The organism is Sedimentimonas flavescens (assembly GCF_025154035.1).
GTDB classification, from domain to species: domain Bacteria; phylum Pseudomonadota; class Alphaproteobacteria; order Rhodobacterales; family Rhodobacteraceae; genus Rhodobacter; species Rhodobacter flavescens.
Genome location: NZ_JAOALJ010000003.1, coordinates 1 through 112849, shown reverse-complemented (window position 1 = coordinate 112849; position 112849 = coordinate 1). Strand labels below are relative to the sequence as shown.

Sequence of the window (112849 nt, the reverse complement as noted above, 5' to 3'; positions counted from 1 at the left end):
CCTCGGTGACAAATCCGTGCGATCTGGATGACATGATGAAGATGAAGCGATACGCGATCTACTACGCTCCGCCCGAGGGGCGCTTTGCCGAGGCGGCGGCCCTTTGGCTGGGCCGCGATCTGGCGCGCGGGATCGATGTGGCACAACCCGAACGCGCCGCAATCGCGCTGGAAACCGCGACCCGGACACCGCGCAAATACGGCTTTCACGCTACGATCAAGGCGCCGTTTCGTCTGGCGTCGGGCCAAAGCCCCGATGATCTGGCCGAGGCCCTCGCGGCGCTGACCGGGCAGCTTGCGCCCGTGACACTGGATGGTTTGCGCTTTGAGCGGATGGCGGGACGGTTCCTCGCGCTGCGCCCCGAGGGCGACATCGCCCCCCTGAACGCATTGGCCGCCGAGGTCGTCAAGCAACTGGAGCCACAGCGCGCCCCCCTGAGCACGGCCGAAATCGCGCGGCGCAGTCCAGAGCGGCTCTCGCCGCGACAGCGCGACCTGCTGGAACGGTTCGGCTACCCCTATGTGCTTGAGGAATTCCGCTTTCACCTGACGCTTTCGGGGGATCTGGACGCCACCGGGATCAGCCTGCTCGAAGCCGCCGCGCGCGACTGGTTCGGCCCGGTGCTTCCGGCGCCCTTCATTATCCACGACCTGTGCCTGTGCGGCGAGGATGAGGCAGGACAATTCCATCTGCTGTCTCGTCACGAACTGACCGGCTGAAGCGCGTCGATCAGGCGGGCGACGCCCTGCTCCGGCGTTCCGTCGTTGCGCACGCTCACGGCGGGTATGCCAGCGGGCAGGGCTTGAGCGGCACGTTGCAGGCGCCGCGTGATCTCGTCATGGCTTTCGCGCCCCCGCGCCGCAAGACGGGCGGCCAGCACCTCGGGCGAGACGATCACCTCGATCACGCGCAGATCGGGAAAGCGGGTCAGCGCTTCGGGAAGGGCCTTGCGCGACCCGTTGAAAATGACCGTGCACCCCTCGGCCAGAGGGGCGAATTCCTCATGGCGAAGGCCATAGCCCAGCCCATGCGCAGACCAATCCAGCGCGAAGGCCCCGCCCGCGCGCAGGGACGCAAAGACGGGTTCCGAGACACTCTCGAAATCTTCGGTTGCAAGCGACGGTGGCCGCGAGATCGTGCGCCGCGCGCGCAAGATGTCGGGGCGCGCGCGGGCCAGACCCGCCAGCAGCGTGTCCTTTCCCGAGCCGGATGCCCCGACGACGGCAAAGAGACGGCCGGACGCCATCTCAGGCCACCCGCGCCGGGGTAAAGCCGGTCACGTCAATCTCGCGGTCGCAAACGAGTGCACGCGCGGCTTCGTCATGAAAGATGCCCACGATTGCCGCGCGGCGCGCCTTGGCGGCCGCGATCAGATCCAGAACGACCGCGCGATTGGCCGCGTCCAGCGATGCCGTGGGCTCATCGAGTAACAGCGCCGGGTAGTCATGCGCGAATCCGCGCGCGATATTCACCCGTTGCTGTTCCCCGCCCGAGAAGGTCGTGGGCGACAGCGACCAGAGCCGCTCGGGGATGTTCAGACGCCGCAGCAGATCCTCGGCGCGGGCGAATGCCTCGGCCTGAGGGCGACCAAGCGCCAGCAGCGGCTCGGCCACCACGGTCCGTGTCGGGACCCGGGGCACAACGCGCAGAAACTGGCTGACATAGCCCAATGTCTCGCGCCGCAGGGCGATGATCTCGCGCGGGGCGGCGCGGACCACATCGAGACCTCCGACCCGGATCACACCCGATGCCGCCAGATAGTTGCCGTAGATCATCCGCATCAACGTGGATTTGCCCGCGCCCGACGCGCCGGTCAGTGCGACGCATTCGCCGCGCGCGACGTGCATCTGCGCACCCGCCATGACCGGAATCACCGCACCGCCCTGATTGTGCAGCGTGAAGCTTTTCGAGAGATTTTCGATGTCGATCATGGCTCAGACCTGCAAGACAGAAGAGACGAGAAGCTGGGTGTAGGCGGCTTGCGGGTCGTCGAGCACCTGATCGGTCAGGCCCTGTTCGATTACATGGCCGTCCTTCATCACCATCAGCCGGTCGGCGAGCAGCCGCGCGACAGCCAGATCATGGGTGACAATGATGACCGACAGACCCATGTCGCGCACCAGCCCGCGCAACAGATCCAGAAGCCGCGCCTGAACGCTGACATCGAGGCCCCCGGTCGGCTCGTCCATGAAGACCAGACGCGGTCCGGTGACCAGATTTCGCGCGATCTGCAGGCGTTGCTGCATCCCGCCCGAGAACTGGCGTGGCCGGTCGTCGATGCGCTCCGGGGCGATCTCGACGCGGCCAAGCCAGTCAGTGGCCGTATCGCGGATGGAGCCGTAGTTGCGCGCGCCCACCGCCATCAACCGCTCGCCGACATTGCCGCCCGCCGAGACGCCCATGCGCAGCCCGTCGCGCGGATTTTGATGCACGAAAGCCCATTCCGTGCGCGACAGCATCCGCCGCTCGGGTTCGGCCATGGCGCGAATATCGCGGCCCCGGTAGAGCACGCGGCCGGCATCGGCCTCCAGGAACCCCGCAAGGCAGCTCAGCAGCGTGGATTTGCCCGAGCCGCTCTCGCCCACGATGCCCAGCACCTCGCCCGGGAACAGATCGAAGCAGACATCGGCACAGCCGATCCGCGCACCATAGAACTTGCCCAGCCCCTCGACCCGCAGCAGCGGTGTTTCGGGCGTGGCCAGAGGCGGTGTCTCGGCGGGGAATGTCATGTGGCTACCCATCATGCGGCCTCCTCGGGGCTCAGGCGTCCGCGAAGCCCGTCGGCGCGGCGCGAGGCACAGAAATCGGTGTCGGAGCAGATGAACATCCGCCCGCCCCGATCGTCGGTGATGACTTCGTCAAGGTAGCTTTGCGCCGCCCCGCACAGATCGCAGTCATGATCGGCCTTGCTCGGCTCGAACGGGTGATCTTCGAAATCTAGGCTGACGACCTGGGTATAGGGCGGCAGCGCGTAGATGCGCTGCTCGCGTCCCGCACCGAAGAGCTGGATCGCGGCATTGCCGCCCAGCTTGGGGTTGTCGAACTTCGGGATCGGCGAGGGGTCCATCACATAGCGCCCCTCGACCTTGACCGGATATGCATAAGAGGTTGCGATCGCGCCATGGCGGGCGATGTCCTCGTAAAGCTTCACATGCATCAGCCCGTATTCCTCAAGCGCATGCATCCGGCGCGTCTCGCTTTCGCGCGGCTCCAGAAAACGCAGCGGCTCGGGGATCGGCACCTGGTAGACCAGAATCTGCCCCTCGGTGAGCGCCTGCTCGGGGATGCGGTGGCGGGTCTGGATCACGCTGGCCTCGGCGGTGTGCTCGGTCGTGGCGACGCCAGCGGTGCGCTCGAAGAACTTGCGGATCGAGACCGCGTTCGTCGTGTCATCGGCGCCCTGGTCGATGACCTTGAGGCAGTCTTCGGGCGTAAGGCAGGCGGCAGTCACCTGCACGCCGCCCGTGCCCCAGCCATAGGGCATCGGCATCTCGCGCGAGGCGAAGGGCACCTGATAACCGGGGATCGCGAGGCCCTTGAGCAGGGCGCGGCGGATCATCCGTTTCGTCGCCTCGTCGAGATAGGCGAAGTTATACGCGGCCTCGCTCATTCCGCGGCCTCCTTGCAGGTCTCGGCCCCGGCGTCGCGGCGCAGCTTTCGGATCAGCTCCAGCTCGGACTGGAAATCGACGTAATGGGGCAGCTTGATATGCTCAAGGAAGCCCGTCGCCTGGATGTTGTCGCAGTGATAAAGGACGAACTCGGCATCCTGAGCCGGCGCGCCGGTGTTCTCTTCGCCCAGTTCGTCCCACCGCAATGCGCGGTCCACGAGGCTCATCGAGATCGCCTTGCGCTCTGACTGGCCCATGACCAGGCCATAGCCGCGCGTGAACTGGGCCGGTTCGGTTTTCGAGCCCGTGAACTGGTTCACCGTTTCACATTCGGTCAGTTCGATCTCACCGATCTCGACGGCAAAGCCAAGTTCGGGGATCTCCATCTCGACGGCGCAGGTGCCAATGCGCAATTCGCCGACGAAGGCATGGGTGCGGCCATAGCCGCGCTGCGTGGAATAGGCCATGGAGAGAACAAACCCTTCGTCTCCGCGCGCCAGCGCCTGCAAGCGCAGCGGCCGGTCTGCGGGCATCTCAAGCGGTTCGCGCGTCAGGTCGGGCGGGGTGGCCTCGCCCTGCGTCAGCGGCTCCATCAACCCGTCACGGTCCAGCAGTTGCAGGATGTGCGGCACCGGCTGCGTCTCGGCGGGCTTGCGCGTGGCCTGCGGCGCATCGCCATCGGCCATCAGCGCGAAATCCAGAAGCCGGTGGGTATAATCGAAGGTCGGCCCCAGCACCTGCCCGCCCGGCACATCCTTGAATGTCGCCGAGATCCGGCGCGTCACCGCCATCTCATCTGTATCGACAGGGAGCGCGCCGCCGAAGCGCGGCAGCGTGGTGCGATAGGCGCGGATCAGAAAGATCGCCTCGATCAGATCGCCGCGAGCCTGTTTGATCGCCAGCGCCGCGAGGTCGGGGTCATAAAGCGACCCTTCCGCCATCACGCGGTTCACCGCCAGCGTCATCTGCTCGCGGATCTGCGCAATGCTAAGTTCGGGCACGGCGGGATCGCCACGCCGCGCCTCGGCCAGCCATTGATGCGCGGCCTCGATCGCGCGCTCACCGCCTTTGGTCGCGACATACATCAGAGCGCCTCCACATTGGTTGAGCGCGGCAGGGCCCAAAGCTGGCTGCCCGCGGTAAAGTAGCAATCGAAGCCGAGGGGGAATTGCGTACGGTTTGCTGCGAAGGCGGCGATCTCGGGCAGGCAAGCCTCGTGGCAGGTTTCGATCCCCGGACCGGTCAGCCGCGCCGATGGCGGGGTGGCGGCTGGCATCTCTACGATCAGGGTCGCTGCCCGATCAGGGTAATCGGCGGTGCCGATGGCGAAACGCGAAACGGGCTGAAGCGCGCCCCATGCACCCAAAGCGAAGGCTGCCTCTTCGGCGGGCACGATCGGCGCACCACAGTGGAACGCGATCCACTGGCGCGTTGCCTGGGTGTCGTGACCGGGCGCGAGGTAGAGCGGGGTTGTCGTGTCGACCAGCGTCAGCAAGACGGCCCCAGCAGCGGGCGAGATTGGGTTGGGCGGAGCAGCCCCGGTAATCGGCTGGATGCGGCCCGGACGCGCCATAGCCTCAAGACAGGCACGAAAAGCGCGGGCCGATTGCGCTGCGGGGTCGTCGAAGCCCCCCGCCAGAATTTCGGCGTGGTCCATCAGTCTTCTCCCCGCACCATGGTGAAAAACTCGACCCGGGTAGCAGCGGCTTTCTCGGCGCGGGCGGTGCGGCGCTCGTCTTCCTCGGCGCGCAGAGGCAGGAGCAGATCGGCCTCGATCCGCGCCGCTTCGGCGCCTTGCATCAGCGCATCGATCAGCGCGGCGCGCGTGGCATGATTGCGGTCGCGGCCCTGCACATAGGCGTGACCGACGCGCCCGTCCTCAAGCCGCAACGAGCAGCGCGTTACCGTCATCTCACCCAGATTGAACGGAGCGCCGCGGGCCCCGGTACGGCCTCGCACCATGACCGTTCCGATCTCGGGGGCGCGCAGCCAGGCATGGGCGGGAAGGTCGGGCATCAATGCGGCCAGACGCTGCGGATTGGCACGCGCCAGCAGCCCCATACGGCTCCGGCGCAGCAACTGATCTTCGCTCGGGATCGACATCTTGAGAATCTGTCCAGTCTTCTATACAACTAGACAAATATTCCCCGATCCACGCTTCCTGAACAAATGAAACTTCCATGACACGCCAACCCGTCTGGCAAACCATTGCCGAAACGCTGCGCCACGAGATCACCGAAGGGCTCTATCCCAAAGGCACCAAACTTCCGACCGAGGCGCAGCTATCGGCACGTTTCGGGGTCAATCGGCACACGGTGCGACACGCACTGGCCGCACTGGCCGAGGCGGGCCTGACCGTGTCGCGGCGTGGCGCGGGGGTTTTTGTCGCCTCGGCACCGCGGGCGGATTACCCATTGGGGCGGCGCGTGCGGTTTCACCAGAACGTCTCCGCCTCGGGGCGCACCCCCACGCGCGAGGTGCTGAGAATCGAATCCCGCCCCGCGCGCGAAGCCGAGGCCGAGGCGCTTGCCCTGCCCGCCGGCGCCCATGTTCATGTGTTCGAGGGGATCTCGCTTGGCGATGCGTTGCCGCTAGCGGTGTTCCGCTCTGTGTTTCCCGCAGCGCGTTTTCCTGATCTTCCCGCAGCCCTCGCGCGGCTGCATTCGGTCACACAGGCCCTCGCGGCGCAGGGGCTGCGCGACTACACGCGCGCGACGACCCGGGTGACGGCCAAGGTTGCCAAAGGCCCTCGCGCCGGTCTGCTGAAATTGCCCGAAGGCGCGCCCATCCTGCGCACCGAAGCGGTGAACATCGATGCAGACGGCGTACCGGTTGAGTTCGGCATCAGCTGGTTTGCAGGTGATCGCGTCGCGCTGACCGTCTCGGCGGAACCCGGCGAACCACGCTAGACGCGGCCCTGCGCACATAGCTTGCAGGGCCGCGCCTTCATGATCGATTACGCGGTCAACTCGCGCGCGGTGATCGAATAGGCGAAGGCCGCCGCGTCGAGCGGATCGAGGCGCTCTCCGCCGATCTCAGCCTCGGGATACATGAGGAAAGCGACGGCGTCGTTTTCCGAACCCGGCAGCGCGATATCATGGCCGAAGTTGTAGCCGATCCAGTTGCCTTCCCAGGCACCGAACAGCGCGGCGCGGGCATCGGCCACCTTGGGATCGTCAAAGCCCAGATTGCCCGGAGGCTCTTCCAGCATGACCTTGCGCACATCGGCCGGATCGGCGGCGACCCAACCGAAGCCCTCCAGGAACACTTCGGCGCGGCAGTGCTGCGACTTGGTCACATCGGGCTTGTTCGCGCCAAGGCTCTTGTAGCCGAAAGCCGAGGGGGCCACGCGCAGCCCGTAAACGTCGCGCGCAGGCAGCCCGGCCGCGCGGGCTAGGCCCACGAAAAGCGCGTTCAGATCGGCGCATTTGCCGGTCAGATCGCCCATCTCCAGCATCGAGGCCACATCGCCCAGACCGCAACCACGGGTCTCGGGGTTACGCGCGGTGCTTTCGACGATCCATTCGTAGATGCGGCGAGCCTTATCGAGGTCGCTGCGGGCGCCAACCACGATCTGCTCGGTGGTCTGGCGCACGATCCCGTCGGTGGGGATCAGCGCGGTCGGCGCGGTGTAAAGCGCGCGATCTTCCTCGGACAGGGCCGGGGCGGTGCCCGTCTGCGCAAAATCAGTGGCGCGATCGCGCGTCGCGACGGTGGCGACGATCTCAAGCGTGCGCGGGGCGTCGGCGGCGGCCCATTGCGCGTGCAGGAAGCGCGCGCCGCTGACCGGGTCGGTCTTGATCTCGGCGCTTTCGGCGCTGGTCGTCCAGCTCAGTGCGCCGGGCTTCATCCAGCCGTCCTCGTTCACCGAGGGCACCGGCACCCAGACCTGCGCCGTCTCGCCGCCCGCAGGCAGGTCAATGCGTGTGATCACCTCGAACTCGCGCCAGCCAGCGGGCTTGGGCGCGAAAGAGGCTGCTGCCATGCGCGGCAGCATCACGAGCGCGGAAGCCGCTACACCGAGCTTCAGGATCGTCCGTCTGTTCATGTCTAAACGCCTTTCCAGCAATGTTGGCGCCTCTCTATTCGCACCCGGCCAGTGCCGCAAGCGGCCACAAAGAACGGGCGGGGCAGTCGCCTGCCCCGCCCTGTGGTGAATGTTGTGCGGCTCAGCGGCCGGCCGACGAGTGCGAGGCCTCACGGGACGAGCGCTCGGGAGCGTCCTCATCGCTGTTACGGCCCGGGCGCGGCACCGGCTTACCTTCAAGCACGACGCGGTAGGTGCCGTCGGGGCGCTCGATGATACGGATGCGGGCAATCGCCGGGGCGGCTTGCGAGGCGCTGCCGTGCAGCTCTTCGCAGGCATCGAGACCGGCCGAGGTGCAGGCCTCGGGGTGCTTGGAGTTTTCGTTGCAGGCGCTGATCACATGCGAGGCGCAGGCGGCCATGCTGGCACCGGCATTGCCCTTGGCGCTGGCTTGCGTGCCGACCGAAGCGGCGATCAGGGCGAGGGCGGCGAAAGCGGTCTTGGTGGTGAAGGTCATTTGTCGTCTCCTGGGTTGAATGTGTGCCGGTGTCGTCCGGGTTACATTCGTGTGTCGTGCGACGGAGACGGAGGGTTCAAATATTTCGGAAGAAAAATTCGGAACTCTTCTAGAGCATTGTTATTTCAGAGATTTAATTGAATATGTTCAGCAGCCGGAACCCTGCACGAGGCCCCAGCCGGTTTGCGTATCACGCCCCGCAGGTCCCAGATCACGGGCCGAGGCGCGCAGCGTGCGGCGCAATTGCTCGGTCGTGAGGGTTCGGCCCGCCCCAAGACGGGCCGCAAGCGCCGTCGCGATCGGCGCGGCATAGGAGGTTCCGCTGACATAGGCACCGCCGCCCTTCTTTGCGGCCCAGAGATCGACACCGGGCGCGGCGAACTCAACCTCGGGGCCGGTATTGGCACGCCGATAGGGGTGCAGCGCCGCGTCAACGGCGGTGACAGCGATCACCTCGGGCGCGGCGGCGGGCCAACCGACGCGGCCTGCGTCATTCCCGGCGGCAGCAATCATCACCATGCCCTGCGCCGCGGCGGCACTAAGCAGATCGGCCAGCGCGGCATTGGCCGGGCCCGAGATCGACAGGTTCACCAGGCGCACATCGCTGCGCAAGAGCAGATCGAGACCCGCGCCGATCAGCTCGACATCGGTGCGCCCGCGCGTGCCCATCCCGGAAAAAGCATCCACCGCAATCAGCCGCGCGCCGGGGGCAAAACCGCCCAGGGCGCTGCCGCTGTCCTCACCCACGATCAGGGCGGCCACCGCCGTGCCGTGATCGGGCGACTCGCCGCGCGCATCACCCATCAGCGCTACGGAATCGATCCGCGCGCCCGCAAGCGCCGGGTGGCGCCGGTCGACCGGCCCGTCGATGATCCCGACGGTGCGCCCGGCAGGCAGGCGGCAACCCGCCCCGCCTGACACCAGCGCAGGGGCGTAAACGCGCGGGGTGCCCCAGGCATAGCCGTAAAGGTGATGCGCATCGAAACGGGTGCGCGGCGCGGCGGTGCTTAGCAGTGCCTGCGCCTGCGCCACCGACAGCGCGGGCGGCAACAGGAAGATCTGCCCAACGCGGCCAAGACCGGGATAGTCGCGGCGGCGGATTTGCGTGGCCCCGGCGGCCAGCAAGGCATTGGCGGTATTGGCGGCCTCGGCTGTGGGGCCAAGCGCGATGAATTCCGGCTGGCCACGTGTGCGGGCCACGTGCCCGGCAACGGCGCGCCGGTCCGGGCGCGGACTGTCATCCGAGGCGCTGCCCCGATCTGCGCCCGACGGCGCGCCGGTCGGGCTAGCCTGAGCATGGGCTGCGGGTGCCAGCCCCAGTGCCGCGATGACGGCAATCGCCGCCCCGATGATCTGCGCGCGCTTACTCCGCAAGGTCGGCCGCCTCGACCAGATGGGAGGCGCGCAGGGCCTCGACATCCTCTTCGGAAACCGCACGACCGGACGTGGCGATCTCATACAGACCAAGCGCGCTCGGCCCGCCGACGATCTCAAGCCCAAGCGATTGCAACAGGCTGCGCAACTCGGATTCCGAGGCCGCCGGGGCGAAGGCCACGCTGATCGTGTCGCGCGCCTCGCCCGCCAGTTCATAGCCCGCATCGCGCTGGCCTAGCAGGAAGAGACTCTGACCGAGGAAGGCCGCCAGCGCGACCGCCGCCGCGATCTGCCAGAAGCGCGAGCGAGCGGGCGCGGGCTGCGCCTCGCGCTCAACATCGCGCATCAGGCGGACCAGGCCGAATTCACCGGGGCTCCGCGGCGCCTCGGCCTGCAATGTGTCGCGCATGGCCCGCAGCGCGGCAAGTTCCAGCTCAAGCGTGGGGTCTTCGGCCAAGGCGGCCTCAACCGCCGCGCGCTCGGGCGCCGAGAGCGAGCCATTGGCGTAGAAGGGCAGCAGCGCCTCGATTTCATCGCGATCCGTCATCCGGCCACCTCCCGCGTCACGCGCCCCGAAAGGCAGCGCAGCAGCAATTTCTTCGCATGGAAGATCCGCGTCTTGATCGTCCCTTCGGGGACACGGGCGACCTCGGCGATCTGGCCGTAGGTCATGTCCTCGTAGAAGGCGAGCGTGATCGCCATGCGGTGTTCGTCGCCCAGCTCATCCAGGCAGTGGCGCAGGTGCGCGGCTTCCTGCCCCGCGAGCAGCGCGGCCTCGGTATCGGCGCTGTCATCGACGATCTCGGGCGTCTCGCCCGGCATATCCATCCGCCCGGTCCTGCGCCGAAGGTCGATGACCTTGCGCCAGGCGATCCCAAAGACCCATGTCTGCACTTTCGATTTCCCCTCGAAACGGCCCGCACTGCGCCAGACCTCCATAAACACGTCATGAAGTATGTCGGCTGCCTCATGCGGATCGTTCAATCGCGAGAGGATGAATCTGTAGAGCGGCCGTTCCAATTGCCGGTACAGCGCCGCCAGCGCCGCCTTGTCATGCGCCGCAATCGCCGAAAGGAATGGGACGAGGGGATCGGTCAAGCTCTGTCCTGTGCACGAATACGAGGGCGGCAAGAAACGGAAGAAACGCGCCTGTAGTGTTTTGGACGAGGACACCCACTGTCAAGCGGGCTACCCGCTTAGCCGCGCCCGCGCAGGAAACGTTCGAACACCGCCAGCGTCTCGTCCGAGACGTGATGCTCGATCCCCTCGGCATCAAGCTCGGCCACGGAGTGGGGAACGCCCACGGCCACCAGGAATTCGACCACCGTGCGATGCCGCCCGCGCACCCTGTTGGCCAGATCGGCGCCCTTGTCAGTCAAGAACACGCCGCGATAGGGCCGCGAGGTTGCCAGACCCTCGCGCTTGAGCCGCCCGATCGCCTTGGTCGCCGTCGGCTGCGCCACGCCCATGCGCTCTGCGATATCGGCCACGCGCGCCTCGCCGAATTCCTCGATCAGATCGCCGATCATCTCGACGTAATCCTCCAGAAGCGCCACGGCCTGCGCCTCGCGGGCACGGGCGAAACGGTCCGCCGGGCTTTGGTCGTCGCTATGGCTGTCTGTCATCGGTCAGTCCCTGATCGGTGGGATATTAGCTATAGCCAAGGGTAACAAATTTGCCAGAACAATCACGCACCGCGCCGCATTGCAATTTGCCAGTTGCAATCAAAATAGCCATGGCTATGTATTTCGCCGAAGCCTATATCGGGGAATCACATGAGCAATCTGACAGGCCGGACCCGCCTTGGCATTTCCGCCGCGCTGAGCGGCGAGCGCTCGGGTTGGCGCAGTCGGCTTGTCTTCGCGGGGCCAGCGATCATCGCCTCGGTCGCCTATATGGACCCGGGCAATTACGCGACGAACATCCAGGCGGGGGCGGGCTATGGCTACAAGCTGCTGTGGGTGGTGTTTCTGGCGAACCTGATCGCGATGCTGTTCCAGGCGCTGTCGGCGCGCCTCGGCATCGTGACGGGCAAGAACCTGGCCGAGCTGTCGCGCGACAACTTCCCGCGCCCCGTCGTCTGGGCCATGTGGGTGGTCAGCGAGATCGCCGCCATGGCCACTGACCTGGCCGAGTTTCTGGGCGGCGCCATTGGCCTTGCGCTGCTATTCGACCTACCGCTGATCGTCGGCATGGCGATCACCGCGATCATCACCTACGCGATCCTTGTGTTCGAGCGGCAGGGTTTCCGCCCGATGGAACTGATCATCGGCGCGCTCGTGGGTGTGATCGGGCTGTGCTACCTGGCCGAGGTTCTGATCGCGCCGATCGACTGGAAATCGGCGGGCATGGGCATCTTGCAGCCCGCGCTGCCCGATAGCGCCGCGCTGACCATTGCGGTCGGGATCATTGGCGCGACGGTGATGCCACATGCGATCTACCTGCACTCGGGGCTGACGCAGGCGCGGGCCGATCTGCGCAACGACCGCGATCGCCGCAAGGTGCTGAAATACTCCAACGTCGAGGTGGTGCTGGCACTGGCCGTCGCCGGGATGATCAACATGGCGATGGTGATGATGGCCGCAAGCGCCTTCCATCAGGGCCATTCCGATGTCGCCGAGATCGAGACCGCCTATCACACGCTGACCCCTCTGCTGGGCGCGGCAGCGGCGGGGATGTTCCTGACCTCGCTGATCGCCTCGGGGATTTCCAGTTCGGTCGTGGGCACCATGGCGGGGCAGATGATCATGCAGGGCTTCTTGCGCTTTCACGTGCCGGTCTGGCTGCGCCGTCTGGTCACCATGGTGCCCGCCTTCGCCGTGGTCGCCGCCGGGGTGAACGCGACCGACGCGCTGGTGCTGTCGCAGGTGATCCTGTCCATCGCCCTGCCGGTGCCGATGATCGCGCTGATCATCTTCTCGATGCGCCGCGACATCATGGGCGAGTTTGCCGCCGGGCCGCTGGTGCGCGGGCTGGCGATTGCGGGCGCGGGGGCGGTGCTCAGCCTCAACTTCGTGTTGCTGGCGGATACGTTTGGGGTGCCGATCCCGTTTCTGGGGGGCTGAAACGCCCCTCGCCCGGCGCTTTCGGCTTCTCTGGCGCGCGGAAACTGGTTAGGTGAATACGTCCCTTCGCAACCGTTTCCGCCGTGACCGATCAACAGAACATCAAATCGGATCAGATCGCCCAGCTGCTGACCACGCGCATCGTGCGCGGTGAGTTCGCGCCGGGTGAGAAGCTGTTGCAAGACCATATCGCCCGCGAATACGGCGTGAGCCACGTTACCGTGCGCGAGGCGTTTCTCTATCTTGCCGGGCGCGGACTGGCGGTGCGCCTGCCGCGCCGCGGGATCTGCGTGGCGCCGCTCGATCGCAGCGCGGTCGAGGAGCTGCGGCTGATGCGTCAGGCGCTGGAACCCGTCGCCCTGCTGCATTCGGTACCGCATCTGACCCCCGCACAGATCGCCCATGCCGAGGCGATGCGCCTGGCCTGTGATGCGGCGCAAACCGCCGTCGACTGGGAAGAGGCCAATCGCCAGTTCCACATGGCGATCATCGCCGGGTGCGGCATGGCCCGGCTGAGCGAAGAGATCGACAACCTGCAGCTGCTCTATGCGCGCCATTTCCTGGTCAAACATGCCAGCCGCTGGAAGCCGCGCAGCGACCCCGACCATCAGGCGATCATGTCCGCCATCCGCGAGCGCGACGCCGCCCGCGCCAGCGCGGTCATGCAGCGCCATCTGGCACGGCTCAGCTAGCGGCGCGGCGCGCTATAATCCAGATCGGGTGATAGGTCAGCGGCACGCCCCGCGCGGTGCCGAAGAGCGCGCGATAGTCTGCATCGAACTGCGCCAGACGCGCCCGCGTCCAGACCTGCGAAGCCGCGCCGTTCACGCCGGTTTCACGCAGGTGGCGCAGCACATCGCGCGGGGTGTCGAACCACAAGACGTCTTGCCGCTCGCCAAGATCGAGGATCTCGACATCTTCGGGAAGGCCGTCCGCGAGTTGCCCCGCAGCGATCAGCCCCGGCGCATGGGCCTCTGACCCGAGCCGGGCAAGCTCGTGAAACTGCGCCGGGCCAAACCCCGAGATCGCGAGCCAACCTCCCGGCGCCAGCGCCTGCGCCGCACGGGTGACAAGCGCGCCGGGCGCATCCAGCCACTGGATCACCGAGGCCGAGGCGATCAGATCGGGCTGCGGGGGCCAGTCGCAATGGCGCGCATCGCCCGGAGTGAACTCCGCGCCGTGGTGCTCTGCCGTCGCGCGGGCGCCCTCGGTCAGATCGTTGAGCGTGAGCCGGTCGAACCCGAAGCGCGCCCGCAGCGCCTGCGTCAGATGGCCGGTGCCACAGCCGATCTCGAAGCCCTGCGCAAAGCGCGCGGGCGCCCCAAGTGCCGCCAGCCGCGCGGCCAGATGATCGGCGATGCGTGCCTGCGGTACGGTCGCGGCGTGATAGCTGGCAAAGCTGCGGCGAAAGCTGCGCGCGACACGCTCGGCGGACACGGCGCTCATGCGAACCACTCCTGCCAGCTTTGACCGGGGCGGAAGGGCATGTGGCCGCCGGGGATGCGCCGCACCACCGCGGCCTGTTCGCTCCACGCCAGAACCTGCGCCGCAGTGGGGATGATCCGGTCGCCATCCGCAATCCAGATCCTATTGAAAGGTATTTCCTGCGCCGCACCGCGCGCGGCGATCACGCGCAACTCGGCCGCTGCGGCGTGGTAGTCGATGGCAGGGACGGGCTCGGTCACGCCCGCACGCTGGCAAAAACGCACGAAGTTTTCCGCGTTTAGCCCATCGGCGGTGCCGGAGACCGTTTCGGGGGGAATTCCGCGCTGCGGATCGGCGGGATGCAGCGTGCCGTTCACCGCCACGAGCCGCGCGGGCCGCACACCCGCACGCGCCAGCCAATGCGCAGCCGAGGCCACACCGAAGGAATAGGCCAGAAGCCGCAGCCGGGCATAGCCCGCCACCTCGGGCAGCGGATCGTCGAGGTCGATGTAGTCATCTACCACCAGCACATCGGCGGCCCCGGTCAGCCCGGCAAACGGTGCCGCACCAAGGCCCCAGCCCGAAAAAACCAGCGTCAACTCGTCCGAGCCGTCGCGCGCTAGCCAGTGCCGCCTCATGCCGCGCCTCCGGCCAGCGCGACCATGGCCGAGGTCACGCGGCGCAGCTCCTCTGGGGTGATCGTATAGGGTGGCATCGCGTAGATATTGCGCGCGAAGGGGCGCAACCAAACGCCCGTTTCGGGCGCGAGCCGATGCGCGATGGAGGGGTCAACCGGGGTGGCCATCTCGATCACGCCGATGGCGCCCAGAACCCGCACGTCGGCCACGCCGGGAAGATCGCGCGCGGGCGCCAGTTCGGCCTGCATCTGTTGCGCGATGGCCGCGACCTGCCCGCGCCACGCACCGGCCTCAAGCAGCCCAAGGCTTGCGCAGCCCGCCGCGCAGGCCAGCGGATTGGCCATGTAGGTCGGCCCATGCATGAACACGCCCGCCGCGCTCTCGCCGATGGTGTGTGCGACCTCGGCCGTGGCGATGGTGGCCGCGAAAGAGATATGCCCACCGGTCAGCGCCTTACCGAGACACAGGATATCGGGCGCGATCCCGGCATGATCCATCGCGAACATCTCGCCCGTGCGGCCAAAGCCGGTGGCGATCTCGTCGAAGATCACCAGCACATCGTGCGCCTTACACAGCGCGCGGGCGCCGCGCAGCCATTCGGGGTGGTAGAAGTACATCCCCCCCGCGCCCTGCACGACGGGCTCAAGGATCAGCGCGGCGATTTTCTCGCCCTGCTCGGCCAGCAGTTGCGCCAGCGACGCGAGCCCGTTTTGCGCCGGGTCTTCGGGCCATGGCGCACCGAAAGCCACCGAGGGGCGCGGCACGAAATGCTGGATCGAGAGCGCCCCGCGAAACAGCCCGTGCATCCCGTTGACCGGGTCGCACACGCTCATCGCCTTCCAGGTGTCGCCGTGATAGCCGCCGCGGATCGTGGCGAAGCCCACCTTGGCATCACGGCTGCGCGCCTTGTGGTATTGCACCGCCATCTTCAGCGCCACCTCGACCGAGACCGAGCCGCTGTCGCAATAGAAGATCCGGTTGAGCCCCTCGGGCAGCATCGCCACCAGCTTGCGGCCAAGCTCGATCGCCGGGGTGTGCGTCAGCCCGCCGAACATCACATGCGGCATTCGCCCCAGCTGCTCGGCCATCGCCGAGGTGATCGCCGGGTGGCGGTGGCCATGGATCGCGCACCACCACGATGACATCGCGTCGATCATCCGCACCCCGTCGTCACGGGTCAGCCAGACGCCCTCGGCCTCGGCGATCAGGTGCATCGGGCCGGGCTTGGCGACGTTGGTATAGGGGTGCCAGAGGTGGCGGGCGTCGAACGCGAGCGGGGTCATAGCGCGGCCTCGATGGCGGGCAGGTCGATCGCCTCGAAGGCGCGGGACAGGCTATGCGGATCGAGCGGCGCAAGCGGGCCGACCCGCCCCAGATGCCGCACCCGGCAGATCTGGGCGATGCTGTCTTCGACCTCGGGTTCCGGCGTGCCCATGAAGGCCACGCCCACCACCCGGCATCCCGCGCCGCGCAGCGCGGCCAGCGACAGCGCGGTGTGGTTGATCGTGCCGAGTGCCGTGCGCGCAACCAGAATGACCGGCGCGCCCCACCGCGCGAACATGTCGAGGTACGATATCTCGCGCGTCAGCGGCACCATGACACCGCCCGCCCCCTCGACCACCAAGCGGCCCTCAACCTGCGGCAGGGCAAGGCGCGCGGTGTCGATGCGCAGCCCCTCGGTCTCGGCGGCCAGATGCGGCGAGGCCGGCCGCTTGAGGCGATAGGCCTCGGGCAGCGTCGGGCGACCGGAAAGCGCGGCGACGACCTCGCGGTCTGTAGCCTCCTCTAGGCCTGCCTGCACCGGTTTCCAGTAGCTTGCGCCCAGTGCGGCGGTCAGCCCGGCGGCAAAGACGGTCTTGCCCACGCCGGTATCGGTGCCGGTGACGATGACGGGTTTCATGATGCCTCCTGCTGGTGAGCGATGGCTTCAAACAGAGCGGTGATCTGCGCGGGACTCACGTTTCCGGTAATCGACACCCGGAGCCGCGCCGTGCCGCGCGGCACGGTCGGCGGGCGGATGCCGCGCACATCGAAGCCTTGCGCGCGCAACGCCTCGGCGCGGGACATGGCCAGCGCATCCTCGCCCAGAATGACCGGGACGATCTGGCTGTGCAGCACGTCGATCCCGCACAGGCGGCGCGCCTCGGCATGGGCATGGGCCATCCGCACCTGAGCCAAGGTCACAAGGTCGGGCTGGTCCTGCAAAGCGTGCAGCGCGGCGCGAGTGATCGCTGCGCTCAACGGTGCCGGGGCGGTCGCGAAGATGAAGGGCCGGGCGCGGTTGATCAGCGTGTCGATCATCACCCGCGCGCCGCAGATCAGCCCGCCGGACGATCCAAGCGCCTTGCCGCAGGTGTGCAGCGTCAGCACCTCGGCATCGAGGTCATGCGCCATCCCGCGCCCCTGCGGACCGAAGATGCCGGTGGCATGGGCCTCATCGACGACCAGAATGGCGCCCGCCTCGCGGCTCAGGGCCGCCAGATCGGCTAGCGGCGCCAGATCGCCCTCCATCGAGTAGACGCTTTCAACCGCGATCCAGACTTGCCCGCGCCCGCCATCATTGCGCCATTGCGCGAGAACGCGGCGTGCGTCGGCGACGTCGTTATGGGCAAAGGCGCGCGCGGTGGCGCGCCCAAGCCGCATCCCCTCATGCGCGCTGGCGTGAACCAAGGCGTCATGCAAGATCAGGTCGTCCGCTGCGGGCAAGGTCGAGAAGATCGCCTGATTGGCCTGAAAGCCGCCACCCATGTACAGCGCGGCCTCGGCACCAAAGAACGCGGCGGCCTCGGCCTCCAGCCCCTCATGCTCGGGGTGGTTGCCGCGCAAAAGGCGCGAGCCACCGGCCCCCGGGGGCACGCCGCGCGCCAGCGCCTGCTGCGCCGCATCGCGCAACAAGGCGGAGCCCGCCAGCCCGAGATAGTCGTTCGAAGCGAAATCGAGCCCCTCCTGGGGGATCAGCCGGCGCAGCCGGTGCCGCGCGGCCAGCGCCTCAAGCGCGCCAGCCAGCCGGGCCGCGGTCGTCATTCCGCCGCTTCCGTGCAGGCATGCTCCTCTGCCGCCATCGGTTGCAGGCCGAGCTTGGCGAAAAGCGCCATGTCGCGGCTGTCGCCGGGGTTCTCGGCGGTCAGCAGCGTGTCGCCCGCAAAGATCGAATTCGCGCCGGCGAAGAAGCACAGCGCCTGCATCTCGTCGCTCATCTCGCTGCGACCGGCCGAGAGGCGCACATGCGATTGCGGCATCATGATCCGCGCCAGAGCAATCACACGCACGAAGGCGATCGGGTCAATCGGCTCGGCCTTGGCCAAGGGCGTGTCGGCCTGCGGCATCAGCATGTTGATCGGTACCGAATCCGGGGCCTTGGGTAGGTTGGCCAGCGACACCAGCATGTCGATGCGGTCGGTCGCCTCTTCGCCCATGCCCATGATCCCGCCCGAACAGACCTTGATCCCGGCCTCCTGCACGCGGTTGAGCGTGGCGATCCGGTCGGCGAAGGTGCGGGTGGTGATGACCTCGGGGTAGTAGCGTTCCGAGGTGTCGATATTGTGGTTGTAGTAATCGAGCCCCGCATCGCGCAGCCGCACGACCTGCGTGTCATCAAGCATCCCGAGCGTCATGCAGCTTTCCATGCCCATCGCCTTGACGCCCTCGACCATGGCCACCAGCGTATCCATATCGCGCTCCTTGGGCTCGCGCCAGGCGGCGCCCATGCAAAACCGCGTCGCGCCGCCTTCGCGCGCCTTGCGGGCCTCGCTCAGCACCCGCTCGACCTCGATCAGCTTCGAAGCCGACAGGTTTGAGCCATTGCGCGCCGATTGCGAGCAGTAGGAGCAATCCTCGGCGCAGCCACCGGTCTTGATCGACAGAAGCCGCGACATCTGCACCTTGTTCGGATCGAAATGCGCGCGATGCACAGTCTGGGCACGGAACAGCAGTTCCATGAAGGGCAGATCGTGCAGGGCTGCGGCGGCCTCGCGGGTCCATTTCGGCTGTGCGTTGCTCATTTTATCGATAAAATCCCAAGGTGACGTTTCGGCATCCTTGTTTATCGATAATTTTTGAACATGCAACAAATAAGAAACGGGCGCCGCATCTCTGCGGCGCCCCGGATAGATTTCAACGGGTCCCGGCGCGCGCTTACGACGCGGCGGTGGCCATCTCCCGCGGCGGGGTATTCGCGGCCGAGCGCAGGATCATCCCATAAAGATCGCGCGGCTCATCGGGATCGGCCAGCATGTCGAGCGGCGTGCACAGCCCGGTGGCCGACACGCGATCACGCAGGTAGCGCAGTGCGCTGAAATCCTCGGTTGCGAAGCCGACCGAATCGAAGATCGTGATCTGCTGGTTCGACACACGGCCCGGCGCATGGCCCGTCAGCACCTGCCAGAACTCGGTCACCGGATGGTCGGGGTCGAGCTGCTGGATCTCGCCCTCGATGCGGGTCTGCGGCGGATACTCCACGAAGATATCCGAGCGCAGCAGCACATCGCGCGCCAGTTCGGTCTTGCCGGGGCAATCGCCGCCCACCGCGTTGATATGCACGCCCTCGGCGACCATGTTGTCTGACAGGATCGTCGCGTAACGCTTGTCGGCAGTGACGGTGGTGATGATCTGGGCGCCCAGAACGGCCTCTTGCGCGCTGGTGCAAGCCTGCATCGAAAAGCCCTTGCCCAAGAGGTTCGCGATCAGACGCTCGGTCGCGCTTGGGTCGATGTCGTAAAGCCGGAACTTGCGGATCCCCATCAGCGCGTGGAAGGCAAGCGCCTGGAACTCGGACTGCGCGCCATTGCCGATGATGGCCACGGTGTCGGCCCCGCGCGGCGCCAGCACCTTGGTGGTCAGCGCCGAGGTCGCCGCCGTGCGCAGCGCGGTCAGGATGGTCATCTCGGACATCAGCACCGGATAGCCCGTCGCCACATCGGCCAGCACCCCGAAGGCGGTCACGGTCTGGCGGCCGCTGCGGGTATTCTCGGGGTGACCGTTCACATATTTGAAGCTGTAAGTTTCGCCATCCGAGGTCGGCATCAGCTCGATCACGCCCGAATCGGAATGGGCAGCGACGCGCGGCGTCTTGTCGAAGCTTTCCCAGCGGCGGAAGTCGGCCTCAATATAGGCCGCCAGATCGCGCAGGAAGGTCTCCACGCCAGTGAGGGTAACGATCCGCATCATGTGATCGACGCTGACGAACGGAACGAGATTGAGGGACATGTCAGTCTTACCGGGTTGAGGCAGGGCGCAGATGCGCCTGCAGATGACGCGCGGCGATCCCAAAGGCGCCGGCGATGAGGAACGTAAGCGCCAGGTAGAGCACGGCCGCCGTGACCAGCCCTTCGTAGGCGAGGTAGTATTTGCCGTTCAGCGTGCGCCCGGCGCCCAGGATATCCTGGATGGTGATGATGCTGGCCACGGTCGAGCCATGCAGCATCAAGATCACCTCGTTGCCATACTGCGGCAGCGCACGGCGGAAGGCGCCAGGGATGACGATGCGGCGCAGCATCCGCAACGGCGACATGCCGATGGCCTGCGCCGCCTCGATCTCGCCTTTCGGGGTAGCCTCGATGGCGCCGCGCAGGATCTCGGCGGTATAGGCGCCGGTATTGAGCGAGAACGCGATCAGCGCGCAGTTGAACGGGCTGCGCAGCACCGCCCAAAGAAAGCTGTCGCGGATGAACTCGAACTGCGAGAGACCGTAATAGACCAGATAGGTCTGCACCAGCATCGGCGTGCCGCGAAACACGAAGACATAGCCGCGCAGAACCGCGTCGATATAGGGCAGGCGCATGGTGCGCAGAACCGCCACCGGCATCGCGATCAGCATACCGATCGCCAGTGAGGCCACGGTCAGTTCCAGCGTCATCACGATGCCGTCGATGAACATGTCCGCATGTTTGAAGATCAGGTCGAAACGCATCTGTCAGAACCCCGGTCTGTAGCGGCGCTCGAGCCGATGGAGTAGGTTGCCCGATACCGCCGTCAGCGCGAGGAAGAACAAGATCACCGCCAGCATGAAGACGAAGGGCTCGCGGGTGGCCTTGCCGGCCTTGTCGGCCAGCCCGACCATGTCCTGAAGCCCGACGATCGAGATGATCGCGGTGGATTTCAGCATCACCAGCCAGGTGTTGGTAAACCCCGGCAGGGCAAGCCGCAGCATCTGCGGGAAGATGATCCGCCCAAGGATACGGCGCGGCGCAAGGCCGATGGCCTGTGCAGCCTCGACCTGGCCATGCGGCACAGACAGGTAGGCGCCACGGAATGTCTCGGCCAGGAAAGCGCCGAAGATGAAGCCAAGCGTCACCACCCCGATGAAAAAGGGGCTCAGGCTGATCCGCTCGTATCCCATCAGTGCGAGGACCGAATTGATCGCCCGCTCGCCGCCGAAGAAAAACAGCAGCATCAGCACGAGGTCGGGAATGCCCCGCGCGATGGTCGTGTAGCTTGTGGTAACCGCCCGCCCGAGGCGGCCGCCACGCAGGTAGAGCGTGGCGAAACCGGCACCGAGGGTAAGCGCGAGGGCCATGGACAGGATCGCAACCGCAATCGTGACACCCATGCCGCCGATCAGGATCGGCAGATAACCGACGATCTTGTCCATGGCATTCCCCTTACTCGCCGTACTGGTCGGTCGAGAAGTATTGGTTGTTGATTTCCATGTACTTGCCGTTGGCGCGGATAGCCTTGATCGCGCCGTTCAGCTTTTCACGCAGCTCATCCTCGCCGGGGCGCAGGGCGATACCGGCACCCTCGCCGAAGTATTCCACCTCGCGGTGCGGCGCGCCGAAGAAGGCAAAGCCCTCGCCTGCCGGGGTCGAAAGGAAGGCGATCTCGCCGGTGCCCGCGTCCACGAAGGCCGCATCGATCCGCCCGGCCGTCAGGTCGAGGTAGATCTCTTCTTCCGAGCCATAGAGGCCCAGTTCGACATCGGGGAATTCGCCAGCCATGAAGTCATGCGCGATGGTGCCGCGCTGCACGCCGACGCGCTTGCCCGAGAGGCCCTCGGTAGTGTCGGTCAGCCCCGCATCGGCCTTGCCGATGAACATGTTGGGCGATTGCAGGTATTTCTGGGTGAAGGCCACGACCTGCGCGCGTTCGGGCGTGATCGACATCGAGGCGATGATCGCATCGCATTTGCCTTCGAGCAGCGAGGGGATCATGGCGTCCCAGTCGGTCTTGACTAGCGGGCAGTCCACGCCAATCTCGGCGCAGAGCGCGTTGGTGAGGTCGATATCCATACCGACGATCTCGCCTTTTTCGTTCATCATCGACATGGGCGGGTAGGCGCCCTCGACGCAAACCTTCATCTCGGTCGCACCGGCAAGGGCGGTGGTGGCAAGCAGGGCCGCAATGGCCGCGATAGTTTTCATTTGCAGTTCTCCTGTTGGTTTCTTCGTGGTGGTTATGTGGAACCGGACGCCTCAGTTGAGGCGGACGTGCTTGAGGAATTGGGTCAGGCGCTCGGACTTGGGGGCGCCGAAAATCTCGGCGGGCGGGCCGCTTTCCTCGACAAGGCCCTTGTGCAGGAACACGACCTTCGAGGCGACGTCGCGCGCGAAAGCCATTTCATGCGTGACCAGAAGCATGGTGCGCCCCTCGGTCGCGAGGTCGCGGATCACCGCCAGCACCTCGGCCACCAGTTCGGGGTCAAGTGCCGAAGTGGGTTCATCGAACAGCATCACCTCGGGTTGCATGGCCAGCGCGCGGGCAATGGCGATGCGCTGCTGCTGGCCGCCGGAAAGCTGTGCCGGATAGGCGCCCTCGCGGCCCTTCATGCCGACACGCTCCAGCAGCGACTGCGCAAGGGCGACGGCCTCGTCGCGGTGCATGCCGTGGATCTGGGTCGGGCCTTCGATCAGATTCTCCAGAACCGTCATGTGCGACCACAGATTGAAGCTTTGAAAGACGAAGCCCAGCTTGGAGCGAATACGGCGCAGCTGACGCGGATCGCGCGCCACACGGCGGCCCTTGCGGTGCACAAGGTCCAGATGCTCGCCGTTGACGAAGATCTCGCCCTGCGAGCAATCCTCTAGCTGGTTGATGCAGCGCAGGAAGGTCGACTTGCCCGAGCCCGAGGCCCCGATCAGCGCGATCACATCGCCCTGATGCGCCTCAAGCGAGATGCCGCGCAGAACCTCGAGCGCGCCATAGCTCTTGTGCAGATCCCGGACGGCAAGGCGCAATGCGCCCGAAGGTTCCAAGCCTTGCATTGTGATTTCCCCTGTCGGTGGCCGTTTGGTTGTCGTTGCGAAAACGCTACCACCGGCCCCGCGCGACAGGGCATGAGAAATCAGCTCAACTCATGAACCATATTCATGCCTGTTCCGACGCGCCGCAGAACGCAGCCAGGTGACGAGCCGCGCGATGTCGGGTTCGTTGCGGCGCTCGTATTTGACCTGGATGTCATAGGTCAGGCCTGTGGGGACCGGATCGCCCGGCAGGCGCACCACCTCGCCACGCGCCATCAGGGGAAAGGCGATGAAATCGGGCACCAGCGCCGCGCCCATGCCCGCGCGCACCATCTCAAGCGCCAGCAGGTAATGCGAGCAGCACCGCCAAGCGCCTTCGCGAAGCGCACTCATTTCAAGCCCGTTGAGCACGGCGAAGGCCTCCCAGTCCTTACCGGTCAGAACCGGGTCGGTATCCGACGAGATCAGCGGGATTGGCCGCGCAAAGGCTTGGCGGAACTGCGGTGCGGCCACGGGCACCAGCAATTCGCGGAAGAGCCGCGTGGACCAATAACCCCGCCGCTGCGGCTCGGAGCTGACGAACACATCCGCGACCCGGTCGGTGATCTCTGGCGGATCCGAAATCATGATCAGGCGCAGGTCGATATCGGGGTTCTTCTCGGTGAATTGGGGCAGCGCGGGGATCATCCAGCCCGACGCGAAGGACGAATAAAGCGCCAGCCGCACCATGCGCCGGTTCACACCGATCGTCGCGGCGGCGGATTGCTCGATCAGATCGAAAGCGCCATCGAGCGAATCGGCCAGCCGTCTGCCTGCATCCGTCAGGCTGATCGACCGGCCCTGGCGCTCGATCAGCACTTCCCCCAGCAAATCCGAGAGCTTGCGCAGCTGATGGCTGGCGGCGCTTTGGGTGATGCCGAGCTCTTCGGCGGCCGCCGTCACCGACAGGTGCCGCGCGACGGCATCGAAAACCTGGAACCCGCGCAGGTTCATCTGGGTGCGGCGCTTGGTCATTCATGAACTCCGCTCATCGTGTTTCAAGCGAACTCATTACTCGATCCGCTGTCAAGAACCTAGAGTGGACGCAAGTCACAGGAGAGTATCATGCAGACGGAACAGGTCGCCCTCACCCCTGGCCCGATGAGCGGGAGCAGGCATCTCACGGTCTATCGGTTCGGCACCCCCGGCGCGCGGCCGCGCGTCTATATCCAGGGCGGGCTTCATGCCGATGAGGCGCCCGGGATGCTCGTAGGGTTCAGTCTGCGCGACAGCCTTGCCAAGCTGGAGGCCGAGGGCCGCATCAAGGGCGAGGTGCTGCTGGTGCCGCTGGCGAACCCGATCGGGCTGGATCAGGGCGTTGTTGGCGGCAGCTTCGGGCGCTTCGAGGCGACGAGCGGTCAGAACTTCAACCGCAACTTCCCCGATGCAGCGGCGCTGGCGCTGGCGGCAGACGACCGCGCGCCGGGTAATGACCCGGTCGCCGAGTTGCGCACCCGCTTGGCCGCAGGGCTGGATGCGCTGCAACCGCGCAGCCCGATCGGCGCGCTGCAACGCGCGCTGCTGCGCATGGCCATCGATGCCGACATCGTGCTGGACATGCATTGCGATTCAGAAGCCGTGACGCATATCTATTGCCACGCCGAGCAGACCGAGGAAGCCGCCCGACTGGGGCACGCGACCGGCTCGGGCGCGGTGCTTCATGCCGAGGTGCAGGGCGGACGCTCATTCGACGAGGCCTGCACCCTTCCCTGGGTGGCGCTGCGCGAGCGTTTCCAGATCGACCTGCCGATTGCCTGTTTCGCCGTCACGCTGGAATGGCGCGGCGTGTTGGACACCTGCCCCGACGAGGCCCGCCGCGATGCCGAGGCCGTCATCTCCTGGCTGGCGCACACCGGCTGCATCGAAGGCCCCGCCGGGCAGTCACGCGGCGAAGGTGCCGCGCCTACGCCGCTGGCCGCGGTCGAGGTGGTCAGCGCCCCGGCGCCGGGTCTGTTCCATGCCTGCGTCGAGCCGGGTGCGCGAGTGCAGGCGGGCACCCGGCTAGGCACTGTGAAAAGCTTCCCCGACGGGCAGGACATTGCGATCCACGCCAGCACCGAGGGCGTACTTTATGCGCGCGAGCAGATGCGCATCGTGCGCGCGGGTACCGACCTGTTCTTCGTGGCAGGTCAGAAGCCGCTGCGACAGGGAATGCTTCTGGGGGCGTGACCGCTGGGCGGGGCGCAGCGATGCGCCCTGCCACATGCCCTGACGTCAGCTCCTGCCAGAGCGTCACTTTGTCTGTTTTCACCGACAGGCCATAGCCGCTAAGTGCTTAACCAGATGGAAAACTTTCGATTGTAGCAAGCGGAAAGCCGCTGCAAGGGAAAGCCTCATCCAATGAGTGTGGCGTGTCAGTAGGCAGGAGTACGAGCAGTGGCAACTTACTATACCGATCAGTTCTGGATCATCGATCCCTCCGCCCCTCCCCCTGCCGGCAGCACGCTTACGGTCTACGATTATCAGATCCTGGATCGGACGGATGACCAGCTGATCAATGCCTTGGGCACCAACAGCCAGCGTGACGTGATCGACGGGTCGCGGATCGTAAGGTCTTATCCGGGCGATACCGTGACCGTCACCTATGCTGATGGCAGCACCGCGACCATCACGGGCGCGACCTTCTATCTGGCCGATGGCCGCGAGGTGTTCACCCCGACCGACGGCAGTGTCCTGCATGATGCGACCCTTGTTCGCACGACCTATGTCACGGTGCAGGGCTCGATGAATGTCGGATCCCTGGCGCCGGTGTGTTTGACCCGTGGCTGCATGATCGACACAACCGATGGCAGCCGCCCGGTCGAGACGCTTCGGGCGGGCGATCTGATACTCAGCCCGACCGGCGCGCCGCAGGCCTTGCGCGCGGTGTTCTCACGCAAGATCGACCCGCGCGAGCTGCGCTCCAGCCCCGCCTTGCTGCCGGTTCGGATCGCGGCGGGTGCGCTTGGGCCGGGGTTGCCGACGCGCGATCTGCTGGTTTCGCGCCAGCATCGGATGCTGGTTCGCTCCACCATCGCAGCGCGGATGTTCGGCGCGCCCGAGGTGCTCGTCCCCGCGATCATGCTGACCGCGCTTCCCGGTATCGCCGTGGAGGAAACAGCAACCGAGGTGGAGTACTTCCATTTGGTTTTCGACCAGCACGCCCTGATCATGGCCGAGAACGCACCGACCGAGAGCCTCTTTCCGGGCAAGCAGGCCCTCAGATCGCTTGCCCCGGCGGCGGTTGAGGAGCTTTTCGCGATCTTCCCCGAACTGGCCGGGCAAAGGTTTGATGTCGCGCCTGCGCGACCGCTCGCGCAGGGGAGAAAGGCACGCCATCTGATCGAGCGTCACGCCGCCAACGGAAAGCCACTGCTTGGAAGTGCGGCGGCCTGATCACGGCAGGCCAGCAAACGATTCCATATCCGCACTTACCGCGCTGGTCTTTCGCCAAGTGATCCGCGGGCGGCGGCAAGCCCGCCCCGAACGGCGCCTTTTTGGTAAGCGAAATCGCAGGCTTCAAGCCGATCAGATCGGGTATTGGAACGGCGGGGCCGGATTCGTATCGGCCTGAAACCGGGACCGGTTTAGAGCCCTGCCAAGAAATTCAAAAAGCCGCTCAAGCTATTCGCTTGAGCGGCTTTTTTGTTTGGTGCCCAGGAGAGGACTCGAACCTCCACGCCTTGCGGCACACGGACCTGAACCGTGCGCGTCTACCAATTCCGCCACCTGGGCCGGTGTCGTGAGGGGCGATGTAGCCGGGGGCGCAGGGACTGTCAACGGGGGTTTGAAAGATTTTCTGCGCTTCGCTCCGCGACCCGGCCTTTGGCCTTGTTTGACAAGGGGCTTGGCGCTAATCAGGGAGCAACTTTTTGCAATTGAAAGGCCAAAGCCGATGTCGAAGCTGGTCACGATCTACGGCGGTTCCGGATTCCTCGGGCGTTACATCGCCCGGCGTATGGCAAAGGACGGCTGGCGCGTGCGCGTCGCAGTCCGCCGCCCGAACGAGGCATTGTTCGTGAAGCCCTACGGCGCCGTCGGTCAGGTCGAGCCGGTTCTGTGCAACATCCGCGACCACGTCAGCGTGCGCGAGGCGATGCGCGGCGCGGATGCGGTGATCAACTGCGTCGGCATCCTCGTGAACGAAGGCCCGAACCGTTTCGACGCGGTGCAGGCCGATGGGGCAGGGCTTATCGCGCGCATTGCGGCGAAAGAGGGCGTCAAGTCGCTCGTACATGTTTCGGCCATTGGCGCGGATGCGGAATCGGACAGCAACTACGCACGCACGAAGGCCCTGGGCGAGGCCGAAGTGCTCAAATACTTCCCGAGCGCGATGATCCTGCGCCCCTCGATCCTGTTCGGGACCGAGGACGGCTTCTTCAACAAGTTTGCCGCCATGGCCAAGTTCGGCCCGATTCTGCCCGTCGCGGGCGGCGATACTCGCTTCCAGCCGGTCTGGGTCGATGACGTGGCACAGGCCGCGGTGATGGGCGCCGAGGGCAATGCCGCTGGCGTCTATGAACTCGGTGGCCCCGATGTCGATACGTTCAAGGGGCTGATCGGCCGGATGCTCCCGGTGATCAACCGCCGCCGTCTGGTTGTAAGCCTGCCGGTCTTTGTTGCGAAGATCATCGCCGCCGCAGGCGACGTGGTGCAGGGCCTGACGCTCGGCCTCGTGACCAACCGCATCCTGACGCTCGACCAGCTGACGAACCTGCAAAAGGACAACGTCGTGTCGGAAGGCGCCAAGACTTTCGCGGATCTCGGCATCAAGCCGACGCCGCTTGGCGCCGTGCTGCCCGACTATCTGTGGCGTTTCCGCCCGCATGGCCAGTATGACGCCATTCAGGCCTCGGCTAAGAATATGCGCAAGACTTCGTAATGAATGAGACGATCATCGCGGGCCTGCTCGGCCTGCTTGAGGGTCTGACCGAGTTCATACCCGTTTCCTCGACCGGCCATATCCTCTTGGCCGGTCATTTTCTTGGCTTCAACTCGTCGGGCAAGACCTTCGAGGTGCTGATTCAGCTGGGGGCGATCCTGGCGATCGTCGGCGTCTATGCGCAGCGACTGATCCATGTGTTCGCCTCGGCCCCGCACGACCCGGCCGCGCGCCGCTTCATCCTGACGGTGCTGGTCGCCTTCCTGCCCGCCGCCATCATCGGCGTTGCGGCACATGGGATCATCAAGACGATTCTGTTCGAAACACCCATCCTGATCGCCTCCATGCTGGTTCTTGGCGGGGTGATCCTGCTTTGGGTTGACCGGCTGAATCTGCCCGAGCGCGAAACGGATGCGATGCGTCTATCGCCGACGCTGGCGTTCAAGATCGGGTTGTTCCAATGCCTTGCGATGATACCGGGCGTGTCGCGCTCGGGCTCGACAATCGTTGGCGCCATGCTGATGGGCGTATCCAAGCGCGCCGCGGCCGAATTCAGCTTCTTTCTGTCGATGCCGACCATGGCAGGCGCATTCACCTACGATCTCTACAAGAGCCGCGATCTGCTGAACGCCAAGGACATCGACCTGATCACGATCGGCTTCGTAGCCGCGTTCATTTCGGGTATCTTCGTGGTGCGAGGCCTCTTGGATTTCGTTGGACGTCACGGATACGCGGCCTTCGGCTGGTGGCGAATCATCGTCGGAACGGCCGCTCTGGTCCTGATTTATGCAGGTTACTGACAGTTAGGTACTGCATACTGACCTAATTTTGGCTCTTTCCTGGGTCAACCGCGATGCTCGGTCGCATTTTTATGCCATTTAAGACAGCATTGCTGACTTTTATTTTCCGCAGACCCGGTGTAACCATGCGCACCCGATCCATTCGAAGGGAGGCACGGCCATGGCAAAGGAACGCATGCTCAAGTTCGTCCATACGGCGAAGGAGATGCCCGAGAAGCGTGACGCAAGTGTGCGCTCCCACGACTTCAACGAGATTTATCGCGAGTTCGCCGACGCGAAAGCCGCCGAGCAATCCTCGCGCTGCTCGCAATGCGGCGTGCCCTATTGCCACACGCACTGCCCGCTGCATAACAACATCCCCGACTGGCTGCGACTGACCGCCGCGGGCCGCCTGCAAGAGGCCTATGAGCTCAGCCAGGCCACCAACACCTTCCCCGAGATCTGCGGCCGTATCTGCCCGCAGGACCGCCTGTGCGAAGGCAATTGCGTGATCGAGCAGTCCGGCCATGGCACCGTCACCATCGGCGCCATCGAGAAATACATCACCGACACCGCCTGGGACATGGGCTGGGTGAAGCCCGTCAAACCGGCGGTCGAGCGCGCGGAATCGGTGGGCATCATCGGTGCCGGTCCGGGTGGCCTTGCCGCCGCAGATGTGCTGCGCCGCGCGGGCCTGCAAGTCACCGTCTATGACCGCTACGACCGCGCGGGCGGCCTGCTGACCTACGGCATCCCTGGCTTCAAGCTGGAGAAAGACGTCGTCATGCAGCGCGTCGATCAGCTGGCGCAGGGTGGCGTCGAATTCGTGCTGAACTGCAATGTCGGCGAGGACATCAGCTTTGACGCGATCCGCGGCAAGCATGACGCCGTCATCATCGCCACGGGCGTCTACAAGACCCGCGATCTGACCGATCCGGGCGCGGATGCCGAGGGCATCGTGCGCGCGATCGACTATCTTACCGTGTCGAACAAGCTCAGCTTCGGCGACGAGGTGCCGGAATTCGCCGATGGCACCTATAATGCCGAGGGCAAGAATGTCGTCGTCATCGGCGGCGGCGATACCGCGATGGACTGCGTGCGCACCGCGATCCGCCAGGGCGCCAAGTCGGTCAAGTGCCTCTACCGCCGCGACCGCACGAACATGCCCGGCTCGCAGCGCGAAGTGCAGAACGCCGAGGAAGAGGGCGTCGAATTCGTCTGGATGGCCGCGCCCAAGGGCTTTGCGGGCAATCCGGTCGCCTCGGTCACGGTGCAGCGCATGAAACTGGGCGCGCCGGACGCCTCGGGCCGCCAATCGCCCGAGCCGATCGAGGGCGGCATCTACGAAGAGCCGGCCGATCTGGTGATCAAGGCGCTCGGCTTCGAGCCTGAAGACCTGCCCAAACTCTGGGGTGTGGACGGGCTGGAAGTGACCCGCTGGGGCACCATCAAGGCGTCGTTTGGAACGCATAAGACGAGCCTGCCGGGCGTATTCGCCGTGGGCGATATCGTTCGCGGCGCAAGCCTTGTGGTCTGGGCGATCCGCGACGGGCGCGAAGCGGCCGACTCGGTCGTCAAGTTCATCGACGGCGCGGCGGCGGTTGCCGCCGAGTGATCAGGGTGCATCGGCGGGGTTAGCCATGCCGATGCGCGCCAGCGGTCCGGCGAACTGCCGGACATCATCGGGTCAGCGCGACTGACCCAACAGGTTTCGAAAGGGTGTTTGCGGTGATCGCACGAGCGGCAATTCTGGCAACGGTTGGGGGGCTCTGCGCCGCCCTGCCGGCGGCTGCCGCCTCGTTCACGCCGCCACCCGGATGCGAGCTGGAAATGACCGTGCAATTGCATGACTGCCAGGTCGCAAACCACTATCGCTGCGAGACCGACCCCGCCGGCTATCGCAACATCGCATTTGCCGATGGCTCTGGCGTCTTCTTCATCTCGAAGCTCGACAGCGAGACCCGCTGGATGCTGAGCTACAGCCCCGAGACCGGCGAGATCGACCGGCTGGATCAGGATGGCTCGGCCGATCATGCCTCGTTCAGCGCGCTTCTGGCCGATGGCCGCGACGACTACGACTTCGTCACGCGCAACAACTTCGGCGACGTGCGCCGCAACGTGGGCTACGACCGGCTGACCGGCGAGAGTGTCACCATCGACGGCGTCGTGCTGGAGCGTTGCGAGTTCGACATGACCGTCGAGGACGAGGCCGGGAACTTCCTGGCCCATCGCAAGGGGCTGCAACTGATCAGCCGCAAGCTGCGCCTGTTCTTTGCCGATACCGAGCAATTCGAGAACGTCTTTGGCGACAAGGCCTCGACCAGTATGGCCCCCGTGACCTTCGCCTTTCCCGGCGACGAGGGCTTTGGCGAGACCCGCCCGAAATATGATTGCGACATGCTGATGACCGGCGCGTCGCCCCTGAATGACCGACCCACTCTCTGAGGAGGCACTGACATGACGAAATACGATGAAGCCTGGGTTGCCGCCGAGGAAGCCAAGCGCAAGTGGATGGACGAGAACTCGCTGTTCAAGCTGGACGACGAGAAGGCATCGTGCGGCGTGGGTCTTGTGGTCTCGATCGACGGCAAGGCCTCGCGCAAGGTTGTCGAAAACGGCATCGATGCGCTGAAAGCGATCTGGCACCGTGGCGCGGTCGACGCGGACGGCAAGACCGGCGACGGCGCCGGTATCCACGTGCAGATCCCGGTTCCATTCTTCTATGACCAGATCCGCCGCACCGGCCACGAGCCGAACATGCAAAAGCGCGTGGCCGTGGGCCAGATCTTCCTGCCGCGCACCGACTTCGGCGCGCAAGAGCGGTGCCGCACGATCGTTGAATCCGAAGTTCTGCGGATGGGCCACTACATCTACGGCTGGCGCCACGTTCCGGTGAACACCGAAGTGCTGGGCGAGAAGGCCAACGCCACCCGCCCCGAGATCGAGCAGATCCTGATCCGCTGCGAGAAGGACATCGACGACGAGCAGTTCGAGCGCGAGCTTTACATCATCCGCCGCCGCATCGAGAAAGCGGCAATCGCGGCGCAGATCGCGGGCCTCTATGTCTGCTCGCTGTCCACACGTTCGATCATCTACAAGGGCATGATGCTGGCCGAGCAGGTCGCGGAATTCTATCCCGACCTCAAGGACGACCGCTTCGAGAGCGCCTTCGCGATCTATCACCAGCGCTACTCGACCAACACCTTCCCGCAGTGGTGGCTGGCGCAGCCCTTCCGCATGCTGGCCCATAACGGCGAGATCAACACGATCAAGGGCAACGTCAACTGGATGAAGAGCCATGAGATCCGCATGGCCTCGAACACCTTCGGCGACGCCGCCGAGGACATCAAGCCGATCATCCCGGCTGGTGCATCGGACTCGGGCGCGCTGGATGCGGTCTTCGAGGTGATGGTGCGCTCGGGCCGCTCGGCGCCGATGACCAAGACGATGCTGGTCCCCGAGGCCTGGTCGAAAGCCACGACCGACATGCCCAAAGCCTGGCAGGACATGTATGCCTATTGCAACTCGGTCATGGAGCCGTGGGACGGCCCTGCCGCGCTGGCGATGACCGATGGCCGCTGGGTTTGCGGCGGTCTCGACCGTAACGGCCTGCGCCCGATCCGCTATGTCGTGACTGGCGATGGCATGCTGATCGCGGGTTCCGAGGTCGGCATGGTTCCGATCGACGAAATGAGCGTGCGCGAAAAGGGCGCGCTCGGGCCGGGTCAGATGATCGCGGTCGACATGCGTGAGGGCAAGCTGTACCACGACAAGGACATCAAGGACCGTCTGGCCAACAGCCAGCCCTTCGGCGAATGGGTCGAGAAGGTGGTGGACCTGAACGCATTGATGCGCGATGTGCCGGAGAAGGCGATGTTCTCGGGCGCGGAGCTGCGCAAGCGCCAGATCGCGGCGGGCTACTCGGTCGAAGAGCTGGAGCAGATCCTCGCGCCTATGGCCGAGGACGGCAAGGAAGCTATCGCCTCGATGGGCGACGACACGCCGCCGGCGGTTCTGTCCAAGCAATACCGCCCGCTGTCGCATTTCTTCCGCCAGAACTTCAGCCAGGTGACCAACCCGCCGATCGACAGCTTGCGCGAAAGCCGCGTGATGTCGCTCAAGACGCGGTTCGGCAACCTCAAGAACGTGCTCGACGAAGACAGCAGCCAAACCGAGATCCTGAGCCTCGAAAGCCCGTTCATCGCGAACGCGGAATACGAGCAGATGCTGAAGCAATTCGGCGCCTCGGTGGCGATCATCGACTGCACCTTCCCGGCCAATGCCGATCAGGAAGCCCTGCGCGAGGGGCTGGAGCGCATCCGCGCCGAAGCCGAGGATGCTGTGCGTTCGGGCGCGCTGCATATCGTTCTGACCGATGAGCATCAGGGCCCCGAAAAGGTCGCCATGCCGATGATCCTCGCGACCTCGGCGGTGCATTCGTGGCTGACCCGCAAGGGCCTGCGCACCTTCACCTCGGTCAACGTGCGCTCGGCCGAGTGCATCGACAGCCACTATTTCGCGGTTCTGATCGGCTCGGGCGCAACCACGGTCAACGCCTATCTGGCGCAGGACTCGATCGCCGACCGGATCGAGCGCGGGTTGCTGGAAGGCAGCCTTGTGGACAACATGCGCCGCTATCGCGATGCGATCGACTCGGGTCTGCTGAAGATCATGTCGAAGATGGGGATCTCGATCATCTCGTCCTATCGCGGTGGTCTGAACTTTGAAGCCGTGGGCCTGTCGCGCGCCATGGTGGCCGAGTATTTCCCCGGTATGCATTCGCGCATCTCGGGCATCGGTCTGCACGGCATCCAGCACAAGCTGGAAGAGGTGCATGTCAAGGGCTGGAAGGGCGGTCAGGACGTCATGCCGATCGGCGGCTTCTACAAGGCCCGCCGCACGGGTGAGAAGCACGCCTGGGAAGCACAGACGATGCACCTGCTGCAATCGGCCTGTGACCGCGCCTCCTATGACCTGTGGAAGCAATACTCGGCGATGATGCGGGCCAACCCGCCGATCCATATCCGCGACCTGCTGGACATCAAGACGCTCGGCAAGCCGGTTCCGATCGAGGAAGTGGAATCGATCACCTCGATCCGCAAACGCTTCGTCACGCCCGGCATGTCGCTTGGCGCACTGTCGCCCGAGGCGCACAAACTGCTCAACGTTGCCATGAACCGTATCGGCGCCAAGTCCGATAGCGGCGAAGGCGGCGAGGATCCGGCGCATTTCGTGCCCGAGCCGAACGGCGACAATCCGAGCGCCAAGATCAAGCAGGTGGCCTCGGGCCGTTTCGGCGTGACCGCCGAATACCTCAACCACTGCGAAGAGCTTGAGATCAAGGTGGCCCAGGGCGCCAAACCGGGCGAGGGCGGCCAGCTGCCGGGCATGAAGGTCACCGACCTGATCGCGCGTCTGCGCCACTCGACCAAGGGCGTCACGCTGATCTCGCCGCCGCCGCACCACGACATCTACTCGATCGAAGACCTCGCGCAGCTGATCTACGACCTCAAGCAGATCAACCCGCGCTGCAAGGTGACGGTCAAGCTGGTGGCCTCGTCGGGCGTCGGCACGATCGCCGCGGGCGTGGCAAAGGCCAAGGCCGATATCATCCTGATCTCGGGCCACAATGGCGGCACGGGCGCCTCGCCGGCGACCTCGATCAAATACGCGGGTCTGCCGTGGGAGATGGGCCTGACCGAGGCGCATCAGGTTCTGGCGATGAACAAGCTGCGTGACCGCGTCACGCTGCGCACCGACGGTGGTCTGCGGACCGGCCGCGACATCGTCATGGCTGCGATGATGGGCGCCGAGGAATACGGCATCGGCACCGCCGCGCTGATCGCGATGGGCTGCATCATGGTGCGTCAGTGCCAGTCGAACACCTGCCCGGTGGGCGTCTGCACCCAGGATCCGGCGCTGCGCGCCAAGTTCACCGGCTCGGCCGACAAGGTGGTCAACCTGATCACCTTCTACGCCCAGGAAGTGCGCGAGATCCTGGCCTCGATCGGGGCCCGCTCGATGGATGAGATCATCGGCCGCGCCGATCTGCTGACGCAGGTCAGCCGTGGCTCGGCCTTCCTCGACGACCTCGACCTGAACCCGCTGCTGATCACCGTCGATGGCTGGGACAAGATCGTCTACGACCGCTCGAAGCCGCGCAACTACGTGCCCGATACGCTTGATGCCGAGATCATCAAGGACGGTCACCGCTTCTTCGAGGATGGCGAGAAGATGCAGCTGTCCTATGCGGTCCGCAACACGCTGCGCACCATCGGGACGCGCGCCTCGAGCCACATCGTCAAGAACTTCGGGATGCGCAACGCGCTGCAACCCGACCATCTGACGGTGAAGCTGACGGGTTCGTGCGGGCAGTCGCTGGGGGCCTTTGCGGCGCCGGGCCTCAAGATCGAGGTGTCGGGTGACGCGAACGACTATGTCGGCAAGGGCCTGTCGGGCGGCACCATCGTGGTACGTCCGCCGATGGCCTCGCCGCTGATGGCCAGCGAGAACACGATCATCGGCAACACCGTGCTTTACGGGGCGACCGACGGTTATCTGTTCGCGGCAGGCCGCGCGGGCGAGCGTTTCGGCGTGCGCAACTCGGGCGCCAAGGTTGTGGTCGAGGGCTGCGGCTCGAACGGTTGCGAATACATGACCGGCGGCGTCGCGGTGATCCTGGGCCGCATCGGCGCGAACTTCGGTGCGGGCATGACCGGCGGCATGGCTTACCTTTACGACCCGGAGGGGCTGGCCGAGGATTACATGAACCTCGAAAGCCTCGTGACCTGCGCGGTCAGCCACCCGCATTGGGACGCCCAACTGAAGGGCCTGATCGAGCGCCACGCCAAGGAGACCGGCTCGCGCAAGGCCAGCGACATCCTGCAGAACTGGGAGGCCGAGCGCGCCAATTTCCTACAGGTCTGCCCGAAGGAGATGCTGGTGCATCTGCCCTTCCCGCTAAGCGACGAGCCGCAGGCGATGCCGGCCGAGTAAGCGCCGGCACGCAGTCAGAACGCGAAAGGGCGGGGCGAATTGCCTCGCCCTTCTCATTTCGGGCTTGGCCCAACCAGCCCATTTTGCACAAGATCGGCAGCCGCACGCCATGGGTGCAGCGACCGGCTTGACCAGCAGGGGCCAGCCGTGACTTATGGCGGCATGGCGCAGAAAAAGACCACCACAGGCAGGACGAAACGCAAACCGCGCGGGCAGCAAACCCAGAACCGGGCGCTGTTTGGCTGGCTGTTCAAATGGGCGGCGCGAATCGGCTTTGGCTTCGTCGCGGCGATGCTGGCGCTGGTGGTGCTCTATTCCTTCATCAACCCGCCCACCACGATCACCATGTGGTCCGAGGCGCGACGCCTTGGCGGCGTCGATCAGCAGTGGGCACCTATCGAGGAAATCGCCCCGGTCGTGGCACGCTCAGTCGTAGCCGCCGAAGACGCGAACTTTTGCGAGCATTGGGGCTTTGACATGCGCGCCATCCGTCAGGCCATCGACGAGGGTTCGGGGCGCGGCGCCTCGACGCTGAGCCAGCAGGTGGTGAAGAACGTTTTCCTGTGGCAGGGCCGCAGCTGGCTGCGCAAGGCGATGGAGGCCGCGCTGACCCCGGTGGTCGAGGCGGTCTGGACCAAGCGGCGCATCCTTGAGGTCTATCTGAACGTGGCCGAATTCGATGAGGGCGTCTTTGGCGTCAACGCGGCGGCTTTTCGTTATTTCCGCACGACACCCGATCAACTGACCCCGCGCCAGGCGGCGCTGCTTGCCGCCGTTCTGCCCGACCCTAAAGGCCGCTCGGCCTCGAAACCCTCGTCCTTCGTGTCGCGCCGCGCGCGCTCGATCGAGGATGGCGCGCAGACCATCCGCGTGGATGGCCGCGCCATGTGTTTCGAGCACGACTGAGGCGATCAGCTGCGCGCGTAGACATCCTCGTAGCGGATGATGTCGTCTTCCCCCAGATAGGTGCCGGTCTGCACCTCGATGAGCACCATCGGCACCTTGCCCGGGTTGCGCAGCCGGTGCACCGCACCAAGCGGGATATAGACGGACTGGTTCTCGCTGATCAGGCGGGTGGTCTCGTCGATGGTCACCTCGGCGGTGCCCTCGACCACGATCCAGTGCTCCGAGCGGTGGAAATGGCTTTGCAGGCTAAGCGCCGCGCCCGGATGCACGACGATGCGCTTGACCTGGAAGCGCGCGCCGGTTGCGAGGCTTTCGAACCAGCCCCAGGGGCGATAGTCACGCGGCAGTTGCGTGGCCTGCTTGGCGCCGCGCGCCTTGAGGGCGGCGACGGCCTCTTTCACGTCCTGCGCGCGGTCCTTGGCGGCGACCAGAACTGCGTCCTGCATCGCCACGGCGATGATGTTTTCCAGCCCGATGCCCACAAGCTCGACCCCCTCGGCCTCGGAGCGCAGCAGGCTATCGGCGCAATCGATGGCGGTCGCGTGGTCCGAGCAGACAACGCCCCGCGCATCCGGCCCGCTTTCGCGCCAGACCGCATCCCAACCGCCAAGGTCGGACCACTCGCCGCTGAAGGGGACAACGCTGAGATTTTGGGCCTTCTCCATCACCGCATAGTCGATCGAGATATCGCGTGCCATGCCCCAGGCCTCGGGTTCAAGCCGCACGAAGCCCAGATCGCTGCGCGCCTGGGTGACCGACTGGCGCACAGGATCCAGCAATTCCGGGGCATGTGCCTCGAAGGCGGCCAGAATGTCGGCCACGCGGAACAGGAAAATGCCTGCGTTCCACAGGTAGTCGCCTGCGGACAGCATCCGTTCGGCATTGGCGAGATCAGGCTTCTCGACGAAATTGCGCAGCGCGATTGGCTGGCCCGAGCCGTCGGGCTGTGCGCCCAGATGCAGATAGCCGTAGCCCGTCTCGGGTCGGGTGGGTGCGATGCCGAAGGTGACCAGATCGCCGCGCGCGACGGCCGAAAGACCCGCCTCGACCGAGGCAAGGAACGCCGCAGCGTCCGGGATCAGGTGGTCCGAAGGTGCCACAAGCATGACCGCCTCGGGGTCATGCTGCGCCAGATAGAGGGCGGCCGCCAGCACCGCGGGGGCGGTATTGCGCCCCTCCGGCTCGATCAGGATCGGTCCGGGATCGATCCCGGCCTCGGTCAGTTGCTCGGCCACGATGAAACGGAAGTCATTGTTGGTGATCGTCAGCGGCGGGGCAAAGCTCAAGCCTCCAGCCGCCTGCGAAACCCGCCGCGCCGAGGCCTGAAACAGGCTTTCCTCGCCAATGAGGGAGGCGAACTGCTTGGGGTAGGATTTGCGCGACAGCGGCCAGAGCCGGGTGCCGGAACCACCGCAAAGAAGGCAGGGCGTGATCTTCATTTTGAAACCTGTTCGAAAATCATACCCTTAGATATACAACCCAACCTACGATTGCGCAGCCATTCATACCATCATGGCGTGCATTATTCCGGGGATCGGCGGATCAGAGCCGACCCAGCATCGCCGCAAGCCAGAGCGCGGCGGTACTCGCGCGCGACTGACGGTAGAGCCCGAGGCGCCAAAGAGCTCCCGGTCGCCGCCAGAACGGAGCGCGTCGCACAGCCGCAAAACCAGACAGAAGCGCGCGGTTCTCGGGCGTCAGGCGATGCGCCGAAGCGCTCAGCGCGACGACATTCACGCCGTTCCACTGCCGATAGTGCCCCGCGAGAAGCTGCCCAAGACGGCTCAGCTTCGCCCCCGCGCCGTCATTCGCGCCGATCTCATTGCTGGCGTGCTGGCGGTAGAGCAGGGAGGGGCGATCGTCATGCATCAACTGCGCGCCCGCCCCGGACATAAGCTGATAGATCCACCAATCATGCATGATAACGCGACCAGCCTCGGGTGCGGCGGCGCTGGCCAGTCGGGAACCTGCCGGGTTGAGCAGGATGGTGTTGCCCGCCGCCACATTCTGCACCAGCGCATTGCGGAACCCCAGGGCGCGCGGGCGTGGCAGGGAGATCCGGCGGTGCTCCAGCCGCTCATCGGTGATCCAGGTGCGGCTGCAATAGAGCGCGGGGCCCGCGATGCCCTCCAGCGCGGTGATCCCGCGCGAAAGCCGATCAGGCAACCAGACATCATCCTGATCGGCAAAGGCGAGCCAGCTTGTCGCGGGCACATGGCCTTGCATCCGGCGCACCAGCGATAGGAAGTTCGCACCCGCCCCCTGCTGCGGTCCATCAAGACAGATCACGCGGTGCCCCCGCTGCGCGAAACCCGAAATGATCTCGGACGAGCCATCGCGCGATCCGTCATCGCTGACGATCAGCGTCCAGTTGGTGTGCTCCTGCCCGGCGATGCTGTCGAGTTGCGCGGGCAGGTGCCGCGCGCCGTTGCGCACCGCCATTAGGATCGCGACATGCGGTGCGCTCATCGCGGCCTCACATCATTTGCGTCGTCAGGCTGCTCAGATACCGGCCATAATCGTTCTTGTCGAAACGCGCCGCGCGCTCCAGCAGCCCGAGGTCATCGACCCAGCCCTGCGCATGGGCGATCTCTTCCAGGCAGCCGACCTGCTGGCCCTGCCGCTGTTGCAAGGTACGTACGAAATTGCCTGCGTCGAGCAGGCTGTGATGCGTTCCGGTGTCGAGCCAGGCGTAGCCGCGGCCCATCAGCTCGACGTTCAGGCGGCCCTCGCGCAGATAGCCTTCGAGCAGCGTAACAATCTCCAACTCGCCGCGCGGCGAGGGGCGCACCTCGCGCGCGCGCAGCGGCGCGTCGCCGTCAAGAAAGTAAAGCCCGGTGACGGCATAGGGCGAGGGCGGCTGCGCCGGTTTCTCGATCAGCGCGGTGGCCTGACCCGCCGCATCGAATGCCACGACACCGTAGCGCTCGGGGTCGGCGACGCGGTAGCCGAAGACGGTGCCGCCATCCTGACGCTGGCTGACCCGATGCAGCAGCTCCTGCAGGCCGTGGCCGAAGAAGATGTTATCCCCCAGCACCAGCGCCGAGGGCGCGCCGTCAAGGAATTCCTCGGCCAGCAGATAGGCCTGCGCCAAACCCTCGGGGCGCGGCTGGACGATGTATTCGAGGCTGAGCCCCCATTGGCTGCCATCGCCGAGCGTACGGCGGAACTGCTCTTGATCCTGCGGGGTGGTGATCACCGCGATTTCGCGAATGCCCGCCAGCATCAGCACCGAGAGCGGGTAGTAGATCATCGGCTTGTCATAGACCGGCAGGAGCTGCTTCGAGATACCGATGGTGATCGGGTACAGTCGCGTCCCCGATCCACCGGCGAGGATGATGCCTTTGCGCTTGCTCATGCGGGGTCTCCGATCTGCGGGATGATGCGGGAAAGGGCGGCGCGCCAGTCGGGCCGGGACAGGCCGAAGGCGGCAAGCCCGGAACAGTCGAGCCGCGAGTTGGCGGGGCGGCGCGCCGGGGTGGGGTAGGCACTGGAGGGGATATCAGCCACGCGGCAGGGCAAGGCGGCCTCATCCACGATGGCGCGGGCGAACTCAGCCCAACTCACGTCGGGGGCGCCGGCAAGGTGATAGGTGCCCGAGCGCGCCGGATCATGGATCAGCGTATGCGCGATCGTCAGGCAGGCGGCGGCGATGGCATCGGCGGGGGTGGGGCCGCCGATCTGATCGGCCACGACGCTGACGTCGTCGCGCCCGCGCCCAAGCCGCAGCATGGTTCGCAGGAAATTCGCGCCATGGGCCGAAAACACCCAGGAGGTACGCAGGATCGCATGGCAGCCGTTGGCGGCGCGCACCGCCTCTTCGCCCGCGCGCTTCGATCGCCCATAGGCGCCGAGCGGCGCGGTAGCCGCCTCGGGCGCGAAGGGATCGCAACCTGCACCGTCAAAGACGTAATCCGAGGAGATATGAACGAAGGGGATATCCAGCGCCGCGCAGGCCCGCGCCATGGCTCCCGGCGCCGTCGCATTGACGCAGGTAGCGATGTCCTCGTTCTGCTCGGCCAGATCGACGGCAGTCCAGGCGGCGGCGTTGATCACGGCGGCAGGCCGGATCGCGCGGATGGCGGCGGCGCAGGCGGCAGGGTCGGTCAGATCGGCCTCATCCCTCCCCAGGAACCGCGCGCCGGGGGACAGCAGGCGCAGCTCGCGCGCGACCTGCCCGGACTTGCCGAACACGAGGATCATGCCACGACCCCCAGACGCTGGCCGACGCCGCGGCGGTGCTGCAGGGCGCGCCACCAGGGCTCGTGTGTCAGATACCAGTCAACCGTGCGCGCGAGCCCCTCTTCTACGCTGACTGAAGGGCGCCAGCCCAGCTCGGACCGGATGCGCGTGGGGTCGATGGCGTAGCGTGCATCATGGCCGGGCCGGTCGGCGACGAAGGCGATCTGATCGGCATAGGGTCGCGCGCCGGGGCGACGATCATCAAGGATCGCACAGAGCGACTGGACAAGGTGAAGGTTCGTGCGCTCATTCTCTCCACCGATGTTGTAGCTGCGGCCCGGGCGGCCCTTTTCAAGCGCCAGCAAGAGCGCCTCGGCGTGGTCCTCGACGTAAAGCCAGTCGCGGATCTGCGCGCCAGTGCCATAGATCGGCAGCGGTTTGCCCGCGAGGGCGTTGAGGATGATCACGGGGATCAGCTTTTCAGGGAAGTGGAACGGCCCGTAATTGTTCGAACAATTGGTCAGCAGCACCGGCAGGCCGAAGGTTTCGTGCCAGGCGCGCACCAGATGATCCGACGCGGCCTTGGACGCCGCATAGGGCGAGCGTGGATCATAGGGGCTGTCTTCGGTGAACTTCACCGCCGGGTCGGGCGGGAGCGAGCCGAAGACCTCATCGGTCGAGACATGGTGAAAGCGGAAATGCTCGGGGCGGCCAGAGCGTTCCCAATAGCTACGTGCGGCTTGTAGCAGGATCATCGTGCCGGTGACATTCGTGTCGACGAACACGCCCGGCCCGTCGATCGAGCGATCCACGTGGCTTTCGGCTGCAAGATGCAGCACCGCATCGGGGGCATGGCGGCGAAAGATCGCTTCAAGCGCCACCGGGTCGCGAATGTCTGCGTGCTCGAACGCGTAGCGCGGGCTTTGCGCGACCGAGACGAGGTTGTCGAGGCAGGCGGCATAGGTCAGCGCGTCGAGATTGACCACCGAATGGCCCCGCGCGATGGCCAGCCGCACCACTGCCGAGCCGATGAACCCGGCGCCACCGGTAACAAGGATCTTCATGCTGCGGCCTCCAGATAGCTGAACGGGGATTTCGCGTCGCGCAAAAGGGGCGCGGCGGCGTCCTTGGTCGACAGGATCGCCTTTGCCGGGCCGATCCCCCAGTCGATGCCGATCTCTGGGTCGTCGAAGCGCACCGCGCCGTCACATTCGGGCGCGTAGTAATCCGAGCATTTGTAGATGATCTCGGTCCCCGGTTCGCGGGTGACGAAGCCATGCAGGAAGCCCGCCGGGATCAGCAGCTGGCGCCCGTTCTCGGCGCTCAGTTCGACCCCGAACCACTGGCCGAAGCTCGGGCTGCCACGGCGGAAATCGACGGCCACGTCGAAAAGCCGCCCGCGCCCACAGCGCACCAGCTTGGCCTGCACATGGGGCGGCGCCTGGTAATGCAGCCCGCGCACCGTGCCGACCTGCGCCGAGACGGAATGGTTATCCTGCACGAAGTCGATATCGATCCCGGCCTCGGCCAGCCGCCGCCGGTTCCAGCTTTCGCTAAAATATCCCCGCGCATCGCCATGGCGCGCGGGCGTAAGCAGCAAGACACCGGGGAGGCACGTCGTTTCGATCTGCATGGCCGGGTTCCGTTCTGGAATCAGTTACGTTCCCGGCCAGTTCAGTCGATCGAGCCTAAGATAAGCTTAACGTAAACAGCGCGAACGTGCGGTTAGCGGCGGCTCAACCACGGCGCGGAATGATCGCGGCCAACGTCATTCCAGAGCGACAGGATTGCCATGACCGATACCTCCGCCATTCTCGGCCTGCCCTATATCATGCCCTCGCAGGCGCAAAAGCACGTCACCCATAACGAGGCGCTGCGCCATCTCGATGTCATTGTGCAGCTTGCGGTCGTGGCGTTCGACGCAACCACGCCGCCTGCCGTTCCCGTGGCAGGAACGGTTCACGCGCTGGGCCCGGGCGCGACCGGGGCTTGGGCGGGGCAGGTGGCGGGCACGCTTGCGGCCTATCTGGACGGGGTGTGGAACTTCTTCGCGCCGCAGGATGGCTGGATCGCGGCGGCGGGGGACGATGTGCGCGCCTATGCGGGCGGTGAGTGGGTGCGCGTGGGCGCGACGCAGATGCTCGAGGGGCTCGGGATCGGTACGACTTCGGATGCGACGAACCGCCTCTCGGTCGCCGCAGATGCGACGCTGCTGAGCCATGCGGGGGCGGGGCATCAGCTCAAGCTCAACAAGGCGGGCAGCGGCGACACGTGCAGCCTTCTCTTCCAGAGCAACTGGGCGGGTCACGCCGAGATGGGGCTGGTGGGCGATACCGACTTTGCCATCAAGACCAGCGCGGACGGGGTGAGCTTTACCCCCGCGCTGCGCCTGAATGCGGCAAGCGGGATCGCCTCGGGCGCGGCGGTGCAATCGGGACGCACCGACGCGACAGAGGGGCGGCTGATGGCGGTCGGGGCGTTCGGCCTTGGCTCCATGGCCGCCCCGGGCGTGGCTGATCTCGACGCGACCGACCTGCCCGCCGGGTTCTATGGCGTCAGCCAGAGCGCGACCGGCACCTTCCCGGCAGGTCTGCCCGCAGGTTCTGGCGCGGTGATGGAGATCCTGCGCTACAGCACCGATTTCGCGCGACAGATCCTGCGGCCTGCCTTTGCCGCGGGCGCTGTGTGGGAGCGTCTTCTGATCAACGGGGTCTGGGGTGCCTGGCGGCAGGTGGGGTTGCCTGCCATGCTGGGCACGGTCTCGCAATCGGGGGGCGTTCCCACCGGGGCGGTGGTCGAGCGCGGCTCGAACACCAATGGCGAGTATGTCCGTTGGGCCGATGGCACGCAGATCTGCACGCGCACGGTGACGGGGATGGCGGTCAGCACGGCGGCGGGGGCGATTTGGACCTCGGGTTCGCAAAGCGCCAGTTTCGCGATGCCCTTCGCCGCAACGCCCGTGGGCAGCGGCTCGGTCACCAGCTCGGCGAACGCCTGGGTCAATGCGCGCGCAACCTCAGCCACGCAATGGGGTTTCTCGGCTTTCGCCACGGGGTCTCTGACCGGCCAGAGCGTCGCCCTGATGGCTACCGGCCGCTGGTTCTGACGAAATCGCATCACCGAACCGCCTCGCCATCGTGCGGGGCGGTTGCCTTTTTGCCCCGCTATGCCCAAGTTGCAGCCAAGCGCCGGACGCCCGGCCAGCCGCAAGGAGCAGAGCATGACCGAGCCGAGAATCGTCACCGTGGGCAATATCGCCATTGGCGGACAGGAGCCGATCGCGCTCATCACCGGGCCGTGCCAGTTGGAAAGCCTCGACCACGCGCGGATGATGGCGGAGAAGATCGCCGAGGCCTGCGCGCCGACCGGAACGAAGTTCATCTTCAAGGCCAGCTACGACAAGGCCAACCGCTCCTCGATCAAGACGCAGCGCGGCCTCGGCATGGACGCCGGCCTGACGATCCTGTCGAAGATCCGCGACGAGTTCGGCTGCCCGATCCTGACCGACGTGCATGACGCCGCGCAATGTGCGCCTGCGGGCGAGGTCTGCGACGTGCTGCAAATCCCCGCCTTCCTGTGCCGCCAGACCGACCTGCTGCTGGCGGCGGGCGAGACCGGGCGCGCGATCAACGTCAAGAAGGGCCAGTTCCTTGCGCCTTGGGACATGGCCAATGTCGCCGAGAAGATCGCCTCGACCGGGAATGGCAACATCATGCTGTGCGACCGCGGCACCTCCTTTGGCTACAACACGCTGGTCACCGATTTCCGCGGCCTGCCGATCATGGCGCAGACCGGCTATCCGGTCGTGTTCGATGCCACCCATTCGGTGCAGCAGCCGGGCGGGCAGGGGATGACCTCGGGCGGGCAGCGCGAGTTCGCGCCGGTGCTGGCGCGCGCGGCCTGCGCGGTCGGCGTCTCGGCGCTTTTCATCGAGACGCATGAAGACCCGGACAACGCGCCCTCGGACGGGCCGAACATGATCCCGGTCGATCAGATGGCAGGCCTGATCAAGACGCTGCGCGCCTTCGACGCGCTGCAAAAGGGCCTCTGATCAGCCAAGCCGCGTGCGCAGTTTCGCAAGGTAGTTCTGCAACAGCCGCGCGGCCTCGGCCTCGGTCGCAGCCTCGGTATAGCAGCGAAACTCGGGCGCATTGCCCGAGGGACGCAGATGCACGATGGCGCCGTCCTCGAAACGCACCCGCAGCCCGTCGGTCAGATCGAGCGATGCTTCAGCGCCGTTTTCGGTGAAGAACCCGGCCCGGGTCGGGGCATTGTCCCGCAGATCGGCGATGAAGCGGGCAGAGACCTCGGGTTCGATCCCGGCGATGCGGTCAGAGGCGGTGAAACGCGCAGGCAGCGCCGCCACCAGATCGGCCACTGGCCGCTGCGCGCTGCGCGCCGCCGCCAGAACCGTGACAATCGGCAAGAGGCAGTCGCGCGTCATCAGCGGCGCTATGACACCCGCAGGGCCGCGCGCGGCAAATCCCAGAAGAAAGCCGCCGTTCGCCTCATATCCGCAGATACGCGCGGCGGGGTCAGTGGCCAGGATCTCCTCCATCGCCGCGATCACATAGGGCGATCCGATGCGGGTGCGCGCGATCCGTGCGAATTCGGGCATCGCGTCAATCATCGTGTTCGACGATACCGGCGTGCAGATCACATCCGCCCCAAGCGCGCGCGCCGTCAGCGCGCCCAGCACATCGCCCGGCACGACCTTGCCCGAGGCATCGCAGAGCATCGGCCGGTCGGCATCGCCATCGGTCGAGACCAGCGCATCGAGCCGGTTCTGCGCGCACCACTCTGCCAGACGCGCGCGCGTGTCCGGGTCCACCGCCTCGGTATCAACGGGGATGAAGATGTCCGAGCGCGCCAGCGCGATAACCTCGGCCCCCATCGCGCGCAGTGCCGCACCCAGAAGATCGCGCGCGACCGAGCTGTGCTCATAAACCCCAACGCGCAGGCCGCTTAGCGCGGCATGGCCGAAGGCCTCGGTATAGCGGCGCTGGTAGGCCGCGCCCGCCTGACTGCCCGATATACGCGTGCCGCCGCCGGGGCCGGGCGCTGCGCCCAGCGCCGACAGGATGCGCGCCTCGTCGTCTTTCGTGATCTCGCCTGCAGGAGTGTAGAACTTCAGCCCGTTGCGGTCGGCGGGGATATGGCTGCCGGTGACCATGATCGCCGCATGGCCCGCACCCATCGCGGCAAGCGCCAGCGCGGGCGTGGGCAGCGCGCCGCAATCAATCGCGCTCAGACCCGATTGCTCGATGCTGCCCATGACCTCCTCAGCGATCGCGGGTGAGGAGGGGCGCAGATCCCAACCCACATGCACCGCCCCGCCATGCGCGCAGCTTGCCAGAAAGGCGCGCGTGTAATCGGCAACCAGGTCGGGCGTCAGTTCGGTCACAAGGCCGCGCAGGCCGGAGGTGCCAAATTTGGGCGGCATGGTTGTGAACTCCCAGGGCTTGATCGCGGCGACTATGCGACAGCGGGGCGGGGGGCGCAATCGGGCGGGCGGGGCGGCAAAACACGGTTCACGCAATCTTAAGAGGTCGCGCCCTAACCTCGCGCCACCCCAACGAGCGACCGGCCCCATGACCCCATTCATTTACATCACCCTCGCCGTATTTCGTCCCGACCCCGGCTATCTTGAGGCGCAATTGCAATCGGTTGCGGCGCAGGAGGGGGTCGAAACCCACCTTGTCGCGGTGATCGCGGATCGGGTCTCGGGGCCCATGGTCGCGCGACTTTGCGCCGATCTGGGTCTTGGCCTGACATTGGTCAGCCCCGACAACAATCTCGATTCGGTGCGCGCCTTCGAGGCCGGGCTGGCCCGCGCGCTGACCCTGTCGGAAGAGCAAAACCGCCCCGACGCGCTGTTCGCGCTGAGCGATCAGGACGACATCTGGCACCCTGACCGGCTGGTGCGCGGGGTTGCCGCCTTGGGCGAAGGCCCGGCGATGCTGGCGCATAGCGACGCGCGGCTTGTCGATGCGCAGGGCGCGGTGATCCACCCCTCCATGTTCGCCTATGAGCGGCGCGTCCGGCGCCCCGGCCTGCGCGGGCTGCTTTATCGCAACACGATCACCGGGATGACCGTGCTGATGCGCCGCGCGGTGCTTGAGATCGCGCTGCCCTTCCCGGCGCAGGCGGGCATCCATTTCTACCATGACCTATGGCTTGGGCTGGTGGCCGAAGCGGCGGGGGGCGTGGTGCTGATCGACGCGCCGCTGGTCGATTATCGCCAGCACGGCGCAAATACGGTCGGTGCCGTCTCGCGTGAGCCCTGGCGCCTGCCGCGCTTCGACAAGGTCTGGCTGCGCCGCCATGCGACCAGCTACGCGCTGGCGCGCTATCTGGCCAATAGCACCTATCTGCGCATGGCCGAGGCCGTGGCGAGCGGGCGACTGGCCGATGGGACCGCACGGATCGCGCCGATCCGCCCCTACCTGCGGCGGCTGCGCGGCGCGGGCAGCTTTGCCGCCGACGCGCTGCGGCTGACGCTGCGCGGCCAATTCACGCGCGCCCGGATCGCCGGAAGCTTTGCCGTGGTTCATTTCGGACGTGCCGTCTGGGCTTTGCGCCGCACCCTTGACGAGGGGCTTAACCCCGCGCTGGCCCGGTTTGACGAGCGGCTCTATTCCCTCTCGCCCGGCGTTGCGCCGCGCGCGGTCGAACCTGCGCCCGCGCCCCCAGCGCATCCGCTGAAAAGTTACCGTGAGCTGATCGACCTGCGCAAATCGGCGCGCTGGACCCCGGTCTTCGAGGCGCCCGGCCCGGCCATCGTGGTGCTCGTGCCCACCCTCAACCCGACCGAGATTTTTGCCGGAATCGTTACCGCCCTCGACATCGCCATCGGTCTGGCCGAGCGCGGGTTGACCGTGCGCCTTGTTGCCACTGACCTGCCGATGGCCGCTCCCGCAGCCTCGCGCGCATTCGTGCTGAACCGGATGAGCGCGGCGGGTCAGGCCTTGGCCGCGGCCGAGCGGATCTCGCTGCATTGCGGGGCGCAAAGCGCCAGTTTGCCGCTGCATCGCGGGGATCGCTTTCTGGCGACGGCCTGGTGGACGGCCCATGTCGCCGACCGGTTGATCCGCCAGCATGGCTTGCACCACGACCGGTTTCATTACCTGATCCAGGATTACGAACCTAATTTCTACGCTTGGGGCCCGGAATATGCCGATGCGCTGGCCAGCTACGGGCTGAACTTCGCTCCGATCTTCAACACGACGCTACTGCGCGACTATTTCCAGCAAGAGGGCTTCACTTTTGCCGGTCGGCAGGCGCTGGCCTTCCACCCCGCCATCGACATCGACCGCTACAGCCGGGGCCAGCGCCGCACCGCGACAGGGCCGCGCAGGCTGGCGCTTTACGGTCGCCCCGAGGTGCCGCGCAACATGTTCGCGACGGGGCTTGAGGTCATCGCCCGCTTCATCGAGGCCGAGAACCTTCAGCCCGGGCAGATCGAGCTGGTCTCGGTCGGGCTCAAGCATGGGAACGTCAACATGCCCAACGGGCTGCGGCTAATCAGCCTCGGCAAGCTGCCCTATGAAGATTATCCGCAGTTCCTGCTCGAGACCGATGTCGGACTGTCGCTGATGTATTCTCCGCACCCCAGCCATCCGCCGATCGAGATGGCGGCCTCGGGCGTGCGCGTGGTCACGAATAGCTTCGGGCCGAAAGATCTGGGCAGGCTTAGCCCGGCGATCCTTTCCGCCGCACCCGAGGTGCCCGCGCTGAGCGCAGCCCTTTCACGCGCCTGGCACCGCACCCCGGTGAGCGCACAGGAACGACAGATCTCGCTCAGCGGCCTTGGCCTGTCGCCCGAGGCGATGATCGACGCATTGGCAGCCGAGCTTGGCGCCGGGCTGCCGCAACACGAACGGATGGTTTCATGAAACGCCAGATATTGCTCCACGTCGGATCGCCCAAATGTGGCTCGACCTACCTGCAGCAGGTGATGCTGAAGAACCGCGCGGCGCTGCTGGATCAGGGCATCCACTACCCAAAGCCGCCCGGCAATCACCCCGGCAATGCGGCTGATCTGAAGGATATCGATGCCGCGCGCCTGACCGCGCTGTTTGAGGGGCAGAGCCATACCGTGGTGCTGAGCCATGAAGACCTTTACGCCCTGCCGCAGCATGGCAGGGCGCTGGCGGATCTGGCGCAGCGGGAGGGGATCTCGGTCCAGGTCATCGCCTTCCTGCGCCCGTTCAGCGAGTTCATGTTCGGCGATTACTCGCAATTCATGAAGCAGCAATTCGAACCGTGGCTAAGCGCGCGCAACCCCTATGACGGGCTAGATTTCGACGCGTTCACCCGACGCCGCGCCGCGATGATCAAGCCTGCCGCCTATCTGCGTGGCTGGGCGCGGTTGTTCCCCGAAGCCCCGCCTGTCATCGCAAGTCATCGCGCGATCCGCACGACGCTCGAGGGACTGCTGGGCGCCGATACCGGCATCGACTGGGAGGTGAATCGCAACCTCACCAACCCCTCGCTACGGATGGAGGATTGCGACGCGATTGCCGAGGCGATGCGCGACCCGCAGGTCAGCCCGTCCGAGATCCGGGCGCTGCTGCGCGCGGCCTTTCACCGCGTGACTGAGTTCGACGCCGGAAAGACGCAAGCGCGGATCGAGATGGCGGAGCAAGCCTTTGCGCCCCAAAACGCGGCGCTGCTGCGCGGTTTTGGCTACGACAACCGCAGGGCCTAGTCCTCGGCCTCGGGCGCGTTCATCAGGCGCTGATGGTGGGCGATGGCAGCCTCCACTTCCTCATGGAAGTGGAGCCTGCCGTCCTCCAGCACGCAGCCATGGTCGCACAGGCGCCGCACCTGACCCATGGCGTGCGACACGACGATGGCGGCGCTGTCTTGCAGGCGCGCCTCGAACAGGGCCTCGCTTTTGGCTTTGAAGGCGGCGTCACCCACCGCCGTGACCTCATCGACAAGGTAGGTGTCGAAGCGGATGCCCATCGAAGAGCCGAAGGCCAACCGCGAGCGCATCCCTGAGGAATATTCCCGCACGGGCTGGTGGAAATGCGCCCCAAGCTCGGCAAAGTCAGCGACGAAATCGACCAACTCGTCTGTATCGATCCCGTAGACCCGCGCGATGAAACGCACGTTCTGCACGCCCGTCAGATCGGGATGGAAGCTGCCGGCAAAACCCACGGGCCAAGACACCGAGCCGCGCCGCAGGACCCGCCCCGCATCGGGGTCGAGCGCGCCCGAGATCATCCGCAGAAGCGTCGATTTCCCCGCCCCGTTGCGGCCCAGAATTGCAACCGCCCGGCGCGGCGGGAAGATCGTGGAAATGTCCTGCGCGACGATCTTGCGCCCCGACCGGGTGCGAAAGCTCTTCGACAGGCCGCGCAGCTCGATCATCGCCGGTCCCGCAGCGCGTAATAGGCCATGGCCAGGATCGACCAGCCGAGCATCAATGCCCCCGCCACCGCCGCAAGCAAAACGAAACGGCGCGGATATTCTGCGGTCTCGGCCAGTGTCGGCGGGACATGGCTGGCAAGGTAACGGGTCTTGCGCTGCGCCTCGGCCAGTGCAGCGTCATACGCGGCCAGCGCCGCGAGATAGCTTTGTTCGGCAAACTGCAGATCGACAGATAGCGATTCATATTCCCCCACCAGCTCCGGGAAGGCCTGCGGATCGCTGGCTTCGGCGCGGCCGAACTGGCTGCGCTCGGCCGCCAAACGCTCGCGTATCACGGCCGCTTTCTGGCGCGCCTGAACCACGCGCACATCCTGCGCGGAGGTGTTCTCAAGCAGGAGGTCCAACTCGATCAGCGCAGCGGCAAGCTGTTCCTGAAGCGTGTTGAGCAACCCCGCCCGTCCCTGCGCATCGCTTGCCGGATCGACGATCTGGGTGCGGCTGCGGAATGCCGTGAGCGCGGTACGCGCCGCTTTGAGCCGCGCAATCGCCTTGTCGCGATCCTCGCGCGCGTTGCGGATCGTATCCTCGCGCGCGATGGCCGAGAGGCGATTGATCAGCGCGCTGCTCTCCTCGTAGATCGCGGTGGCGATGGCCTGGGCGTCGGAGGGATCGAAGGCCTCGACACGTAGCTCGATCAGCCCGGTTGCGCCGTCGTGATAGACATGAACCTGCCGCTGCCAATGGGCCGAGAGCGCCTCGATCCGCCGATCCGTGCCAAGGCTGAAGACCGGATCGTCGGGCCGGGTGAAGGCCGCCGCCAGATCGACGCGCCGATCCACCGCGCGCACAAGCGCCGGACTCTGGATATAGTCCTGCAGGATATCGCCATCCTGCGGCCCGGAACTGCCCAGCTCGGTCAGCCCGCCGAGGAGCTGCACGGCGGCGCCGACCTCATGCTTGCGGACGGAAAAGGCCATGGTGCTGGCGAACTGATCGCGCGCCACGGCGAAAAGATAGGCGGCCCAGAGGCAGGCCGGGATCACGACGCACAGCACGAAGGTGCCGATCAGCCCGACATGACGCCGGCGCAGGCGCGCGGGCCCCGCCGCGGGGCGGATCTGCGCCACGGTTCGCGGGGTTTCGAGCGGGACTGTGGCGCTTTGCATGGCGTGGCACCCTTTGCTGCGGGACATCCGTATTCCCGCAGCTTGGGCCGGTTGCGCTTAATTTGACGTTAAGCGCGGCAGGATATGCAGGGCGCATGACCGTCGCGCCCCTTCCACCTCGTCCCGCCCAACCGCCCCGCCGCCGCGGGGCCGGGCGCGCCATCGCGGCGCTGATCCTGCGCGAGATGAGCACGAGCTACGGGCGCTCGGCGCTGGGTTATCTCTGGGCGCTGCTCGAACCGGTTGCGGGCATCATGCTGATGGCCTTCCTGTTCTCGCTTGCCTTCAGCGCCCCGCCGCTTGGGACGAATTTCGCGCTGTTCTATGCATCGGGGATTCTCCCGTTCCTGGCCTACCTGGATATCAGCCAGAAGGTTGCGGTGTCGCTGCGCTTCTCGCGTGCGCTGCTGGCCTATCCGGGGGTGACGTTTCTTGACGCGGTTCTGGCGCGCTTTGCGATCAACGCGGTCACGATGGTGACGGTGGCGCTGGTGATCTACGGGCTGCTCTTCTCGATCTACCGGATCAACGCGATCCTCGACCTGCCCGCTATCGCGTTGGGCTTTGCGCTATGCTTTGCGCTGGCACTGGGGGTTGGCACGCTGAACTGCTACCTGCTCACCGCCTTCCCGCTGTGGGAGCGCGCCTGGGCTGTGCTGAACCGGCCGCTGTTCATCGTCTCTTGCGTGTTCTTCGTTTACGATTCGGTGCCCGAGCCCTATCGCGGCTGGCTGTGGTGGAACCCGTTGGTGCATGTCATCGGCCAGACCCGCAAAGGGTTCTATGCGGGCTATGAGGGCGCCTATCTCTCGCCGCTTTACGTGCTGACGGTTTCGGCGATCTGCTTTGCGGCGGGGCTGATCGCGCTGCGCCGCTATCACCGCGATATCGCGCCGTTCTGAGCCGCTCAGATGAAGATGAAGTCGGACGCGTCGAGGTCTTCGATCCAGAAATGCTCCAGAAAGATCGACTGGCCCGCGTAGGAAATCTCGACCCCGCCATCATGGGCTGAAATATCGAGCGCGCCGAACCGTGAGCCGCCGACCGGGGTCACGCCCATCAGGCGGATCTTGTCATAACCATCCGCGAAATCGGTGATGACATCGGTTTCGCCTGCGAAATACTCGTTGAAGACGAAGATATCGAGGCCCGGCCCGCCGGTGATCCGGTCGTTGCCCTTGCCGGAGTTGATCGTGTCGTCGCCGGTGCCGCCGTCGATCAGGTCATTACCATAGCCCCCGGCGATGAAATCCTTGCCTGCGCCGCCCAGCAATGTGTCATCGGCCTCGCCGCCGCCAAGGCTATCGTCACCATCCCCGCCGATCAGAATATCGCGCCCCGGCCCACCGCCGAGGTTATCATTGCCCGGCCCGCCATCGACCCTGTCGGCGCCATAGCTGCCCGCAATCTCGTCATTGCCCTCGCCGCCATAGCATTCGTCGTCGCCCGGCCCGCCGCTCATGTTGTCATGGCCGCCCTCGCCATAGAGCAGGTCATTGTGCGGCCCGCCGCCAAGCGTGTCGTTGCCCTCGCCACCGTAAAGCACATCATCGCCATCGCCCCCGCCCAAATCGTCGTTGCCCAATTCGCCGTAGAGCACGTCATTGCCCTCGGCCGCGGCGATCGTGTCATCGCCATCGCCGCCATAAAGCCAGTCGTCGCCCTCGCGCCCCAGAAGCGAGTCATCCCCGGCGTGGCCGTAGATCGTGTCGTTGCCGCCATCGCCATCGAGGAAGTCATTCGACGAACTGCCCGCGATCAGATCGGCCAGATCGTCACCCACGATGATCAGCGGCGCGGTTCCGTTGACGGGTGGCGGCGGGTCGGGTTCGGCCGGGGGGAGGGTTCCGCTTTGCAGCGGACCGACGGTGACGGTGACATGCGTGCCCCCCGTCGTGATCAGCTGCGCTATATCGGATTGCGTCAGCGGCTGGCCCGAGGCGCTGCGCAGGATCAGGGTTTCCTTCCCAAAGCTCAGGATACCGCCGTCGCTGGTCGGCACGAACTGCGCCTGACTGGCGGAGTAGAACCCGCTCCACGCCGACAGGTCGATCCGGTCAAGGCCCGGCGCGATATCGGTGATCGTGTCGCTTTTCCCATCGGCGCGCAGCACGAAGATATCGCGCCCCGCTCCGCCCGAGAGCACCTCGGACCCCGTCCCATCGCTTAGTATATCGTCGCCCGCGGTGCCGCTCAGGCTGGTACCCGTGGCCTGCGCGACGATGCCGAAGCTGGACAGATCGACACTATAGCTGCCCAATCCTGCCTCGGCCGAAGCAGTGGTGAAGATACGCAGCGTGTCGCCCTCGATCACTGCGGCGAGGGCGCTAATATTGTCGAGCACCGCCGCGCCGGTGTCGGCCAGCGTGCCCAGATGCACAAGGCGCCCCCATCCGGTCAGCGCGAACAGGCTAAGCCCGTCATCGCTGCCCGCCACCACCACGAAAGCATGGCTGTCATCCGAGACAACTGCCATCTGCGTCAGGCCCGCAAATCTGGTGCCCAGATCGTCGATCACATGGTCAGTCACGCTCAGCGCGCCGCCCGCCCCGACCGCCATCACGGTCAGCGAGGATGACCCCGCCGCGCCCACCACCAGATAGGCACCCCCGGCCAGTTGCGCCGCGCCAAGCGCCGTGACGGTATCGAGCGGCACGGAGTCGAGCTTACCGAGGTTTGATACGGCATTCAGCGTGCCGCCCGCACCAAGCGCATAGCCGGTAACGCCATCCTCGGTCGCCGAGCCCACGAAGACATAGCTTTGGCCGCCCACGCTCAGCCAGGCCATATCCGAGATCGCGCCGGCATGGGTCTCGGACGTATCGGCGACGGTCTGCACCGGGGTCAGCGCCCCGTTGGCCCAGGTGAATACCGTCAGGCCCGCGCCGCTTGCGGGCGCTGCCACCAGGTAGGCCTGCCCGCCCGAACTAACCCCCAAAAGCGACACCGCCGAGATCTGCGAGGGCGCAAGCGACAGATAACCGGATTGAGCGCTGTGATTGCCGATCAGACTGCTGGCGAAGGCGGCCTCGATCTCTGCCACCGACAGGCTGCCCGCGCGGCCCGCGATGGTGGCGGCCAGCCGCGTCTCGGTCAGGTGGTAGCGCTCCAGAAGCAGGCTGGGCGTGCCGGTTTCGCCAATGCCGAAGATATAGCTCGCGCCAAAGCCGTAATCGGCCACGGTGATCTGGCCGTCCGCGCTGAGCAGGATCGAGGCCATGGGCGAGGGCTGGCTCAGCCCGCCCCCGTAGATCGTCCCGGTGAAAACCAGATTCGACGCCATGCGCCCACCCCTGCCAGCAAGAAACCTCTGGTTGCGAGTGTCACCGATAGCCGTTTCGCAAGTGTTGACGGTGCCGGGTCAGGGCCGGATTTGCCGCTCAGACCCGATGATAGGGCGTGCCCGCCACGATCTGCCCGGCGCGGTAAAGCTGTTCGGCCAGCATCACGCGCACCAGCATATGCGGCCAAACCATCCGCCCGAAGCTGAGCGACCAGTCAGCGCGGGCGCGCAGCGCGGGCGCGATGCCATCGGCCCCACCGATCACGAAGCTCACATCGCGCGCCTGATCGCGCCAGCCTGCCAGTCGTTCGGCAAACTCGGGCGAAGAGACCAGATCGCCGCGCTCGTCGAGCGTGACCAGAACCGACCCCGCCGGGATCGCACGATCCAGCAGCGCGGCCTCGGCCTCCATGCCGAGGTTCTTCTTGTCCTCGACCTCAATGACTGAGGCCGGCCCGAGCCCGAACGCCCGGCCGGCCTTGCCGAACCGTTCCAGATAGTCGGAGATGAGCTCCAGCTCGGGGCTCTTGCGCAGTCGGCCGACCGCGCAGATCGTCACTTTCATTCAGACGCGCCCGCCAGCCGGCATCCACATCTTTTCGAGCTGGTAGAACTCGCGCACTTCGGGGCGGAACACGTGGACGATCACGTCCTGCGTGTCGATCAGCACCCAGTCGCCCTGATCCTTGCCCTCGATCTTGCAAAGACGACCGAACTCGTCCTTGAGACGCTCGGTCAGCTTCTCGGCGATGGCGCCGACCTGACGCGAGCTGCGCCCCGAGCAGATGACCATGTAATCGGCAATCGACGAGCGACCGCGCAGGTCGATCGTGACGATATCCTCAGCCTTGTCATCTTCGAGGGAGGAAAGGACGCGCGCCAGAAGCTGGTCGCTCGTCACTTCGGCACCTGCCAGCTTGGCCGTCATGAGTGCCACCTTTGCGCCGGAACTGCCGGACGCGACAGATAAATGAGACAGGACATTGTCCTCCAGAGGTTCAAGCGCCGCCTTTGCCCCGGCGCCGGGCATAATAAAAACGTAACATCGGCGGGGCCAAATCTCAACTTCCGGCCTGCGGATTTTCGCCGCTGGCCGTTGCGTCGGACGTGGGCCCACCGAGAACCCGCACTTCGCGCTGCGGGAAGGGGATAGAGATTCCGTTCGCGTGGAACGCATCCCAGAGCGCCAGATACACGGCTCCGCGCACATTGGTAAGCCCCTCGACGGGGTCTTTGATCCAGAATCTGAGCACATAATCGACAGAACTCTCGCCAAATCCGGTGATATGGCACACCGCAGGGCGCGATCTGAGCACGCGCGAGACTGACTGCGCCGCACTGACGGCCAGTTCGCGTACCTTGTGCGGGTCGTCGTGATAGGAGGTGCCGAAGGTCAGGTCGATGCGGACGAATTCGTCGGAATGGGACCAGTTGACCACCTGCCCGGTGATCAGATCCTCGTTCGGGATCAGGTATTCCTTGCCGTCGCGGGTCACCACGCTGACATAGCGCGCGCCGAGCGAATTGATCCAGCCGAAGGTGTCGCCGATGCTGATCACGTCGCCCGGCTTGATCGACTTGTCGAGCAGGATGATCACGCCCGAGACAAGGTTCGACACCACCTTCTGCAAGCCAAAGCCGAGACCCACGCCGATGGCGCCCGACAGCACGGCCAGACCGGTCAGATCGAACCCCACCGATTTCAATCCGACAAACAGCGCCGCGCCGTAGAACAAGACCTGCATGACCTTGATCACCAGCTCGCTCATCGAGGGCGAGATGTCGGTATTGGCCCGGATACGCGCGGTGGCGCGCCGCGTGACCGCCCGCGCGCCGGAAACCAGCAGCGCCGTCAGCACCATCGCCTTGAGAACCGCCAGTGCCGAAAGCCGGAAGTCGCCAATCGTGATCGCGGCACTGTCGAGCAGCCCCGCGGCCTCGTCCGCAAAACCCAGATAGTAAAGCGCGACATAGATCCATACGCCCCAGGTCACGATCCGCCGCAACAGATCGTTATGGATCAGCCGCGCGAGCATGCCGACCACGAGCCAGGCCGTGACCAGCGTCGCCGCGAGCACCACGATGAAGCGGCGCGAGTAGAAGGGGCTCAGCTCGCTCAGCACGAACACCGCCGACCAGGCGAGCAGGATGAAGATCACGCCGCGCAGGCGCTTGCGAAAGATGATGGCGCTGCGCAGCTGCCGGGGGCTGAGTTCGCGGTTGCGCGCCCAGTCGTCCACCTTGGGCGCAAGCCAGATCCGGCCCAAATGCGCAATTCCGAAACAGACAAGGATGATTGCGAGTTGCCACAGCCGCGAAGGCAGGATGAGCGAGTGGAAGAAGATCTCCACCTGGTGCCAGATCGACTGGATGGTCTTGAGCGTCTCCGGGTTGATGAAGTCCACGTGGCCCTCCCTGAAACCACGATACAGGCAAATCAATTCCCGCCAACACGGTTTCTTTCATTGCCAGACTCGCTCGGGGCGCTTATTTAGCGGCGCATGAGCCGAATTATCGACATGGATGACCGCGCCCGCCTGCGCGAGCGCTTCTACGGCGAAAGCCGTTCCATCCTCGCCCGACTTTGATGTCGGCGCGGGGCCGCGATCATGCGTCCCTGTCGCCTGCGGTCGCCCCTTGCCGGCGCGGCCGCCTGCCCTGACCAATTCACAGCCATCGAAAGAGAGAGCCATGTCCGCTCCCAAAACGCTCTATGACAAGATCTGGGATGCCCACGTCGTTTCCCAGGACGAAGACGGCACCTGCCTGCTGTATATCGACCGCCACCTGGTCCACGAAGTGACCTCACCCCAGGCCTTCGAAGGCCTGCGCATGGCGGGCCGCCCGGTGCGCGCCCCCGAAAAGACCATCGCCGTGCCGGACCACAACGTTCCGACCACGCTCGATCGCGTCTCGGGCGTGATCGCCAACGAGGAAAGCCGGATCCAGGTAGAGGCGCTCGACAAGAACGCCAAGGATTTCGGCATCAACTACTATCCGGTGAACGACATCCGTCAGGGCATCGTGCACATCGTCGGCCCCGAGCAGGGCTGGACGCTGCCGGGCATGACCGTCGTTTGCGGTGACAGCCACACGGCCACCCACGGTGCTTTCGGCGCGCTGGCCCACGGCATCGGCACTTCGGAGGTCGAGCACGTTCTGGCGACGCAGACGCTGATCCAGAAGAAATCGAAGAACATGAAGGTCGAGATCACCGGCAAGCTCAAGCCCGGCGTGACCGCCAAGGACATCACACTCGCCGTCATCGGCCACACCGGAACCGCCGGCGGCACCGGCTATGTCATCGAGTATTGCGGCGAAGCGATCCGCGATCTGTCGATGGAAGGCCGCATGACCGTATGCAACATGGCGATCGAAGGCGGCGCCCGCGCTGGCCTGATCGCGCCGGACGAAAAGACCTTCGAATATGTCAAAGGCCGCCCGCACGCCCCGAAAGGCGCGCAATACGAGGCCGCGCTGAACTGGTGGAAGACGCTCTTCACCGATGAGGGCGCGCATTTCGACAAGGTCGTCACCATCCGCGCTGAAGACATCGAGCCGGTCGTGACCTGGGGCACCTCGCCCGAGGACGTGCTGCCGATCTCGGCCGTCGTCCCGGCGGCGGAAAGCTTTACCGGCGGCAAGGTCGATGCGGCCAAGCGCTCGCTCGACTACATGGGCCTCGAGCCCGGCCAGAAGCTGACCGACATCAAGATCGACGTGGTCTTCATCGGTTCCTGCACCAACGGCCGCATCGAGGATCTGCGCGCCGCCGCCAAGGTGGTGAAGGGCAAGAAGCTCGCCAACGGCGTGCGCGCCATGGTCGTTCCGGGCTCGGGCCTCGTGCGTCATCAGGCCGAGGAAGAGGGTCTGGATCAGATCTTCACCGAGGCCGGGTTTGAATGGCGCATGGCAGGCTGCTCGATGTGCCTCGCGATGAACCCCGACCAGCTGGCCGAGTACGAGCGCTGCGCCTCGACCTCGAACCGCAACTTCGAGGGCCGTCAGGGCTACAAGGGCCGCACCCACCTGATGAGCCCCGCCATGGCCGCCGCCGCCGCGATCACCGGTCACCTGACCGATGTGCGCGAGCTGATGGCCGCAGAAGAAATCGCCTGAGGAGCCGCGACGATGGAAAAGTTTCAAAAAGTGACCGGCATCGCGGCGCCCATGCCGCTGGTAAACATCGACACCGACATGATCATCCCGAAGGTCTTCCTCAAGACGATCAAGCGTTCGGGCCTCGGCGTGAACCTTTTCGACGAGATGCGCTATGACCGCGCGGGCAACGAGCTGCCCGACTTCGTGCTGAACAAGCCGCAGTACCGCGACGCCTCGATCCTGATCGCGGGCGACAACTTCGGCTGCGGTTCCTCGCGCGAGCACGCCCCCTGGGCGCTGGCGGATTTCGGCATCAAGGTGATCGTCTCGACCTCGTTTGCCGACATCTTCTTCAACAACTGCTTCAAGAACGGCATGCTGCCGATCGTGCTGCCGCAAGAGCAGGTCGATCTGCTGATGAAGGACGCGGAAAAGGGCGCCAACGCGCGCATGACCGTCGATCTGGAGAACCAGCAGATCACCACCTCGGATGGCGTCACCATTCCGTTCGAAGTGGATGCGTTCAAGAAGCACTGCCTGATCAACGGTCTCGATGACATCGGCCTGACGCTCGAGAAGGTCTCGGCCATCGATACCTTCGAGGCACAGTCGGCGCAGTCGCGTCCCTGGGTCTGATCCAGTTAGTGGCCTTAAACCACTGATATACAAGATATTGGGCCGCCCTCTGGGCGGCCTTATTTTTGCACCATTCTTGGTGCAAAGCGGCACCAGTCACTGGTGATTTGTTTTAAATTTGCGAGGATGGTGATTGAAAGATTGCCTGCCAATCCGGAATTGGGCAAAATGATGGCAAGAATGAGGCAGTCCGCCATAATCCGGCGGCAACAACATGGGACAAGGGGCCGGCATCGTATCGGAACCGTCCGTGGTGAGGGGTTAGAGCGGTGATTTCACGCATTGCAGGGGCTTTGCTGCGCGCAATTCTCGTGGGTCTGGTCATCGTGACCCCCGCGCTTCTGCTTCCTGCCGTGTCGCGCGATACTGTCCAGATCGTTGCCCTCGTATCGCTCTTCGCGGCGATGTTCATCCTGTTCGAATACGCCTCGGTCTATCCCGGTCTGGTCGAGTTCCGCGATGCGCCGCCCTTCAACCGCATCCGGTTCCTGGCCCTTGCGGGGATCATCATCACCCAGTCGCTGATCATCCTTGACCGGTTCGAACCCTCGACCCTGACCCAGTTCGTCGATGTGGTCAGCGCAAGCCTCGCCTCCAAGCTCGACTTTCCCTATAGCCCGGTGCGCATCCTCTCGCTGATGCTTCCGCGTGGCACCGACCCGGCGCATGTGGAGCTGCTGCGCACCGTAGGCGGGATCAGCTACCTGATCTCGATCACCACGCTCGGCCTCTTTATTCTGGTGATGCGTCTGGCGGGCTGGCCGACCGCGCGGGGCGGCTTCAACGTCTGGGTCAACCTGCCCACCTTCGACCCGACCGTCGGCGGCGACGTGGTCGAGCAGCTGCGCCGCGACAGCTGGGCCAATATCGCGTTGGGCTTCCTGCTTCCCTTCATCATTCCGGCGATCCTCAAGGCGATCTCGACGACCTTCGAGCCGATCACGCTGGAAACGCCGCAAACGATGATCTGGACGGTGACGGCATGGTCTTTCCTTCCGACAAGCCTGTTCATGCGCGGCCTCGCCATGGGGCGGATCGCCGACATGATCGAGGAAAAGCGCCGCCTCGCGGTTGGCTCGGGCTATCTGGCGGCCTGATCGCCCTTGCTCTGGCCGGGCCTGCTGCCGCTGAAACGCTTCGCATCGCCACCTGGACGCCCGATCTGACCCGCAAGGGGCCGGGCTTGCTGCTGCGCGATATTGACGAAGGCAAGGATGCGCAGATCGCTGCCGCCATCGCGGTAATTGCCGAGACTGACCCCGATATCCTGCTGCTGACCGGCTTCGACTGGGATTTCGACGGCGCCGCGCTACGCGCCTTTGCCGATCGGCTGGCCGGGGCGGGGGTGGCCTATCCGCATCGCTTCGCCGCGCGGCCCAATAGCGGCATGGCCAGTGGTCTCGACCTGGATGGCGATGGCAAGACGGGCGGCGCGGGGGATGCACAGGGCTTTGGCCGCTTCTCAGGCGAGGGTGGCTTGGCGCTGTTGTCGCGCTATCCGATCGAGGTCGAAGCTGCGCAGGATTTCTCGGGCTTTCTCTGGCGCGACCTGCCGGGCAACCTGATCGACGGTGCGGGCCTTTCGCCCGAGGCGATGGCCGTGCAGAGGCTTTCATCGACCGCGCATTGGGATCTGCCGCTGCGCGTGGGCGGCCAAAGCCTGCACCTGCTGGCCTGGGCCGCGACGCCACCGGTTTTCGACGGCCCCGAGGATCGCAACGGCCGGCGCAACCACGATGAGGCCGCCTTCTGGCTGCGCTACCTCGACGGCGATCTGCCCATGACCCCGCCCGAGGGGCCTTTCGTGCTGCTCGGCGACGCGAACCTCGACCCGGTGGATGGCGAGGGCCGCCCCGAGGCACTGCGCGCGCTGCTGGCCCATCCGCGCTTGCAAGATCCCCGCCCCGCCAGCTTGGGCGCGGCCATGGCACCGCAGACCGGACGCAATGCGCAGCATGGGGGCGAGGCGGCGCTTGATACTGCTGATTGGGACGATGCGCGCGTTGGCAATATGCGCGTCGATTATGTGCTGCCCTCGCGCGATCTGGCGGTGCGCGGCGCGGGCACCTTCTGGCCCGCGCCCGAGGCGCCGATGGCGCGCACAGCCGCAACCGCCTCGCGCCATGCTCTTGTCTGGGTGGATATTTCGCTGCCCTGAGGCGCATTTCCAAGGCTTGTCTTGACCCGGCGGCGGGCATTGGTTAGGCCGCTTCCAACCAATAGACGTTGGAGAAAACGAATGGCCAACCCTTCCATCCTCATCCTTGCCGGCGACGGTATCGGCCCTGAAGTCATGGCCGAGGTGAAAAAGATCATCAGCTGGTACGGCGACAAGCGCGGCCTCGTTTTCGACGTGAGCGAAGACCTCGTCGGCGGCGCCGCCTATGACGTGCATGGCAAGCCGCTGGCAGATGAGACCATGGCCAAGGCGCAAGAGGTGGACGCGGTTCTGCTGGGTGCCGTGGGCGGCCCGAAATACGACAACCTCGACTTTTCGGTGAAGCCCGAGCGCGGCCTGCTGCGCCTGCGCAAGGAAATGGACCTGTTCTCGAACCTGCGCCCGGCGCAGTGCTTCGACGCGCTTGCCGATTTCTCGTCGCTCAAGAAAGATGTGGTCGCGGGCCTCGACATCATGATCGTGCGCGAGCTGACCTCGGGCGTCTATTTCGGCACGCCGCGCGGGATCTTCGAAGAGAATGGCGAGCGCGTGGGGATCAACACCCAGCGCTACACCGAGAGCGAGATCGAGCGCGTTGCACGTTCGGCTTTCGAACTGGCCAAGCGCCGCGGCAACAAGGTCTGCTCGATGGAGAAGGCCAACGTGATGGAATCGGGCATCCTGTGGCGCGAAGTCGTCCAGCGCATCCATGACGAGGAATATCCCGAGGTCGAGCTGTCGCATATGTATGCCGACAACGGCGCGATGCAGCTGGTGCGCTGGCCCAAGCAGTTCGACGTCATCGTGACCGACAACCTCTTTGGCGACATCCTCTCGGATTGCGCGGCGATGCTGACCGGCTCGCTCGGCATGCTGCCCTCGGCCTCGCTTGGCGCGCCGATGGAGAACGGCCGCCCGAAAGCGATGTACGAACCCGTGCACGGCTCGGCCCCCGACATTGCCGGCCAGGGCAAGGCCAACCCGATCGCCTGTATCCTCAGCTTCGCCATGGCGCTGCGCTACAGCTTCGATCAGGGCGACGAGGCGACCCGCCTTGAAAAAGCGATCGAGAAGGTGCTGGCCGATGGCGTGCGCACCGCTGACCTGATGGGCCCTGAAGGCGGCACCGCAGTTTCGACCGTCGAGATGGGCGCCAAGATCATCGAGGCACTCGACGCAAGCCTCTGATCAGCGGCTGACAGATTTGGAACGGCGCGGAGAAATCCGCGCCGTTTTGCGTTGCGACCTTGCCAAATGCGCCACCCCGGGCGTATGGGAGCGCTAACAGGAGGGTTGCGATGCACGCAGGCAGATCCAACAGCAAGGGGGCGGGGCTCGCCCTGCTGGCGATGGCGATCTACGCGACGCATGATGCCGTGGTGAAGACACTGGGAGAGCGGTACTCCGCGGTTCAGATCATCTTCTTTGCCGCGCTGCTCAGCTTTCCGATCCTCTCGCTCATCATGCTCAAGGACAAACGCGAGGGCCATCTGCGCCCCATCCATCCCTGGTGGGTGCTGGCGCGCGCGATCTGTACCGTGATCACCGGGGTCTGCGCGTTTTACGCCTTCTCGCATCTGCCGCTCGCTCAGGTTTACCCGATCCTCTTCGCGATGCCGCTGCTGATCACGATCCTCGCAATTCCGGTCTTGGGCGAGAAGGTCGGCCCCCATCGTTGGGCGGCGGTGATCATCGGGTTGCTCGGGGTGCTGATCGTGGTGCGCCCGGGGCAGGCCGAGCTGGGCCTGGGCCATATCGCCGCGATGACCGCAGCGCTCTGCGGCTCGGTCGCGTCGATCATCATCCGCAAGATCGGCAATGAAGAACGCTCGGTCGTGATGCTGCTCTCGCCGCTTCTGGGCAACTTCCTTGCCATGGGGGCAGTGCTGCCGCTGGTTTGGGTGCCACTGGAGCTGCGCGATCTGGGCTTGCTGGCGGTGGTCGCGCTCTTTGGTCTGACGGGGGCCTTCCTGCAGATCCTGGCCTATCGCGAGGGCGAGGCCGCGATCGTCGCGCCGATGCAATATTCGCAGATCGTCTGGGCGGTGATCTACGGCTGGTTCTTCTTTGGCGAGGGGATTGACGGGCCAACGATGCTTGGCGCGGGCGTCGTCATTGCCTCGGGCACCTATATCGTCTGGCGCGAAAGCACTGCGAACGTGTCGCAAAACCGCCCCGTGCTGCAAACCCGCGGCCGCACGGAAACCGTGACAACGCCGCGCTCGTCGCTGTTGCAGCGCGCGCTGAACCTGACCGGTCGCAGCGGCACAAGGTAACGGAAAAGACGCAGAATCCCCCTTGCAAATGCCGGACGGAGTCGGTAACTCGCCTCCACACGGTCGGAGCGTAGCGCAGCCTGGTAGCGCACCTGCTTCGGGAGCAGGGGGTCGGAGGTTCGAATCCTCTCGCTCCGACCAATTTCCCGACTATGGAATGCCACGTTAGTATTCCTTTTTTTACCACTATGCTTTCTGTGGCAGGCGAAAATCCGAACAAGCGAACTACAGCATCACGGCGATATTGTGCGTTCGGCAGCTTCCGCCGGCTGTTGGTCAAAGCCTTAGGGTTCGGCCTGAAGTAGATTGCCCCGATCCGCGAAGGCCTCGCAGCGATACGAAATCCGAAGTCAACTTGGCTTGCGCATGACGTCGCCCCGAGATCTTATCAAGCGCGAGCAAGACGTCTGGCGTGAGTTTTGCCCCTTTTGGGAGAAACGCGGCCGCTCGCTGCGCGCGGCACCGAAGGCTGCTCTGCTGGGCAAGGCTTCCGTTTGCGCCCGAAGGATCAGTGTCCGCTCAACGAATGGCCACACCCGCTGACGACATCCGCTTTTCAGCGCCTTCTGTCGGCGCGGCTGAGAGAGTACCATCCCTCACGACGGTGACATCATAGCCGCGGTTTCGGGCAGCCAGCGCCGTCTTCTGCACACAGTAATTAAAGTCTAGTCCAACAAGACGCAGCTTGCCTACGTCGAGGCGCTCCAATAGCGCATCCAGCTCACCGGTTTCAAATGCGTCTTGAACGCGCTTTACAACGATCTGGTCAGGGAGAGACGAAAACGGCTCCGCAAGATCGGTCCCATCACTGCCTTCTATCGCCTGCCCCTTCATCGTAAGCCTCGCCACTGCCTTCGTGGAAGGGATCGACCACTCCTGACGGACGGCAATGACGGGGTGGTTTTGGGCCCGCGCAGCCTCTACTTCCTTGTAAATGACGGCGGCAGCACCTTCTTTTGCTGCGTCCGAGTAAGGGCCGCGTTCCCAGAAAACCGACTGCAGATCAATCAGCAGAAGGGCAGATGCATCCCGGTTGCGTATCGTTTCTCCGACACTGACCGAACCGATGCGTCTTACACCGTTGCCGAGCCAGAGTGTGAGAACGAGGGCCACAATACCCAAGACAATGCCGAGCGTCATTCGCTCTCTCCTGTTTGGTTTTTCAAGCTGTCCACCACTGCGATTACGACCTGAAGTGCCGTAGAGATGTCCTCACTGCTCAGGTTCGTACCAACCTCTTCCATGAGCTTCAGTTCCTTCGAAATGATCTTTTCGATGAGGGTGCGGCCGTGATCGGTCAGCGCCAGGATCGGCGAGCGTTTGTGACGAGGGTTCGCGCGTTGCTCAACGAAACCGGAGGCCAGCGTTTCGTTGCACATGATCTGGACGTATTGCCGTTTGATTTCGAGCCTTGCCGCAATCTCTGGAACGGTCTGCTCTCCGTGTCTGTGGAGGATCTCCAGAACGGCCCGCATCCGGACTGTAAGGCTGGTTCCCACCAGACCAGCTTCAACGCAGGCCTCTGCGGCTTGCATGAGCGGGCGCGACATCCAAATCAATCGATGAAGGTGTTCTGCTGTCATAGTGACACTATACATGTCAATATGACAGGTGCAATGTCATTGCTGGGAAGGACATTGGTTCTTCGTGCAGTATCGGCAGGAGCGGGCTCAAAGCAGACTTGCGGCTCGCCGACGCCCCGACCGCGTTTCCACACAGCCTCGGCCGCAATCAGCCGAGCCTAGATTTCAACGTGGAAGGCGCGGGAATAGATTGTCGTTTATTTAAGAATTTCGATCTTGTCGAAGGCGACTCGACTCTGCGGGGAACCATCAGAATTAAGGATCAAGGCACCGACAATCACACCCAGGTCAGGCTGATACAGCCTTTCAGTTCGGATGCTGGCGGTTCCACTTAAAGATAGGATATCTCGAACGACTGTTACCTTGTAGCGACATCCACCGATCCGCACCCGGTCGCGCCGAACCACTTCGGCTTGCAAACGCCCAGACTGGTTTGCTGCGCCTGATAGCGCCACCGCGACGTCAATCTTGGCGCCGACAGCGCTAGGATCGAACGTCGCGAGCTCTGCAGGAAATTTCAAGGCCAGTGTCGCAGTACCAACTCGCCGCACCGCGAATACTCCATTCAGATAATCGGTCTGGATTTGCTGTGCTGCGCCGTCACGAACCATAGTCCTGTCTTCGCGGATCGAACCACCGGACCGCTTGCTATAGACGACATCCATAAGCGGATCTGCTCGCACCAAATGCAGCTTATCTCCGACCTTGAAATCTCCGCCCGTGGGACAGGCTGCATGCATGGGTGCGGCAACAACACCTAGCCAAACGATTATTCCAATGGCCCAAAAGTCCATAATATGCTCCCGGAAGCCTAGCAAATTTGGTCAACGCTCTGGTTCACGCCCAACTTGCCAGAACCGCAATAAGTGCGCGTATCAGATTGCATCCAGCCGCAAACAGCAAAGAAAATCAATCAGTCTCGAACGGCAATAGGCGAGATGGTTCCGCTTGTTTGCGCAGGTCACGGGGCGTTCCTATTCTGGTGTTTGATCCCACGGTTTGATGGTGCGATCCATTCGTGGGAATGGAAGGAAGCGCTATGGGACAGGTTCGTCACGGCTGCGCCACGACCACGCACGCCGTCAGAGCTGCAATACAGCGATCGCAAGCTTCGACCGCGGCGCTAGGCCGGGAACCCGGGGTCAACCCAAAGATTGTCACGAGTTGGCGAAAGCGCGAGACGGTGGAAGATCACAAAACGGGGCGATGGGATCCGCGCTCCACTGTTCTGAGCGAAGAAGAAGAGGCTATGGCGGTTGCTTCCCAGCGGCACACGCTGTTGCCGCTGGACGACTGCCTCTAAGCCCTGCAGCCTTCGATTCCACACCTAACCAGATCAGCGCTTCGCCGATGCCTTCAACCCCATGGCATCTCGCGGCGACCGGATGTCGACGGGGACAAACCCAAGCATCAGCGCTTCAAGCGCTACCCCATCGGCTTCTTTCACATGACATCGCAGAACCGTAGACCGCTGAAGGCGGTTATATCTCTTCGTTGCCATCGATCGGACCAGCAGGTTCGCGGCCACCCAACTCGTCGACAAAGCAGATAGACGGAGGGCGTGGGCGTTCCTAGCGCATCTGCTGGAGGCGGTTCTCTACCGCATCCACACGATCCTGACCGATAACGGCATCCAGTTCGCCGACCAACCCAGGAACCGGAATACCGCCTATTCCCGGCAAATGTGCTTTGACATGATCTGTGAGGCGAACGGAATCGAGCACTGCCTGACCAAGCCCAACCATCCATGGACCAACGGTCAGGTTGAGCGCATGAACCTCACGATCAAGGAGGCCACCGTCAAACTCTTCCACTACGACAGCCACGACCAGCTCCGCACCCATCTCGAGGGCTTCATGGCGGTATACAACTTCGCTCGCTGGCTCAAGACCCTCAGCGGTCTGACGCCCTAAGACCATATCTGCAAGATCTGAATTTCAGAGCCGGACAGATTCATCGTCAATCCGATCCACCAGATGCCGGGACGGAACAACTAGCCAAGACAGCCTCCTTTCTGCGCGGGTATGTCCAGCTGTCTTCATCAAGCCTCCCAAATTTGCCTTCAACAGGGGCTTTACGGCCGGGTTCACATTGGCCTCGCGTCTTGTTGCGCGCCCGCGGCGCGCCTGCCCCGGCATTCCACGCTCACTCCCTGGCGAGGGGAAACCGTCGCAGTTGCCCGTGGCGCTGCGGGCGCGTAAAAGGGCGCGAACCCTACAGGAGGCCCCGATGACCCGTCCGAAACCTGTCGTGCTGTGCATTCTCGATGGCTGGGGCGAGCGCGCCGAGATCGAGGGCAACGCGCCTGCGCAAGCCAACACCCCCAACCTTGACCGCGTCTTCGCAACATGCCCCAAGGCCACGCTGATCACACATGGCCCCGATGTCGGCCTGCCGACCGGGCAGATGGGCAACTCGGAGGTTGGGCACACCAATATTGGCGCGGGTCGCGTGGTGGCGATGGATCTGGGCCAGATCGACCTCGCGATCGAGGATGGCTCGTTCTTCCGCAACGAGGCGATCATGAAGTTCACCGAGGCGGTGAAGATCGCTGGCGGTCGCGCGCATCTGATGGGGGTGATTTCGGATGGCGGTGTTCATGGCCATATCGAACACACGCTGGCCGCCTGCAAGGCGCTGGCCGGGGCAGGCGTTCCGGTCGTGGTCCACGCGATCACCGACGGGCGTGACGTGGCCCCTGACAGTGCCGCGCGCTTCATCGACGATTTCGTGGCGCGTCTGCCCGAGGGCTGCACCCTCGGCACGGTGATCGGTCGCTACTGGGCAATGGACCGCGACAACCGGTGGGAGCGCGTGGGTCTGGCTTATGACGCCATGGTCAAGGCCGAGGGGCTGCATGCGGCCACGCCGGCCGAGGCCGTCGCGCAATCCTATGCCAAGGGCGAGGTGGACGAGTTCATCAAGCCGACCGTGATCGCGGGCTACACCGGCACCGCCGATAATGACGGCTTCTTCTGCCTGAACTTCCGCGCCGACCGCGCGCGCGAGATCCTGCGCGCGCTCGCCGAGCCGGGCTTTGCCGAGCTGGATACCTCGGCCCGTCCGAAGTGGTCGGCGCTGCTGGGGATGGTCGAGTATTCGGTCGATCACAGCAAATACATGGACACCGCTTATCCCAAGCGCGACATCGTCAACACTTTGGGCGAGTGGGTCTCGAAGCAGGGGCTGACGCAGTTCCACCTGGCCGAGACCGAGAAATACCCGCATGTGACCTTCTTCCTCAATGGCGGCAAGGAAGCACCGTGGGAGGGCGAAGATCGCTTCATGCCGAAATCGCCCAAGGTCGCCACCTACGATCTGCAACCCGAGATGAGCGCGCCCGAGGTCACCGACAAATTCGTCGAGGCGATCGAGAAGGGCTATGACCTGATCGTGGTGAACTACGCCAACCCCGACATGGTCGGCCATACCGGCAGCCTGCCCGCCGCCATCGCCGCCTGCGAAGAGATCGACCGCGATCTGGGCCGCGTGCTGGCCGCGCTGGAAAAGGCCGGGGGTGCGATGATTATCACCGCCGACCACGGTAACTGCGAAACCATGATCGACCCGGTGACGGGCGGCCCGCACACGGCGCATACCACGAACCCGGTGCCGGTGGCGCTGGTCGGCGGCCCGGCGGGGGCCACGCTGCACAAGGGCCGTCTGGCCGATCTGGCGCCGACGCTGCTTGACCTGATGCAACTGCCCGTGCCGCCCGAAATGACCGGCACCTCGCTGATCGGGCGGTGATGCGCGCCACGCTTCTTGCCTGGATGCTGAGCGCCTCGGCGGCGCTGGCCAGCCCTGCCGCCGACAGCGCGTTGCAGGCGGCCGAGGATCTGCGCGCCTCGATCACTGCATTGGATGAGGCGCAGACCAAGGCCGACCGCATCGCCGCGCTGACCGAAACGCTGACTGCTTATGAACGTGGCCTCGGTGCGTTGCGCGACGGCTTGCGCCGCGCCGTGATCCGCGAGCGCGAGATCAGGGCCGGGTTCGATGCGCAGCGCGACCAGATCGGGCGGCTTCTGGGTGTGATGAGCACGATGGAGCAATCCGAAGGGCCGCTCTTGCTGCTGCATCCCACTGGGCCTCTTGGCTCGGCGCGCTCGGGCATGGTGCTGGGGGCAGTGACCCCGGCTTTGCAGGCCGAGGCAGAGGCGATGCGGGGCGAGCTGGAAGAGATCGCCACCCTGCGCGCCCTGCAAAAGAACGCGGCCGCGGTGCTGGAGGGCGGGCTTGCCTCGGCCCAGGCGGCGCGCACCGCACTGAGCGAGGCGATCGCGCAGCGCAGCGCCCTGCCGGGGCGTTATCTGGAAGACCCCGAAGATCTGCGCCTGCTTGTGGAAAGCGCCGACACGCTGGAGGGCTTTGCCACCGGGCTGACCGGCCTCGACTATGACATCGGCCCGCCGCTTGAGGATTTCGCCAGCGCCCGTGGAACGTTGCCCCTTCCGGTCATGGGATCGGTGCTGCGCAAGTTCAACGAGGCCGACGCCGCAGGCATCCGCCGCCCCGGCCTTTTGATCGCCACGGCCCCCTCCGCGCTGGTCACCGCGCCCTGGCCTGCGACGATCCGCTACCGCGGGCCGCTGTTGGACTACGGAAATGTGATGATCGTCGAGCCCGCAGAGGGCTATCTTCTGGTTCTGGCGGGGCTTGGCACGGTCTATGGTGAAACCGGCGATGTGCTTGAGCGCGGCTCTCCCATCGGGTTGATGGGTGGCGCCGAACCGGGCGCACAGGAATTCGGGGCGGAATTCGTTCAGGCGGCGCAAGATGGCGGTGGCGCAGGACGGACGGAGACGCTTTACTTGGAATTGAGAGAGGGCGATGCGCCCGTGGACCCCGCCGCGTGGTTCACCCAAACCAGAGACCAGTAGGATCAAGGGTTAAGAATGAAGAAGTTCGTGATGGCCGCAATTGGCGGCACCGTTGCCGGGGCGCTGATCTCCACGCAGATTGCAGCCCCCCTTCTGGCCCAGGAAGCGGCCAAGCCGGTGTCGGTCTATGAGCAGCTCGACCTGTTCGGCGACATCTTCGAACGCATCCGTCAGGACTATGTCGAGCAGGTGGATGACAAGAAGCTGATCGAGGCCGCGATCAACGGCATGCTCAGCTCGCTCGATCCGCATTCGAGCTACCTGCCGCCCGACGATTACACCGACATGAAGGTGCAGACGCGCGGCTCGTTCGGCGGTCTGGGGATCGAGGTCACGCAGGAAGAGGGCTTCGTCAAGGTCGTCTCGCCGATCGACGGAACCCCCGCGGCTGCGGCCGGCATTCAGGCGGGCGATTTCATCACCCATGTGGATGGCGAAAGCGTGCTGGGGCTGACGCTCGATCAGGCGGTGGACAAGATGCGCGGCCCGGTCGGCAGCGAGATCTCCATCACCGTCGTGCGCGAAGGCACGCCCGAGCCGTTCGACGTCGCCATCACCCGCGATACGATCAAGCTGACCGCCGTGAAGAGCCGGGTCGAGGGCACCACCGTCGTGCTGCGCATCACCACCTTCAACGACCAGACCTTCTCGAACCTTGAGGAGAACCTCAAGAAATCGGTCGAGGAAGCGGGCGGCATCGACAAGGTGAACGGCTTCGTCATCGACCTGCGCAACAACCCGGGCGGGCTGCTCACGCAGGCGATCTCGGTTTCCGATGCCTTCCTGAATGCCGGCGAGATTGTCTCGACCCGCGGCCGCAGGGCTGAGGAAAGCGAGCGTTTCAACGCAACCCCGGGCGATCTGGCGCAGGGCAAGCCGATGGTCGTGCTGATCAATAGCGGTTCGGCCTCGGCTTCCGAGATTGTTACCGGCGCGCTGCAAGATCATCGCCGCGCCATCGTTGTCGGCACGAAGAGCTTCGGCAAGGGCTCGGTGCAGACCGTGATCCCGATCCAGGGCGAGGGCGCCATGCGCCTGACCACGGCGCGCTACTACACGCCCTCGGGGCGCTCGATCCAGGCGCTTGGCATCGCGCCCGATATCGTCGTGGAACAACCCGCTCCGCCGCCGGTGACCGAAGAGGAAGACGAGGACAAGCGCGCCCCGCGCTCCGAGGCCGATCTGCGCGGCGTTCTGTCGAATGACTCGATGACCGACGATGAAAAGCGTCAGGCCGAGGAAGAGCTGAAGAAAGCCGAAGATGCCGCCAAGCTGCGGATTGAGGATTACCAGCTCGCCTATGCGATCGACATTCTCAAGGGTCTCTCGGCCATCGCCACCGCGCCCGAAAGCATCGTGGCTGCGCCCGCGAACTGATACCGGGGGCCTTCGGGCCCCCTTTTTTCTTGCCACGGATACCCCCAATGACGCCCGAACAGATCGCTGCGCTGCCCTATCGCAAGAATGTGGGGGTTGTGCTGATCAACCCGCAGGGGCTCGTGTTCACGGGCCAGCGGCTCGACAGCCAAGTGCCCGCCTGGCAGATGCCGCAGGGCGGGATCGATGAGGGCGAAAAGCCCAAAGAGGCCGCGCTGCGCGAGTTGTGGGAAGAAACCGGCGTGCGCCCCGATCTGGTCGAAAAACTCGCCAAGACGCAGGACTGGATCACCTATGACCTGCCCGCCGATCTGGTGGGCAATATCTGGAAGGGCCGCTATCGCGGGCAGAAACAGAAGTGGTTCCTGTTCCGCTTCCTCGGCGATGACAGCCAGGTCAACATCGCGACCGAGCACCCCGAATTCGCGGTCTGGTCGTGGAAGCCCCATACCGAGGTGATCGAAGGCATCGTGCCCTTCAAGCGCGCGGTCTACGAGGCGGTCTTCGCCGAGTTCCGCGACTTCTTCGCCTAGAAATCCAGCCCGAGGTCGAGCGTGCGCGCCGAATGCGTCAGCGCCCCCGACGAGATGTAATCCACCCCGGTCGCGGCTACTTCGGCGATGCGCTCAAGGCGCATGTTGCCCGAGGCCTCCAGCACCACGCGCCCCGCGTTGAGCGCAACGGCCTTGTGCAGGGTGGGGGTGTCCATGTTGTCGAGCAAGATGACATCGGCGCCGCCGACCTCCAGCGCCTCTTCAAGCTGCACAAGGCTGTCCACCTCCAGCTCGATGCGCATCATGTGGCTGCGCGCGACACGGGCGGCCTCAAGCACGGCGCGGATGCCGCCGGCGGCCGCGACGTGGTTGTCCTTGATCAGGATCGCATCCGACAGGCCGAAGCGGTGGTTCGAGCCGCCGCCATGCGCCACGGCCATCTTTTCCACAACGCGCAGACCCGGCGTCGTCTTGCGGGTGCAGGTCACGCGGGCCTTGGTGCCCCTGGTTTGCGCAACAAAGGCCGCCGTCATCGTGGCAATGCCGGTCAGTCGGCCCGCGAAGTTCAGCGCGACGCGCTCACCCATCAGGATCGAGCCCGCATCGCCCTCGATCGTCATCAGCGTCTGGCCCGGCGCACAGGGCTGACCATCGGCCACCAGCGTTTCGACCTTCAGGCCGGGATCGACAAGGCGGAAGGCGATCGCCGCGATCTGCATCCCCGACACCACGCCCGGCTCGCGCGCATTGAGCCGCGCGACATAGCGCGTGCCCGCCGGGATCACTGCGCGGGTCGTCACGTCGCCCATCGGCGTCAGGTCTTCGGTCAGCGCCGCGCGGACCAGCGGTTCGAGGATGAAATCGGGAAGCGTCGCGGTCATGTTTCCTCCAGCGCGCGGGTGCGGATCTCCAGCGCCTCAGCAAGGGTCATATGGGTGCGTTCGGCCTGCGCCGGATCGGCCTGCGGATAGTCCGAGCGGTAATGCCCGCCCCGGCTTTCCCGGCGCCTGAGCGCGGCGGCGGCAATCAGCGTCGCCGTCGCGGTCATGTTGCGCATGGATTCCGAGGTCGCCTCGGCCTCGATCCCGGCGATCACGTGCAGGGTATCGGTCAAGCCCTCGGCGTCGCGCACAACGCCCACGCCATCGGTCATGGCGTGACGCAGGCACGCCACGGCGGCCTCGTCAATCGCCTCGGTGCCCGGCGGGAAACTCAGCGTCACCAGATCGGCCGGGGCGGGCGCGCCAAGCGCCTTGCCGATGCCAAGCGCGCAGATCCGGGCATAGACCAGCGCCTCCAGCAACCCGTTCGAGGCCAGTCGGTTCGCGCCATGCAGCCCGGTCGAGGACGCCTCGCCGCAGACCCAGAGGTTATCCAGCGACGCGCGCCCCTCGTGGTCGGTATCGACGCCGCCCATGTGGTAATGTGCGGCGGCGGCAACCGGGATCGGCTGCGAAACAGGGTCTATTCCAGCGCGTTTGCAGGCCTCGGCCACGGCGGGGAAGCGGGTCAGAACCTCGTCGCCCAGCACTGCGCGGGTATCAAGCGCGGGCTCGCGCCCGGCCTGACGCTCAAGGTAAACGGCGCGGGCCACGATGTCGCGCGGCGCGAGTTCAGCCAGTTCATGCACAGCCAGCATGAAGCGCTCGCCGCGGTTGTTGATCAGGATCGCACCTTCGCCGCGCAAAGCCTCGGTCGCCAGTGGCGCCGGGTCTTCGCCGGTGGCGATGGCGGTGGGGTGGAACTGCATGAATTCCGGATCGGCGATGCGGGCGCCCGCGCGGGCCGCCATGCCGATGACCTGCCCGCGAATGCGCGGCGGGTTGGTGGTGACGGCGAACAATCCGCCCGATCCGCCGCCCGCCAGCAAAACCGCCGGAGCGCGCACCAGCGTACGTCCCGAGGGTTCATGCGCGCGCTCGACCCAGACGCCGGTGACCTTGCCACCTTCGACCTCAAGCCCCGAGGCGATGACGCCCTCGGCCACCTGCACGGACGGGGTCTGGCGGACCTCGGCGATCAGGGTCTGCATGATCTCACGCCCGGCCTGGTCGCCCTTGACGCGCACGACGCGCGCGGTCGAATGCGCGGCCTCGCGCGACATGACATAGCCACCCGACGCATCACGATCGAAGGGCGTGCCCAGATCGGTCAGATCGAGGATATGGCGCCGCGCCTCTGCGGTGACCAGTCGCGCCACCTCGGCATCGACGGTGCCTGCGCCGGCATATTTCGTATCCAGCGCATGAGCCTCGGGCGTGTCGCCCTTGGCCATCGCGGCAGCAACGCCACCCTGCGCCCAAGCCGACGATGCACCTTCACCCAGCGTTTCGGGCGAGATCACCAGAACCGGCCGCGGCGCAAGTTTCAGCGCCGCATAAAGCGCGCCCAGACCCGCGCCGACGATGATGACGCGTTGGGTCTCGATGGTGGTCACTTGGCAATTTTCCGCGACAGCTCGATCATCCGCTCGACTGCGATGCGCGCCTTGGCAGCGATCTCGGGATCGACGAAGACCTCAGCCTGACCGCTGTGCAGCGACCAGAGGATCTTTTCGAGCGTGATCTTCTTCATATAGGGGCACATGTTGCAGGGGCCGACGAAATCGACCTCGGGCAGGGCATCTGCGATGTTCGAAGCCATCGAACATTCGGTGACCAGCATCGCCTTTTGCGGCTTTTCGCGCTCGACATAGCTGATGATCCCTGAGGTCGAACCCGAGAAATCCGAAACGCTGACGACCGAGGGCGGGCATTCGGGGTGTGCGATCACGCGGGTGTCGGGGTTCCATTTGCGGAACTCGGTGATGTCCTCGGCGGAGTATTGCTCGTGCACGATGCACGAACCGGCCCACCAGACGACCTTCTTCTGCGGCACCTGCTTGGCTACGTTCTGCGCCAGATACTGGTCGGGCGTCATGATGACGACGTCGCTCTCCATTGCGGCCACAATCTGGGCCGCGTTCGACGAGGTGCAGCAGATGTCCGAGGCGGCCTTCACCTCGGCAGTGGTGTTGACGTAGCTGACAACCGGCGCGCCCGGATATTGCGCGCGCATCGAGGCGATGCCCTCGGCGGTGATCGACTCGGCCAGCGAGCAACCCGCCGCCATGTCGGGGATCAGCACGCGCTTGGCAGGGTTCAGGATCTTCGAGGTCTCGGCCATGAAATGCACACCGCATTGCACGATAGTGCCAGCCTCGACCTTGGTCGCCTCGATCGCCAGTTGCAGGCTGTCGCCGACCACATCGGCCACGCCGTGATAGATCTCGGGCGTCATGTAGTTATGCGCCAGGATCACCGCGTTCTTCTCGGCCTTAAGCCGGTTGATCGCGCGAATATAGGGGGCGTAGCGGGCGAAATCGACCAGCGGAACCACGCGATCCATCTTGGCATGGATGTCGCGCATCTCTTCGGCCAGCGCCATCGAGGGCGCGAGGTCATAGGCCTCGGCCAGCGTCGCGCGCATCGCAGCAAAGTCCAGCATGGGTATCCTCCCCCAAAACCGAGAACGGAGTTGCATGTAAGGGTAATGGCGTTGGGGTTAAATGGGAAAAATGCCTTTTGTAACGCATTTGTTGTAAAATACGGCCCTTGGGTCAGGCAAATCGCTTCCAGATCGCGCTATCGCCCAGCTTGGCGACGAAGGCGCCGTGCGCCTCGGCCTCGGCCTCGGTGATGCGTGGGGGCAGGGGTGCGGGGCGCGCATGGGGCCGCCATTGCTCAGCCGCGCCCTGGCCCTGGCTGTCCGAGGCCTCGATCGACAGGCCAAAGCCCGGCTGGCGGCCACCGATCAGTTCCAGATAAACCTCGGCCAGGATTTCACTGTCGAGAAGCGCGCCGTGCAGCGTCCGCGCCGAGTTGTCGATGCCGAAGCGGCGGCAGAGTGCGTCGAGCGAGGCGGGCGAGCCGGGAAACTTGCGCCGCGCGATCATCAGCGTGTCGAGCGCGCGATCGTTGGCGATCAGCGGCTTTTTCACCCAGCTCAGCTCGGCGTTGAGGAACTTCATGTCGAAGGCGGCGTTGTGGATCACGAGCTTCGAATCCGGGCCGATGAAATCGAGGAAGTCCTGTGCGATCTGCCCAAACTTGGGCTTGTCGCGCAAGAAGTCGTCGCCAAGGCCGTGAACCTCGAAGGCCTCTTTCGGCATGGCGCGTTCGGGGTTGATGTACTGGTGATATGTGCGCCCGGTGGGGACGTGGTTGAACAGCTCTAGCGCGCCGATCTCGACGATCCGATGCCCTTCCGAGGGTTCGAAGCCGGTGGTTTCGGTGTCCAGAACAATCTCACGCATGGCCGCCCCTGATCTGCGCAATCAGGTGTCGCACGGCGGCGCGGGTCTGATCAAGCGTCAGGGTCTCGATCACATGATCGGCGCGGGCGCGTTTCTCGGCATCTGGCAACTGGCGCGACAGGATCATGGCCAGCTGTTCCTCGCTCATCTGTCCGCGCGCCAGAACACGGGCGCGCTGCACTTCGGGTGGGGCCGAGACCACAAGCACCGCATCGCAAGCCGCATCAGCGCCGGTTTCATACATCAAGGGAATGTCGAGCAGGATCAGATCGGCATCGGCATGTTGCGCGATGAAGGCGCTGCGCGACGCCGTGGTCAGCGGATGAACGATGGATTCAAGCCGGGGCAGAGCCTGTTTATCGGCCTGCAATGCCTCGCGCAGGCGAGCGCGATCAACCGCTTCATCCACGACCACACCGGGGAAGGCGGCCGCAATCGGGGCCACCGCCGCGCCGCCCGGGGCGTACAGCGCATGCACCGTGGCATCCGCATCCCAGATCGGCACGCCTTCCTCGGCGAACATCTGCGCGGTCGTGGACTTGCCCATGCCGATGGAGCCCGTCAGGCCCAGAAGAAACGGGCGGCTCATGCGCGCAGGACCGCGTCGCGCAGCTCTTGCGTGACCTCGGGGCGTTGGCCAAACCAGCGCTCAAACCCCGGCACGGCCTGATGCAGCAGCATGCCCAAACCATCGACCGTCGCGCAGCCCATCGCCTCAGCCTCTTGCAGAAGATGCGTGCGCAGGGGTGTGTAGACGATGTCAGTCACGACAGCAGACGGCGAGAGCGCATCAAGCGGCACCCGGAACTCGGCCTTGCCGTCCATACCAAGCGACGAGGTATTCACCACCGTCGCAGCACCCTCGAGCATATTGCCCGCCTGCACCCAGTCATAGACAACAACGCGGGCGCCGAACTCGGTGCGCAGGTTCTCGGCGCGGGCGCGGGTGCGGTTGGCGATGCGAACCTCGGGGCAGCCGACCTCAAGCAGCGAGGCAACGATGGCGCGCGCCGCGCCGCCCGCGCCAATCACCGCCGCGGGCCCCGCATTCGGCTGCCAGCCCGGCGCACCGTCACGCAGGTTGGCGATAAAGCCGTAACCATCGGTATTGTCGGCATGGATCTTGCCATCGGGGCGGAAGATCAGCGTATTCGCAGCCCCGATCAGAGCCGCGCGGTCCGAGACGACATCGGCAAGCGCCAGCGCAGCCTCTTTATGCGGGATGGTGACGTTGCAGCCGACAAAGCCCGCCTTGGGCAGGGTGCGCAGCACGGTTTCCAGATCGTCCCGCGCCACATCCATCGGAATGTAGTGCCCCTTGATCCCGTAATGCTTCAGCCAATAGCCGTGCAGCGCGGGCGAGCGCGAATGGGCAATGGGCGATCCGATCACTCCGGCCAGAGGAATTCGGGGGTGATCCGTCATGTCGTCAGCTCTCCTCGCGCGCGCAGCCAGTTCAGAAATTCGATCAGGGGCAGGCCCAGGACGGCAAAGTAGTCGCCTTCGAGGCTCGAGAAAAGCCGAACGCCCTCCTCTTCCAGCTTATAGCAGCCGACTGCGTGGCGGATGCTGTCCCAGTTGCGGGCCACATAATCGGCGATGAACTCGTCGGACAGAGGATGCATGGTCAACCGCACCTCGGCCACGTGCCGCCAGAGAGGGCGACCATCGCGCATCGCCACCAGCGCCGAAAGCAGCCGATGCGTGCGCCCCGACAGCGCGCGCAATTGTTCAACGGCCTCTTCCGGACTTTCGGGTTTCGCGAATATGCGGCCCTTCAACTCCAGCACCTGATCGGCCCCCAGTGTCAGCACGCCGGGATTGGCGGCCGAGACCTTGGCGGCCTTCATCTCGGCCAGCGTATCGGCCACGTCGCGCGGGTTCGCGCCTTCGGCTTCCAGCGCATGGCGGATCATCTCTTCATCGATCCGGGCAGGGCGGGTTTCCACCACCAGCCCCGCATTGCGCAAAAGCTGCGCGCGGATGGCGGATTGCGAGGCAAGGATCAGCGACAGGCTCATGTGGATAACACTCGGGAGAAGCCTCGGGGAAAGGCTGTGGGTGCAATTGTGGGTTTCATTTCCTCCCCAATGACGGGGGCTTTTGTCAAGGAAAGGCGCGAATTCTCCACCTGTGGGACCGGCTTCGTGGCAAATGTGGGATTTTTGCACTGTCCCCAGAGATCTCGTAGGCTATACGCAGAGATATCAACCACTCAGAGCGGCACAATATATTGTTTTTACGTGCGTTTTTAGTATTTTCCACAGAGTCGAGGTGGCACTGCGGAAGATCTGTCCAGACTCTGGATAAGTTCTGAAGAACCCTGTAATCCACATGACCCACAGGGCCTACATCCATCATCATCTTTTCTTTTATAAAGAATCTTATTTAGAAGTAGCCTGCGGCAAGCGAGGGACCCATGACCGACATCCTGTCCGACTACTACCTTTGGGTGAAAAGCTTTCACGTGATGTCCGTGCTCGCCTGGATGGCCGGGCTGTTCTACCTGCCAAGGCTTTACGTCTATCATGTCGAGGGGCTGAAAAAGCAGGGCGTGGTGCGGGACTCGGACATGGACCTGCTGTTCCGCCATCAGGAGCGGCTGCTGCTCAAGGCGATCATGAACCCCTCGCTGATCGCGAGCTGGCTTTTCGGCCTGATGCTGGTCTTCACGCCTGGGATCGTCGATTGGGGCAGCGTCTGGCCCTGGACCAAGGCGGCCTCGATCCTGGGCATGACATGGTTCCATATGTGGTGCGCGCGGCAGCGCAAGGCGCTGGCCGATGGCTCAAACACGCTCAGCGGCCGCCAGTACCGCATGATGAACGAGGTTCCGACGCTGTTCATGGTGGTCATCGTCATCTCGGTGATCGTGAAATTCTGAGCATTCGTTGACTCAACGGGCCCGAGCGCGTAAATGCGGGGCAAGCCCCGGCCGTCCGGCCGATCGGTTCTTCGGAATATTTCTCTGATTTGCGCGCCGGCCCCGCCGGTGCTGGCACCGTTACAAGGTGGGATTCCCCATGAGCACTGAACGCTTGAACCTCTCTGACCTGAAGGCCAAGAGCCCGAAGGACCTGCTGGCCATGGCCGAGGAATGGGAGATCGAAAACGCCTCGACCATGCGCAAGGGCGAGATGATGTTCTCGATCCTGAAAGAACATGCCGAGGACGATATCGTGATCGGCGGCGATGGCGTGCTTGAAGTGCTTCAGGACGGCTTCGGCTTCCTGCGCTCGCCCGAGGCGAACTACCTGCCCGGCCCCGATGACATCTATGTCTCGCCCGAGATGATCCGTCATTTCAGCCTGCGCACCGGGGATACGGTCGAGGGCATCATCCGCGCCCCCGGCGAGAATGAGCGTTACTTCGCCCTTACCGGCGTCGAGCAGATCAACTTCGAAGACCCGGAGCGCGCGCGCCACAAAGTCGCCTTCGACAACCTCACGCCGCTCTATCCCGATGAGCGCCTGAAGATGGAAATCGAGGATCCGACGATCAAGGATCGCTCGGCCCGGATCATCGACCTGGTGGCCCCGATCGGGAAGGGGCAGCGTTCGCTGATCGTGGCGCCGCCGCGCACCGGTAAGACGGTGCTGCTGCAAAACATCGCCCACTCGATCGAGAAGAACCACCCCGAGTGCTACCTGATCGTTCTGCTGATCGACGAACGCCCCGAAGAAGTTACCGACATGCAGCGCTCGGTGAAGGGCGAGGTGATCTCGTCGACCTTCGACGAACCGGCGACGCGCCACGTGGCCGTGGCCGAGATGGTCATCGAGAAAGCCAAGCGTCTGGTCGAACATAAACGAGATGTTGTGATCCTGCTCGACTCGATCACAAGACTTGGTCGTGCCTATAACACTGTCGTGCCGAGCTCGGGCAAGGTTCTGACCGGTGGTGTGGACGCCAACGCCCTGCAGCGCCCCAAGCGTTTCTTCGGTGCGGCGCGGAATATCGAAGAGGGCGGCTCGCTCACCATTATCGCCACCGCGCTGATCGACACCGGCTCGCGCATGGACGAGGTGATCTTCGAAGAATTCAAGGGCACGGGTAACTCGGAGATCGTGCTCGACCGCAAGGTGGCCGACAAGCGCGTCTTCCCGGCGATGGATATCCTCAAGTCCGGCACGCGCAAGGAAGACCTGCTGGTCGATCAGAAGGATCTGCAGAAGACCTACCTGCTGCGCCGCATCCTCAACCCGATGGGCACCACGGATGCGATCGAGTTCCTGATTTCGAAGCTCAAGCAGACCAAGACCAACGGCGAATTCTTCGAGTCGATGAACGGCTGACGCCCGGAGGGGCTCATGGACACGATCTTTGCTCTGGCCACCGCCCGCGGCAAGGCGGGGGTGGCGGTCATTCGCATTTCGGGCCCGCGTGCCTGGATCGCGGCCGAAGCGCTGGCGGGCAGCCTGCCAGAGCCGCGCGTGGCCGGGTTGCGTCGGTTGCGGCTGGGGGCCGAGGACCTCGATGAGGCGGTTGTGCTGTGCTTCCAGGCTGGCGCGAGCTTTACCGGCGAGGACGTGGCCGAGCTGCATATCCACGGCGCCATTGCCACCGTCGCGGCGGTCTTGCAGGCGCTTGGCCGGATCGACGGGCTGCGACTGGCCGAGCCCGGTGAATTCACCCGCCGCGCACTGGAAAACGGGCGGCTGGATCTGGCGCAGGTCGAAGGGCTTGCCGACCTGATCGACGCCGAGACCGAAGCGCAACGCAAGCAGGCACTGCGGGTTCTGTCGGGCGCCGTGGGGCAGGTTGTCGATCAATGGCGCTCCAAACTGGTGCGCGCCGCCGCGCTGATCGAGGCGACCATCGACTTTGCCGATGAAGAGGTGCCGGTCGATGTTTCGCCCGAAGTGCTCGATCTGATCGGGGGCGTTGCGCAGGACATTCGCCGCGAGTTGGGGCGGCTTTCGGCGGCAGAACGCATTCGTGAGGGGTTCGAGGTTGCCATCGTCGGCAATCCGAACGCGGGCAAATCCACGCTTTTGAATGCGCTGGCGGGGCGGGAGGCGGCGATCACCTCGGAGATCGCGGGCACGACGCGCGATGTGATCGAGGTTCGGATGGATCTGGCCGGGCTGGCGGTAACGCTGCTCGATACGGCCGGGCTGCGCGAAACCGAGGATGTGGTCGAGGCCATCGGTGTGCGCCGCGCATTGGAGCGCGCCGGACAATGCGATCTGCGGATCTTTCTGCTCGATCAGGATGAAATCCCGCTGATCCAGCCGCAGGACGGTGATCTGATCGTGCACGGCAAGGCCGATCTGCATCCGGTCGAGGGGATGTCGATCTCGGGCAAGACCGGGAAGGGGTTGGATCGGCTGATTGCCGAGATCACCGCGCGGCTTTCAGAACGGGCCAGCGGCGCGGGCGTCATGTCGCGGGAACGGCATCGTGATGCGCTGATCCGCGCTATTGGGGCTTTGGAATCGGCGCAAGATGAGGTATTGCGCGGGGGCGAGCGGGCCGAGCTTGCGGCCGAAGGATTGCGGCAGGCGGCACGGGCGCTCGAATCGCTGTTGGGGCGGGTGGATGTTGAACACCTGCTTGACGAGATCTTCGCCAGCTTTTGCATCGGCAAGTAGGAGTGTTTCACGTGAAACATTTTGACGTCATCGTTGTCGGGGGCGGTCACGCCGGAACCGAGGCTGCCCACGCCGCGGCCCGCATGGGTGCGCGCACCGCACTGGTGACGCTGCGCGCGGATGCGATTGGGGTGATGTCCTGCAACCCGGCGATCGGCGGTTTGGGTAAGGGCCATCTGGTGCGCGAGATCGATGCGATGGATGGCGTCATGGGCCGCGCGGCCGATATGGCGGGCATCCAGTTTCGTCTGCTGAACCGCCGCAAGGGCCCCGCGGTGCAAGGCCCCCGGACGCAGGCTGACCGCAAGCTTTATCGTCTGGCAATGCAAGGCCTTACGGCCGAGCAGGCGAACCTTGAGGTGATCGAGGGCGAGGCCGCCAGCTTCATGACCGCGGGCGGTCGGATTGCCGGCGTGCGCCTGGCCGATGGGGCTGAGCTTCCGGCGAAAGCGGTGGTGCTGACCACCGGCACCTTCCTGCGTGGGTTGATCCATATTGGCGATCAGAAACAGCCGGGCGGTCGCATGGGCGACAAACCCTCGATCTCGCTCGCCGACAATCTGCGTGATCTGGGGATCGAGACGGGGCGCTTGAAAACCGGCACGCCACCGCGTCTGGATGGCCGCACCATCAAGTGGGAACTGTTGGATATGCAGCCGGGCGATGATGAGCCCGAGCTGTTTTCTTTCCTGCACCGCGCGCCTTTCGTAAGGCAGATTTCCTGCGGGATCACGCACACGAATGAGCAGACGCATCAGATCATCCGCGACAACCTTTCGCGCTCGGCCATGTATGGCGGGCATATCGAGGGGGTGGGGCCGCGCTATTGCCCCTCGATCGAGGACAAGATTGTGCGCTTTGCCGACAAGACCTCGCACCAGATCTTCCTGGAGCCCGAAGGGCTGGACGATCACACCGTCTATCCGAACGGGATTTCGACCTCGCTGCCCGTCGATGTGCAGGAGGATTATGTCCGCTCGATCTACGCTCTGGAGGATGTGAAGATCCTCCAGCCCGGTTACGCGATCGAATATGATTACGTCGATCCGCGCGCTCTGACGCAAAGTCTGGAGCTGCGGAGCCAGCCGGGCCTGTTCCTGGCCGGGCAGATCAACGGCACGACCGGTTATGAAGAGGCCGCCGCGCAGGGTTTGGTCGCCGGCCTGAACGCCGCGCGGGTGGCGGTAGGGCAGGAGCCTGTGCAGTTCAGCCGCACCAACAGCTATATCGGTGTCATGATCGACGATCTGACGACGCGCGGCGTGACTGAACCCTATCGCATGTTCACCTCGCGCGCCGAATTCCGCCTGTCGTTGCGGGCGGATAATGCCGACCAGCGCCTCACGGGCTTCGGCCTCGACCTTGGCTGTGTGGGTGAAACCCGCCAAGCGGCCTTCGAGAGCAAGATGGAGCAGCTGGCCTCGGGCCGCGCGCTGATGGAGGCGCTGACGCTGACGCCGCGCGAAGCGGCGGCGCACGGTTTTGCCGTCAATCAGGATGGCGCGCGGCGCAGCGCCTTTGCGCTGTTGTCCTTCCCGGATATCGCCCTGCCGGATCTGGAGCGGATTTTCCCTGATCTGTCGGCGCTGGCCCCGGAAATCTCGGCGCAGCTGGCTAAGGATGCGCTTTACGCGAATTACGTCGCGCGGCAAGAGCGCGACGTTGAGGCGATGAAGCGCGACGAGAATTGGGAGATCCCGGCGGATTTCGATTACGCAGCGATGTCCGGCCTGTCGAATGAGTTGAAGCTGAAACTGTCGCGCGCACGCCCGCAGACGCTCGGGCAGGCGGCGCGGGTGGACAGCGTGACTCCGGCCGCGCTGACGCTGATCTTGGCCAAGTTGCGCCAGATGAAGCGGATGAAAACTGCATGAACGATCCGAAGGAAGCCCGGCTGGCCGCGGTGCTCGATGTTTCACGTGAAACATTCGACCGCCTGAACGCCTATGAGGCGCTGCTGAAAAAGTGGAACCCGGCGATCAACCTGGTATCCGCGCCAACCCTCGCACAGGTGTGGGAGCGCCACTTCCTCGATTCCGCTCAGGTTTTCGCGCTGGCGATGCCGCGCGCGGGGCATTGGGTGGACCTCGGCAGCGGTGGCGGCTTTCCCGGGCTGGTGATTGCTGCAATTGCGGCGGAACTGGCGCCCGATCTGACTGTGACTCTGGTCGAAAGCGACCGGCGCAAATCGGCTTTCCTTGCCACGGTTTCGCGCGATCTCGGGCTGAACACCCAGGTAATTGCCAAGCGAATCGAAGAGGTTGAGCCCCTTGGCGCCGATTTCCTGAGCGCCCGCGCTCTGGCCTCGCTTGATGCGCTATTGGGCTTTGCCGAGCGGCACCTGCGGCCTTCCGGCACCGCTTTCTTCCCGAAGGGCGCGAAGTGGCGCGATGAGCTTGCCGAGGCCCGGAAAAGCTGGTCCATTTCCCTCAAAACCCATCCGAGCATGACCGATCCCGAAGCCGCGATTCTCGAGATCACAGGAGTTCAGCGTGTCTGATCCGACCCGTCCGCCAGGGCCGAAAATCATTGCCGTCGCGAACCAGAAGGGCGGCGTGGGCAAGACCACCACAACGATCAACCTCGCCGCCGCCCTTGCCGAGCAGGGCTTTCGCGTGTTGCTCGTCGATCTCGATCCGCAGGGGAATGCCTCGACCGGGCTTGGGATTGAGCCCGAGGATCGCAAGCACAGCACCTATGACCTGCTGCTCGACGATGCGCGGCTCAAGGATGTGATCTTGCCGACGGCGGTGGCGGGGCTGTGGATCAGCCCGGCGAACAGCGACCTGTCTTCGGCGGATATGGAGCTTGTCTCACTCGAAAAACGCAGCTTTTTGCTGCATGACGCGCTGCGCCAGCCGGATATCGACGCCTTCGCCTTCGATTACGTGCTGATCGACTGCCCGCCCTCGCTCAGCCTGCTGACGGTCAACGCGATGGTCGCCGCGCATTCGGTGCTCGTGCCGCTTCAGGCCGAATTCTTCGCGCTGGAAGGGCTTTCGCAGCTGATGCTGACGATCCGCGAAGTGCGCCAAAGCGCCAATCGTCTGCTGCGGATCGAGGGTGTTATCCTCACGATGTATGATGTTCGCAACAATCTGTCACAACAGGTTGAGGCCGATGCCCGCGCGACCCTGGGTGAGATCGTGTTCCGCACGATGATTCCGCGCAATGTGCGCGTGTCCGAAGCGCCGTCTTACGCGCTGCCGGTTTTGCAATACGATACCGCCTCGCGCGGGTCGGAGGCCTATCGCGCCCTTGCGAATGAACTGATCGCGCGTCACCTTGTGGCAGATAAGAAGGGGTGAGGATATGAGCGACAAGAAAATCGAACGCCGGGGATTGGGGCGCGGGCTGTCCGCCCTGATGGCCGACGTGAACCTGACGCGCTCCGAGCCCGAAGCCGCGCCGCGCCGCGCCGAGAACGTCATCCCGGTCGAGAGGATCGAACCCAATCCTGATCAGCCGCGCCGCGATTTCTCGCCCGAGGCGCTGGAGGAACTGGCGGCCTCGATCCGTGAAAAAGGCGTGATTCAGCCGCTTCTGGTGCGCCCGCATCCGCGCAAGCCGGGCTCTTACGAGATTATCGCCGGCGAACGCCGCTGGCGCGCGGCGCAGATGGCCCAGGTGCATGAGCTTCCGGTGGTTGTCCGCGAACTCGACGATACCGAGGTTCTTGAGGTCGCGATTATCGAGAACATCCAGCGCGCCGACCTGAACCCGTTGGAAGAGGCGCTTGGCTATCGCCAGCTGATGGACCGCTTTGGCCATACGCAGGAGAAGGTGGCCGAGGCGCTCTCGAAAAGCCGCAGCCATATCGCGAACCTGCTGCGTCTGCTGCAACTGCCCGACGAGGTGCAGGGAATGCTGCGCGAAGGGCGGCTGACGGCCGGCCATGCGCGCGCGATGATCACCGCGCCCGATCCGGTCAAGCTGGCACGCGAGGCGGTCGAGAAAGGCCTGTCTGTGCGCGAGGTGGAGCGCTTTGCCAAGCAGGACGCGCCGAAACCCGGCCGTGCCTCGGGCGGCGGTTCGGGCGCGCGAGCGCCCGAGAAAGACGCTGATACGCGGGCGCTGGAATCGGATCTCTCCGCAACACTTGGTATGCGGGTCAATATTGACCACAAGGGAGAGGAGGGCGGCCAGCTCTCGATCCAGTACCGCGATCTTGATGAGCTGGATCAGATTTGCCAGCTTCTCAGCGCATTGCGCTAAGCCCTAGCCGTTCGGACGCGTCCAGATGAACAGGGTAACGCCCGCGAGCGCGATGGTCTGAATCGTCAGAAACTTCGTCGGAAAGCCCAGAACAACCGCGAGGATCAGGCTTGCGACGATGGAGATCGTAGCGGCCCATTTGCCGCGCGCGGAAATCGCGCCCCGATCGCGCCAGTCCGCGATGGCAGGGCCGAACTTCGGGTGTTCGAGCATCCAGTCGTGCAGGCGTTCTGACGAACGCGCAAAGCAGAAGGCCGCAAGCAGCACGAAGGGAACTGTGGGCAGCAGCGGCAGGAAGACCCCCAGCAGCCCAAGCCCAAGGCTGATTGATCCCGCGATGAGCCAGAGCACACGCATCAGGGCATCAGCTCCCGAATGACGGCATTCAGGACGGCGCGGCCATCCTTGGTGACCAGAATTCGACCCTGTTCCAGCGTAATCATGCCGATTTCTTGCAAAGCAGACAGCTTGCCTGCGTCCAGATCCTGCCCGCTCAACGCGCGATAGCGCGCGGGGTCGATACCCTCGGCGAGGCGTAGGCCGAACAACAGGAACTCGATCGCCTGCTCGTCGAGGGGCAGCGCCTCGCGCAGGATCTCGCCCGAGCCGCGCTCTTCGACCAGAGACAGCCAGCGGGCGGGCATCTTCTCGGTATCGGTGGCGCGGCGCTGGCCGTTCAGCGTCAGGCGGCCATGCGCGCCGGGGCCGATACCCACATAATCGCCGTAGCGCCAGTAAATCAGATTATGGCGGCTTTCTGCGCCGGGGCGGGCGTGGTTCGAGACCTCATAAGCGGGCAGACCGGCCGCCTCGCAAATCTCCTGCGTACGCAGGTACATATCGGCGGCCTTGTCGTCATCTGGCAGGCCGCGCAGCTTTCCCGCCGCGTGGCGCAGGCCGAAGGCGGTGCCATCCTCGATCGTCAGCTGGTAAATCGAGAAGTGATCAACCGCCATGGCCAGCGCCTCGCGCAGTTCAGCCTCCCAAGCGGTCAGATCCTGATCCTGGCGGGCATAGATCAGATCGAAACTGACGCGGCCGAAGTGCTTGCGGGCGATATCGAAAGCCGCGCGTCCCTCGGCCACGCTATGCATCCGCCCGAGCCGCCGCAGATCGTCGTCATTGAGCGCCTGCATCCCCATCGAGACACGGTTGACCCCGGCCTCGGCATAGGCGCTGAAGCGGCCGGATTCGATGCTGGTGGGGTTGGCCTCCAGCGTGATTTCGACGTCATTGGCCAGCCGCCACGTCGCGCGCACCTTGTCGAGAATGTCCGAGACGAGCTGCGGCTCCATCAGCGAGGGCGTGCCGCCGCCGAAAAAGACCGAGTTCAGAACCCGGTCCCCGGTCTGCGCCCCGACGCGCTCAATCTCGGCCAAAAAGGCTCTGTTCCAGCGGTTTTGGTCGATTTCTGCGGCTACATGGCTGTTGAAATCGCAATAGGGGCATTTCGAGGCGCAAAACGGCCAGTGCAGGTACAGCCCGAACCCGCCGTTGCGCCAGTCCTCGGTCATCCCTTGAACGCCGTGACTTCGATTTCGATCTTCATCGCCGGATTCACCAGCCCTGCGATGATCATCGTGGCGGCGGGGCGGATCTCGCCGAAGGTTTCCGAAAGGGCGGGAATGATTTCTTCCATATAGGCGCCGTCGGTGATGATGTAGGTCGCCCGCACCACGTCATTGAGCGAAAAACCCGCGCCCTCAAGCACCGATTTGATCGTGGCGAGCGTGTTGCGCGCCTGATCGAGAGCGCTGTCGGGGAAGATCTTGCTGACCGGATCGGCGCCGGTGGTGCCCGCGACAAAGCACCAGTCGCCCTGAACCACCGCGCGGGAATAGCCGAGCTTGGGTTCGTAGGGCGATCCGCCCGAGATGTTCTTGCGTTGGCTCATGTCAAACCTCGAAACAGGTAATGAGTTTGCGGAAAGCGTCAGCGCGGTGGCTGATTTCGTTCTTCTTGGCCGGGTCCATCTCGGCAAAGGTGATCTCAAAGCCTTCAGGCTGGAACATCGGGTCATAGCCGTGGCCCTGCTGGCCGCGCATCGGCCAGACCAGCTGGCCCTCGGCCTTGCCCTCGAAAACCTCGTCATGACCATCGGGCCAAGCGAGAACGAGGGTCGAGCGGAAGCGCGCCGTGCGGGGAAGGGGTGCGGATTTTGCCTCGCACTCCGCCCAGGTGCGCGTCATCGCCTGAACGAAATCGCGCCCGTTCGGGGTTTCTGCCCAATCAGCGGTATAGACACCCGGCGCGCCATCCAGCGCATCGACCTCGATCCCACTGTCGTCGGACAGCGCGGGCAGGCCGGTCGCCTTGGCCGCCGCGTGGGCCTTGATCCGGGCGTTGCCAACAAAGGTCGTCTCGGTCTCGGCGGGTTCGGGCAGGTTCATCTCACCCGCGCCGACGACCTCGATGCCATAAGGCGCCAACAGGGCGCGCATCTCGTCGAGCTTGCCCTTGTTGTGCGTCGCCACCAGCAGCTTGCGGTCGGTGAACTTTCTCATGCGGCGGCGGCCTTTTGCACTGCAACCAGCGCGTCGATGCCGGCCTCGGCCAGATCCATCAGCTGGTTCATCTGATCGCGCGAGAAGGTGGCGCCCTCGGCCGACATCTGCACCTCGATCAGTTTGCGCGAACCGGTCATGATGAAGTTGCCATCGGTGCCAGCCTCGCTGTCCTCGGCATAATCCAGATCGCAGACCGGTTGACCGGCGTAAATCCCGCAGGACACCGCCGCGACGTGATCGACCAGCGGGTCCGAGGTGATCAGCCCGGCCTTCAAGAGCTTGTTCACCGCAAGGCGCAGCGCAACCCAACCCCCGGTGATCGAGGCGCAGCGCGTGCCGCCATCGGCCTGGATCACATCGCAATCGACGACAATCTGACGCTCGCCCAGGGCCACGCGATCAACGCCCGCGCGCAGCGAGCGCCCGATCAGGCGCTGGATTTCCTGCGTGCGGCCCGATTGCTTGCCCGCCGCCGCCTCGCGCCGGTTGCGCGAGTTCGTGGCGCGCGGCAGCATCCCGTATTCGGCGGTGACCCAGCCAAGGCCCGACCCCTTGAGGAAGGAGGGCGCGCGGTCCTCAATCGTGGCGGTGCACAGAACATGCGTATCGCCCACCTTGATCAGGCACGACCCTTCGGCATGTTTGGTCACGCCGGTCTCGATTGAAATCGGGCGCATTTCGCTTAAATTCCGTCCGGAGGGGCGCATGATCGGTCCTTTCGTGTGTTTCGTCCCATTTGAGGCCCCCGGCCTCGCGATGCAAGCCCCGAAGGCGTGATTGACGCGGCCCCGCAGGCAGCCTTTACTCTGCACCTATGAGCCCGCAGATGACCGAACAGACGAAACTGTTGACCGAGCTGAACGACCGCTCGCGCGAGGTGTTTCGCCGCGTGGTGGAAAGCTATCTTGAAACCGGCGATCCGGTGGGCTCGCGCAGCCTGACGCGAACGATGAGCGAGAAGCTCTCGGCGGCGACGATCCGCAACGTGATGCAGGATCTCGAGTATCTCGGCCTTCTGGGCAGCCCGCATGTCTCGGCGGGCCGGATCCCGACGCAGACGGGGCTGCGGATGTTCGTCGATGGGCTGATGGAGATCAGCGAGCCTGCCGCCTCGGACCGCGCGGCGATCGAGGCGACGGTCGGCGGCGATCCCGATGTGGGCACGCTTCTGGATCGCGTGGGCTCTGCGCTGTCGGGCATCACCCATGGCGCGAGCCTTGTGCTGACACCCAAGCACGAAGCGCCGATCCGGCATATCGAGTTCGTCTCGCTTGGTGCCGAAAGGGCACTCGTGGTGCTGGTCTTTGCCGATGGGCAGGTCGAGAACCGGGTGTTCACGCCGCCGATGGGCCAGACGCCCTCCTCGATGCGGGAGGCCGCGAACTTTCTTAATGCCATGGCCGAGGGGCGCACCCTGTCAGAGCTGCGTGAGCATATCGCGCGTCAGATCGTTCTGCGCCGGCAGGAGCTGGACCGGCTGGCCGCCGATCTGGTCGAGGCGGGGCTGGCGCAATGGGAAAACAAGGGCGAATCCTACGAGCGGCTGATCGTGCGCGGGCGTGCCAACCTGTTGGGGGATGAGCTGGACCTCGAGCGCGTGCGCAGCCTCTTTGATGACCTGGAGCGCAAGCGCGACATCGCCGAGTTCCTCGATCTGGCCGAAACCGGCGATGGTGTGCGCATTTTTATCGGTTCCGAGAACAAGCTTTTTTCACTTTCGGGTTCCTCTTTGGTCGTCTCTCCCTATATGAACGCGGATCGAAAGATCATCGGCGCGGTCGGGGTCATTGGACCCACGCGGCTCAATTACGGGCGGATCGTGCCGATCGTGGATTATACAGCGCAACTGGTCGGGCGTATGCTCTCCGGCCGGGGCAAAGGATGAGACGCATGAGCGAGAAGAAAGACGAAATGGCCGAGGATCAGGCGCAGGTCGAGGAAGTGTTCGAGGATGTCCTCGAAGAGGCCGTGGATGAGCTGGAAGCGCTGCGGGCTGAACGCGATGAGATGCGCGACCGCTTCATGCGCGCGCTGGCCGATGCGGAAAACTCGCGCAAGCGGGCCGATCGCGATCGTCGCGAGGCCGAGAATTATGGCGGATCGAAGCTGGCACGCGACATGCTGCCGGTGTTCGACGCGCTCAAGCGCGCGCTCGATGCGGCATCGGACGAGGTGCGGGTGCAGGCCGCGGCTCTGATCGAGGGCGTGGAGCTGACGCAGCGCGAGTTGCTGAACGTGTTCGGCCGCCACGGCGTGAAGGCGATCTCGCCCAAGGTCGGCGACAAGTTCGATCCGCTGCTGCACGAGGCGATGTTCGAGGCGCCGGTGCCGGGGACGGTTGCTGGCGATATCATCCAGGTGATGGATGACGGCTTCCAGCTGCATGATCGCTTGCTACGACCGGCCAAGGTCGGCGTTTCCTCAACGCCGAAGAGCTGATGGAGAGGCCGGGGGCTTTGCGCCCCCGGACCCCCGCAAGGTATTTATCCCAAGAAGAAATCAGTCCTTGAGCAGGGCGCGGAGCGCGTAGAGCGCATCCATGGCCTCGCGCGGGGTCATCTCATCTGGATGGAGCGCGCGCAGCTGTTCCTCGACCGGCGATGGGCCTTTCGCCGGGGCGGGCGGCGGGGCTGCGGCCGAGAAGAGCGGCAGATCGTCGATCATCATTTGTTTTTTTGCGCCGCCCTCGCGTTCGCCTTTTTCCAGCGCGTCGAGCACGACGCGCGCGCGGGCGACCACCGAATCCGGCAGGCCCGCAAGGCGTGCGACCTGAACGCCGTAGGAGCGGTCGGCGGCGCCCTTGCGGACCTCATGCAGGAAGATGACCTCGCCCTCCCATTCCTTGACGGTGACGGTGGCGTTTTCGACGCCATGCAGCTTGGCTGATAGTGCGGTCATCTCGTGGTAATGGGTGGCAAAAAGGGCGCGGCAACGATTGACGCCGTGCAAATGCTCCATCACCGCCCAGGCGATCGAGAGGCCGTCATAGGTGGCGGTGCCGCGGCCGATCTCGTCGAGGATGACAAGGGCGCGATCATCGGCCTGATTGAGGATGGCGGCGGTTTCGACCATTTCGACCATGAAGGTCGAGCGGCCGCGCGCGAGGTCGTCTGCGGCGCCGACGCGGCTGAAAAGTTGGCTGACAAGGCCGATATGGGCGCGGCGCGCGGGCACGAAGCTGCCCGCCTGAGCAAGAAGCGCGATGATCGCGTTTTGCCGCAGGAAGGTCGACTTACCAGCCATGTTGGGGCCGGTGAGCAGCCAGATTGCCGGGGTTTCGCCGCTGGTCAGGCCGCAATCGTTGGCGATGAAGGGCTCGCCTGCGCGTTTGAGCGAGGCCTCGACAACCGGGTGGCGGCCTCCCTCGATCTCGAAGGCGCGGGAGTTGTCCACGGTGGGTTCGACCCAGCCTTCGCCCGCCGCCAGATCGGCGAAGGCGGTAGCAAGGTCGATCTCGGCCAGTGCGCGGGAGGCTTCGCCGATCGGGCCGGAATGGGCAAGAATGGCGCCTTTGAGGCTGTCATAGAGCCGCTTTTCGATTTCGAGCGCGTGGTTCCCGGCGTTCAGGATGCGGGTTTCCAGCTCGCTCAGCGCCACGGTAGTAAAGCGGACCTGGTTCGCCGTCGTCTGTCGGTGGATGAAGCTTTCGTTGAGCGGCGGGGCCAACATTTTCTCGGCATGGGTCGCGGTGACCTCGATGAAATAGCCCAGAACGTTGTTGTGCTTGATCTTGAGGCTGGGGATGCCGGCCTGATCGCTGTATTGCGCCTGCATCCGGGCGATGACACCGCGGCCTTCGTCGCGCAATTGCCGGGTCTGGTCGAGTTCGTCGTCATAGCCCGGCGCGATGAAGCCGCCGTCACGCGCGAGCAGGGGCGGCTCGGCCACCAGCGCGGCGTCAAGCAACGCCACGAGGTCATCGTGACCGACCAACGCACTGGCCGCATCGCGCAAAAGCGCGGGCGCGTCTGAGTTTTCAAGCCGTTCGGCCAGTGTCAGTGCCTGGCCGAGCCCGTTGCGGATGGCGGCCATGTCGCGAGGGCCGCCGCGGTCCATGGCAAGGCGCGAAAGCGCGCGGTCCATATCGGGGCAGCGGCGCAGATCGGCGCGCAGATCCTGCGCAAATCGACCCTGTTCCAGCAGAAAAGAGATCGATGCATGTCGCGCGTGGATCTGATCAAGGTCGCGCGAGGGGGCAGAGATGCGACGCTCCAACAGACGCGCGCCGCCTGCGGTGACGGTGCGGTCGATGGTTGTCAAAAGCGATCCCTCGCGCCCGCCCGACAGGGCCTGCGTCAGTTCCAGGTTGCGCCGGGTGGCGGCGTCGATCTGCATGAGGCGGCCGGCATCCTCGCGCACCGGGCGGCGCAGCAAGGGCAGTTTCCCGCGTTGTGTCAGGTCGAGGTAGTCGACAATCGCGCCCATGGCGGAAACTTCGGCGCGGGTGAAGGTGCCGAAGGCCTCAAGCGAGCCCACAGCGAATAGATCGCACAGCCGCTTTTCGGCGCCCTGGCTGTCAAAGCTTGAGCGCGCCAGGGGGGTCATCGAGGCGCGCAAATCAGAGACTATTTCAGTGCAATCGGCCTCTTTTACGTCGCTGACCAGAACCTCGCGCGGGCTAAGGCGGGCAAGTTCGGGGCCGAGGCGGGTCAGCGGGCAGGGCATAACGCGGAAATCGCCGGTCGAAATATCGACCCAGGCCAGCGCGCCCTCATCGCGCACCTCGGCCCAGGCGGCGAGGAAGTTGTGGCGGCGCGCTTCGAGCAGGCTTTCCTCGGTCAGCGTGCCGGGGGTGACCAGCCGCACGACGTCGCGCTTGACCACGGATTTGGAGCCGCGCTTCTTCGCTTCGGCCGGATCTTCGAGCTGCTCGGCGATGGCGACGCGAAAGCCCTTGCGGATCAGGGTCAGCAGATAGCCCTCGGCCGCGTGCACCGGCACGCCGCACATCGGGATCTCTTCGCCCAGATGCATCCCGCGTTTGGTCAGCGCGATATCGAGCGCCGCCGCCGCCGCGACGGCATCGTCGAAGAACATCTCGTAGAAATCGCCCATCCGGTAAAACAGAAGCGCGCCGGGGTTCGCTTCGCGGATTGAGAGATACTGCGCCATCATGGGCGTGACGGTTTGGTCGGACATTCTTCCCCCTGCCTTTGCGCAGACCCTACAAAACGGCGAAAACCTCTGCAAATCCATTGAGACGTGCGGGGCAAATCGTTAAGAGAGGCGGGCCTGTAGGAGGATTGGCCCAATGTCCACCAAGAACCGTATCACGCCCGAAGAGGCGCTGGCTTATCACCTCGATCCGCGTCCGGGGAAATATGAGATCACGGCCTCGAAGCCGATGACCACCCAGCGGGATCTGAGCCTGGCCTATAGCCCCGGCGTCGCGGTTCCGGTCGAAGCCATCGCCGAGCGCCCCGAGACCGCCTATGACTACACGGTCAAGGGCAACATGGTCGCGGTTGTGTCGAACGGCACGGCGATCTTGGGGCTTGGCAACCTTGGTGCGCTGGCCTCCAAGCCGGTGATGGAGGGCAAGGCGGTTCTCTTCAAGCGCTTCGCGGATGTGAACGCGATCGATATCGAGCTTGATACCGAGAATCCCGATGAAATCATCCAGGCCGTCAAGCTGATGGGCCCGACCTTCGGCGGTATCAACCTTGAAGATATCAAGGCGCCCGAATGCTTCATCATCGAGCAGCGCCTGAAGGAAACCATGGACATCCCGGTGTTCCATGACGACCAGCACGGCACCGCTGTGATCTGCGCCGCGGGCCTGATCAACGCGCTAGAAATCTCGGGCAAGAAGATCGAGGACTGCAAGATCGTTCTGAATGGCGCGGGTGCTGCCGGCATCGCCTGTCTTGAACTGGTCAAGGCCATGGGCGCGCGGCACGACAATTGCATCATGTGCGACACCAAGGGCGTGATCTATCAGGGCCGCACCGAGGGCATGAACCAGTGGAAATCGGCCCATGCCGCCAATACCGAGGCGCGCACGCTGGAAGAGGCAATGGTGGGCGCCGACGTCTTCCTGGGCGTTTCGGCCAAGGGTGCAGTGACGCAGGATATGGTCGCCTCGATGGCCGATAACCCGGTCATTTTTGCCATGGCAAACCCCGATCCGGAGATCACCCCCGAAGAAGCCCATGAGGTGCGCGAGGATGCGATCGTCGCCACGGGCCGTTCGGATTACCCCAACCAGGTGAACAACGTTCTGGGCTTCCCCTATCTGTTCCGCGGCGCGCTCGATATCCACGCCCGCGCGATCAACGATGAGATGAAGATCGCCTGCGCCCGCGCGCTGGCCGATCTGGCGCGCGAGGATGTGCCCGACGAGGTCGCGATGGCCTATGGCCGCAAGCTCAGCTTTGGCCGCGACTACATCATTCCCACGCCCTTCGACCCGCGCCTGATCCATGTGATCCCGCCGGCGGTCGCGAAGGCGGGCATGGAGACCGGCGTTGCGCGCCGCCCGATCATCGACATGGAGGGTTATGCCCAAAGCCTCAAGGCGCGGATGGACCCGACCGCCTCGATCCTGCAAGGCATCCATGCACGCGCGCGCCAGGCGCAGGCCAAGATGATCTTTGCCGAGGGCGACGATCCGCGCGTGCTGCGCGCGGCCGTAGCCTATCAGCGCGGCGGCATGGGCCGGGCGCTGGTTGTCGGGCGCGAGCATGACGTGCGCGAAAAGCTTGAGGCCGCCGGTCTGGGCGACGCCTATCGCGAGCTGACCATCGTCAACTCGGCGAACTCGAAGCATATCGAGACCTACAAGGAATTCCTCTACAAGCGCCTGCAGCGTCGCGGCTTTGACCGGCACGATGCGCATAAGCTGGCGATGCGCGACCGGCATGTGTTTGCCGCGCTGATGCTGGCGCATGGCCACGGCGACGGGATGATCACCGGCGTGACGCGCAAGTCTGCCCATGTGCTCGAACTGATCAACAAGGTCTTCGACGCGAAGCCCTCGGACGGTGCGGTTGGGATCACGGCGCTGCTCAGCAAGGGCCGCATCGTGCTGATCGGCGATACGCTGGTGCATGAGTGGCCGAGCGAGAACGACCTGGCCGATATCGCCACCCGTGGCGCACAGGTTGCCCGCGCTCTGGGGCTTGAGCCGCGCGTGGCCTTCGTATCCTTCTCGACCTTCGGCTACCCGGTCTCCGAGCGCGCTTCGAAGATGCACGAGGCGCCGCGCATCCTGGACGCGCGCGGGGTCGATTTCGAATACGATGGCGAAATGGCGGTGGATGTGGCGCTCAACCCCGAGGCCATGGCGCAATATCCGTTCTGCCGCCTGTCGGGTCCGGCGAACGTGCTGGTGGTTCCGGCGCGGCACTCGGCCTCGATCTCGGTCAAGCTGATGCAGGAAATGGGTGGCGCGACCGTGATCGGCCCGATCCTGACCGGTGTTCCGGCGCCGTTGCAGATCTGCTCGACCGTTTCGACGGTGAACGACATCCTGAACATGGCGGTCATCGCGGCCTGTCGTCTGGGTCAGTCCAAGTAAGCGATTTCCGGGGGTTTACCGCCCCCGGCGCCCTGTGGATAGTTGCGCAAGCAACGGGAGGGCGCCATGGCGATCTACAATCTCGGCTCGATCAACGCAGATCACTTCTACCGGCTGGCGCATCTGCCCCAGCCGGGCGAAACGCTGGCTGCGCAATCTTATGCGTTGGGGCTGGGCGGCAAGGGAGCGAATCAATCCGTTGCCGCCGCGCGGGCCGGGGCCGAGGTGCGCCATATCGGTGCCGTGGGTGCAGATGGCCGCTGGATGGCCGCGCGCCTCGCCGGTCTGGGGGTGGATTGCGGCGCGGTTTTCGAACTGGCGGAGCCCTCGGGCCATGCGATCATTCAGGTCGATGAAGCGGGCGAGAACGCGATCGTTCTTTACCCGGGCGCGAACCGGGCGATCGCGGGCGAAGATGTGCGCCGCGCGCTGGCTGGCGCAGGCCCCGAGGACTGGCTGATCTTGCAAAACGAAACCTCGGCGCAGGTCGAAGCGGCCCGTTTTGCGCAGGAACAGGGTCTGTTTGTGGTCTATTCCGCAGCTCCGTTCGAGGCCGAGGCCGCGCATGCCGTGATGCGCTATGTCTCGCTTCTGATCCTCAATGAGGTCGAGGCCGGGCAACTTTGTTCGGCGCTGGGTGTGACGCTGGCCGATCTGCCCGTGCCGCATGTTCTGGTCACGCTCGGCTCGCGCGGTGCGGTCTGGCACGATCTGGGCGCGGGGGCCGAGGTGCGCGTGCCCGCCTTCCCGGTCAAGCCGGTCGATACCACGGCGGCGGGGGATACGTTTGCGGGCTATCTTGTCGCCGGACTGGCAGAGGGGCTATCGCCTGCCGCCGCGATGCGCCTTGCCGCCGGGGCTGCGGCGCTGAAAGTGACACGGGCAGGAACGGCCGATGCCATTCCCGCCCGCGATGAGGTTAACGCGTTCCTGGCCGCTCAGCCGAGCGAATAGCCCGTTCCGCGGACGGTGCGCACCGGATCCGAGCCACCAAAGGCCATCAGCGCCTTGCGCAGACGCCCGACATGCACGTCGATCGTGCGGGTATCGACATAGATATCGCGGCCCCAGACCCGGTCGAGCAGCTGATCGCGCGTCCAGACCCGGCCCGGTTTTTCCATCAAGGTGGACAGCAGGCGGAACTCGGTCGGCCCGAGTTTCAACTGCTGGCCGTCACGAAACACCCGATGTTCGGCCGCATCGAGCAAAATATCCTCGAATTGCAGTCTTTCGCCCATCGTGGCCGGTCGCGTTCGACGTAGCTGAGTGCGCAAACGCGCCATCAGCTCGACCACAGAGTAAGGCTTGACGACATAATCATCCGCCCCGGTTTCGAGGCCGCGCACCCGATCCGCCTCTTCCGAGCGGGCCGAGAGCATGATGATCGGAATCGAGCGCGTTTCCGGGTTGGCCTTGACCCGTCGGCAGATCTCGATGCCGCTGACATTGGGTAGCATCCAGTCCAGAACGATCAGGTCGGGCTTTTCTTCACGCACCATCAAGAGCGCCTCGTCCCCGTTCACCGCCATGGCGACGCGGAAGCCTTCGGCCTCAAGGTTGTACTGCAGAACTTCACGCTGGGCCGATTCATCCTCGACCACCAGCACGCAGGGCTGTTGGGCGGGGCTCATGGCTTAACCCTCCGCTGCATTGAAATCGCTCACGCTCTCGGTTTTCGGGCGCGATTCCTCGGGCAACTGGCCGGTGACCAGATAGATCACCTGCTCGGCGATGGCGGTGGCGTGGTCGCCCATGCGCTCGATGTTCTTGGCGATGAAGTGCAGGTGCATGCAGGCGGTGATGTTGCGCGGATCTTCCAGCATGTAGGTCAGGAATTCGCGGAACAGCGCATTGTACATCTGGTCCACCTCGACGTCGCGGGCGCGCACGTCGGCGGCAAGGGCGGCGTCGCGCTGGATGTAGCTGTCGATCGCGTCCTTGAGCATCGTTTCGACCGCCTGGGCCATGCGCCGGATCGCGCCGGTCGAGCCGTTGATCGCGGGCGTCGCCATGACCACCTTGGCGCGTTTGGCGGTATTCTTTGCATGATCGCCGACGCGTTCGAGATTGCCGGCAATCTTGATGACCGTCAGCGCCACGCGCAGATCGCTTGCCGCAGGTGCGCGCAACGCGATCAGGCGTGCAGCATCGACGTTGATGCGTTCTTCAAGCTCGTCGATGGCCTTGTCGCGTTGGCGCACGGCTTCGGCCAGTTCCTCGTCGCGGGTTTCGAGCGCGAGCGCCGAATCAAGGATTTGCGCCTCGACCATGCCGCCCATCTTGACGACAGAGGCCTGAACCGATTCGAGGTCGCGGTCGAAGGCGGTAAGAATATGTTGGCTCATCGTCGTCTCCCGTCAGCCGATCCGGCCGGTGATGTAGCTTTCAGTGCGCGGATCTTTCGGATTGGTGAAGATCTGCGTGGTATCGCCAAGTTCCACCAGGTTGCCGAGATGGAAGAAGGCGGTGCGCTGGCTGACGCGTGCGGCCTGCTGCATCGAGTGGGTCACGATCACCACCGAGAAATTCCCGCGCAGCTCATCGATCAGTTCCTCGACCTGGGCCGTCGCGATCGGGTCGAGCGCCGAGCAGGGTTCGTCCATCAAGAGAACCTCGGGCGAGGTCGCCACTGCGCGGGCGATGCACAGGCGTTGCTGCTGGCCGCCCGAAAGCCCGGTGCCGGGCGAATCGAGACGGTCTTTGACCTCGTTCCAGAGCGCGGCCTTGCGCAGGCTCGATTCCACCACCTCGTCGAGTTCCGCCTTGTTGCGGGTCAGGCCGTGGATCTTCGGGCCGTAGGCCACGTTGTCGTAGATCGACTTGGGGAAGGGGTTGGGCTTTTGGAACACCATGCCGACCTTGGCGCGCAGTTGCACCGGATCGACCTTCTTGTCGTAGATATCCTCGCCATCGAGCAGGATGTCGCCCTCGACGCGACAGACGTCGATCGTGTCGTTCATCCGGTTGAGGCAACGCAGGAAGGTTGATTTCCCGCAGCCCGAGGGGCCGATGAAGGCCGTCACGGTCTTGTCGAGAATGTCGATGTTGACGTCCTTGATCGCGTGGGAGGTGCCGTAATAGACCTGCACGTCGCGGGCGGCGAACTTGATTTCAGTGGCCTCCAAGGCTCTCTCCGTCAGTGTCATGTCGTTCATGTCCGTGTTCCCTACCAGCGCCGTTCGAAACGCCGGCGCAGAATGATTGCCAGAATGTTCATCGTCAGCAGGAATACGAGCAGTACGATGATGGCCCCGGAGGCGCGTTCAATAAAGGCCGGATCGGCGCGTTGGGTAAAGTTGTAGACCTGCACCGGAAGCGCCGAGGCAGGGTCGAGAAAGCCTTCCGGCGGTGCCCCGGGATAGTCGCGAACGAAGGCCACCATGCCGATCAGCAGCAGCGGGGCGGTCTCGCCCAGTGCCTGGGCCAGACCGATAATGGTGCCCGTCAGAATACCCGGCATGGCAAGCGGCAGAACGTGGTGGAAGACGGTCTGCGTTTTCGAGGCGCCGACACCAAGTGCTGCATCCTTGATTGAGGGCGGCACTGCCTTGAGGGCCGCGCGGGTCGCGATGATGATCGTGGGCAGCGTCATCAGCGTAAGCACCAGCCCGCCCACGAGCGGCGAAGACTGCGGCATGTTCGCGAAATTGATGAACACCGCGAGGCCGAGAATACCGAAGACGATCGACGGCACGGCCGCCAGATTGGCGATATTGACCTCGATCAGATCGGTCCAGCGGTTCGTCGGCGCGAATTCCTCAAGGTAGATCGACGCAGCCACGCCAAGCGGCAGCGACAGCACCAGAACGATAATCATCATGTAGAGCGAGCCGAGGATCGCAACGCCCAGACCAGCCGCCTCGGGGCGCAGTTCGGACGCGTCCGGATCGAAGATGAAGCCCCAGTTGAAGCTCAGCCCCAGCAGGTTCGCGGCGCGCATCTTGTCGGCCAGCTCAAGCTGTGCGGGGCTGACGTTGCTGTCGAGTGCGGCGCTCTCCATCGTCACGCGGCCTTTGAAGTAGCCGTCGATGCGACCGTTCGCCAGCGCACGGAAGGTGATCGTCTGACCCACCAGCTCGGGATTGGCGAGCACCTTGTTGCGAAGCTGGGCCGGGGCCTCTTTCGAGATCAGACCGCCAACATCCTTGGCGCTCATCCCCTCGGGGATCAGCTTTTGCTCGGTCAACTCGGCGATCAGCGCTTTCTCCAGGATCTTCTGGTAGCCGATCGTGGTGACCTTGGCCATTTCGGCCGGATCGCGGTTGCCCTTCTTGTCGAGCGTCGCGGCATCAAGCGCCACCGGCATCGTCAAGAAGGTCTGGCGGAACGCCCCAAGGCCGGTGCCGAGCACCGAGGTCAGCAGGACGATCAGCGCCAGCACGCCAAAGCCGACGGCGGCCATGCCATAAATGCGAAACCGGGCCTCGGATGCGTTGCGGCGTTTGGTGCGTGCATCGGTCTTGTAGAGCGACGTGCCGCTATTGGTCGATTCGGCGGTCATTCGTATTGCTCCCGGTATTTGCGCACGATGTAGAGTGCGAGAACATTGAGCCCCAGCGTGAAGACGAACAGCGTCAGGCCAAGCGCAAAGGCAACCAGCGTCTCGGGCGAGGCGAACTCGGTATCGCCGGTCAGCTGGCTGACGATCTTGACGGTCACGGTGGTCATCGCGTCGAACGGGTTGAGCGACATTTTCGCCGCCGCGCCCGCGCCCAGAACCACGATCATCGTCTCACCGATGGCGCGCGAGGCGGCCAGAAGGATCGCGCCGACGATGCCCGGAAGGGCTGCGGGCAGGATCACCTGCTTGACGGTTTCCGATTGCGTGGCGCCGAGACCATAGGAGCCGTCGCGCAGCGATTGCGGCACGGCGTTGATGATGTCATCCGAAAGCGAGCTGACGAAGGGAATCAGCATGATCCCCATCACGAGGCCCGCAGTCATCACCGAGCTTGACGAGCTGCCGATCCCCATTGGCTGTGCGAAGAAGTCACGCAGCATCGGACCCACCGTGATCAGCGCGAAAAGACCGTAAACGATAGTCGGGATGCCGGCCAGGATCTCGATCATCGGCTTGGCGACCGCGCGAACCCTTTTCGACGCATATTCAGCAAGATAGATCGCGGCGAAGATACCCACCGGCACCGAGACCAGCAGCGCGATCAGTGAGACATACATCGTGCCCCACAGAAGCGGCCAGATGCCCAGATCCGAGCCGCCGCGGAATTGCGGGTTCCACACGGTGTTGAAGAAGAACTTGTCCGCCGAATAGAGGCGGAAGAAATGCACCGTCTCGAAAACAAGCGACAGCACGATGCCGACCGTGGTCAGGATCGCAACGGTTGAGGCCGCGATCAGCAGGTAGCGCACGAAGGTTTCCGACACGTTGCGGGCGCGGAAATCAGGCGAGATCCGGCGCAGCGCGAAGGCCATGCCAGCCAGGGCGAGGGCCAACACCAGACCGCTCATCGACAGCGAGCTGGCCGCCGACAGGTCACGATAGTTGCGCGCGGCCTCGACGACCGAGGGGCGGACGTCATTGCCGAGGGCCACGCCCGCGCTGGCAAGCTCGCCGCGGATATCGTCATGGGCGGCCAGTTCCGGCTCGGTCATGCGGCCTTCCGAGACGACGCGCTCGATCCCATCCGCGATGCGGCGGACATCGGACATCACAAGGCCGACGCTCGAACCCTCGGGGATATCTGCGGGGGCGATCGTTCCGGCAACGCGGTTCTCGATGACGATGGGCTGGATCAGCAGCCACAGGCCCAGAACGAGGAAGGCGGGAACAGCGGTGAAGAGAAAGACGGTCTGCCCGTAATATCCGGGCAGCGAGTGCAGACGACGGGCGTCACCCGCCACCTTGGCGAGAGCAAAACGCCGCCCCAGAAAGAATCCGGCGGCGGCCAACGCGGCTACGATCAGCGACAGAATGCCAAGGCTCATTTCAGGCTCCTGGAAGGAGGAGGGTGGCGCCCGAAGGCGCCACCCGTCAGATCAGTTCAGCGGACCCATCGCGGTCTCGGCGGCAACCATTTCCTGGGTCGCGGCCAGTTCCGGGTCCGAAACCAGACCGTATTCAGCCAGCGGGCCTTCCGGGCCAGCCATATCGTCCGACACGAAGAACTCGATGTATTCCTTCAGGCCGGGGATAACGCCCAGGTGCGCCTTCTTGACGTAGAAGAAGAGCGGACGCGACACCGGGTAGTCGCCCGAGGCGATCGAGTCGACCGAGGGGACGATGCCGTCCATGGTCGCCACTTTCAGCTTGTCGGTGTTGTTCTGGTAGAACGACAGGCCGAACACGCCGATGGCGTTCTTGTTGGCGTCGATGCGCGAGAGGGTCTCGGTGTAGTCACCGTCGATATCGACCGAAACGCCGTCGGTGCGCAGGTTGAGGCACTTCTTGGCGCCTTCCTTCTCGTCGCCGCCAGCGGCAGCGGTAAAGGCTTCGAGCGCGCCGGTGGCCTTGCAGCCGGCTTCCAGAACCTTCACGTCAAACACTTCGCGGGTGCCGTGCTTGGTGCCTGGGATGAAGGCCAGGATGTCCTGTGCGGGCATGGCGGCGTTCACGTCGGCCCAGGTCTTGTTGGCGTTGGCAACCAGCGCGCCGTCCTTGACGACCTCGGCGGCCAGCGCGTTGTACCAATCGGCCGGGGTGAAGGCGAAGTCGGCGCCGTTGATGTCCGAAGCGAAGACGATGCCGTCATAGCCGATGCGGACTTCCATGATTTCGGTCACGCCGTTGGCGGCGCAGTTGTCGATGTCCGACTGCTTGATGCGCGACGACGAGTTGGCGATGTCGATGGTGTTCTCGCCCACGCCTTCGCACAGCTTCTTGCGGCCAGCGCCCGAACCGCCCGATTCCACGACGGGGGTCGGGAAGTCGAAGTTCTCACCGAAAGCTTCGGCGACGATGGTTGCGTAGGGCAGCACGGTCGAGGAACCTGCCGACTGGATCTGGTCGCGGGCGTAGGCGCCCGACGCCGAGGCGGCGATGATCGCCAGGGCCGATACGGTGAACTTCACGGTTTTCATGGATCACTCCTGAATTCTTGAACTGGGCCGTTCGTGGCCTCGGCGCCCCTCGTAAGAGCTTCGCGTGACGCTTATGCAAAAGTAGTGTGACAGTTGCATGACAAGCCGAAACGGCCTGTCATTCGCGCGCAATGGCGGCGGCAATCAGCGCGGGAACCTGCGGATGTTCGCCGATCGCGGGCAGGAGCGGGCCGTTGAAAGCAGCCTCCTCCAGCGCCTCGGGGATGTCGTTTTCCACATGGCCTGCGCGCAGGGCGAAGAAGGGCAGGCACAGCCCGCGCAGCGATTGCGCCGCGATATTCGCAAGGAACGGGGGCTCTTCGATCAGCGCCACGCGGATGCGCCAGAAGGGCAGGCTGCGGCGCAGCGTTTCGGCCATCGCATAGGTCGAATCCTTCGAGCGATGCGCGACCTTCGAACCGTGGCCGACAAGGATCAGATCTGCCGATTCAGGCTCTAATCCGGCCTGAATCGCGGCATCGTGACAGGTCTGTGCGATCAGGGCGGGCAGATGCGGATCAAGGCCGAAGGGGCGCATGTGCCGCGCGGAAAGCCCGGCCTTGGCCAGTCGGCGGGGCAGTTCGCGCCGGGTGAACCAGCCCTCGGCCATGAAGAAGGGATAGACGAGCGGGTCGGCCAGCCCCTCGAAGGCAGTCTCGAGCGCGCCGGGACAGGCAAGCGTTGCGGCGCGCACGGTATCATCTGGGCAAAGCGCACCCACCCGCTGCGCAAGATCCTGTAGCGCCGCCTCCTGCGGGGCGGGATCGGAGGGGGAGCCATGGGCGACGATGACGATCTGCTTCATAAGCGCAACTTAGTGCCTTTGCGGGCCGGGGCAAACCTCAAACATTAACAGCGCGATAATGATAACGCATTGAATTTGAAGTGTATTATCGGCATGAGGCGATTGCCTCGAGTCGCAGATACCTCTACGCAGGGCGTACCGGCCAGGATGGCCAGGTCCTCATTCAGTTTCACCGGTGGTGCGCAGGGGTGCGCCTGGGGGTGACGAAGGGTCCTGGTAAGGGGTTGCCGGGACCCTTCGACGTTTGAGGGTCAGGGCGCGATACCGCCAAGCTCGCAGACGATCTTCCATTCCTCTTCGGTCACCGGCTGCACCGACAGGCGCATCGAAGTGACAAGCGCCATCTGCGACAGCCGGGGGTCATTCTTGACGTCGGCCAGCGTGACGGGGCGCGCCAGCGGTTTCACCGCGCGAATATCCACGCAATCCCACCGCGGATCGTCACTGGTCGAATCGGGGTGCGACTCGGCACAGACCTCGGCAATACCGACGACTTCCTTGCCGATGTTCGAGTGGTAGAAGAACCCCCGATCGCCCACTTTCATGGCGCGCATGTTGTTGCGCGCCAGGTAGTTGCGCACGCCGTCCCATTCCTCGCCCGCGTCGCCCTTGGCGACCAGATCGTCCCAGGAAAACTTGTTCGGCTCGGATTTGAACAGCCAATACGCCATCAGCCGATCACCTTCTTCCATTCGGTGACCGAGACGCTCTCGAAAAGCCCCGCGGCGGCATAGGGATCGCCTGCGGCCCAGGCCTGCGCGGCCTCAAGGCTGTCGGTCTCAAGGATGACCAGCGAGCCAGACATCTGTCCCCCTTCAAGGAACGGGCCGGCCATCTTCACGATGCCCGTCGCCTCGATATAGGCAAGATGCGCCGCGCGGGTGTCGAGGCGGGTTTGCAGGTGGCCGGGCTTGTCGCGGCAGATGACGGCATAGAGCATGGGTTACTCCTCTTTCAGCGGGCGCGAGAGCAGCGCCTGAACGGCTTCGGAAACGGTGATCTGGCGGTCGGCCAGGGCGGTGATCATGGTCGCGATCGGCATGTCGATGATATGCTTTTGCGCCAGAATAGAGACTGCTTTGGCGGTTGCCACCCCTTCGACGGTGATCGAAGTGTCGAAATCCTCACCCGCGCCGAGCGCGCGGCCATAGCGGAAGTTGCGCGACTGGACCGAGGTGCAGGTCAGCACCAGATCACCAAAGCCCGACAGGCCCGAGAGCGTCTCGGCCCGCGCACCCATGGCGGTGGCGATGCGGCTCATCTCGGCGAAGCCGCGCGTCATCAGCGCCGCGCGCGCCGAGTCGCCCAGGCCCGCGCCGATGACCACGCCCGCCGCGATGGCGATGACGTTCTTCAGCGCGCCGCCCAGTTCCGCCCCGGTGGTGTCGGTGGTGCGGTAAAGCCGCAAGGTGGGGGTGGATAGTTCGCGTTGCAGCGCCTCGCCATCTTCGGCGCAGGCCAGCGTCAGCGCCGTGGGTAGGCCGCGCGCGATATCGGCGGCGAAGCTCGGGCCAGTCAGGATGGCGGCACGGGCCGAGGGGCTGGCGGCGGCGATCAGCGCGGTCGGTCCCTGACCGCTTTCAAGGTCAATCCCTTTCGAGCAGGCGACGAGCGTCTTGCCCTGCAGCAGTTCCGCATGGGTGGCCAGAAAGCCGCGCATCTGCTGCATCGGCATGGCAAGCAGGATCGTCTCAGCCTCGGTCGCGACGCTGATGTCGGCGGTCGCCGCCACTTTGCGGGGCAGGTTCACACCGGGCAGGCGGCGCTCATTCCGGCCGGTCTCTTGCATCAGCGCGGCGTGATTGGCGTCGCGCGCCCACAGCGTGACGGGCCCGGTTTGCGCCAGCGTCACCGCCAGGGCCGTGCCGAATGCGCCTGCGCCCAGAACTGATACCGTCACGCCTTCGCTCCTTTCTTGCCCGAGCCGAGCAGGGCCGGGGCGCTTTGATCGAGCGGCCAGCGCGGCCGCGCGGTCAGATCCATGCCGTCGCGCGCGCCGGTGCGGAAACGCTCGATGCCCGCGAAGGCGATCATCGCGGCATTGTCGGTGCACAGGCGCAGGGGGGGCGCGGTGAAGGCCACGCCCATCTCGGCCGAAACAGTCTCTAATGCGGCGCGAATGGCCTTGTTTGCCGCGACGCCCCCGGCGACCGCAAAAGAGGGCTGGGCAGGGTTGAGGTCCAGGTACTGCACCAGCGCGCGGCGCGATTTTTCGGCCAGCGTGTCGCGCACGGCCGCCTGGAACGAGGCGCAGAGATCGCGCCGCACCTGACGCGGCAACCCGCCGTGCTCCACCACCACCGCGTCGCGGGCGCGCAGAAGGGCGGTCTTGAGGCCGGAGAAGGACATATCGCAGCCGGGGCGATCAAGCAGCGGACGCGGGAAGGCGAAGGCCTTCGGATCGCCCTGCGCCGCTTCGGCCTCGACCACGGGGCCGCCGGGTTGCGGCAGGCCAAGAAGCTTGGCGGTCTTGTCGAAAGCCTCGCCGGGGGCGTCGTCGATGGTGCCGCCAAGCCGTGAGAATTCCTCGGGGCCATGGGCGATCAGGAACTGGCAATGCCCGCCCGAAACCAGAAGCATAAGATAGGGGAAGGCCAGATCGTCGGTCAGGCGCGGCGTCAGCGCGTGGCCCGCCAGATGGTTCACACCGATCAGCGGCAGCCCGCTGCCTGCCGCGAGCCCCTTGGCGCACATCACCCCTGACATGACGCCGCCGATCAGGCCCGGCCCCGCCGTCACAGCGATACCGTCAAGATCGCGCAAGCCAAGACCGGCCTCGGCCAGTGCTTCCTCGACGCAAAGATCAAGCTTCTCGGCATGGGCCCGCGCCGCGATCTCGGGGACGACCCCGCCGAACGGGGCGTGCAGCTCGGTTTGGCCCGCGACGACCGAGGACAGGATCTGCGCACCATCGGGCCCGACGCGCACGACGGCGGCCGCCGTGTCGTCGCAACTCGACTCGAGCCCGAGAAAGGTGAGATGCTGTTTCATGCCGCTCCGGTTGCGCCTGTGTCCCTTCGCAGGTAACACCGGGGCATTGATCGCACAATCCCGGGGCTGCCCGTGACAGCGCAAAGCAAGATGTTTCCGGTTCTGCTGCTGACCCGCCCCGAGGCGGCCTCGCGCCGTTTTGCGATGCAGTTTCATGATCGCTTCGGCCCGGATTTCAGCGTGGTGATCGCGCCCCTGATGGAGATCGTGGCGCTTGCGCCGCCGATCCCCGAGGCGCAGGCGCTGATCTTTACCTCGCAAAACGCGGTGACGCCGCTGGTCGCGCTGTCGCCCGCGATGGGGCGGCGGGCCTATTGCGTCGGTGCACGCACGGCGGATGTGGCGCGCAAGGCCGGGTTCGAGGTGATCGAGGGCCCCGGTGATGCGCGCACGCTCATGCCGATGATCGCCAAGCACCACCAGGAGGGCCGCCTGTTGCACGCGCGGGGCGTCGAAGTGGCCGTGGCGGTGGCCGATATCCTGAGCACGGCGGGGTTCGAGACGCTTGAGGCCGTGGTCTATCGGCAAGAGGCGCGCCCGATCGCGCCCGACTCGCTTGCCCTTTTGCGCAAGGCCGGGGTGATTCTGGCGCCGGTCTTCTCACCCAAATCCGCGCGGCTTCTGGCCGGGCTTGGCCTGCACCGGCTGCAAATTGCCGCGATCAGCCCTTCGGTGGCCGAGGCATGCGCGGAAATCGGCCCCGATCGGCTGGAAATCGCGCCCTCACCGGATGCCGAGGGGATTCTTGAGGCTCTGGCGCGGCTTATTGGCTCAGGCAATGCTGCTTGAGACGCTGGCGGGGCGCTCATAGATTGATATGGTGGGGCGGGGCTACCCGAGGCCCACAGGTTTGAGGAGGGATTGGCCGTGGCGGACGAAAAGACGCAGAACCCCGAGATCGCAGATGCGGAGCAGGGGAAGGATACGCCCGATGCGCCCTTCGTTTTGATCACGCCCGCGACCGATGAACCGGAAGCCTCCGCGCCGGAGGCAGAGGCCAATGACGAGGCCGCGCCGGAAGAGGTGACGGAAGCCCTCGAACCCGAAGAAGCTGTCGAAGCCCCGACCGAGCCCGCGGCGGCCCGCGATGTTCTGCCGCCGCCCGCCGCGCCTGCCTCGGCTGAGGCGCCGAAACAGGGTGGTGGCTTCATGCCGCTTCTGTTGGGCGGTGTCGCTGCTGCTGCCATCGGCGCGGGGGCGACGCTTTTCGTTTTGCCGAGCCTGCCGGCTTCGCTGCTGGAGAGCATGGGGCTTCAACCCAAGGCCGAGCTGGATGCTGCCGGCCTGAGCACGGCGCTGGCCAATCAGGCGGCGCGCACCGAGGCACTGACGGCCGAGTTGGCGGCGCTGCGCTCAGCGCCCGCGCCTGCGGCCGACCTGTCCGGCGTTCAGGCCGCGCTTGATCAGGCGACGGCGGCTGCCCGCACGGCATCCGAGGCGCAGGTGGCGCTTGAGGCGCGGATCGCCGCGCTTGAATCCCGCCCGGCGGCCGAAGCCGTGCCCCCTGCCGCGCTCGATGAGTTGCGGGCCGAGGTGCTGGCGCTGCGCGGTCAGTTGGATCAGCGCAGCACCGGCGATGCCGCCGCACAGGAACAGATCGCCGCAGCCGTCGCGGTCGCGCAGGAGCGCATCCTTCAGGCCGAAGAAGAGGCGGCCCGTCTGCGTGGCCAATCCGAGGCTTCGGCGCGCCGTATGCTGGTGCAGGCCGCCATTGCCCGCGTTGCGACCGCGATTGACAGCGGGGCCTCGCTGGTGTCCGCCGTGGCTGAGTTGGAGGCCGCAGGCATTTCCGCGCCCGATGCGCTCAAGGTGACTGTCCCGACCATCACCCAGTTGCAAGCCGGTTTCCCGCAGGCCGCGCGCGATGCGCTGGCCGTGGCGCGCAAGGAGGCCGCAGGCGATACGATGACGGGCCGCGTCGGCGCCTTCCTGATGGCGCAGGTCGGCGCGCGCTCGCTTGATGCGCGCGAGGGCGATGACCCCGATGCGATCCTGTCGCGCGCGCAAAGCGCGGTCGATCAGGGCGACATAGCCGCTGCGGTGGCTGAAGTCGGCAAACTGCCGCCTTCGGGTCAGGCCGCGCTGGGCGACTGGCTGGTGCAGGCGCAGGCCCGTGTCGCCGCGCTCGAGGCGCTGACGTCCTTGTCGCAATCGGTTAACTGAGGGGGGCGGTCATGATCTGGTCATTCATCAAAATCGCGCTTTTCCTGATTGTCGTTGCGGCGCTGACGCTGGGTGCCACGCATCTGGCCGACAGTGGCGAGGGCGTGCGCATCGTTCTCATGGGGATGGAATTCACCCTCGGGCCGCTGCAGGCGGTAATCGTCGCGCTTCTGGCCTTTGTGCTGGTCTGGGTGGTGATCCGCGTCGTCGGCTTGCTCGTGGCGTTTCTGCGCTTTCTCAATGGCGATGAAACCGCGATCAGCCGCTATTTCGACCGCAACCGCGAGCGCAAGGGATATGAGGCGCTGGCCGAGGGGATGCTGGCCGTGGCCTCGGGCGAGGGGCGTCTGGCGCTGTCCAAGGCCGCGCGGGCCGAGCGTTTCCTGCGCCGCCCCGAACTGACCAACCTTCTGACCGCACAGGCTGCCGAGGCTGCGGGCGACAACAAGAAGGCGACCGAGGTTTACAAGCGCCTGCTCTCGGATGACCGGACCCGATTTGTCGGTGTGCGCGGGCTGATGAAGCAAAAGCTGTCCGAGGGCGACACCGATACCGCGCTCAAGCTGGCCGAGAAGGCCTATGCCCTCAAGCCCAAGCATCAGGAGGTGCAGGATACCCTGCTTAGCCTGCAAACCGCCAAGGGCGATTGGGCGGGTGCGCGCTCGACCCTGCAATCCAAGGTGCGCCAGGGCCAGTTGCCCAAGGATGTGCACCGCCGCCGCGATGCGGTTCTGGCCCTGCAAGAGGCCAAGGGCGTGTTTGACGAAGGCGCCAGCATCGAGGCGCGCGAGGCCGCGATTGCGGCGAACAAATCCTCGCCCGATCTGATTCCCGCCGCAGCGATGGCCGCGCGCGCCTATATCGCCAAGGGTAACACCAAGGCTGCGGGGCGCGTGATCCTGAAAGCGTGGGAGGCGCAGCCGCATCCCGATCTGGCGGCGGTCTATGCCGAGATGGCGCCCGATGAGGCCGCCGATGCGCGCCTCAAGCGGTTCGAGAAACTGCTGAGCCTGCGCCCGGATCACCCTGAAACCCGGCTGTTGCGGGCCGAGTTGAACATCGCGTCCGAGGATTTCCCCGGCGCCCGCCGCGCGCTTGGCGATCTGATCGAAACCCACCCGACCGCGCGCGCCCTGACCATCATGGCGGCGATCGAGCGCGGCGAGGGCGCCGACGATGCGGTTGTGCGCGGCTGGCTGACCCGTGCGTTGACGGCGCCGCGCGGCCCGCAATGGTGCTGCGACAAGTGTCACAACATCCAGGGCGAATGGACGCCTGTTTGCGACAATTGCGGCGGTTTCGACACGCTGAGCTGGCGCGAGCCGGTGCAGGCCGACGTTCCGATGCCGCATGGCGCCGAGATGCTGCCGCTGATCGTGGGACAGCCCGCGCATGAGGCGGAACCCGAGCACGATGGCCCGGTCGAATCCATCATCGACGCCGATCTGATCGTCACGCCTGACGATATTCGCAAGCGCGAAGGGCAAGCCGACGACTAGATGCAAATTAGGGCTACACATCGGCCGAGCGGCGTGCTATCCGCCCGCCACCAGGCCGGTGTAGCTCAGCTGGTAGAGCACGTCATTCGTAATGATGGGGTCGGGGGTTCGAGTCCCTTCACCGGCACCACTTCCCAAAAAGTAGTGTAGCAAACCCGCCCGCGAGGCTTACGCCTCGCCGCGTCAGAGCTGCTTGCCGATCGGCAGGAAGCCATAGACCCCCGACATGAACGCCCGCCAGACCGAGTCGTAAGGCTCCCACAAGTGCAGCAGCGTCACGCCATCCTCACGGCGCGACAGCCAGTTGAGCTTGCCGTTCTCATCAGCGGTGACCTGGTAGGCGCGATCGGGCAGGTCGCGCTTGAAGATGCGCAACACCTCTTGCGTCAGTTCGGGCGAGTCGATCATCAGGCCCATCTCGGTGTTGATGTGAACCGAGCGCGGGTCCCAGTTGAACGAGCCGATGAAGAGGTGCCGGCCGTCCACAGCAAAGGCCTTCGAATGCAGGCCCGAGAGCGATTTCTCCAGCCCCAGGCGTTTGCGGTCCTCGCGCGCGGTGTTGGAGCGTAGCTCCCACAGATCCACGCCTGCCTCAATCAACGCGCGGCGCGACAGAGCGTAATGGCCGTAAACCGCCAGAACGTCGGTTGAGTCCATCGAGTTTGTGAGAACGGTGACATCGACGCCGCGCGCCTCCATCGCGGCCAGCAGGTTGACCCCGCGCCGGCGAGGTACAAAATAGGCCGAGACGACGTAAAGCTCGGATTGCGCCGAGGTGATGTAGGGTTCCAGCGCCGCGCTCAGGAAGGTCGCGCTGTCTGCGCCACCTTTCGCCTTGTCGGGCGCATCGGCAAAGACCTGAGCCGGAACCCAATGCAGCTTGAGGCTGTTATTGCCCAAAGCGTCGCGAATCCCGTGGTGGAGCGCTTCTCCATAGGGGCTTGCCTGCGCCTCGCGCGCCAGATCTTGCAGATGCGCCCGGTTGGTCGACACCGCGGCGGCATCGCGATGGTCCTTGATCACGACCTCGGAAGGCACCGCATAGGGGCTGTTCCAATAGGTATCGAACGAGGACGAGACCTCTTGCGCGGCGGGGCCTGCGGCAAGAATGTCCAGATCGTCGTAATTGCTGTCGTCGCGGGCGGCGAAATACTCGGCCCCGATGTTGCGCCCGCCAAGGATCGTGACCGTATTGTCGAAGGTCATCGACTTGTTATGCATGCGCCGGTTGATGCGCGGAAAATCCATCGCGGCCACGACGGCCTGGTGTGCCGAGCGCCAGAACGGGTTGAACAGCCGGATCTCGATGTTGGGATGGGCATCCAGCGCGGCCGTCACCGGGTCGTAAACCGCCATGTCGATATCGTCGAGCAGCAGACGCACCCGCACCCCGCGATCTGCGGCCTCGAGCAGTTTCCACAAGAAGAGGTGGCCTGCGACATCGTCATGCAGCAGGTAATACTGCGCGTCGATCGTCTTCTCGGCGCGCTCGGACAGAACAAGGCGCAGCGCCAGCGCCTCGGCCCCGTCGCGCAGCAGATAGACGCCCGACCGCCCGTCATGCGGATTGCCCATCGCTTCGATGCGTCGTGCAAGCCAGGTGGTGTCGGTGTCCATGCGCGCGACGGAAACGTTCTTGGTGTAGGTGCCGGGGCCGAGAGAGCAGGCCGAAACCCACCCTGCGATCAGTCCCGCCATAATCAACCGCCAGCCCGTGCGCGCGTAAGAAACCGTCATCCCTGCCGTCATTCTTGAACTCGTCCGGGGGACAGTATGCACAGGATAGCGCTGAGCGCGAGTATTGGCTGGCGTTTCGCCCGGTTCACGGGGATTCGCCTGCCCGCGCCCGTTTCGTTTCGCGCCTGCCCGCCCTTACGCAAGATTCTTTCTGCACCTGCGAGATGGGTTGGCCAGCTGGATTTTACCCGCGCGTCAGGGGGTCAACGAAACAAGGGATTTTTGTGATTTGAGAGAGAAAAGTTTGTGATTTTTGAAAAAGGGCCTTGCGGAGGTTGTCGGTGATCCGTAAATAGCCCCTCACCGACGCGGCAGACGCTGCAACGGGACGCCGGAAGGGGTCGCAAGACACTGGAAAGCAAGACAAAATTGGGGATAGGTTGGCTAGCGGCGCCGCAAGTGATGAGGCGCAACTGGTTGATTTTGTTTCCAGGCTCTTTGACATTGATGGATATCTGAAGAGATATGCGGGCGGTTTGGTCGGTTTCGACGTTTAACCGTAGCATATCGGGTCACTAGGCTTTCGGGTCGATGATGTGATTGTCAGCTTCACTGT

108 protein-coding genes, 3 tRNA genes and 1 pseudogene (1 of these 112 cut by a window edge) are annotated in these 112849 nt (G+C 64.9%); 44 read left to right on the top strand and 68 right to left on the bottom strand.

Going from position 1 to position 112849, the window contains the following annotated elements; genetic code table 11:
* Positions 1 to 144, bottom strand: partial view of an alpha-D-ribose 1-methylphosphonate 5-triphosphate diphosphatase gene (locus N3C64_RS07135; protein WP_375546102.1) — the 5' portion only. It extends 1200 nt beyond the left edge of the window; the window shows 144 of its 1344 coding nt (coding positions 1-144); the start codon lies at positions 142 to 144; its stop codon lies off the left edge, out of view.
* Here N3C64_RS07135 and N3C64_RS07130 point away from each other — a divergent pair.
* Entirely contained in the window at positions 36 to 719 is a 684-nt protein-coding gene (locus tag N3C64_RS07130) for a DUF1045 domain-containing protein (protein WP_311201869.1), read from the top strand. The genes N3C64_RS07135 and N3C64_RS07130 overlap by 109 nt on opposite strands.
* Here N3C64_RS07130 and phnN read toward each other — a convergent pair.
* The 7 genes from phnN to phnG are packed head-to-tail and all read right to left on the bottom strand — an operon-like array spanning position 701 to position 5713.
* Complete coding sequence (gene phnN, locus N3C64_RS07125) at positions 701 to 1246, bottom strand: phosphonate metabolism protein/1,5-bisphosphokinase (PRPP-forming) PhnN (RefSeq protein WP_260013473.1); 546 nt, start codon at positions 1244 to 1246, stop codon at positions 701 to 703. The genes N3C64_RS07130 and phnN overlap by 19 nt on opposite strands.
* A gap of 1 nt (position 1247) precedes the next feature.
* Positions 1248 to 1931, bottom strand: a complete 684-nt coding sequence (gene phnL / locus N3C64_RS07120) for a phosphonate C-P lyase system protein PhnL (RefSeq protein ID WP_260013472.1) — start codon at positions 1929 to 1931, stop codon at positions 1248 to 1250.
* Positions 1932 to 1934: 3 nt separating this feature from the next.
* Positions 1935 to 2741, bottom strand: coding sequence for a phosphonate C-P lyase system protein PhnK (gene phnK / locus N3C64_RS07115; protein ID WP_236021151.1), 807 nt, complete (start codon positions 2739 to 2741; stop codon positions 1935 to 1937).
* Positions 2741 to 3610, bottom strand: a complete 870-nt coding sequence (locus N3C64_RS07110) for an alpha-D-ribose 1-methylphosphonate 5-phosphate C-P-lyase PhnJ (protein ID WP_218630096.1) — start codon at positions 3608 to 3610, stop codon at positions 2741 to 2743. Before N3C64_RS07110 ends, phnK begins: the two co-directional genes overlap by 1 nt.
* Positions 3607 to 4695, bottom strand: coding sequence for a carbon-phosphorus lyase complex subunit (locus N3C64_RS07105; protein ID WP_260013470.1), 1089 nt, complete (start codon positions 4693 to 4695; stop codon positions 3607 to 3609). Before N3C64_RS07105 ends, N3C64_RS07110 begins: the two co-directional genes overlap by 4 nt.
* Positions 4695 to 5267 (bottom strand): phosphonate C-P lyase system protein PhnH, encoded by a 573-nt coding sequence (gene phnH, locus N3C64_RS07100; RefSeq protein WP_260013469.1) that lies wholly within the window; start codon positions 5265 to 5267, stop codon positions 4695 to 4697. The genes N3C64_RS07105 and phnH overlap by 1 nt, the downstream gene beginning before the upstream one ends.
* Entirely contained in the window at positions 5267 to 5713 is a 447-nt protein-coding gene (phnG, locus tag N3C64_RS07095) for a phosphonate C-P lyase system protein PhnG (protein WP_260013468.1), read from the bottom strand. The genes phnH and phnG overlap by 1 nt, the downstream gene beginning before the upstream one ends.
* 77 nt (positions 5714 to 5790) lie before the next feature.
* Here phnG and phnF point away from each other — a divergent pair, with 77 nt between their 5' ends.
* Positions 5791 to 6519, top strand: coding sequence for a phosphonate metabolism transcriptional regulator PhnF (gene phnF, locus N3C64_RS07090; RefSeq protein ID WP_260013467.1), 729 nt, complete (start codon positions 5791 to 5793; stop codon positions 6517 to 6519).
* Positions 6520 to 6566: 47 nt separating this feature from the next.
* Here the strand turns inward: phnF and N3C64_RS07085 are convergent, their stop codons facing one another.
* The 6 genes from N3C64_RS07085 to mntR all read right to left on the bottom strand — a co-directional run bounded on the left by N3C64_RS07085 (position 6567) and on the right by mntR (position 11153).
* A complete protein-coding gene (locus tag N3C64_RS07085; protein ID WP_260013465.1) occupies positions 6567 to 7658 on the bottom strand; it encodes a transglutaminase-like domain-containing protein in 1092 nt (363 codons plus the stop codon).
* 121 nt (positions 7659 to 7779) lie between these two features.
* Complete coding sequence (locus N3C64_RS07080) at positions 7780 to 8154, bottom strand: hypothetical protein (protein WP_218630102.1); 375 nt, start codon at positions 8152 to 8154, stop codon at positions 7780 to 7782.
* 147 nt (positions 8155 to 8301) lie between these two features.
* Positions 8302 to 9528, bottom strand: a complete 1227-nt coding sequence (locus N3C64_RS07075) for a S8 family serine peptidase (protein ID WP_260013463.1) — start codon at positions 9526 to 9528, stop codon at positions 8302 to 8304.
* Entirely contained in the window at positions 9518 to 10075 is a 558-nt protein-coding gene (locus N3C64_RS07070; RefSeq protein ID WP_260013461.1) for a zf-HC2 domain-containing protein, read from the bottom strand. Before N3C64_RS07070 ends, N3C64_RS07075 begins: the two co-directional genes overlap by 11 nt.
* Complete coding sequence (locus tag N3C64_RS07065; RefSeq protein WP_260013458.1) at positions 10072 to 10626, bottom strand: RNA polymerase sigma factor; 555 nt, start codon at positions 10624 to 10626, stop codon at positions 10072 to 10074. Before N3C64_RS07065 ends, N3C64_RS07070 begins: the two co-directional genes overlap by 4 nt.
* Before the next feature lie 98 nt (positions 10627 to 10724).
* A complete protein-coding gene (mntR, locus tag N3C64_RS07060; protein ID WP_260013456.1) occupies positions 10725 to 11153 on the bottom strand; it encodes a manganese-binding transcriptional regulator MntR in 429 nt (142 codons plus the stop codon).
* Between the two features lie 150 nt (positions 11154 to 11303).
* On the opposite strand from mntR, the gene N3C64_RS07055 reads away from it, so the two are divergent.
* Positions 11304 to 12593 carry an Nramp family divalent metal transporter gene (locus tag N3C64_RS07055; RefSeq protein WP_218630107.1) on the top strand — a complete coding sequence of 430 codons (1290 nt, stop codon included), beginning with the start codon at positions 11304 to 11306 and terminating at the stop codon, positions 12591 to 12593.
* 83 nt (positions 12594 to 12676) lie between these two features.
* Positions 12677 to 13285 carry a GntR family transcriptional regulator gene (locus N3C64_RS07050; RefSeq protein ID WP_218630108.1) on the top strand — a complete coding sequence of 203 codons (609 nt, stop codon included), beginning with the start codon at positions 12677 to 12679 and terminating at the stop codon, positions 13283 to 13285.
* On the opposite strand, the gene N3C64_RS07045 is transcribed toward N3C64_RS07050, so the two are convergent.
* The 12 genes from N3C64_RS07045 to N3C64_RS06990 form a co-directional block, all read right to left on the bottom strand.
* A complete protein-coding gene (locus N3C64_RS07045) occupies positions 13278 to 14039 on the bottom strand; it encodes a methyltransferase (RefSeq protein ID WP_260013454.1) in 762 nt (253 codons plus the stop codon). The genes N3C64_RS07050 and N3C64_RS07045 overlap by 8 nt on opposite strands.
* The gene (locus N3C64_RS07040) at positions 14036 to 14656 is read right to left on the bottom strand and encodes a pimeloyl-ACP methyl esterase BioG family protein (RefSeq protein ID WP_260013451.1); all 621 of its coding nucleotides are present in this window, start codon (positions 14654 to 14656) and stop codon (positions 14036 to 14038) included. Before N3C64_RS07040 ends, N3C64_RS07045 begins: the two co-directional genes overlap by 4 nt.
* Positions 14653 to 15939: an adenosylmethionine--8-amino-7-oxononanoate transaminase gene (gene bioA / locus N3C64_RS07035; RefSeq protein WP_260013449.1), complete on the bottom strand. Its 1287-nt coding sequence runs from the start codon at positions 15937 to 15939 to the stop codon at positions 14653 to 14655. Before bioA ends, N3C64_RS07040 begins: the two co-directional genes overlap by 4 nt.
* Positions 15936 to 16556, bottom strand: a complete 621-nt coding sequence (bioD, locus tag N3C64_RS07030; protein WP_260013447.1) for a dethiobiotin synthase — start codon at positions 16554 to 16556, stop codon at positions 15936 to 15938. The genes bioA and bioD overlap by 4 nt, the downstream gene beginning before the upstream one ends.
* Positions 16553 to 17680, bottom strand: coding sequence for an 8-amino-7-oxononanoate synthase (locus N3C64_RS07025; protein WP_260013445.1), 1128 nt, complete (start codon positions 17678 to 17680; stop codon positions 16553 to 16555). The genes bioD and N3C64_RS07025 overlap by 4 nt, the downstream gene beginning before the upstream one ends.
* Positions 17677 to 18657 carry a biotin synthase BioB gene (gene bioB / locus N3C64_RS07020; protein ID WP_260013444.1) on the bottom strand — a complete coding sequence of 327 codons (981 nt, stop codon included), beginning with the start codon at positions 18655 to 18657 and terminating at the stop codon, positions 17677 to 17679. The genes N3C64_RS07025 and bioB overlap by 4 nt, the downstream gene beginning before the upstream one ends.
* A 133-nt stretch (positions 18658 to 18790) precedes the next feature.
* Positions 18791 to 19861 carry an ornithine cyclodeaminase gene (gene ocd / locus N3C64_RS07015; RefSeq protein WP_260013442.1) on the bottom strand — a complete coding sequence of 357 codons (1071 nt, stop codon included), beginning with the start codon at positions 19859 to 19861 and terminating at the stop codon, positions 18791 to 18793.
* 7 nt (positions 19862 to 19868) lie between these two features.
* Positions 19869 to 20564, bottom strand: a complete 696-nt coding sequence (locus tag N3C64_RS07010; RefSeq protein ID WP_218630116.1) for an ABC transporter permease — start codon at positions 20562 to 20564, stop codon at positions 19869 to 19871.
* 3 nt (positions 20565 to 20567) lie between these two features.
* Complete coding sequence (locus N3C64_RS07005) at positions 20568 to 21245, bottom strand: ABC transporter permease (RefSeq protein WP_260013433.1); 678 nt, start codon at positions 21243 to 21245, stop codon at positions 20568 to 20570.
* Between the two features lie 10 nt (positions 21246 to 21255).
* Positions 21256 to 22014 (bottom strand): transporter substrate-binding domain-containing protein, encoded by a 759-nt coding sequence (locus tag N3C64_RS07000; protein WP_260013432.1) that lies wholly within the window; start codon positions 22012 to 22014, stop codon positions 21256 to 21258.
* 51 nt (positions 22015 to 22065) lie between these two features.
* Positions 22066 to 22854: an ABC transporter ATP-binding protein gene (locus tag N3C64_RS06995; RefSeq protein ID WP_260013431.1), complete on the bottom strand. Its 789-nt coding sequence runs from the start codon at positions 22852 to 22854 to the stop codon at positions 22066 to 22068.
* A 90-nt stretch (positions 22855 to 22944) separates the two neighbouring features.
* Positions 22945 to 23847, bottom strand: a complete 903-nt coding sequence (locus N3C64_RS06990) for a LysR family transcriptional regulator (protein WP_260013429.1) — start codon at positions 23845 to 23847, stop codon at positions 22945 to 22947.
* A 90-nt stretch (positions 23848 to 23937) separates the two neighbouring features.
* On the opposite strand from N3C64_RS06990, the gene N3C64_RS06985 reads away from it, so the two are divergent.
* Together N3C64_RS06985 and N3C64_RS06980 are read left to right on the top strand one after the other, a co-directional pair.
* Positions 23938 to 25041: a succinylglutamate desuccinylase/aspartoacylase family protein gene (locus N3C64_RS06985; RefSeq protein ID WP_260013427.1), complete on the top strand. Its 1104-nt coding sequence runs from the start codon at positions 23938 to 23940 to the stop codon at positions 25039 to 25041.
* A gap of 207 nt (positions 25042 to 25248) precedes the next feature.
* The gene (locus tag N3C64_RS06980) at positions 25249 to 26247 is read left to right on the top strand and encodes a Hint domain-containing protein (protein WP_260013425.1); all 999 of its coding nucleotides are present in this window, start codon (positions 25249 to 25251) and stop codon (positions 26245 to 26247) included.
* 254 nt (positions 26248 to 26501) lie between these two features.
* On the opposite strand, the gene N3C64_RS06975 is transcribed toward N3C64_RS06980, so the two are convergent.
* Positions 26502 to 26586: transfer RNA gene (locus tag N3C64_RS06975), tRNA-Leu, on the bottom strand.
* Positions 26587 to 26746: 160 nt separating this feature from the next.
* On the opposite strand from N3C64_RS06975, the gene N3C64_RS06970 reads away from it, so the two are divergent.
* The 6 genes from N3C64_RS06970 to mtgA all read left to right on the top strand — a co-directional run bounded on the left by N3C64_RS06970 (position 26747) and on the right by mtgA (position 36414).
* On the top strand, positions 26747 to 27733 hold the full coding sequence (locus N3C64_RS06970) for a complex I NDUFA9 subunit family protein (RefSeq protein ID WP_260013423.1): 987 nt from the start codon (positions 26747 to 26749) through the stop codon (positions 27731 to 27733).
* Entirely contained in the window at positions 27733 to 28533 is an 801-nt protein-coding gene (locus N3C64_RS06965) for an undecaprenyl-diphosphate phosphatase (protein WP_260013421.1), read from the top strand. The genes N3C64_RS06970 and N3C64_RS06965 overlap by 1 nt, the downstream gene beginning before the upstream one ends.
* A gap of 160 nt (positions 28534 to 28693) precedes the next feature.
* Positions 28694 to 30127 (top strand): NAD(P)-dependent oxidoreductase, encoded by a 1434-nt coding sequence (locus N3C64_RS06960; protein ID WP_218630126.1) that lies wholly within the window; start codon positions 28694 to 28696, stop codon positions 30125 to 30127.
* A 215-nt stretch (positions 30128 to 30342) separates the two neighbouring features.
* A complete protein-coding gene (locus N3C64_RS06955; protein WP_236021140.1) occupies positions 30343 to 30957 on the top strand; it encodes a hypothetical protein in 615 nt (204 codons plus the stop codon).
* 12 nt (positions 30958 to 30969) lie between these two features.
* Positions 30970 to 35508, top strand: coding sequence for a glutamate synthase large subunit (gene gltB / locus N3C64_RS06950; RefSeq protein WP_260013419.1), 4539 nt, complete (start codon positions 30970 to 30972; stop codon positions 35506 to 35508).
* A gap of 162 nt (positions 35509 to 35670) precedes the next feature.
* Entirely contained in the window at positions 35671 to 36414 is a 744-nt protein-coding gene (gene mtgA, locus N3C64_RS06945) for a monofunctional biosynthetic peptidoglycan transglycosylase (protein ID WP_260013408.1), read from the top strand.
* Positions 36415 to 36419: 5 nt separating this feature from the next.
* On the opposite strand, the gene N3C64_RS06940 is transcribed toward mtgA, so the two are convergent.
* The 6 genes from N3C64_RS06940 to rfbC form a co-directional block, all read right to left on the bottom strand.
* On the bottom strand, positions 36420 to 37853 hold the full coding sequence (locus N3C64_RS06940) for a mannose-1-phosphate guanylyltransferase/mannose-6-phosphate isomerase (RefSeq protein WP_260013405.1): 1434 nt from the start codon (positions 37851 to 37853) through the stop codon (positions 36420 to 36422).
* A gap of 103 nt (positions 37854 to 37956) precedes the next feature.
* Entirely contained in the window at positions 37957 to 38883 is a 927-nt protein-coding gene (locus tag N3C64_RS06935) for a glycosyltransferase family 2 protein (protein WP_260013402.1), read from the bottom strand.
* Positions 38884 to 38890: 7 nt separating this feature from the next.
* Positions 38891 to 39772 (bottom strand): glucose-1-phosphate thymidylyltransferase RfbA, encoded by an 882-nt coding sequence (gene rfbA, locus N3C64_RS06930; RefSeq protein WP_218630132.1) that lies wholly within the window; start codon positions 39770 to 39772, stop codon positions 38891 to 38893.
* Entirely contained in the window at positions 39769 to 40617 is an 849-nt protein-coding gene (gene rfbD / locus N3C64_RS06925) for a dTDP-4-dehydrorhamnose reductase (protein ID WP_260013388.1), read from the bottom strand. The genes rfbA and rfbD overlap by 4 nt, the downstream gene beginning before the upstream one ends.
* Positions 40614 to 41660, bottom strand: coding sequence for a dTDP-glucose 4,6-dehydratase (rfbB, locus tag N3C64_RS06920; protein ID WP_260013357.1), 1047 nt, complete (start codon positions 41658 to 41660; stop codon positions 40614 to 40616). Before rfbB ends, rfbD begins: the two co-directional genes overlap by 4 nt.
* On the bottom strand, positions 41657 to 42229 hold the full coding sequence (gene rfbC, locus N3C64_RS06915; protein ID WP_260013355.1) for a dTDP-4-dehydrorhamnose 3,5-epimerase: 573 nt from the start codon (positions 42227 to 42229) through the stop codon (positions 41657 to 41659). Before rfbC ends, rfbB begins: the two co-directional genes overlap by 4 nt.
* 159 nt (positions 42230 to 42388) lie before the next feature.
* Between rfbC and N3C64_RS06910 the strand changes: the two genes are divergently transcribed.
* Positions 42389 to 43702: a DUF2793 domain-containing protein gene (locus N3C64_RS06910; RefSeq protein ID WP_260013353.1), complete on the top strand. Its 1314-nt coding sequence runs from the start codon at positions 42389 to 42391 to the stop codon at positions 43700 to 43702.
* 114 nt (positions 43703 to 43816) lie between these two features.
* Positions 43817 to 44647, top strand: coding sequence for a 3-deoxy-8-phosphooctulonate synthase (gene kdsA / locus N3C64_RS06905; RefSeq protein WP_260013351.1), 831 nt, complete (start codon positions 43817 to 43819; stop codon positions 44645 to 44647).
* Here the strand turns inward: kdsA and N3C64_RS06900 are convergent, their stop codons facing one another.
* Positions 44648 to 46039, bottom strand: a complete 1392-nt coding sequence (locus N3C64_RS06900; protein WP_260013349.1) for a phosphomannomutase — start codon at positions 46037 to 46039, stop codon at positions 44648 to 44650. It lies immediately after the preceding gene.
* Between the two features lie 148 nt (positions 46040 to 46187).
* Between N3C64_RS06900 and N3C64_RS06895 the strand changes: the two genes are divergently transcribed.
* On the top strand, positions 46188 to 48491 hold the full coding sequence (locus N3C64_RS06895; protein WP_260013339.1) for a rhamnosyltransferase WsaF family glycosyltransferase: 2304 nt from the start codon (positions 46188 to 46190) through the stop codon (positions 48489 to 48491).
* Positions 48488 to 49306: a hypothetical protein gene (locus N3C64_RS06890; protein WP_260013337.1), complete on the top strand. Its 819-nt coding sequence runs from the start codon at positions 48488 to 48490 to the stop codon at positions 49304 to 49306. The genes N3C64_RS06895 and N3C64_RS06890 overlap by 4 nt, the downstream gene beginning before the upstream one ends.
* Here N3C64_RS06890 and N3C64_RS06885 read toward each other — a convergent pair.
* Positions 49303 to 49974: an ABC transporter ATP-binding protein gene (locus N3C64_RS06885; RefSeq protein ID WP_260013333.1), complete on the bottom strand. Its 672-nt coding sequence runs from the start codon at positions 49972 to 49974 to the stop codon at positions 49303 to 49305. The two genes, N3C64_RS06890 and N3C64_RS06885, sit on opposite strands and share 4 nt — an antisense overlap.
* Entirely contained in the window at positions 49971 to 51140 is a 1170-nt protein-coding gene (locus N3C64_RS06880; protein ID WP_260013330.1) for a KpsE/RkpR family capsule polysaccharide export protein, read from the bottom strand. Before N3C64_RS06880 ends, N3C64_RS06885 begins: the two co-directional genes overlap by 4 nt.
* 95 nt (positions 51141 to 51235) lie before the next feature.
* Here N3C64_RS06880 and N3C64_RS06875 point away from each other — a divergent pair, with 95 nt between their 5' ends.
* Positions 51236 to 52042 (top strand): ABC transporter permease, encoded by an 807-nt coding sequence (locus N3C64_RS06875; RefSeq protein ID WP_260013327.1) that lies wholly within the window; start codon positions 51236 to 51238, stop codon positions 52040 to 52042.
* Between the two features lie 5 nt (positions 52043 to 52047).
* Here N3C64_RS06875 and N3C64_RS06870 read toward each other — a convergent pair whose 3' ends face one another.
* The 4 genes from N3C64_RS06870 to N3C64_RS06855 form a co-directional block, all read right to left on the bottom strand.
* The gene (locus tag N3C64_RS06870; RefSeq protein ID WP_260013314.1) at positions 52048 to 54423 is read right to left on the bottom strand and encodes a calcium-binding protein; all 2376 of its coding nucleotides are present in this window, start codon (positions 54421 to 54423) and stop codon (positions 52048 to 52050) included.
* 97 nt (positions 54424 to 54520) lie between these two features.
* Positions 54521 to 54988: a 23S rRNA (pseudouridine(1915)-N(3))-methyltransferase RlmH gene (gene rlmH / locus N3C64_RS06865; protein WP_260013311.1), complete on the bottom strand. Its 468-nt coding sequence runs from the start codon at positions 54986 to 54988 to the stop codon at positions 54521 to 54523.
* Positions 54989 to 55351, bottom strand: a complete 363-nt coding sequence (gene rsfS / locus N3C64_RS06860) for a ribosome silencing factor (protein ID WP_236021143.1) — start codon at positions 55349 to 55351, stop codon at positions 54989 to 54991.
* 133 nt (positions 55352 to 55484) lie between these two features.
* The gene (locus N3C64_RS06855) at positions 55485 to 56828 is read right to left on the bottom strand and encodes a mechanosensitive ion channel family protein (protein WP_260013293.1); all 1344 of its coding nucleotides are present in this window, start codon (positions 56826 to 56828) and stop codon (positions 55485 to 55487) included.
* A 286-nt stretch (positions 56829 to 57114) separates the two neighbouring features.
* Between N3C64_RS06855 and leuC the strand changes: the two genes are divergently transcribed.
* The 7 genes from leuC to N3C64_RS06820 all read left to right on the top strand — a co-directional run bounded on the left by leuC (position 57115) and on the right by N3C64_RS06820 (position 63735).
* Positions 57115 to 58542 carry a 3-isopropylmalate dehydratase large subunit gene (gene leuC, locus N3C64_RS06850; RefSeq protein ID WP_218630145.1) on the top strand — a complete coding sequence of 476 codons (1428 nt, stop codon included), beginning with the start codon at positions 57115 to 57117 and terminating at the stop codon, positions 58540 to 58542.
* 12 nt (positions 58543 to 58554) lie between these two features.
* Positions 58555 to 59160 (top strand): 3-isopropylmalate dehydratase small subunit, encoded by a 606-nt coding sequence (gene leuD / locus N3C64_RS06845; RefSeq protein ID WP_260013291.1) that lies wholly within the window; start codon positions 58555 to 58557, stop codon positions 59158 to 59160.
* 269 nt (positions 59161 to 59429) lie between these two features.
* Positions 59430 to 60257, top strand: coding sequence for a hypothetical protein (locus tag N3C64_RS06840; RefSeq protein ID WP_218630147.1), 828 nt, complete (start codon positions 59430 to 59432; stop codon positions 60255 to 60257).
* Positions 60258 to 60346: 89 nt separating this feature from the next.
* Entirely contained in the window at positions 60347 to 61318 is a 972-nt protein-coding gene (locus N3C64_RS06835; RefSeq protein ID WP_260013884.1) for an endonuclease/exonuclease/phosphatase family protein, read from the top strand.
* An 81-nt stretch (positions 61319 to 61399) separates the two neighbouring features.
* Positions 61400 to 62506: a 3-isopropylmalate dehydrogenase gene (gene leuB, locus N3C64_RS06830; protein WP_260013279.1), complete on the top strand. Its 1107-nt coding sequence runs from the start codon at positions 61400 to 61402 to the stop codon at positions 62504 to 62506.
* A 110-nt stretch (positions 62507 to 62616) separates the two neighbouring features.
* Positions 62617 to 63594 (top strand): DMT family transporter, encoded by a 978-nt coding sequence (locus tag N3C64_RS06825; protein WP_218630150.1) that lies wholly within the window; start codon positions 62617 to 62619, stop codon positions 63592 to 63594.
* Positions 63595 to 63658: 64 nt separating this feature from the next.
* Positions 63659 to 63735 (top strand) — tRNA-Pro (locus N3C64_RS06820).
* Positions 63736 to 64113: 378 nt separating this feature from the next.
* Here N3C64_RS06820 and N3C64_RS06815 read toward each other — a convergent pair.
* The 3 genes from N3C64_RS06815 to N3C64_RS06805 all read right to left on the bottom strand — a co-directional run bounded on the left by N3C64_RS06815 (position 64114) and on the right by N3C64_RS06805 (position 65971).
* Complete coding sequence (locus N3C64_RS06815; RefSeq protein WP_260013268.1) at positions 64114 to 64734, bottom strand: cysteine hydrolase family protein; 621 nt, start codon at positions 64732 to 64734, stop codon at positions 64114 to 64116.
* On the bottom strand, positions 64731 to 65177 hold the full coding sequence (locus N3C64_RS06810; protein ID WP_260013267.1) for a MarR family winged helix-turn-helix transcriptional regulator: 447 nt from the start codon (positions 65175 to 65177) through the stop codon (positions 64731 to 64733). Before N3C64_RS06810 ends, N3C64_RS06815 begins: the two co-directional genes overlap by 4 nt.
* A gap of 197 nt (positions 65178 to 65374) precedes the next feature.
* A complete protein-coding gene (locus N3C64_RS06805; protein WP_260013265.1) occupies positions 65375 to 65971 on the bottom strand; it encodes a hypothetical protein in 597 nt (198 codons plus the stop codon).
* Between the two features lie 245 nt (positions 65972 to 66216).
* Between N3C64_RS06805 and N3C64_RS06800 the strand changes: the two are divergent.
* The 5 genes and pseudogenes from N3C64_RS06800 to N3C64_RS06780 all read left to right on the top strand — a co-directional run bounded on the left by N3C64_RS06800 (position 66217) and on the right by N3C64_RS06780 (position 71970).
* Positions 66217 to 67174 (top strand): annotated as a pseudogene (locus tag N3C64_RS06800) (DDE-type integrase/transposase/recombinase).
* Positions 67175 to 67406: 232 nt separating this feature from the next.
* A complete protein-coding gene (gene gpmI / locus N3C64_RS06795) occupies positions 67407 to 68927 on the top strand; it encodes a 2,3-bisphosphoglycerate-independent phosphoglycerate mutase (RefSeq protein WP_260013263.1) in 1521 nt (506 codons plus the stop codon).
* The gene (locus tag N3C64_RS06790) at positions 68924 to 70060 is read left to right on the top strand and encodes a murein hydrolase activator EnvC family protein (RefSeq protein ID WP_260013254.1); all 1137 of its coding nucleotides are present in this window, start codon (positions 68924 to 68926) and stop codon (positions 70058 to 70060) included. The genes gpmI and N3C64_RS06790 overlap by 4 nt, the downstream gene beginning before the upstream one ends.
* Positions 70061 to 70075: 15 nt before the next feature.
* Positions 70076 to 71437 (top strand): S41 family peptidase, encoded by a 1362-nt coding sequence (locus tag N3C64_RS06785; RefSeq protein ID WP_218630153.1) that lies wholly within the window; start codon positions 70076 to 70078, stop codon positions 71435 to 71437.
* Between the two features lie 47 nt (positions 71438 to 71484).
* Positions 71485 to 71970: an RNA pyrophosphohydrolase gene (locus N3C64_RS06780; protein WP_218630154.1), complete on the top strand. Its 486-nt coding sequence runs from the start codon at positions 71485 to 71487 to the stop codon at positions 71968 to 71970.
* Here N3C64_RS06780 and nadC read toward each other — a convergent pair.
* The 7 genes from nadC to N3C64_RS06745 all read right to left on the bottom strand — a co-directional run bounded on the left by nadC (position 71967) and on the right by N3C64_RS06745 (position 78246).
* Positions 71967 to 72812, bottom strand: coding sequence for a carboxylating nicotinate-nucleotide diphosphorylase (gene nadC / locus N3C64_RS06775; RefSeq protein WP_260013249.1), 846 nt, complete (start codon positions 72810 to 72812; stop codon positions 71967 to 71969). The genes N3C64_RS06780 and nadC overlap by 4 nt on opposite strands.
* A complete protein-coding gene (locus N3C64_RS06770) occupies positions 72809 to 74368 on the bottom strand; it encodes an L-aspartate oxidase (protein WP_260013246.1) in 1560 nt (519 codons plus the stop codon). The genes nadC and N3C64_RS06770 overlap by 4 nt, the downstream gene beginning before the upstream one ends.
* Positions 74365 to 75417, bottom strand: a complete 1053-nt coding sequence (nadA, locus tag N3C64_RS06765; RefSeq protein ID WP_260013244.1) for a quinolinate synthase NadA — start codon at positions 75415 to 75417, stop codon at positions 74365 to 74367. The genes N3C64_RS06770 and nadA overlap by 4 nt, the downstream gene beginning before the upstream one ends.
* Before the next feature lie 112 nt (positions 75418 to 75529).
* A complete protein-coding gene (gene dnaQ / locus N3C64_RS06760; RefSeq protein WP_260013235.1) occupies positions 75530 to 76225 on the bottom strand; it encodes a DNA polymerase III subunit epsilon in 696 nt (231 codons plus the stop codon).
* Entirely contained in the window at positions 76218 to 76814 is a 597-nt protein-coding gene (gene coaE, locus N3C64_RS06755) for a dephospho-CoA kinase (RefSeq protein ID WP_260013232.1), read from the bottom strand. Before coaE ends, dnaQ begins: the two co-directional genes overlap by 8 nt.
* Positions 76811 to 77650, bottom strand: a complete 840-nt coding sequence (locus tag N3C64_RS06750; protein ID WP_260013230.1) for a shikimate dehydrogenase — start codon at positions 77648 to 77650, stop codon at positions 76811 to 76813. The genes coaE and N3C64_RS06750 overlap by 4 nt, the downstream gene beginning before the upstream one ends.
* The gene (locus tag N3C64_RS06745) at positions 77647 to 78246 is read right to left on the bottom strand and encodes a Maf family protein (protein ID WP_260013227.1); all 600 of its coding nucleotides are present in this window, start codon (positions 78244 to 78246) and stop codon (positions 77647 to 77649) included. The genes N3C64_RS06750 and N3C64_RS06745 overlap by 4 nt, the downstream gene beginning before the upstream one ends.
* A gap of 398 nt (positions 78247 to 78644) precedes the next feature.
* Between N3C64_RS06745 and N3C64_RS06740 the strand changes: the two genes are divergently transcribed.
* The 7 genes from N3C64_RS06740 to N3C64_RS06710 all read left to right on the top strand — a co-directional run bounded on the left by N3C64_RS06740 (position 78645) and on the right by N3C64_RS06710 (position 86034).
* Positions 78645 to 79109: a CopD family protein gene (locus tag N3C64_RS06740; RefSeq protein WP_260013225.1), complete on the top strand. Its 465-nt coding sequence runs from the start codon at positions 78645 to 78647 to the stop codon at positions 79107 to 79109.
* A gap of 139 nt (positions 79110 to 79248) precedes the next feature.
* Positions 79249 to 80520: a transcription termination factor Rho gene (gene rho / locus N3C64_RS06735; protein ID WP_218630162.1), complete on the top strand. Its 1272-nt coding sequence runs from the start codon at positions 79249 to 79251 to the stop codon at positions 80518 to 80520.
* A 15-nt stretch (positions 80521 to 80535) separates the two neighbouring features.
* A complete protein-coding gene (gene mnmE, locus N3C64_RS06730; protein WP_260013222.1) occupies positions 80536 to 81819 on the top strand; it encodes a tRNA uridine-5-carboxymethylaminomethyl(34) synthesis GTPase MnmE in 1284 nt (427 codons plus the stop codon).
* Between the two features lie 11 nt (positions 81820 to 81830).
* Positions 81831 to 83693, top strand: a complete 1863-nt coding sequence (mnmG, locus tag N3C64_RS06725) for a tRNA uridine-5-carboxymethylaminomethyl(34) synthesis enzyme MnmG (protein ID WP_260013218.1) — start codon at positions 81831 to 81833, stop codon at positions 83691 to 83693.
* Positions 83690 to 84319 (top strand): 16S rRNA (guanine(527)-N(7))-methyltransferase RsmG, encoded by a 630-nt coding sequence (gene rsmG, locus N3C64_RS06720; RefSeq protein WP_260013215.1) that lies wholly within the window; start codon positions 83690 to 83692, stop codon positions 84317 to 84319. The genes mnmG and rsmG overlap by 4 nt, the downstream gene beginning before the upstream one ends.
* Positions 84312 to 85127, top strand: a complete 816-nt coding sequence (locus N3C64_RS06715; RefSeq protein ID WP_218630166.1) for a ParA family protein — start codon at positions 84312 to 84314, stop codon at positions 85125 to 85127. Before rsmG ends, N3C64_RS06715 begins: the two co-directional genes overlap by 8 nt.
* 4 nt (positions 85128 to 85131) lie before the next feature.
* A complete protein-coding gene (locus N3C64_RS06710; RefSeq protein WP_260013209.1) occupies positions 85132 to 86034 on the top strand; it encodes a ParB/RepB/Spo0J family partition protein in 903 nt (300 codons plus the stop codon).
* A gap of 3 nt (positions 86035 to 86037) precedes the next feature.
* Here N3C64_RS06710 and N3C64_RS06705 read toward each other — a convergent pair whose 3' ends face one another.
* From N3C64_RS06705 to rph, 5 genes are read right to left on the bottom strand one after another with little or no spacing between them, the layout of a single operon-like run.
* A complete protein-coding gene (locus tag N3C64_RS06705; RefSeq protein WP_260013203.1) occupies positions 86038 to 86391 on the bottom strand; it encodes a YbaN family protein in 354 nt (117 codons plus the stop codon).
* A complete protein-coding gene (gene hemW / locus N3C64_RS06700) occupies positions 86391 to 87548 on the bottom strand; it encodes a radical SAM family heme chaperone HemW (protein ID WP_260013186.1) in 1158 nt (385 codons plus the stop codon). Before hemW ends, N3C64_RS06705 begins: the two co-directional genes overlap by 1 nt.
* Complete coding sequence (locus N3C64_RS06695) at positions 87545 to 87928, bottom strand: RidA family protein (protein WP_260013184.1); 384 nt, start codon at positions 87926 to 87928, stop codon at positions 87545 to 87547. Before N3C64_RS06695 ends, hemW begins: the two co-directional genes overlap by 4 nt.
* Before the next feature lies 1 nt (position 87929).
* Complete coding sequence (gene rdgB / locus N3C64_RS06690; RefSeq protein ID WP_260013181.1) at positions 87930 to 88538, bottom strand: RdgB/HAM1 family non-canonical purine NTP pyrophosphatase; 609 nt, start codon at positions 88536 to 88538, stop codon at positions 87930 to 87932.
* Entirely contained in the window at positions 88535 to 89248 is a 714-nt protein-coding gene (rph, locus tag N3C64_RS06685; protein WP_260013177.1) for a ribonuclease PH, read from the bottom strand. Before rph ends, rdgB begins: the two co-directional genes overlap by 4 nt.
* A 119-nt stretch (positions 89249 to 89367) precedes the next feature.
* Between rph and hrcA the strand changes: the two genes are divergently transcribed.
* Positions 89368 to 90426 carry a heat-inducible transcriptional repressor HrcA gene (gene hrcA, locus N3C64_RS06680; protein ID WP_218630173.1) on the top strand — a complete coding sequence of 353 codons (1059 nt, stop codon included), beginning with the start codon at positions 89368 to 89370 and terminating at the stop codon, positions 90424 to 90426.
* Between the two features lie 5 nt (positions 90427 to 90431).
* Complete coding sequence (locus N3C64_RS06675; RefSeq protein ID WP_260013168.1) at positions 90432 to 90980, top strand: nucleotide exchange factor GrpE; 549 nt, start codon at positions 90432 to 90434, stop codon at positions 90978 to 90980.
* A gap of 60 nt (positions 90981 to 91040) precedes the next feature.
* Here the strand turns inward: N3C64_RS06675 and mutS are convergent, their stop codons facing one another.
* Positions 91041 to 93680, bottom strand: coding sequence for a DNA mismatch repair protein MutS (gene mutS / locus N3C64_RS06670; RefSeq protein ID WP_260013164.1), 2640 nt, complete (start codon positions 93678 to 93680; stop codon positions 91041 to 91043).
* A gap of 112 nt (positions 93681 to 93792) precedes the next feature.
* Between mutS and N3C64_RS06665 the strand changes: the two genes are divergently transcribed.
* Positions 93793 to 96060, top strand: a complete 2268-nt coding sequence (locus N3C64_RS06665; protein WP_260013161.1) for an NADP-dependent malic enzyme — start codon at positions 93793 to 93795, stop codon at positions 96058 to 96060.
* Positions 96061 to 96126: 66 nt separating this feature from the next.
* A complete protein-coding gene (locus tag N3C64_RS06660) occupies positions 96127 to 97014 on the top strand; it encodes a ribokinase (protein WP_260013158.1) in 888 nt (295 codons plus the stop codon).
* Here the strand turns inward: N3C64_RS06660 and phoB are convergent.
* The 11 genes from phoB to tsaD form a co-directional block, all read right to left on the bottom strand.
* A complete protein-coding gene (phoB, locus tag N3C64_RS06655) occupies positions 96999 to 97691 on the bottom strand; it encodes a phosphate regulon transcriptional regulator PhoB (RefSeq protein ID WP_218630178.1) in 693 nt (230 codons plus the stop codon). The genes N3C64_RS06660 and phoB overlap by 16 nt on opposite strands.
* Before the next feature lie 3 nt (positions 97692 to 97694).
* On the bottom strand, positions 97695 to 98405 hold the full coding sequence (gene phoU, locus N3C64_RS06650; protein WP_260013155.1) for a phosphate signaling complex protein PhoU: 711 nt from the start codon (positions 98403 to 98405) through the stop codon (positions 97695 to 97697).
* A gap of 12 nt (positions 98406 to 98417) precedes the next feature.
* Entirely contained in the window at positions 98418 to 99215 is a 798-nt protein-coding gene (pstB, locus tag N3C64_RS06645) for a phosphate ABC transporter ATP-binding protein PstB (RefSeq protein ID WP_218630180.1), read from the bottom strand.
* An 11-nt stretch (positions 99216 to 99226) separates the two neighbouring features.
* Positions 99227 to 100561: a phosphate ABC transporter permease PstA gene (gene pstA, locus N3C64_RS06640; protein WP_218630181.1), complete on the bottom strand. Its 1335-nt coding sequence runs from the start codon at positions 100559 to 100561 to the stop codon at positions 99227 to 99229.
* Entirely contained in the window at positions 100558 to 102006 is a 1449-nt protein-coding gene (pstC, locus tag N3C64_RS06635; protein WP_260013151.1) for a phosphate ABC transporter permease subunit PstC, read from the bottom strand. The genes pstA and pstC overlap by 4 nt, the downstream gene beginning before the upstream one ends.
* A 51-nt stretch (positions 102007 to 102057) precedes the next feature.
* On the bottom strand, positions 102058 to 103098 hold the full coding sequence (locus tag N3C64_RS06630; RefSeq protein ID WP_260013148.1) for a substrate-binding domain-containing protein: 1041 nt from the start codon (positions 103096 to 103098) through the stop codon (positions 102058 to 102060).
* Positions 103099 to 103216: 118 nt separating this feature from the next.
* On the bottom strand, positions 103217 to 103903 hold the full coding sequence (locus N3C64_RS06625) for a CbiX/SirB N-terminal domain-containing protein (protein ID WP_260013145.1): 687 nt from the start codon (positions 103901 to 103903) through the stop codon (positions 103217 to 103219).
* 251 nt (positions 103904 to 104154) lie between these two features.
* Positions 104155 to 104574 carry an EVE domain-containing protein gene (locus N3C64_RS06620; protein WP_260013883.1) on the bottom strand — a complete coding sequence of 140 codons (420 nt, stop codon included), beginning with the start codon at positions 104572 to 104574 and terminating at the stop codon, positions 104155 to 104157.
* Entirely contained in the window at positions 104574 to 104843 is a 270-nt protein-coding gene (locus N3C64_RS06615; protein WP_260013142.1) for a YciI family protein, read from the bottom strand. The genes N3C64_RS06620 and N3C64_RS06615 overlap by 1 nt, the downstream gene beginning before the upstream one ends.
* A 3-nt stretch (positions 104844 to 104846) precedes the next feature.
* Positions 104847 to 105803 (bottom strand): NAD(P)H-dependent glycerol-3-phosphate dehydrogenase, encoded by a 957-nt coding sequence (locus N3C64_RS06610; protein WP_260013139.1) that lies wholly within the window; start codon positions 105801 to 105803, stop codon positions 104847 to 104849.
* Positions 105800 to 106894 (bottom strand): tRNA (adenosine(37)-N6)-threonylcarbamoyltransferase complex transferase subunit TsaD, encoded by a 1095-nt coding sequence (gene tsaD / locus N3C64_RS06605; protein WP_260013137.1) that lies wholly within the window; start codon positions 106892 to 106894, stop codon positions 105800 to 105802. Before tsaD ends, N3C64_RS06610 begins: the two co-directional genes overlap by 4 nt.
* A 72-nt stretch (positions 106895 to 106966) precedes the next feature.
* Here tsaD and N3C64_RS06600 point away from each other — a divergent pair, with 72 nt between their 5' ends.
* The 4 genes from N3C64_RS06600 (at position 106967) to N3C64_RS06585 (ending at position 110686) form a co-directional block, all read left to right on the top strand.
* Positions 106967 to 107683 carry a uroporphyrinogen-III synthase gene (locus tag N3C64_RS06600; RefSeq protein WP_218630189.1) on the top strand — a complete coding sequence of 239 codons (717 nt, stop codon included), beginning with the start codon at positions 106967 to 106969 and terminating at the stop codon, positions 107681 to 107683.
* A 78-nt stretch (positions 107684 to 107761) separates the two neighbouring features.
* Positions 107762 to 109057, top strand: coding sequence for a COG4223 family protein (locus tag N3C64_RS06595; protein WP_218630190.1), 1296 nt, complete (start codon positions 107762 to 107764; stop codon positions 109055 to 109057).
* Positions 109058 to 109068: 11 nt separating this feature from the next.
* Complete coding sequence (locus N3C64_RS06590) at positions 109069 to 110556, top strand: heme biosynthesis protein HemY (RefSeq protein WP_218630191.1); 1488 nt, start codon at positions 109069 to 109071, stop codon at positions 110554 to 110556.
* Between the two features lie 54 nt (positions 110557 to 110610).
* A tRNA-Thr gene (locus N3C64_RS06585) sits at positions 110611 to 110686 on the top strand.
* Positions 110687 to 110739: 53 nt separating this feature from the next.
* Here the strand turns inward: N3C64_RS06585 and N3C64_RS06580 are convergent.
* The gene (locus tag N3C64_RS06580) at positions 110740 to 112293 is read right to left on the bottom strand and encodes a phospholipase D family protein (protein ID WP_260013132.1); all 1554 of its coding nucleotides are present in this window, start codon (positions 112291 to 112293) and stop codon (positions 110740 to 110742) included.
* Positions 112294 to 112849 lie beyond the last annotated feature (556 nt).

Bases quoted from the DNA above. Each gene is read 5' to 3' on its own strand.
- N3C64_RS07105 (WP_260013470.1), bottom strand. From the start codon at position 4,695: ATGTATGTCGCGACCAAAGGCGGTGAGCGCGCGATCGAGGCCGCGCAT.
- N3C64_RS07070 (WP_260013461.1), bottom strand. From the start codon at position 10,075: ATGACGGATCGCGATGAAATCGAGGCGCTGCTGCCCTTCTACGCCAAT.
- phoU (WP_260013155.1), bottom strand. From the start codon at position 98,405: ATGAGCCAACATATTCTTACCGCCTTCGACCGCGACCTCGAATCGGTT.
- pstC (WP_260013151.1), bottom strand. From the start codon at position 102,006: ATGAGCCTTGGCATTCTGTCGCTGATCGTAGCCGCGTTGGCCGCCGCC.
- N3C64_RS06740 (WP_260013225.1), top strand. From the start codon at position 78,645: ATGACCGACATCCTGTCCGACTACTACCTTTGGGTGAAAAGCTTTCAC.
- N3C64_RS06705 (WP_260013203.1), bottom strand. From the start codon at position 86,391: ATGCGTGTGCTCTGGCTCATCGCGGGATCAATCAGCCTTGGGCTTGGG.
- N3C64_RS06870 (WP_260013314.1), bottom strand. From the start codon at position 54,423: ATGGCGTCGAATCTGGTTTTCACCGGGACGATCTACGGGGGCGGGCTG.
- N3C64_RS06615 (WP_260013142.1), bottom strand. From the start codon at position 104,843: ATGCTCTATGCCGTCATCTGCCGCGACAAGCCCGGCCACCTGCAAACC.
- N3C64_RS06875 (WP_260013327.1), top strand. From the start codon at position 51,236: ATGACCGTCGCGCCCCTTCCACCTCGTCCCGCCCAACCGCCCCGCCGC.
- gpmI (WP_260013263.1), top strand. From the start codon at position 67,407: ATGACCCGTCCGAAACCTGTCGTGCTGTGCATTCTCGATGGCTGGGGC.
- N3C64_RS06695 (WP_260013184.1), bottom strand. From the start codon at position 87,928: ATGAGCCAACGCAAGAACATCTCGGGCGGATCGCCCTACGAACCCAAG.
- N3C64_RS06825 (WP_218630150.1), top strand. From the start codon at position 62,617: ATGCACGCAGGCAGATCCAACAGCAAGGGGGCGGGGCTCGCCCTGCTG.
- N3C64_RS06885 (WP_260013333.1), bottom strand. From the start codon at position 49,974: ATGATCGAGCTGCGCGGCCTGTCGAAGAGCTTTCGCACCCGGTCGGGG.
- N3C64_RS07130 (WP_311201869.1), top strand. From the start codon at position 36: ATGAAGATGAAGCGATACGCGATCTACTACGCTCCGCCCGAGGGGCGC.
- hrcA (WP_218630173.1), top strand. From the start codon at position 89,368: ATGACCGAACAGACGAAACTGTTGACCGAGCTGAACGACCGCTCGCGC.
- N3C64_RS06745 (WP_260013227.1), bottom strand. From the start codon at position 78,246: ATGAGCCTGTCGCTGATCCTTGCCTCGCAATCCGCCATCCGCGCGCAG.
- N3C64_RS06965 (WP_260013421.1), top strand. From the start codon at position 27,733: ATGAATGAGACGATCATCGCGGGCCTGCTCGGCCTGCTTGAGGGTCTG.
- phoB (WP_218630178.1), bottom strand. From the start codon at position 97,691: ATGAGCCCCGCCCAACAGCCCTGCGTGCTGGTGGTCGAGGATGAATCG.
- phnK (WP_236021151.1), bottom strand. From the start codon at position 2,741: ATGGGTAGCCACATGACATTCCCCGCCGAGACACCGCCTCTGGCCACG.
- N3C64_RS06990 (WP_260013429.1), bottom strand. From the start codon at position 23,847: ATGACCAAGCGCCGCACCCAGATGAACCTGCGCGGGTTCCAGGTTTTC.
- mutS (WP_260013164.1), bottom strand. From the start codon at position 93,680: ATGTCCGACCAAACCGTCACGCCCATGATGGCGCAGTATCTCTCAATC.
- N3C64_RS06995 (WP_260013431.1), bottom strand. From the start codon at position 22,854: ATGCAAGGCTTGGAACCTTCGGGCGCATTGCGCCTTGCCGTCCGGGAT.
- phnH (WP_260013469.1), bottom strand. From the start codon at position 5,267: ATGGACCACGCCGAAATTCTGGCGGGGGGCTTCGACGACCCCGCAGCG.
- rsfS (WP_236021143.1), bottom strand. From the start codon at position 55,351: ATGACGGCCAAGCTGGCAGGTGCCGAAGTGACGAGCGACCAGCTTCTG.
- N3C64_RS06620 (WP_260013883.1), bottom strand. From the start codon at position 104,574: ATGGCGTATTGGCTGTTCAAATCCGAGCCGAACAAGTTTTCCTGGGAC.
- N3C64_RS06675 (WP_260013168.1), top strand. From the start codon at position 90,432: ATGAGCGAGAAGAAAGACGAAATGGCCGAGGATCAGGCGCAGGTCGAG.
- bioD (WP_260013447.1), bottom strand. From the start codon at position 16,556: ATGAAACCCGTCATCGTCACCGGCACCGATACCGGCGTGGGCAAGACC.
- rph (WP_260013177.1), bottom strand. From the start codon at position 89,248: ATGCGCCCCTCCGGACGGAATTTAAGCGAAATGCGCCCGATTTCAATC.
- mtgA (WP_260013408.1), top strand. From the start codon at position 35,671: ATGGCGCAGAAAAAGACCACCACAGGCAGGACGAAACGCAAACCGCGC.
- N3C64_RS06785 (WP_218630153.1), top strand. From the start codon at position 70,076: ATGAAGAAGTTCGTGATGGCCGCAATTGGCGGCACCGTTGCCGGGGCG.
- N3C64_RS06805 (WP_260013265.1), bottom strand. From the start codon at position 65,971: ATGGACTTTTGGGCCATTGGAATAATCGTTTGGCTAGGTGTTGTTGCC.
- leuC (WP_218630145.1), top strand. From the start codon at position 57,115: ATGTCCGCTCCCAAAACGCTCTATGACAAGATCTGGGATGCCCACGTC.
- rlmH (WP_260013311.1), bottom strand. From the start codon at position 54,988: ATGAAAGTGACGATCTGCGCGGTCGGCCGACTGCGCAAGAGCCCCGAG.
- N3C64_RS06815 (WP_260013268.1), bottom strand. From the start codon at position 64,734: ATGACGCTCGGCATTGTCTTGGGTATTGTGGCCCTCGTTCTCACACTC.
- N3C64_RS06880 (WP_260013330.1), bottom strand. From the start codon at position 51,140: ATGCAAAGCGCCACAGTCCCGCTCGAAACCCCGCGAACCGTGGCGCAG.
- N3C64_RS07110 (WP_218630096.1), bottom strand. From the start codon at position 3,610: ATGAGCGAGGCCGCGTATAACTTCGCCTATCTCGACGAGGCGACGAAA.
- bioB (WP_260013444.1), bottom strand. From the start codon at position 18,657: ATGAGCAACGCACAGCCGAAATGGACCCGCGAGGCCGCCGCAGCCCTG.
- N3C64_RS06900 (WP_260013349.1), bottom strand. From the start codon at position 46,039: ATGCCGCCCAAATTTGGCACCTCCGGCCTGCGCGGCCTTGTGACCGAA.
- rfbB (WP_260013357.1), bottom strand. From the start codon at position 41,660: ATGAAGATCCTTGTTACCGGTGGCGCCGGGTTCATCGGCTCGGCAGTG.
- phnG (WP_260013468.1), bottom strand. From the start codon at position 5,713: ATGTCGATCCCGAGCGAAGATCAGTTGCTGCGCCGGAGCCGTATGGGG.
- pstB (WP_218630180.1), bottom strand. From the start codon at position 99,215: ATGAACGACATGACACTGACGGAGAGAGCCTTGGAGGCCACTGAAATC.
- rsmG (WP_260013215.1), top strand. From the start codon at position 83,690: ATGAACGATCCGAAGGAAGCCCGGCTGGCCGCGGTGCTCGATGTTTCA.
- hemW (WP_260013186.1), bottom strand. From the start codon at position 87,548: ATGACCGAGGACTGGCGCAACGGCGGGTTCGGGCTGTACCTGCACTGG.
- phnN (WP_260013473.1), bottom strand. From the start codon at position 1,246: ATGGCGTCCGGCCGTCTCTTTGCCGTCGTCGGGGCATCCGGCTCGGGA.
- mntR (WP_260013456.1), bottom strand. From the start codon at position 11,153: ATGACAGACAGCCATAGCGACGACCAAAGCCCGGCGGACCGTTTCGCC.
- N3C64_RS06710 (WP_260013209.1), top strand. From the start codon at position 85,132: ATGAGCGACAAGAAAATCGAACGCCGGGGATTGGGGCGCGGGCTGTCC.
- N3C64_RS07025 (WP_260013445.1), bottom strand. From the start codon at position 17,680: ATGACGACCGCGGCCCGGCTGGCTGGCGCGCTTGAGGCGCTGGCCGCG.
- N3C64_RS06970 (WP_260013423.1), top strand. From the start codon at position 26,747: ATGTCGAAGCTGGTCACGATCTACGGCGGTTCCGGATTCCTCGGGCGT.
- N3C64_RS06890 (WP_260013337.1), top strand. From the start codon at position 48,488: ATGAAACGCCAGATATTGCTCCACGTCGGATCGCCCAAATGTGGCTCG.
- rfbC (WP_260013355.1), bottom strand. From the start codon at position 42,229: ATGCAGATCGAAACGACGTGCCTCCCCGGTGTCTTGCTGCTTACGCCC.
- N3C64_RS06590 (WP_218630191.1), top strand. From the start codon at position 109,069: ATGATCTGGTCATTCATCAAAATCGCGCTTTTCCTGATTGTCGTTGCG.
- leuD (WP_260013291.1), top strand. From the start codon at position 58,555: ATGGAAAAGTTTCAAAAAGTGACCGGCATCGCGGCGCCCATGCCGCTG.
- rho (WP_218630162.1), top strand. From the start codon at position 79,249: ATGAGCACTGAACGCTTGAACCTCTCTGACCTGAAGGCCAAGAGCCCG.
- N3C64_RS06660 (WP_260013158.1), top strand. From the start codon at position 96,127: ATGGCGATCTACAATCTCGGCTCGATCAACGCAGATCACTTCTACCGG.
- gltB (WP_260013419.1), top strand. From the start codon at position 30,970: ATGACGAAATACGATGAAGCCTGGGTTGCCGCCGAGGAAGCCAAGCGC.
- N3C64_RS06985 (WP_260013427.1), top strand. From the start codon at position 23,938: ATGCAGACGGAACAGGTCGCCCTCACCCCTGGCCCGATGAGCGGGAGC.
- rdgB (WP_260013181.1), bottom strand. From the start codon at position 88,538: ATGAGAAAGTTCACCGACCGCAAGCTGCTGGTGGCGACGCACAACAAG.
- N3C64_RS07005 (WP_260013433.1), bottom strand. From the start codon at position 21,245: ATGGACAAGATCGTCGGTTATCTGCCGATCCTGATCGGCGGCATGGGT.
- phnF (WP_260013467.1), top strand. From the start codon at position 5,791: ATGACACGCCAACCCGTCTGGCAAACCATTGCCGAAACGCTGCGCCAC.
- N3C64_RS07045 (WP_260013454.1), bottom strand. From the start codon at position 14,039: ATGAGCGCCGTGTCCGCCGAGCGTGTCGCGCGCAGCTTTCGCCGCAGC.
- nadC (WP_260013249.1), bottom strand. From the start codon at position 72,812: ATGACCGCGACGCTTCCCGATTTCATCCTCGAACCGCTGGTCCGCGCG.
- mnmE (WP_260013222.1), top strand. From the start codon at position 80,536: ATGGACACGATCTTTGCTCTGGCCACCGCCCGCGGCAAGGCGGGGGTG.
- N3C64_RS06665 (WP_260013161.1), top strand. From the start codon at position 93,793: ATGTCCACCAAGAACCGTATCACGCCCGAAGAGGCGCTGGCTTATCAC.
- dnaQ (WP_260013235.1), bottom strand. From the start codon at position 76,225: ATGCGTGAGATTGTTCTGGACACCGAAACCACCGGCTTCGAACCCTCG.
- N3C64_RS06630 (WP_260013148.1), bottom strand. From the start codon at position 103,098: ATGAAAACCGTGAAGTTCACCGTATCGGCCCTGGCGATCATCGCCGCC.
- N3C64_RS07040 (WP_260013451.1), bottom strand. From the start codon at position 14,656: ATGAGGCGGCACTGGCTAGCGCGCGACGGCTCGGACGAGTTGACGCTG.
- N3C64_RS07080 (WP_218630102.1), bottom strand. From the start codon at position 8,154: ATGACCTTCACCACCAAGACCGCTTTCGCCGCCCTCGCCCTGATCGCC.
- N3C64_RS06895 (WP_260013339.1), top strand. From the start codon at position 46,188: ATGACCCCATTCATTTACATCACCCTCGCCGTATTTCGTCCCGACCCC.
- N3C64_RS06940 (WP_260013405.1), bottom strand. From the start codon at position 37,853: ATGAAGATCACGCCCTGCCTTCTTTGCGGTGGTTCCGGCACCCGGCTC.
- ocd (WP_260013442.1), bottom strand. From the start codon at position 19,861: ATGTCCCTCAATCTCGTTCCGTTCGTCAGCGTCGATCACATGATGCGG.
- N3C64_RS06910 (WP_260013353.1), top strand. From the start codon at position 42,389: ATGACCGATACCTCCGCCATTCTCGGCCTGCCCTATATCATGCCCTCG.
- N3C64_RS06810 (WP_260013267.1), bottom strand. From the start codon at position 65,177: ATGACAGCAGAACACCTTCATCGATTGATTTGGATGTCGCGCCCGCTC.
- N3C64_RS06960 (WP_218630126.1), top strand. From the start codon at position 28,694: ATGGCAAAGGAACGCATGCTCAAGTTCGTCCATACGGCGAAGGAGATG.
- tsaD (WP_260013137.1), bottom strand. From the start codon at position 106,894: ATGAAACAGCATCTCACCTTTCTCGGGCTCGAGTCGAGTTGCGACGAC.
- N3C64_RS07085 (WP_260013465.1), bottom strand. From the start codon at position 7,658: ATGAACAGACGGACGATCCTGAAGCTCGGTGTAGCGGCTTCCGCGCTC.
- N3C64_RS07000 (WP_260013432.1), bottom strand. From the start codon at position 22,014: ATGAAAACTATCGCGGCCATTGCGGCCCTGCTTGCCACCACCGCCCTT.
- N3C64_RS07055 (WP_218630107.1), top strand. From the start codon at position 11,304: ATGAGCAATCTGACAGGCCGGACCCGCCTTGGCATTTCCGCCGCGCTG.
- bioA (WP_260013449.1), bottom strand. From the start codon at position 15,939: ATGACCCCGCTCGCGTTCGACGCCCGCCACCTCTGGCACCCCTATACC.
- pstA (WP_218630181.1), bottom strand. From the start codon at position 100,561: ATGACCGCCGAATCGACCAATAGCGGCACGTCGCTCTACAAGACCGAT.
- phnL (WP_260013472.1), bottom strand. From the start codon at position 1,931: ATGATCGACATCGAAAATCTCTCGAAAAGCTTCACGCTGCACAATCAG.
- nadA (WP_260013244.1), bottom strand. From the start codon at position 75,417: ATGCTGGACTTTGCTGCGATGCGCGCGACGCTGGCCGAGGCCTATGAC.
- leuB (WP_260013279.1), top strand. From the start codon at position 61,400: ATGGCCAACCCTTCCATCCTCATCCTTGCCGGCGACGGTATCGGCCCT.
- N3C64_RS06935 (WP_260013402.1), bottom strand. From the start codon at position 38,883: ATGAGCGCACCGCATGTCGCGATCCTAATGGCGGTGCGCAACGGCGCG.
- rfbA (WP_218630132.1), bottom strand. From the start codon at position 39,772: ATGAGCAAGCGCAAAGGCATCATCCTCGCCGGTGGATCGGGGACGCGA.
- N3C64_RS06750 (WP_260013230.1), bottom strand. From the start codon at position 77,650: ATGACGGATCACCCCCGAATTCCTCTGGCCGGAGTGATCGGATCGCCC.
- kdsA (WP_260013351.1), top strand. From the start codon at position 43,817: ATGACCGAGCCGAGAATCGTCACCGTGGGCAATATCGCCATTGGCGGA.
- N3C64_RS06780 (WP_218630154.1), top strand. From the start codon at position 71,485: ATGACGCCCGAACAGATCGCTGCGCTGCCCTATCGCAAGAATGTGGGG.
- N3C64_RS07010 (WP_218630116.1), bottom strand. From the start codon at position 20,564: ATGCGTTTCGACCTGATCTTCAAACATGCGGACATGTTCATCGACGGC.
- N3C64_RS06625 (WP_260013145.1), bottom strand. From the start codon at position 103,903: ATGAAGCAGATCGTCATCGTCGCCCATGGCTCCCCCTCCGATCCCGCC.
- rfbD (WP_260013388.1), bottom strand. From the start codon at position 40,617: ATGATCCTCGTGTTCGGCAAGTCCGGGCAGGTCGCGCGCGAGCTGCGC.
- coaE (WP_260013232.1), bottom strand. From the start codon at position 76,814: ATGAGCCGCCCGTTTCTTCTGGGCCTGACGGGCTCCATCGGCATGGGC.
- N3C64_RS06955 (WP_236021140.1), top strand. From the start codon at position 30,343: ATGACCGTGCAATTGCATGACTGCCAGGTCGCAAACCACTATCGCTGC.
- N3C64_RS06580 (WP_260013132.1), bottom strand. From the start codon at position 112,293: ATGACGGTTTCTTACGCGCGCACGGGCTGGCGGTTGATTATGGCGGGA.